This window comes from Acidovorax sp. GW458-11-26-14-TSB4 (assembly GCF_059423865.1).
In genome coordinates this window covers 275751-385877 of the sequence record NZ_JBWKYR010000004.1, presented here as the reverse complement: position 1 = coordinate 385877, position 110127 = coordinate 275751, and the positions used below count along the sequence as shown (strand labels likewise).

At 66.3% G+C, this 110127-nt stretch carries 122 protein-coding genes, 2 tRNA genes and 2 pseudogenes (1 of these 126 cut by a window edge); 55 read left to right on the top strand and 71 right to left on the bottom strand.

Annotation, left to right across the window (positions count from 1 at the left end):
* Positions 1-1183, top strand: the 3' portion of a protein-coding gene (locus AC07X5_RS12430; RefSeq protein WP_494770410.1) for an MATE family efflux transporter. It extends 323 nt beyond the left edge of the window; the window shows 1183 of its 1506 coding nt (coding positions 324-1506); its start codon lies beyond the left edge, outside the window; its stop codon occupies positions 1181-1183.
* A 3-nt stretch (positions 1184-1186) separates the two neighbouring features.
* Here AC07X5_RS12430 and AC07X5_RS12425 read toward each other — a convergent pair whose 3' ends face one another.
* The 5 genes from AC07X5_RS12425 to AC07X5_RS12405 all read right to left on the bottom strand — a co-directional run bounded on the left by AC07X5_RS12425 (position 1187) and on the right by AC07X5_RS12405 (position 4392).
* Complete coding sequence (locus AC07X5_RS12425) at positions 1187-1717, bottom strand: hypothetical protein (protein ID WP_494770409.1); 531 nt, start codon at positions 1715-1717, stop codon at positions 1187-1189.
* A gap of 4 nt (positions 1718-1721) precedes the next feature.
* Entirely contained in the window at positions 1722-2717 is a 996-nt protein-coding gene (locus tag AC07X5_RS12420) for an aldo/keto reductase (protein WP_494770408.1), read from the bottom strand.
* 63 nt (positions 2718-2780) lie between these two features.
* Positions 2781-3398, bottom strand: coding sequence for a TetR/AcrR family transcriptional regulator (locus AC07X5_RS12415; protein WP_409964152.1), 618 nt, complete (start codon positions 3396-3398; stop codon positions 2781-2783).
* Between the two features lie 14 nt (positions 3399-3412).
* Entirely contained in the window at positions 3413-4018 is a 606-nt protein-coding gene (locus AC07X5_RS12410; protein ID WP_494770407.1) for an NAD(P)H-dependent oxidoreductase, read from the bottom strand.
* 110 nt (positions 4019-4128) lie between these two features.
* Positions 4129-4392 (bottom strand): DUF2024 family protein, encoded by a 264-nt coding sequence (locus tag AC07X5_RS12405; RefSeq protein ID WP_409964156.1) that lies wholly within the window; start codon positions 4390-4392, stop codon positions 4129-4131.
* A 241-nt stretch (positions 4393-4633) separates the two neighbouring features.
* Between AC07X5_RS12405 and AC07X5_RS12400 the strand changes: the two genes are divergently transcribed.
* A complete protein-coding gene (locus tag AC07X5_RS12400) occupies positions 4634-4984 on the top strand; it encodes a hypothetical protein (protein WP_494770406.1) in 351 nt (116 codons plus the stop codon).
* A 66-nt stretch (positions 4985-5050) separates the two neighbouring features.
* Here AC07X5_RS12400 and AC07X5_RS12395 read toward each other — a convergent pair whose 3' ends face one another.
* Positions 5051-5500: a hypothetical protein gene (locus AC07X5_RS12395; protein ID WP_494770405.1), complete on the bottom strand. Its 450-nt coding sequence runs from the start codon at positions 5498-5500 to the stop codon at positions 5051-5053.
* Positions 5501-5843: 343 nt separating this feature from the next.
* On the opposite strand from AC07X5_RS12395, the gene AC07X5_RS12390 reads away from it, so the two are divergent.
* Positions 5844-6131: a phage protein NinX family protein gene (locus AC07X5_RS12390; protein WP_494770404.1), complete on the top strand. Its 288-nt coding sequence runs from the start codon at positions 5844-5846 to the stop codon at positions 6129-6131.
* 9 nt (positions 6132-6140) lie between these two features.
* Here the strand turns inward: AC07X5_RS12390 and AC07X5_RS12385 are convergent, their stop codons facing one another.
* The 13 genes from AC07X5_RS12385 to AC07X5_RS12325 form a co-directional block, all read right to left on the bottom strand.
* Entirely contained in the window at positions 6141-6410 is a 270-nt protein-coding gene (locus AC07X5_RS12385) for a hypothetical protein (protein ID WP_494770403.1), read from the bottom strand.
* Positions 6411-6414: 4 nt separating this feature from the next.
* Entirely contained in the window at positions 6415-6759 is a 345-nt protein-coding gene (locus AC07X5_RS12380; protein ID WP_494770402.1) for a hypothetical protein, read from the bottom strand.
* A 446-nt stretch (positions 6760-7205) separates the two neighbouring features.
* Positions 7206-7397 carry a hypothetical protein gene (locus AC07X5_RS12375; RefSeq protein ID WP_494770401.1) on the bottom strand — a complete coding sequence of 64 codons (192 nt, stop codon included), beginning with the start codon at positions 7395-7397 and terminating at the stop codon, positions 7206-7208.
* Positions 7398-7501: 104 nt separating this feature from the next.
* Entirely contained in the window at positions 7502-7861 is a 360-nt protein-coding gene (locus AC07X5_RS12370; protein ID WP_494770400.1) for a hypothetical protein, read from the bottom strand.
* Positions 7858-8193, bottom strand: coding sequence for a hypothetical protein (locus AC07X5_RS12365; RefSeq protein ID WP_494770399.1), 336 nt, complete (start codon positions 8191-8193; stop codon positions 7858-7860). The genes AC07X5_RS12370 and AC07X5_RS12365 overlap by 4 nt, the downstream gene beginning before the upstream one ends.
* Positions 8190-8756 (bottom strand): lysozyme, encoded by a 567-nt coding sequence (locus AC07X5_RS12360; RefSeq protein ID WP_494770398.1) that lies wholly within the window; start codon positions 8754-8756, stop codon positions 8190-8192. The genes AC07X5_RS12365 and AC07X5_RS12360 overlap by 4 nt, the downstream gene beginning before the upstream one ends.
* Complete coding sequence (locus AC07X5_RS12355; RefSeq protein WP_494770397.1) at positions 8749-9021, bottom strand: holin; 273 nt, start codon at positions 9019-9021, stop codon at positions 8749-8751. The genes AC07X5_RS12360 and AC07X5_RS12355 overlap by 8 nt, the downstream gene beginning before the upstream one ends.
* 56 nt (positions 9022-9077) lie before the next feature.
* Positions 9078-9737: a phage tail protein gene (locus AC07X5_RS12350; RefSeq protein WP_494770396.1), complete on the bottom strand. Its 660-nt coding sequence runs from the start codon at positions 9735-9737 to the stop codon at positions 9078-9080.
* On the bottom strand, positions 9737-10192 hold the full coding sequence (locus AC07X5_RS12345; protein ID WP_494770395.1) for a hyaluronate lyase N-terminal domain-containing protein: 456 nt from the start codon (positions 10190-10192) through the stop codon (positions 9737-9739). The genes AC07X5_RS12350 and AC07X5_RS12345 overlap by 1 nt, the downstream gene beginning before the upstream one ends.
* A gap of 11 nt (positions 10193-10203) precedes the next feature.
* Positions 10204-10479 (bottom strand): hypothetical protein, encoded by a 276-nt coding sequence (locus tag AC07X5_RS12340; protein ID WP_494770394.1) that lies wholly within the window; start codon positions 10477-10479, stop codon positions 10204-10206.
* Positions 10476-10913, bottom strand: a complete 438-nt coding sequence (locus AC07X5_RS12335) for a hypothetical protein (RefSeq protein WP_494770393.1) — start codon at positions 10911-10913, stop codon at positions 10476-10478. Before AC07X5_RS12335 ends, AC07X5_RS12340 begins: the two co-directional genes overlap by 4 nt.
* Positions 10914-10961: 48 nt before the next feature.
* A complete protein-coding gene (locus AC07X5_RS12330; protein ID WP_494770392.1) occupies positions 10962-19994 on the bottom strand; it encodes a PLxRFG domain-containing protein in 9033 nt (3010 codons plus the stop codon).
* A 49-nt stretch (positions 19995-20043) separates the two neighbouring features.
* Complete coding sequence (locus tag AC07X5_RS12325) at positions 20044-20793, bottom strand: hypothetical protein (RefSeq protein WP_494770391.1); 750 nt, start codon at positions 20791-20793, stop codon at positions 20044-20046.
* 85 nt (positions 20794-20878) lie between these two features.
* On the opposite strand from AC07X5_RS12325, the gene AC07X5_RS12320 reads away from it, so the two are divergent.
* The gene (locus AC07X5_RS12320; RefSeq protein ID WP_494770390.1) at positions 20879-21349 is read left to right on the top strand and encodes a hypothetical protein; all 471 of its coding nucleotides are present in this window, start codon (positions 20879-20881) and stop codon (positions 21347-21349) included.
* A gap of 4 nt (positions 21350-21353) precedes the next feature.
* Here AC07X5_RS12320 and AC07X5_RS12315 read toward each other — a convergent pair whose 3' ends face one another.
* From AC07X5_RS12315 to AC07X5_RS12175, 29 genes are all read right to left on the bottom strand, one after another.
* Positions 21354-23282 (bottom strand): hypothetical protein, encoded by a 1929-nt coding sequence (locus AC07X5_RS12315; protein ID WP_494770389.1) that lies wholly within the window; start codon positions 23280-23282, stop codon positions 21354-21356.
* Positions 23283-23355: 73 nt separating this feature from the next.
* The gene (locus AC07X5_RS12310; protein WP_494770388.1) at positions 23356-25164 is read right to left on the bottom strand and encodes a hypothetical protein; all 1809 of its coding nucleotides are present in this window, start codon (positions 25162-25164) and stop codon (positions 23356-23358) included.
* A gap of 2 nt (positions 25165-25166) precedes the next feature.
* On the bottom strand, positions 25167-25607 hold the full coding sequence (locus AC07X5_RS12305; RefSeq protein WP_494770387.1) for a hypothetical protein: 441 nt from the start codon (positions 25605-25607) through the stop codon (positions 25167-25169).
* A 7-nt stretch (positions 25608-25614) separates the two neighbouring features.
* Complete coding sequence (locus tag AC07X5_RS12300; RefSeq protein ID WP_494770386.1) at positions 25615-27558, bottom strand: hypothetical protein; 1944 nt, start codon at positions 27556-27558, stop codon at positions 25615-25617.
* Complete coding sequence (locus AC07X5_RS12295; RefSeq protein ID WP_494770385.1) at positions 27555-28739, bottom strand: hypothetical protein; 1185 nt, start codon at positions 28737-28739, stop codon at positions 27555-27557. Before AC07X5_RS12295 ends, AC07X5_RS12300 begins: the two co-directional genes overlap by 4 nt.
* The gene (locus tag AC07X5_RS12290; protein WP_494770384.1) at positions 28733-29614 is read right to left on the bottom strand and encodes a hypothetical protein; all 882 of its coding nucleotides are present in this window, start codon (positions 29612-29614) and stop codon (positions 28733-28735) included. The genes AC07X5_RS12295 and AC07X5_RS12290 overlap by 7 nt, the downstream gene beginning before the upstream one ends.
* Positions 29611-30669 carry a hypothetical protein gene (locus AC07X5_RS12285; protein ID WP_494770383.1) on the bottom strand — a complete coding sequence of 353 codons (1059 nt, stop codon included), beginning with the start codon at positions 30667-30669 and terminating at the stop codon, positions 29611-29613. Before AC07X5_RS12285 ends, AC07X5_RS12290 begins: the two co-directional genes overlap by 4 nt.
* 9 nt (positions 30670-30678) lie before the next feature.
* Positions 30679-31479: a hypothetical protein gene (locus AC07X5_RS12280; RefSeq protein ID WP_494770382.1), complete on the bottom strand. Its 801-nt coding sequence runs from the start codon at positions 31477-31479 to the stop codon at positions 30679-30681.
* Positions 31480-31486: 7 nt separating this feature from the next.
* Positions 31487-32155 carry a phage adaptor protein gene (locus AC07X5_RS12275; protein ID WP_494770381.1) on the bottom strand — a complete coding sequence of 223 codons (669 nt, stop codon included), beginning with the start codon at positions 32153-32155 and terminating at the stop codon, positions 31487-31489.
* The gene (locus AC07X5_RS12270; RefSeq protein ID WP_494770380.1) at positions 32152-32613 is read right to left on the bottom strand and encodes a hypothetical protein; all 462 of its coding nucleotides are present in this window, start codon (positions 32611-32613) and stop codon (positions 32152-32154) included. Before AC07X5_RS12270 ends, AC07X5_RS12275 begins: the two co-directional genes overlap by 4 nt.
* A gap of 63 nt (positions 32614-32676) precedes the next feature.
* On the bottom strand, positions 32677-33156 hold the full coding sequence (locus tag AC07X5_RS12265; RefSeq protein WP_494770379.1) for a hypothetical protein: 480 nt from the start codon (positions 33154-33156) through the stop codon (positions 32677-32679).
* A gap of 68 nt (positions 33157-33224) precedes the next feature.
* A complete protein-coding gene (locus AC07X5_RS12260; protein WP_494770378.1) occupies positions 33225-34517 on the bottom strand; it encodes a phage capsid family protein in 1293 nt (430 codons plus the stop codon).
* Positions 34518-34527: 10 nt separating this feature from the next.
* A complete protein-coding gene (locus AC07X5_RS12255; RefSeq protein ID WP_494770377.1) occupies positions 34528-35598 on the bottom strand; it encodes a hypothetical protein in 1071 nt (356 codons plus the stop codon).
* 241 nt (positions 35599-35839) lie between these two features.
* Positions 35840-36127, bottom strand: coding sequence for a hypothetical protein (locus AC07X5_RS12250; protein ID WP_494770376.1), 288 nt, complete (start codon positions 36125-36127; stop codon positions 35840-35842).
* Positions 36128-36234: 107 nt separating this feature from the next.
* Complete coding sequence (locus AC07X5_RS12245) at positions 36235-38565, bottom strand: portal protein (protein WP_494770375.1); 2331 nt, start codon at positions 38563-38565, stop codon at positions 36235-36237.
* A 10-nt stretch (positions 38566-38575) separates the two neighbouring features.
* Positions 38576-40333 carry a terminase large subunit gene (locus tag AC07X5_RS12240; RefSeq protein ID WP_494770374.1) on the bottom strand — a complete coding sequence of 586 codons (1758 nt, stop codon included), beginning with the start codon at positions 40331-40333 and terminating at the stop codon, positions 38576-38578.
* A complete protein-coding gene (locus AC07X5_RS12235) occupies positions 40317-41159 on the bottom strand; it encodes a terminase small subunit (RefSeq protein WP_494770373.1) in 843 nt (280 codons plus the stop codon). Before AC07X5_RS12235 ends, AC07X5_RS12240 begins: the two co-directional genes overlap by 17 nt.
* A 220-nt stretch (positions 41160-41379) precedes the next feature.
* Positions 41380-42549, bottom strand: a complete 1170-nt coding sequence (locus tag AC07X5_RS12230; RefSeq protein ID WP_494770372.1) for a hypothetical protein — start codon at positions 42547-42549, stop codon at positions 41380-41382.
* A 160-nt stretch (positions 42550-42709) separates the two neighbouring features.
* A complete protein-coding gene (locus AC07X5_RS12225) occupies positions 42710-43069 on the bottom strand; it encodes a hypothetical protein (protein WP_494770371.1) in 360 nt (119 codons plus the stop codon).
* Positions 43066-43617, bottom strand: coding sequence for a hypothetical protein (locus AC07X5_RS12220; protein ID WP_494770370.1), 552 nt, complete (start codon positions 43615-43617; stop codon positions 43066-43068). Before AC07X5_RS12220 ends, AC07X5_RS12225 begins: the two co-directional genes overlap by 4 nt.
* Positions 43618-43664: 47 nt before the next feature.
* Positions 43665-45449, bottom strand: a complete 1785-nt coding sequence (locus tag AC07X5_RS12215) for a DEAD/DEAH box helicase (RefSeq protein WP_494770369.1) — start codon at positions 45447-45449, stop codon at positions 43665-43667.
* On the bottom strand, positions 45446-45826 hold the full coding sequence (locus AC07X5_RS12210; RefSeq protein ID WP_494770368.1) for a PDDEXK family nuclease: 381 nt from the start codon (positions 45824-45826) through the stop codon (positions 45446-45448). The genes AC07X5_RS12215 and AC07X5_RS12210 overlap by 4 nt, the downstream gene beginning before the upstream one ends.
* Positions 45827-45834: 8 nt before the next feature.
* Positions 45835-46167: a hypothetical protein gene (locus AC07X5_RS12205; RefSeq protein WP_494770367.1), complete on the bottom strand. Its 333-nt coding sequence runs from the start codon at positions 46165-46167 to the stop codon at positions 45835-45837.
* Positions 46160-46603 carry a hypothetical protein gene (locus AC07X5_RS12200; protein ID WP_494770366.1) on the bottom strand — a complete coding sequence of 148 codons (444 nt, stop codon included), beginning with the start codon at positions 46601-46603 and terminating at the stop codon, positions 46160-46162. The genes AC07X5_RS12205 and AC07X5_RS12200 overlap by 8 nt, the downstream gene beginning before the upstream one ends.
* On the bottom strand, positions 46600-46845 hold the full coding sequence (locus AC07X5_RS12195; protein ID WP_494770365.1) for a hypothetical protein: 246 nt from the start codon (positions 46843-46845) through the stop codon (positions 46600-46602). The genes AC07X5_RS12200 and AC07X5_RS12195 overlap by 4 nt, the downstream gene beginning before the upstream one ends.
* The gene (locus AC07X5_RS12190) at positions 46842-47513 is read right to left on the bottom strand and encodes a DUF6475 domain-containing protein (protein ID WP_494770364.1); all 672 of its coding nucleotides are present in this window, start codon (positions 47511-47513) and stop codon (positions 46842-46844) included. The genes AC07X5_RS12195 and AC07X5_RS12190 overlap by 4 nt, the downstream gene beginning before the upstream one ends.
* Entirely contained in the window at positions 47500-48426 is a 927-nt protein-coding gene (locus AC07X5_RS12185) for a hypothetical protein (RefSeq protein WP_494770363.1), read from the bottom strand. Before AC07X5_RS12185 ends, AC07X5_RS12190 begins: the two co-directional genes overlap by 14 nt.
* On the bottom strand, positions 48423-48848 hold the full coding sequence (locus AC07X5_RS12180) for a hypothetical protein (RefSeq protein ID WP_494770362.1): 426 nt from the start codon (positions 48846-48848) through the stop codon (positions 48423-48425). The genes AC07X5_RS12185 and AC07X5_RS12180 overlap by 4 nt, the downstream gene beginning before the upstream one ends.
* 287 nt (positions 48849-49135) lie before the next feature.
* The gene (locus AC07X5_RS12175) at positions 49136-49342 is read right to left on the bottom strand and encodes a helix-turn-helix domain-containing protein (RefSeq protein WP_494770361.1); all 207 of its coding nucleotides are present in this window, start codon (positions 49340-49342) and stop codon (positions 49136-49138) included.
* A 71-nt stretch (positions 49343-49413) separates the two neighbouring features.
* Here AC07X5_RS12175 and AC07X5_RS12170 point away from each other — a divergent pair, with 71 nt between their 5' ends.
* The 9 genes from AC07X5_RS12170 (at position 49414) to AC07X5_RS12130 (ending at position 53735) form a co-directional block, all read left to right on the top strand.
* Positions 49414-49956: a helix-turn-helix domain-containing protein gene (locus AC07X5_RS12170; RefSeq protein ID WP_494770360.1), complete on the top strand. Its 543-nt coding sequence runs from the start codon at positions 49414-49416 to the stop codon at positions 49954-49956.
* Positions 49957-49992: 36 nt separating this feature from the next.
* Complete coding sequence (locus tag AC07X5_RS12165; protein WP_494770359.1) at positions 49993-50223, top strand: hypothetical protein; 231 nt, start codon at positions 49993-49995, stop codon at positions 50221-50223.
* Positions 50220-50642, top strand: coding sequence for a thermonuclease family protein (locus AC07X5_RS12160; protein ID WP_494770358.1), 423 nt, complete (start codon positions 50220-50222; stop codon positions 50640-50642). The genes AC07X5_RS12165 and AC07X5_RS12160 overlap by 4 nt, the downstream gene beginning before the upstream one ends.
* A gap of 71 nt (positions 50643-50713) precedes the next feature.
* Positions 50714-50836, top strand: a complete 123-nt coding sequence (locus tag AC07X5_RS12155) for a YHYH domain-containing protein (protein ID WP_494770357.1) — start codon at positions 50714-50716, stop codon at positions 50834-50836.
* Positions 50837-50888: 52 nt separating this feature from the next.
* On the top strand, positions 50889-51329 hold the full coding sequence (locus AC07X5_RS12150) for a hypothetical protein (RefSeq protein ID WP_494770356.1): 441 nt from the start codon (positions 50889-50891) through the stop codon (positions 51327-51329).
* A 43-nt stretch (positions 51330-51372) separates the two neighbouring features.
* Positions 51373-51759, top strand: a complete 387-nt coding sequence (locus AC07X5_RS12145; protein ID WP_494770355.1) for a hypothetical protein — start codon at positions 51373-51375, stop codon at positions 51757-51759.
* A gap of 104 nt (positions 51760-51863) precedes the next feature.
* Positions 51864-52013: a hypothetical protein gene (locus AC07X5_RS12140; RefSeq protein ID WP_494770432.1), complete on the top strand. Its 150-nt coding sequence runs from the start codon at positions 51864-51866 to the stop codon at positions 52011-52013.
* 81 nt (positions 52014-52094) lie between these two features.
* Complete coding sequence (locus AC07X5_RS12135; RefSeq protein ID WP_494770354.1) at positions 52095-53243, top strand: XRE family transcriptional regulator; 1149 nt, start codon at positions 52095-52097, stop codon at positions 53241-53243.
* Between the two features lie 9 nt (positions 53244-53252).
* Positions 53253-53735, top strand: coding sequence for a hypothetical protein (locus tag AC07X5_RS12130; protein ID WP_494770353.1), 483 nt, complete (start codon positions 53253-53255; stop codon positions 53733-53735).
* 435 nt (positions 53736-54170) lie between these two features.
* Here the strand turns inward: AC07X5_RS12130 and AC07X5_RS12125 are convergent, their stop codons facing one another.
* A complete protein-coding gene (locus tag AC07X5_RS12125) occupies positions 54171-54497 on the bottom strand; it encodes a hypothetical protein (RefSeq protein WP_494770352.1) in 327 nt (108 codons plus the stop codon).
* A 10-nt stretch (positions 54498-54507) separates the two neighbouring features.
* The gene (locus AC07X5_RS12120; RefSeq protein ID WP_494770351.1) at positions 54508-55173 is read right to left on the bottom strand and encodes an SOS response-associated peptidase; all 666 of its coding nucleotides are present in this window, start codon (positions 55171-55173) and stop codon (positions 54508-54510) included.
* Positions 55174-55383: 210 nt separating this feature from the next.
* Between AC07X5_RS12120 and AC07X5_RS12115 the strand changes: the two genes are divergently transcribed.
* Positions 55384-55959: a hypothetical protein gene (locus tag AC07X5_RS12115; RefSeq protein ID WP_494770350.1), complete on the top strand. Its 576-nt coding sequence runs from the start codon at positions 55384-55386 to the stop codon at positions 55957-55959.
* 9 nt (positions 55960-55968) lie between these two features.
* Complete coding sequence (locus tag AC07X5_RS12110; RefSeq protein WP_494770349.1) at positions 55969-56199, top strand: hypothetical protein; 231 nt, start codon at positions 55969-55971, stop codon at positions 56197-56199.
* On the opposite strand, the gene AC07X5_RS12105 is transcribed toward AC07X5_RS12110, so the two are convergent.
* Together AC07X5_RS12105 and AC07X5_RS12100 are read right to left on the bottom strand one after the other, a co-directional pair.
* Positions 56192-56389, bottom strand: a complete 198-nt coding sequence (locus AC07X5_RS12105) for a hypothetical protein (protein WP_494770348.1) — start codon at positions 56387-56389, stop codon at positions 56192-56194. The two genes, AC07X5_RS12110 and AC07X5_RS12105, sit on opposite strands and share 8 nt — an antisense overlap.
* Positions 56386-56652: a helix-turn-helix transcriptional regulator gene (locus AC07X5_RS12100; RefSeq protein ID WP_494770347.1), complete on the bottom strand. Its 267-nt coding sequence runs from the start codon at positions 56650-56652 to the stop codon at positions 56386-56388. Before AC07X5_RS12100 ends, AC07X5_RS12105 begins: the two co-directional genes overlap by 4 nt.
* Before the next feature lie 860 nt (positions 56653-57512).
* Between AC07X5_RS12100 and AC07X5_RS12095 the strand changes: the two genes are divergently transcribed.
* The 13 genes from AC07X5_RS12095 (at position 57513) to ssb (ending at position 67527) form a co-directional block, all read left to right on the top strand.
* Positions 57513-58214 (top strand): hypothetical protein, encoded by a 702-nt coding sequence (locus AC07X5_RS12095; protein WP_494770346.1) that lies wholly within the window; start codon positions 57513-57515, stop codon positions 58212-58214.
* Position 58215: 1 nt separating this feature from the next.
* Positions 58216-58482, top strand: coding sequence for a hypothetical protein (locus AC07X5_RS12090; protein ID WP_494770345.1), 267 nt, complete (start codon positions 58216-58218; stop codon positions 58480-58482).
* 43 nt (positions 58483-58525) lie between these two features.
* The gene (locus AC07X5_RS12085; RefSeq protein ID WP_494770344.1) at positions 58526-58720 is read left to right on the top strand and encodes a hypothetical protein; all 195 of its coding nucleotides are present in this window, start codon (positions 58526-58528) and stop codon (positions 58718-58720) included.
* Positions 58717-59184 (top strand): zinc-finger-containing protein, encoded by a 468-nt coding sequence (locus AC07X5_RS12080; protein WP_494770343.1) that lies wholly within the window; start codon positions 58717-58719, stop codon positions 59182-59184. Before AC07X5_RS12085 ends, AC07X5_RS12080 begins: the two co-directional genes overlap by 4 nt.
* Positions 59181-59453: a hypothetical protein gene (locus tag AC07X5_RS12075; RefSeq protein ID WP_494770342.1), complete on the top strand. Its 273-nt coding sequence runs from the start codon at positions 59181-59183 to the stop codon at positions 59451-59453. Before AC07X5_RS12080 ends, AC07X5_RS12075 begins: the two co-directional genes overlap by 4 nt.
* On the top strand, positions 59450-59584 hold the full coding sequence (locus tag AC07X5_RS12070) for a hypothetical protein (protein ID WP_494770341.1): 135 nt from the start codon (positions 59450-59452) through the stop codon (positions 59582-59584). Before AC07X5_RS12075 ends, AC07X5_RS12070 begins: the two co-directional genes overlap by 4 nt.
* Complete coding sequence (locus AC07X5_RS12065; RefSeq protein WP_494770340.1) at positions 59581-60669, top strand: RecT family recombinase; 1089 nt, start codon at positions 59581-59583, stop codon at positions 60667-60669. Before AC07X5_RS12070 ends, AC07X5_RS12065 begins: the two co-directional genes overlap by 4 nt.
* A 22-nt stretch (positions 60670-60691) precedes the next feature.
* Positions 60692-62458, top strand: coding sequence for a YqaJ viral recombinase family protein (locus AC07X5_RS12060; RefSeq protein WP_494770339.1), 1767 nt, complete (start codon positions 60692-60694; stop codon positions 62456-62458).
* A 98-nt stretch (positions 62459-62556) separates the two neighbouring features.
* A complete protein-coding gene (locus AC07X5_RS12055) occupies positions 62557-62850 on the top strand; it encodes a KTSC domain-containing protein (RefSeq protein ID WP_494770338.1) in 294 nt (97 codons plus the stop codon).
* Between the two features lie 6 nt (positions 62851-62856).
* A complete protein-coding gene (locus AC07X5_RS12050) occupies positions 62857-63747 on the top strand; it encodes a recombination-associated protein RdgC (RefSeq protein WP_494770337.1) in 891 nt (296 codons plus the stop codon).
* Positions 63744-64415, top strand: a complete 672-nt coding sequence (locus AC07X5_RS12045) for a hypothetical protein (protein WP_494770336.1) — start codon at positions 63744-63746, stop codon at positions 64413-64415. Before AC07X5_RS12050 ends, AC07X5_RS12045 begins: the two co-directional genes overlap by 4 nt.
* Positions 64416-64469: 54 nt before the next feature.
* Positions 64470-66989, top strand: a complete 2520-nt coding sequence (locus tag AC07X5_RS12040) for a DNA methyltransferase (RefSeq protein WP_494770335.1) — start codon at positions 64470-64472, stop codon at positions 66987-66989.
* Positions 66990-67047: 58 nt separating this feature from the next.
* Positions 67048-67527, top strand: a complete 480-nt coding sequence (gene ssb / locus AC07X5_RS12035) for a single-stranded DNA-binding protein (RefSeq protein ID WP_494770334.1) — start codon at positions 67048-67050, stop codon at positions 67525-67527.
* Positions 67528-67537: 10 nt separating this feature from the next.
* Here ssb and AC07X5_RS12030 read toward each other — a convergent pair whose 3' ends face one another.
* Positions 67538-68104, bottom strand: coding sequence for a hypothetical protein (locus AC07X5_RS12030; protein ID WP_494770333.1), 567 nt, complete (start codon positions 68102-68104; stop codon positions 67538-67540).
* A 118-nt stretch (positions 68105-68222) separates the two neighbouring features.
* Between AC07X5_RS12030 and AC07X5_RS12025 the strand changes: the two genes are divergently transcribed.
* The 7 genes from AC07X5_RS12025 to AC07X5_RS11995 all read left to right on the top strand — a co-directional run bounded on the left by AC07X5_RS12025 (position 68223) and on the right by AC07X5_RS11995 (position 73669).
* A complete protein-coding gene (locus tag AC07X5_RS12025; RefSeq protein WP_494770332.1) occupies positions 68223-69926 on the top strand; it encodes a DNA cytosine methyltransferase in 1704 nt (567 codons plus the stop codon).
* Complete coding sequence (locus AC07X5_RS12020; protein ID WP_494770331.1) at positions 69923-70396, top strand: hypothetical protein; 474 nt, start codon at positions 69923-69925, stop codon at positions 70394-70396. The genes AC07X5_RS12025 and AC07X5_RS12020 overlap by 4 nt, the downstream gene beginning before the upstream one ends.
* The gene (locus AC07X5_RS12015; protein ID WP_494770330.1) at positions 70389-70655 is read left to right on the top strand and encodes a hypothetical protein; all 267 of its coding nucleotides are present in this window, start codon (positions 70389-70391) and stop codon (positions 70653-70655) included. The genes AC07X5_RS12020 and AC07X5_RS12015 overlap by 8 nt, the downstream gene beginning before the upstream one ends.
* Before the next feature lie 208 nt (positions 70656-70863).
* Positions 70864-71868, top strand: a complete 1005-nt coding sequence (locus tag AC07X5_RS12010; RefSeq protein WP_494770329.1) for a hypothetical protein — start codon at positions 70864-70866, stop codon at positions 71866-71868.
* Positions 71865-72350: a hypothetical protein gene (locus AC07X5_RS12005; protein WP_494770328.1), complete on the top strand. Its 486-nt coding sequence runs from the start codon at positions 71865-71867 to the stop codon at positions 72348-72350. Before AC07X5_RS12010 ends, AC07X5_RS12005 begins: the two co-directional genes overlap by 4 nt.
* Positions 72351-72425: 75 nt before the next feature.
* On the top strand, positions 72426-72644 hold the full coding sequence (locus AC07X5_RS12000) for a DUF4224 domain-containing protein (RefSeq protein WP_494770327.1): 219 nt from the start codon (positions 72426-72428) through the stop codon (positions 72642-72644).
* A complete protein-coding gene (locus AC07X5_RS11995) occupies positions 72641-73669 on the top strand; it encodes a site-specific integrase (protein WP_494770326.1) in 1029 nt (342 codons plus the stop codon). Before AC07X5_RS12000 ends, AC07X5_RS11995 begins: the two co-directional genes overlap by 4 nt.
* An 88-nt stretch (positions 73670-73757) precedes the next feature.
* On the opposite strand, the gene AC07X5_RS11990 is transcribed toward AC07X5_RS11995, so the two are convergent.
* The 6 genes from AC07X5_RS11990 to uvrC all read right to left on the bottom strand — a co-directional run bounded on the left by AC07X5_RS11990 (position 73758) and on the right by uvrC (position 79379).
* Positions 73758-73833 (bottom strand) — tRNA-His (locus AC07X5_RS11990).
* 51 nt (positions 73834-73884) lie between these two features.
* The gene (locus AC07X5_RS11985; protein ID WP_494770325.1) at positions 73885-75813 is read right to left on the bottom strand and encodes a SurA N-terminal domain-containing protein; all 1929 of its coding nucleotides are present in this window, start codon (positions 75811-75813) and stop codon (positions 73885-73887) included.
* A 72-nt stretch (positions 75814-75885) separates the two neighbouring features.
* Positions 75886-75961, bottom strand: a tRNA-Val gene (locus AC07X5_RS11980).
* Positions 75962-75988: 27 nt separating this feature from the next.
* A complete protein-coding gene (locus tag AC07X5_RS11975; RefSeq protein WP_007858657.1) occupies positions 75989-76261 on the bottom strand; it encodes an HU family DNA-binding protein in 273 nt (90 codons plus the stop codon).
* Between the two features lie 391 nt (positions 76262-76652).
* On the bottom strand, positions 76653-77219 hold the full coding sequence (pgsA, locus tag AC07X5_RS11970; RefSeq protein ID WP_494770324.1) for a CDP-diacylglycerol--glycerol-3-phosphate 3-phosphatidyltransferase: 567 nt from the start codon (positions 77217-77219) through the stop codon (positions 76653-76655).
* 126 nt (positions 77220-77345) lie between these two features.
* Positions 77346-79379 (bottom strand): excinuclease ABC subunit UvrC, encoded by a 2034-nt coding sequence (gene uvrC / locus AC07X5_RS11965; RefSeq protein WP_494770323.1) that lies wholly within the window; start codon positions 79377-79379, stop codon positions 77346-77348.
* 140 nt (positions 79380-79519) lie between these two features.
* Here uvrC and AC07X5_RS11960 point away from each other — a divergent pair, with 140 nt between their 5' ends.
* Positions 79520-80341 carry an NADPH-dependent oxidoreductase gene (locus tag AC07X5_RS11960; RefSeq protein WP_494770322.1) on the top strand — a complete coding sequence of 274 codons (822 nt, stop codon included), beginning with the start codon at positions 79520-79522 and terminating at the stop codon, positions 80339-80341.
* Between the two features lie 5 nt (positions 80342-80346).
* On the opposite strand, the gene AC07X5_RS11955 is transcribed toward AC07X5_RS11960, so the two are convergent.
* Positions 80347-81312, bottom strand: coding sequence for a LysR family transcriptional regulator (locus AC07X5_RS11955; RefSeq protein ID WP_494770321.1), 966 nt, complete (start codon positions 81310-81312; stop codon positions 80347-80349).
* A 122-nt stretch (positions 81313-81434) separates the two neighbouring features.
* On the opposite strand from AC07X5_RS11955, the pseudogene wrbA (AC07X5_RS11950) reads away from it, so the two are divergent.
* The 7 genes and pseudogenes from wrbA (AC07X5_RS11950) to AC07X5_RS11920 form a co-directional block, all read left to right on the top strand.
* A pseudogene (gene wrbA, locus AC07X5_RS11950) lies at positions 81435-81746 on the top strand (NAD(P)H:quinone oxidoreductase); the annotation flags it as partial.
* A 273-nt stretch (positions 81747-82019) separates the two neighbouring features.
* A pseudogene (wrbA, locus tag AC07X5_RS11945) lies at positions 82020-82328 on the top strand (NAD(P)H:quinone oxidoreductase); the annotation flags it as partial.
* Positions 82328-83512 (top strand): MFS transporter, encoded by a 1185-nt coding sequence (locus AC07X5_RS11940; protein ID WP_494770320.1) that lies wholly within the window; start codon positions 82328-82330, stop codon positions 83510-83512. The pseudogene wrbA (AC07X5_RS11945) and the gene AC07X5_RS11940, both read left to right, overlap by 1 nt.
* A 171-nt stretch (positions 83513-83683) precedes the next feature.
* Positions 83684-84676 carry a hypothetical protein gene (locus AC07X5_RS11935; RefSeq protein WP_494770319.1) on the top strand — a complete coding sequence of 331 codons (993 nt, stop codon included), beginning with the start codon at positions 83684-83686 and terminating at the stop codon, positions 84674-84676.
* Positions 84673-85656, top strand: a complete 984-nt coding sequence (locus tag AC07X5_RS11930) for a hypothetical protein (protein WP_494770318.1) — start codon at positions 84673-84675, stop codon at positions 85654-85656. Before AC07X5_RS11935 ends, AC07X5_RS11930 begins: the two co-directional genes overlap by 4 nt.
* 381 nt (positions 85657-86037) lie before the next feature.
* Positions 86038-87477 carry an RNA polymerase subunit sigma-70 gene (locus AC07X5_RS11925; protein ID WP_494770317.1) on the top strand — a complete coding sequence of 480 codons (1440 nt, stop codon included), beginning with the start codon at positions 86038-86040 and terminating at the stop codon, positions 87475-87477.
* A 103-nt stretch (positions 87478-87580) separates the two neighbouring features.
* A complete protein-coding gene (locus tag AC07X5_RS11920; RefSeq protein WP_494770316.1) occupies positions 87581-88228 on the top strand; it encodes a dihydrofolate reductase family protein in 648 nt (215 codons plus the stop codon).
* Between the two features lie 217 nt (positions 88229-88445).
* Here the strand turns inward: AC07X5_RS11920 and AC07X5_RS11915 are convergent, their stop codons facing one another.
* The 3 genes from AC07X5_RS11915 to AC07X5_RS11905 form a co-directional block, all read right to left on the bottom strand.
* Positions 88446-89237 (bottom strand): RNA polymerase sigma factor, encoded by a 792-nt coding sequence (locus AC07X5_RS11915; protein ID WP_494770315.1) that lies wholly within the window; start codon positions 89235-89237, stop codon positions 88446-88448.
* Positions 89238-89370: 133 nt separating this feature from the next.
* The gene (locus AC07X5_RS11910) at positions 89371-90117 is read right to left on the bottom strand and encodes an SDR family NAD(P)-dependent oxidoreductase (RefSeq protein WP_409963623.1); all 747 of its coding nucleotides are present in this window, start codon (positions 90115-90117) and stop codon (positions 89371-89373) included.
* A gap of 154 nt (positions 90118-90271) precedes the next feature.
* Entirely contained in the window at positions 90272-91144 is an 873-nt protein-coding gene (locus tag AC07X5_RS11905; RefSeq protein WP_494770314.1) for a helix-turn-helix domain-containing protein, read from the bottom strand.
* A gap of 251 nt (positions 91145-91395) precedes the next feature.
* On the opposite strand from AC07X5_RS11905, the gene AC07X5_RS11900 reads away from it, so the two are divergent.
* The 4 genes from AC07X5_RS11900 (at position 91396) to AC07X5_RS11885 (ending at position 94367) form a co-directional block, all read left to right on the top strand.
* Positions 91396-91599 carry a hypothetical protein gene (locus tag AC07X5_RS11900; protein ID WP_409963619.1) on the top strand — a complete coding sequence of 68 codons (204 nt, stop codon included), beginning with the start codon at positions 91396-91398 and terminating at the stop codon, positions 91597-91599.
* Positions 91600-91922: 323 nt separating this feature from the next.
* Positions 91923-92531, top strand: coding sequence for an ATP-dependent Clp protease proteolytic subunit (locus tag AC07X5_RS11895; RefSeq protein WP_494770313.1), 609 nt, complete (start codon positions 91923-91925; stop codon positions 92529-92531).
* Positions 92532-92594: 63 nt separating this feature from the next.
* On the top strand, positions 92595-93632 hold the full coding sequence (locus AC07X5_RS11890) for a beta propeller repeat protein (protein ID WP_494770312.1): 1038 nt from the start codon (positions 92595-92597) through the stop codon (positions 93630-93632).
* Between the two features lie 99 nt (positions 93633-93731).
* Positions 93732-94367 carry a hypothetical protein gene (locus AC07X5_RS11885; RefSeq protein WP_409962830.1) on the top strand — a complete coding sequence of 212 codons (636 nt, stop codon included), beginning with the start codon at positions 93732-93734 and terminating at the stop codon, positions 94365-94367.
* 392 nt (positions 94368-94759) lie between these two features.
* Here AC07X5_RS11885 and AC07X5_RS11880 read toward each other — a convergent pair whose 3' ends face one another.
* A complete protein-coding gene (locus AC07X5_RS11880; protein WP_494770311.1) occupies positions 94760-95167 on the bottom strand; it encodes a VOC family protein in 408 nt (135 codons plus the stop codon).
* 70 nt (positions 95168-95237) lie between these two features.
* On the bottom strand, positions 95238-95891 hold the full coding sequence (locus AC07X5_RS11875) for a glutathione S-transferase family protein (RefSeq protein WP_494770310.1): 654 nt from the start codon (positions 95889-95891) through the stop codon (positions 95238-95240).
* A 413-nt stretch (positions 95892-96304) separates the two neighbouring features.
* Here AC07X5_RS11875 and AC07X5_RS11870 point away from each other — a divergent pair, with 413 nt between their 5' ends.
* The 4 genes from AC07X5_RS11870 to AC07X5_RS11855 all read left to right on the top strand — a co-directional run bounded on the left by AC07X5_RS11870 (position 96305) and on the right by AC07X5_RS11855 (position 99404).
* A complete protein-coding gene (locus tag AC07X5_RS11870) occupies positions 96305-96937 on the top strand; it encodes an NMCC_0638 family (lipo)protein (RefSeq protein ID WP_494770309.1) in 633 nt (210 codons plus the stop codon).
* Positions 96938-97088: 151 nt separating this feature from the next.
* On the top strand, positions 97089-97766 hold the full coding sequence (locus AC07X5_RS11865) for a hypothetical protein (protein WP_494770308.1): 678 nt from the start codon (positions 97089-97091) through the stop codon (positions 97764-97766).
* 94 nt (positions 97767-97860) lie between these two features.
* Entirely contained in the window at positions 97861-98487 is a 627-nt protein-coding gene (locus AC07X5_RS11860) for a hypothetical protein (RefSeq protein WP_494770307.1), read from the top strand.
* Positions 98488-98519: 32 nt separating this feature from the next.
* A complete protein-coding gene (locus AC07X5_RS11855) occupies positions 98520-99404 on the top strand; it encodes a DUF3626 domain-containing protein (RefSeq protein ID WP_494770306.1) in 885 nt (294 codons plus the stop codon).
* A 17-nt stretch (positions 99405-99421) separates the two neighbouring features.
* Here AC07X5_RS11855 and AC07X5_RS11850 read toward each other — a convergent pair whose 3' ends face one another.
* The 6 genes from AC07X5_RS11850 to AC07X5_RS11825 all read right to left on the bottom strand — a co-directional run bounded on the left by AC07X5_RS11850 (position 99422) and on the right by AC07X5_RS11825 (position 105256).
* A complete protein-coding gene (locus AC07X5_RS11850; RefSeq protein WP_494770305.1) occupies positions 99422-99775 on the bottom strand; it encodes a DUF2845 domain-containing protein in 354 nt (117 codons plus the stop codon).
* Between the two features lie 204 nt (positions 99776-99979).
* Entirely contained in the window at positions 99980-100954 is a 975-nt protein-coding gene (locus AC07X5_RS11845; RefSeq protein WP_494770304.1) for a Bug family tripartite tricarboxylate transporter substrate binding protein, read from the bottom strand.
* Between the two features lie 66 nt (positions 100955-101020).
* On the bottom strand, positions 101021-102016 hold the full coding sequence (locus AC07X5_RS11840; protein ID WP_494770303.1) for a Bug family tripartite tricarboxylate transporter substrate binding protein: 996 nt from the start codon (positions 102014-102016) through the stop codon (positions 101021-101023).
* 63 nt (positions 102017-102079) lie between these two features.
* Positions 102080-103102, bottom strand: coding sequence for a hydroxymethylglutaryl-CoA lyase (locus AC07X5_RS11835; protein WP_494770302.1), 1023 nt, complete (start codon positions 103100-103102; stop codon positions 102080-102082).
* Complete coding sequence (locus AC07X5_RS11830) at positions 103099-104334, bottom strand: CaiB/BaiF CoA transferase family protein (RefSeq protein WP_494770301.1); 1236 nt, start codon at positions 104332-104334, stop codon at positions 103099-103101. Before AC07X5_RS11830 ends, AC07X5_RS11835 begins: the two co-directional genes overlap by 4 nt.
* Positions 104335-104788: 454 nt before the next feature.
* On the bottom strand, positions 104789-105256 hold the full coding sequence (locus AC07X5_RS11825) for a hypothetical protein (RefSeq protein WP_409959668.1): 468 nt from the start codon (positions 105254-105256) through the stop codon (positions 104789-104791).
* 181 nt (positions 105257-105437) lie between these two features.
* On the opposite strand from AC07X5_RS11825, the gene AC07X5_RS11820 reads away from it, so the two are divergent.
* The 4 genes from AC07X5_RS11820 to AC07X5_RS11805 all read left to right on the top strand — a co-directional run.
* Positions 105438-106340 (top strand): LysR family transcriptional regulator, encoded by a 903-nt coding sequence (locus tag AC07X5_RS11820; protein ID WP_494770300.1) that lies wholly within the window; start codon positions 105438-105440, stop codon positions 106338-106340.
* The gene (gene earP / locus AC07X5_RS11815; RefSeq protein ID WP_494770299.1) at positions 106337-107449 is read left to right on the top strand and encodes an elongation factor P maturation arginine rhamnosyltransferase EarP; all 1113 of its coding nucleotides are present in this window, start codon (positions 106337-106339) and stop codon (positions 107447-107449) included. Before AC07X5_RS11820 ends, earP begins: the two co-directional genes overlap by 4 nt.
* Positions 107450-107587: 138 nt before the next feature.
* The gene (gene efp / locus AC07X5_RS11810; RefSeq protein ID WP_007852467.1) at positions 107588-108142 is read left to right on the top strand and encodes an elongation factor P; all 555 of its coding nucleotides are present in this window, start codon (positions 107588-107590) and stop codon (positions 108140-108142) included.
* Between the two features lie 237 nt (positions 108143-108379).
* Positions 108380-110127: DUF4347 domain-containing protein (locus tag AC07X5_RS11805; RefSeq protein ID WP_494770298.1), on the top strand; the 1748-nt coding region annotated here is incomplete at its 3' end.

The following is a 110127-nucleotide window of genomic DNA, read 5'->3' as shown; positions in this document are numbered from 1 at the left end:
CCTGGCCGTATCTGCGCTGATTGCGGCAGCGGGCTGGGCGTTCACACCGCAGATCCTGGGTTTGCTCAAGACACCCGAGGCGGCCCTGCCCTCGGCCATCGCCTACCTGCGGGTGATCTTCGTGGCCGTGCCCATCATGAACTCGTTCGCCTTCGCCATGGCCGTGCTGCGCGGCTCGGGCGACTCGCGCACGCCGTTCTGGTTCATGGCGTTGTCGGTGGCCATCGACGTGGCGCTCAACCCGCTCCTGATCCGCGGCGCGGGGCCGCTGCCGCCCCTGGGCATCGCGGGCTCGGCCCTGGCCACGCTGCTGGCGCAGGGCATCAGCTTCACCGGCCTGCTGGTGCTGCTGGCGCGGCGCGGCCACCCGCTGCTGCCGGGGCGGCATGAGCTGGCGCACTTTCGGCCGCGGCCCAAGCTGTTGCGCACCATCGTGGCCAAGGGCGTGCCCATGGGGCTGCAGATGATCGTGATTTCGTCGGCCGCGCTGGTCATGATGGGGCTGGTCAACGGCTATGGCGTGCAGGTGGCTGCGGCCTATGGCGTGGCCGCGCAGCTGTGGACCTATGTGCAGATGCCGGCCCTGGCCACGGGTGCGGCCGTATCGTCCATGGCCGCGCAGAACGTGGGCGCGGGCCGCTGGGACCGGGTGGAGCAGATCGCGCGCGCGGGCGTGCTGTTCAACCTGGCGCTCACCGGCGCGCTGGTGCTGGCGCTCTACGCGGCCGACCGGTATGCACTGGGCCTGTTCCTCCCAGGCGACAGCGGCGCCGTGGCCGTAGCGGTGCACATCAACAACGTGGCCGCCTGGTCGTTCGTGCTGTTCGGCGTGACCATCGTGCTCTTTGGCGTGGTGCGCGCCACGGGCGCGGTGCTGCCGCCGCTCATCATCCTCTTCATCTCGATGCTGCTGGTGCGCGTGCCCTTTGCCGGCGCGCTGCAGGATGCCTGGGGTGCCGAGGCGATCTGGTGGAGCTTTCCGCTGGGCTCCATCACCTCGGTGCTGCTCGCGGGGCTCTACTACCGCTACGGCGGCTGGCGCAAGAACACGCTGGCAGCCCGGCCCCCGAAGGAAGAAGACGAGCCCGCCACCGGCACCGCGGCCGACACCGGAGTGGCCATGCCGGCCATGGACCGCGAGGCGAACTACGACGGGGCGGCCGCTGTGGCCACCAAACCCTAGACCTCAGAGCCCGCCCAGGCAGGCCCGCAGCGCCGCCGCATGCTCGGCCCTGTCCTCGGCGGGCGTCCTGTCCACCAGCGGCAGATCCAGCCGGTCGTGCTGGCCGGTGAACATCGCCGCCGACACCCCGCGGAACACCCAGCGCCGCTCCTGCCAGGCAAACTCCAGTGTCTCGACGATGCGGGTGCCGAACTTGGCCTCCTCGGCCTGCGCCTGCGCGTCCGCCGGCGGCTCCTGGGGCACCAGGGCGTAGCGCAGCATCACCCGCCCCAGAAAGGGCCGCACCGGGTGCGAGGTCTTCACCAGGTCGTCCGCCATGCCCGCCAGCGCGTAGGTGGCGGGCTTGTCGTCACCCTCCCGCAGCACCACCCGCTGCAGCGGCCGCAAGGGCTGTGTGTAGATGAACCGGCAGCGCGCAACGATGCGCTCGAACCCCGCGCTCACCACCGGGTCGATCCAGGGCCGCAGCGGCTTGGCCTGCGCGCCGCCGGTCACCATCGCCAGGGCCAGCAACAGCGCGGCGTGGCCACGCACGGCATCACCCTTCGATGCCGACAAAGCCGGCATCCGGGTAGCGCGCGCCGGACACGTGGCCGGGGGCGAACAGGGCATCGAGCTCGGCCACCTCGGCGGGGCTGAGCGTCACCTGGGCCGCAAGGGCATTGCTCTCCAGGTACGCGATGCGCCGCGTGCCCGGTATCGGCAGCACATGGGGCTGCTTGGCCAGCAGCCACGCCAGCGCCACCTGCGAACTGGCCAGGCAGCGCGCCCGTGCAAACGCCTCCAGCGCCCGCACCAGCCGCTGGTTGGCCGCTTCGGCATCGCCCACGAAGCGCGGGTTGTTCTTGCGGAAATCGTTGTCCGCCAGCGCCTTCACATCCACCGTGCCGGTGAGAAAGGCGCGCCCCAGCGGGCTGTAGGCCACGAAGGCCGTGCCCAGCTCGGCGCACAGCGCCAGCATGCCGTCCTCCGGCCCACGGCTCCACAGCGAATACTCGCTCTGCAGCGCCGCGATGGGGTGCACCGCATGGGCGCGGCGCAGGGTGCCGGCGGACACTTCCGACAGGCCCAGGGCACCCACCTTGCCGGCGGCCACCAGGTCGGCCATGGCGCCCACCACGTCCTCGATGGGCACGTCAGGGTTGCGGCGGTGGCAGTAGTACAGGTCGATGCGCTCCACACCCAGGCGCTTCAATGAGGCCTCGCAGGCCGCGCGGATGTAGGCCGGCGAGTTGTCGATGCGCCGCTCGTACTGCCCGGCCTGGCGCACGATGCCGAACTTGGTGGCAATCTGCATGCGGACGCGCGCGGCAGGCCCGGCACTGGCGATGAAGCGGCCCAACAGGGACTCGTTGTGGCCCAGCCCGTACGTATCGGCCGTGTCGAAGTGCGTGACGCCGATCTCCAGCGCCCGCGCCAGCGTGCGCAGCGAGCTCTCGTCGTCGCTCGCGCCATAGAACTCGCTCATACCCATGCAGCCCAGGCCGATGGCGGAGGCAAGGGGGCCGTGGGTGCCCAGTTGGCGTTGCTGCATGAAAAAGCGCTCCTGGTGGGTGGCAAGGCAGTGCATGGTAGCGGCGCTGCCTTCGGCACGCCATCACTTCGCGCGCTTGACCATGGAGACGATGGTCTCGAACAATTCAGCCTGCGCCGCTTGCGCACTGATGTCTCCCACCACGGCCGCGTCCGACAGCGCATCGGCCGCACCCAGCACGGCCCACAGGCCGGCGCGCGCCAGGCCCTGCTCCCCGGCAAAGGGCGCCAGGATGGCCAGGCACTTGGCGATGAAGACCTCCTGGTACTGGCGCTTGACGGCCGCCATCTCGGGCGAGCCCTGCAGCGCCGCCAGCACCTGCGGTATCTCGCGCCCCTGGGTGAGCACGCAGCGCACGTAGGCGGCGGCAATGGCGCCGGCCTTGTCCTTGAGCGTGGGGCGCGCAGCGGCGATGGCCGCGTCCATCACCGCGGTCTGGCGCACGTCGAAGTCCTGGTACAGCGCGGCCAGCAGGCCCTCGCGCGTGCCGAAATGGTCGTACACCACGGGCTTGGTCACACCGGCCTCCTCGGCCAGCCGGCCCAGGCTGAGCGCATCGGCCCCTTCTGCGCGCAGCAGCGCCCAGGCCACATCGAGCAGCTGGCGCGCACGCTCATGCCGTGCCATGCGACGGCGGGGTGCAGGCTCGGGCGGTGGGGCGGCAGGCGGTGTGCGGGGCATGGACTCCGGGGAACTCAGGGGAATGTGGCGAACAGGCCGCGGCCCAGCTCCCGCGCGGCATCGAGGTGCGCGGCCGCCAGTTCCCTGTCGTGCGACTGTAGCAGCAGCCTGGAACTGCCCACGCGCGCGCCGCAGTAGCCGAAGATGCCATGCTCGATCTGCGTCTTCATCGCATCGGCATAGCCCCGCCGCTCATAGGTGCCGCCACCGGCCCCGCCCAGGCCCAGCAGGTGCACCTGCAGATGGCCCATCTTCTTGGTGAGCTGGCCGTCCGCCCTTTCCTCATAGGCATAGCCCTGGGTGAAGACCCGGTCGATCCAGCCCTTGAGCAGCGCCGGAAAGGACCACCAGTACACCGGGTACACCAGCACCAGCGCATCGGCCTTGTCCAGCCGCGCATGCTCGGCCGCCACGTCGGGCGGGGGCGGCTCCTGCTTGAGGTGCAACGCCAGGTCCGCAGCCGTGAAGCGCGGGTCGAACCCCTCGGCCGCCAGGTCGGCGATCTCCGTGGTGTGCGGACCCGGCTGGTCAGGGGGCGCAATGCCCTGCGCCACCTGGGCGGCCACGGCATGGGTCAGGGAAGCGCGATCTGGGTGCGCGACGACGATGAGTGCGTGCATGGGAAAGACTCCATTGGATTGCTATATACCCATGGTAACTTACCATTGGTATATAAAACATCCGACGGAATTTCTCCCCCAGCGCCGCCAGGGGTACCGCAAGCAGCGGCTCAGCCGCAGTGCTCCATCTCCAGGATGGCAAAGCCGATGGACGCGATCTCGGCCTCCACCGCGGGGCTGGCCGACTGCATGTGGCAGAAGCTGCACTTCTCGGCCTTCAGGTCCGACGCCGCAAGCCCCTTGGCCGCCAGGTAGCGCCGCCCGTACTGCAGCACCTGCCCGTGGTCGGTGACGCTGGACGGGACGAGGATGTCGAAGTGCATGCGCAGCCCGTCGGGGCGCTGTACGTAGGTGTCGTAAACGGAGATCTGCATGGCGAAGCTCGGGAAGTGTTCAGGGAACACCAGTGTCTCCAGCCTGCTGCCGGCCGGGTGCGCCAAGCGTCCACGACAAATGCCAAATCGTCCACCAGCAGCCCGGCGACCCAAGCACAGCCACCGCCTGCCTACCCGCGCGGCAGATGTAACCAAAGTGTCCATTCGCCACAAAGCGCCGCGGCGCGGGCAGTGGCTCCTCTACCACTGCTACATTGCGCCAAGGAGACGCCCGCCACCCATGAACCGCCCGCACGCCACAGCCACTACCACCACCCCATCCACCGCCAAGGCGCCCGCTGCAGCCACCTACCTGCTGCAGCCCGCGGTCCAGATCGCCTGCCTCATGGTGTTCGCCCTGGCCCATCCCGCCATCTTCAACGACCAGCAACCGCTGCTGGCCTGGGTCTCGGCCTGGGCCGTCCCCATGGCTTTCGCGCTGTCCGCCTGCGCGCTGCACGCGGCCCTGCGCCAGGGCCGCTCACCCGCCGCCTGGCCCGGCCGCTTCGTCGCCGTGGCATGGGTCATGATGGTGCTGACCATGGCCGGGCCGTGGACGGAGCAGTGGGGCCAGCGCTTGCAGGGGGCCTGAGCCGCCCTGGCCCTCAGAACCTGTTCAAAGTCTTTTTGCCGCTCCAAAAAGACTTTGAACAGGTTCTTACAGCCCGATCTTCGCCTCATTGAAGCACTGCACCTCGCCGCGCTCGCGCTGCCGGCCCAGGGCACTCTCCGCATCCTCGGGCAGCTCGCAGCCCATGCCCTGCCCCAGCTTCTGGCACTGGTCCGCCTTGCGGGCCCGGGCGCCCAGGCCCACGGCCTCCAGGCAGCGCGCGTAGCTGACCGTGCGCTCCACCTCCCGGGCGTGGACCTCGGCGCGCTGCTGGGCGTCCAGGGCATGGCGTTGCGCCTGCTCGGCAGGCAGGGCCACGGCGTGGCGGTAGAGCACACGGCCCCCCGCCGCCGCTATGCAGCCCAACGCCACCACCGCGCAGACGATCATTTTCTTCACGCCCATCACCCCCATGGGGGGCTCGCCCCCTGACTGGTATGACAGGCACTCTAGCAGCCGGTTCAGGGCGCCGCCATTACCCGAAAAGGTGGCGGCCATGCACTCCGAGGACGGCACGTGCCCAGGCCAAGGTCTGACCGCCTTCCTCCAGCCACCCGGCCCAGAGTGCCATGGTGGCGAAGTGGCAGGCGGGGTATGCAAGCGGCGCGCCCAAAGACAAAACCCGCCAGCGCTTCACAGCACTGGCGGGTTTGTTTTTTTATTTGGGGTGGCTGATGGGGCTCGAACCCACGACAACAGGAATCACAATCAGAGCATGCGATCCAGCATCCATGCGGGCTGACGCTGAGTTCGCGGGAAGAAATGCTTAAAACTTATACACGTCTGCAAGCATTTTTCCAGAATTTCCATCCCACGTTTTCGCCCTGCGACAATCGGCGCCATGAAGACCTCCGACCTGGCCGGCAAGTCCCTCGACCGCTGGGTGGCCAAGGCCATGGGCCTGCCCCCAGGGCCGGCCTACTCCAGCGACTGGGCGGCAGCCGGGCCGCTGCTTGAGCGCGAGAAGATCATGATCTCCCCCATGCCCGGCAAGGGCTGGATCTGGTGCGCGGCCGTGGTGGCATTAACCGGCAACCCCAAGTACCAGGAAGGCATGACGCCGCTTCAGGCCGCCATGCGGGCGCTGGTCGTTTACCGAATCGGCACTGATGTGCCCGATGAAGAATAGCGATCATCGCTAGCTCTTGAACTCCCCGTGCAGTGCCATGAGCCGCTGGGCCAGGGCCTCGGGCTCAATGCGCATGTTGCTGGCGGTGCAGGTTCCGGCGCAGACGTGTTCATACCAAAGTTGGTAACCGGACAGGTCGGGCAGCGCGTGGCCGGCGGCCTCGCGGATGGCGGCACTGATGCTGATGATGTCCAAGGTGCCCAGCTCCTCGCGCCCGTCCATGACATGGGCGCGGCAGGGGCCCGGCTCAACCTTGACGATGTGCAGGGACAGCAGCACCCTTCTAGTCCCAGAAAGACATGTCGGACGAAATGGCATTGCCGCTGCCATCACCGCCAATCCGAAAATAGGCAGGCTGGCTCAGCAGGTGCAGCCAAGGCGACAAAAGCACTACTGGAAGCACCAAGCTGCCGGTAGCCGTGTTGTCGCCAAGGAGAAACAAGGGGGGCGGGAGTTCGGATTCCACAGCCAAGGAAAATCCTACCCAAAGCGCCGTCGAATATCGCCCGGCGCGGCCGCCGGAAAGCTCCAAAACGGCAGCAGCCTTGGGCACTTCCAGAAATTCCCCCGAAAACGAAGAGGTGCCATTCAGACCGACTACACGCATGGACTTCAGACGCGTCGACACATATCCAGTCCAATCCGGTCCTGTGCTGCTCGACGAATACTCGCCTAACAATGGGTGGGCCTTCCTTTCCAGACCGACCGGTCTCATACTGCGCACTCCTTCAATTGCTCTCCTCCTCTTCAATATACGGGCGCGCATCGAGAGTTGCACGACCATAGCCCGTGATTCGTCGAACCACTGCAGCGCCTGGTGTACCGGGTGGGGGGATGTCCGCATCTACCATGTGGGCAGCGGCCAATACTCTCAACTTGTCAATCTCTTCCTGAGCCCGAATTTCCACTGGCATCGGGCTCGCTGAAAGAGTACGAAGAAGTTCCAGGGGCATGTGCGCCTCCCACAGTCACTTGGTGAGAGATCGTATGCAGATAGGCCCGCCGAGACTGTTACGCATGGCAACAGGCCGTCTCAATCTGACACCGAGCATCACACGGTCCATACAGCATAGGTCAGGGGGCGGTGCACAACACAAGTCCTGCGCGCAGCTGCACCTCGTACCCCTCGCGGCGGTCGATCTCGGCCAGCGCTGCGCGCAGCAGCACCCACGGGTGCGCCCCGGGCAGCAGCAGTTCGGTCGGCATGGCGGGCCGGTCGGGCACTGGCTCGCGGCACTCCACCGGGGTGGGCACAAGCACGCGCACAACAGGGGCCTGTACGGGGCTCGCGCAGCCCACCATTGCCAGCACTCCTAGCACCAGCGAGACGCGGGAATAATTTCTGGAATATTTTGCAGTCGCCTTTGTCGTCATCGTCGCGCCCTCCCCTGCAGCCACTCGTCGCCCATGGCCTGCATCGCGGCGCACAGATCAGCGGACTTGCTGGGCTGCAGGCTGAGCGTGTGGTCGGCGCGGGCCTGCAGCGTGCGCGCGGTGCTGGCCGCGGCAGCGCGGGCCGGCGCGGCGGCTGCGGTGCGCCGGTCGGCCAGCTCGCGCAGCGCCTCGGTTGCATCACTGCAGGCGGTGGCGTCGGCGCGAGCCTGATCGCGCTGCGTGGTGGCCGTGGCCAAGCTGGCGGCGGCCTCGGTGCGGTGCTGCAGGTTTATGTAGGCCAGCCCAGCATTGCCGGCCAGGCTCAGCCCCAGGGCGATCAGCAGGGCCTGCATCATGACGCACCCCACGGCCCGCAATAGGCCCCGCTGAAGAACTGGGCGCAGTGCATGACCTGGATCCAGCGCACGCCGTCCAGGCGCCACACCGTCAGGCCCAGGTCTGCCGCGTCCTGCAGGCTCAGCCCGCCAGCCAGCAGCACGTTGGCCTGGTCGGGCACCGTGCCGCAGCGCTGGTAGCAGAGGTCCGGCGACACCCAGCCATCGCGGCCGCGCCACTGCAGCTCAACGCCCGGGTGCGCGAAGGCGGTGGCGATGTATTGCTGCGGCTCGGGGGTGGCCGGCGCCGTGATGTGCAGCAGGCCGGCTAGGATGAGGACATGGAGGCTCATTTCAGCAGGCCCTCTAGGCATTGGCGCGTCTCGTCGGCGCGGCGGTTGGCTAGGCCCTGCACGAAGCGCATCTCGGGCTTGCCGTCGGGCAGCGTGCGGCCGGTGCGCAGATAGCTCCACACGGGCCTGCCGCTGTCGGACAAGCCCAGACGCCGGCAGCCCAGCGCCCAGTCGCCTGCGTTCCAGGCGTCCATGGCCTGGCTGCCGCAGGTGTTGCCCACGCCGTTGTTCCAGGCATGACTGGTGGCCATGTCGAACACACTCTGAGGCGGCAGCCGCGTGAAGCACTTGGCCAGGCGCAGCTGCAGCGCCTCGATGGCCGCGCCCTCTTCCTTCGCGCAGCGCGCCGGCGTCCAGCGCTGGCCCACGATGATGGGCGTGGCGGTGACGTGGCGCGTGATGCCTTTGCACACCGTGGGCAGGCCGCCCGCAAGCGGGTCGGCATAAACAAGGCCCGGGTCGCGCTTGTCCGGCTCCCAATGACCCAGGAAGGTGAGCACCGCAGCGCTGGCCAGCGCCAGCGAACCGACCAGGTGGGGGAAATACCTGATGCGATCAGTCATCGTCGGCTCCCAGCGTGCCCAGATCGGTGTCGCTTTGCATCCCCCTGCGAAGCCGCGCCACGCGCAGTCGGTGCTCCACCACTTGGCGCCGATTGGCCTCGCGCTTGTAGTACCAGGAGATAACCAAGCCGGAGATGGCAACGAACGCCCCCACCAGCCCCAGGAATTCGTTGGAGGTGATCCAGCCGAAGCTGGTGAGGCCCGCGCCCGTGGCGATGGCCTTCGTGCCGGTTGCGCCCAGGGCGTCGATGGTTTCGTTCTTCATGGACGGGATGATTCCCGCCCATGCAAAAAAGCAGCAGCCCTATACAGGGCAACCGCTCACACCCCTGTGTAGATGAGGTAGTTCAGCGCAACGTGCGAAGGCGTGATGTTTATCGGGTCAACCGTAGTGTCGTTGCCAAGGTAGGCAATGCTGCTCGAAGGTGCAGCGCTCTTCCAGATACCAGCAGCGCCTGGACCGCCACTGCCGCCACTCAACCAATTTTCAGCTCCTGCGGTGGCGTTTAGTGTGCCGGTGCCACTCGTATCGACCAGCATCGGAGGAATCTGCCCCCGGACCAGCGTCACAGATGCAGAGCCACCGCTGCTGCCCAGCGCACGCGTGCCGCTGGCGCCAAGCGCAGTCCGGTCACGCAGGTCGGGCACAGCGAACGTCGTCGTGCCATCGCCAGGGCCATAGGTATCACCCGTCACGGCAAACAACGCAGCGTACGTGCTACGGCTTACCGTCTGGCCATTGCACAACAGGTATCCGCCAGGAGCGGTAGCGCCGGCATAGGCCACGATGGACCCCACCAGAGCCCCGCGATACCCCAGGTCTTCGAGGTTGGGGAACGTGACGAAGCTGTCCCCAGAGATACCGAGAGCAATTCGGTTCTCATCGACGATATGGTAGGGCTCGCCGGTCTGTAGCGCGCCGAAAGAAGCGGCCGCTTCAATCTGGGCGCGGTTCCCGCGCTTGATTTGAATGAGTGCCATCAGAAAGTTCCTCCATCAACGACTGCCACAGCGACGGTCACGAAGCCATTGCCCGCATCCTTGCTCCAGGAGAGGCTCGAATTCATGCGGATGACACCGTCAGTACCATCCGTGCCCCAGATGTAGCCGGCAGTGCCGCCCGCTACCACGGCCACCTTTTCGTCGGTGCTGCCAGCAGGAATGTTCAGCGCCGTCTTGAACGCGTCGAAGGAAATCTTCTTTTCCTTCTGACCTCCGGTTTCACTGGCGTCGTGGATGATGAGGAGGTCATCAGCACCGGAGATGCCAGCAAGCGTGACTAGGTCATCGATTGCCGGCACCACCGGCAGTTTGGTGGTGGTGTCCGTGGCCACATGCAGCGTGCCGCGGTCGGTGGTGACCATCGGCTCGCCGGCCAGCATGCCGCTGGTGGGTAGATTGGCCTTGAGGCCGCGCTTGAGTTGTAGACGTGCCATGCCGGCTCCTTTTAGAAAAATGTTCCGCCGTCAATAACGGCCAGTCCGAGGTTTGCTCGGGCGGCCGCGCGCTTCGGCTCGGTGTTGAACTCACTCAGTTGATTGACCACCAGCAGCGCCCCGCCTGCATCGCCGGCCGGCCCGGGTACGCCGCGCACCAGCACGACAGCTCCAGGCGCAACCTGGGGGGTGACCACGGTCGTGCCACAGCGCTCCCGCGTGACCACCACGCTGATAGCTTTTTCAATGAGCACGGATCCGGCCGGGGCGACAACAGCGGTGCTCACGGCGTGTCCTTGGCGTCCAGCGTGAAATAGATCTCGTACTGCTTTTCGCGCTTGCCGTTGGGCCGGGTAACGAAGACCTCGGCTGTGCAGGTCTTCCATTCAGGCGGCTCGCTGCCATAGTCGAAAGCAGCTGTGGCGGCGTAGGCCATCTCCAGGCGCAGCCAAGCACCGTCCAGCACGATTTCGCCGGTTGCGGTAGACAGGGTGGCAATGACAGCGCCCGTCACGGGATGCACCATCTTCGCCTCGGCCTCGCAGCCGGCGTAGTCTTCGAGCACCATGTCCGAGTCGGGGGCGGGCTCGCCGCTGCCCTTCTTCACCAGCACGCCGCATTCCTCCACCACCTCGTAGGGGTAGAAACGGCGCTGCCATGCCTCTTCCAGGGTTGCCCCCTGGACGATGGTGACGCACAGGGGCGATGCGATGATGGTCATGCAGCCAGTTTCCCGGCTGCCACCCAAAAACGCTCCGCCCTATACGGGTCAGCCCTCGCGTGCCATCTCGCGCATCTGCTGGCGCAGCGCCTTCGGCACGGTGTCGGCAATCCGCTCCGTGCGGTCCTTGCCCATCTCGCGCACCCGCTTCCAGATGTCGGGCATCTTGACCGTGATGGGCTGGTCCGGGTTGTCCCGGTTCCAATCTGCCAGGCGCTCGCGCACCCGCTTCACGGCCGCTTCGTCCTTGCGGAACAGGGCATCGGCCCACTGCGCCTTGATATCGCTGCTGGTCTGGACATAGAAGCCCTTCGACCGCTGCATGAACGAGTTGCTCTCCTGCACCTCAGCCACGCTGCGCGGCTGGAACCCGATGAACTTGGACACGGCCTCGTCCAACGTGGTGTCGATCACCTTGTAGCCCTTGGTGTCCTTGTAGATCCCGCTGGTGGCCATGTCCGTGCCCTTCACAGCGTTGCGCACGGCTGCCGGCGACACCTCCAGCGCGGCGCCAGCCAGATCGCCGGTCAGCGCCTTGCGCGCCCCGGTGAAGCCGCGCGTCACCAGGTCGCCGGCCGGGCCCGCCACCTCCAGCAGATCGCGCTCGCGGTTTTGCTTGGACAGCAGCAGGCCGGTACCGGGCAGCAGATTGCCCATGCCCAGGCGACCGGAGATGTCAATGGGCGCGCCTGGCAGCCCTGACACGCCCTGCTCCACGAAGTCCGCCAGCTCCTTGCCCACGGTGTCGCGCAGCGCCTGCTTGCGCCACTGCTTGCTGCTCAGGTTGTAGCCCATGAGCTGGCCCGCGCCGTCGATCAGGTCTTCCAGGTCCTCCATGAACGGCAGTCCGCCGGCCCCGCCCATCAGCATCAGCATGGCCAGCGCCCAGCCCACGGCACGCTTGCCTTCGGGCCCGCCCTGGGTCCACATTCGCTGCATCAGCTCCAGATAGGACACGCTGTAGGTCTTGAAGGTGAACAGCGTGCCGCCGATGGCGCCCCGCGCCCAGCGGGGCTTGTTGGCCTTCGAGTAGACGAACTGCGATTCCACCACCGCGCGGCGCGCGAAGGCTGCCGGCGCATCCATGCCCTGGTCCTTGGCCAGCCGGTAGGCCGCGATGAATGTGGAGCGACGGTTGAACTGCTCGGCCAGGGCGAAGGGCTGGCCCCATGCCACCTTGACGCGCTCCCAGTTGTTGGCGGCCGCGGCGCGCGCATCCCCCACGCGGGTGCCGTCGCCCGTGCGCAGCGAGCCGGTGCCCCGGGCCTGGGCCATCAGCTGGTGGATTTCCTGCGGGCTCACCACGCCGTCATCCTCGGCCGCCTGCAGGGCCTTGGCCAAGTCCTCCTCATAGCGCCCGCCGCGCGCCATGTCGCGCACGGCCGCGGCCAGGTGCGTGGCCGCCTTCCGCATGCCGCCGTACTGCGACAGCCAGGGCATGGTGATCTGGAACGGCTGGGTCATGTTCACCAGGGCCGAGGCCACGGATCCACCCAGGTACTGGGCGAACAGCATGCCGCGCACGGCCTGGCCCTCCTCCTGCGGATCCTGGATGTAGGAGCGCAGGCCCATGGCCACGTCGCGCAGCTCGCCCTGCTCCTTGGGAATGCCCTCGATGGCGGTTTCCAGCGTGCCGGCGTTGAGCGCGCCGGCCGCTAGGCGCGCATTCGAGTAGACGAAGCTGGCCAGCACGCGGCCCACGTCCTCGCTGTAGCCCGCGATGCCCTTTCGGTGGATCAGGCGCTTCAGCGCGCTGTGGTTGTTCTTTGCCAGGGCCAGGTAAGCCTGGAATGCCTTGTCCTTCGCCTCATCGCCCGTGCTGCTCAGCCCCAGCATGCCGCCGAACTGCTCCAGGCTCTCGGGGGTGATGCCCTGGAACAGCTTGAAGGCCTCCTGGCTCATCGTGCCCGAGGTGACCGTGGCGCCCGGGAAGGTGCTGGCCATGCGCATGCGCATCTGGTTGGCCTCGCGCGCCGATTCGAACATCCCGAAGTACTCGCGCGTGCCATCCGGGCTCACCACGTCGACCGTGTACCGGCCGAAGCGCGACAGCGGCGCGTAGCCAGCGGCCTGCAGCTCCTGGGCGCGATCGAAGCTCTTCACCACCGCGTTGTTCAGCGCCAGCAGGCGCTCTGCCCGGTCGGGGTTCTCTCGCGCATCGGCCTGCAGGGTGTCCGTCAGCACCTGCATGGCGTCCGCCATGCTGTCCTGCTCCAGCACCACGTCGCGCATGCCGACGTACTCGCTGCCCAGGGCGCGAAGCATGTCGGCCCGGGCCGTCATGTCGATGGAGCGATCAATGGCGCCGCGGGCCTCCTGGTACAGGCTGACTTGCTGCGGGTTCAGCCCGAACAGGTCGGCCAGCTCCTTCGAGGTCCAGGCCACGCCCGGCCGCAGCATCTGCCCCTCGAATCGCGTGTTCACAGCCGCTTCGAACTGCCCCATAGGCAGGCCCTGCCACAGTTGCAGCACGTTGGGCTCGATGCGGCCGGCGCGCAGCAGGATCTGCGCCTTCTCCGCAGCCGGCAGGTCGCCGTACTTCTTGGTCAGGTCCTCCACCAAGGTGGGGGCGCCGCCCACGTCGCGGCCCCACATCAGCGTGCCCTCGAAGAGCGGCCGTGCGATGGCCGTGTTGTCGGCCGCCGTGATGGGCTTCTTCTTGAGGTCAGCCAACGTCTCCACGCGCGGCAGCAGCCGCGGCGCGCGGTCGGCCGCATCGTTGCCCAGCATGGACACGTCGTCGATGAAGCGTTGCGCGGCCTCGTACACGGGCTTGAACGCCGGAGCGCGCTCGCCCAGGTGCCGCATGGTGCCCACGGTCTTGTCCCACAGCGACACCTTGCCGGCGTGGGTCAGGGTCTGCTGGAGCTGATCCAGGGCGCTGTCCTTGATCTCCGACAGCTTGGAGCGGCTGAAGCTCAGTCCGCCTTCGGCGCCGCCGTCCTGGCCAGGATCGCCTTCATCTGCACGCTGGCTGCTGCTGCGTCCTGCCGCAACGATTCGATCTCGGAGTCGCTGAGCCGGTTCGTAGCGTGCGAGGTAGCGGGCTTCCGACTCGGTGAGGGCGTCGAAGCCGTAGCCTGTTGCGGCTCGGAAATGGTCTTCGAGGTCGCCATGTTTCTGTCGGAGAGAGGTCAGGATATCGGGAGAGGCCTGGATTTTTGCACTGTACTGCTTGCCGGTCAACGCAATGACCCCAGCCACTTCACCCCCGCCGCTGCGGATGTGATCGGCCAGCGCAGCGAAGGTGCCGCCCTGCGTCAGCGTGTCATCCACCAGCAGGTAGCTGGACGGCTGAACGGTGCCGGCGAAGTCCACAGGCGCAAAGATGCGGTCCAGGCCATCAAGGCCGGTGCGGTGCGCACGATTGGCCTGCACGATGCCGGTTTCCACATCGAGCCCGAGTCGGTTCGCCAGCACCTCGGCCACGGCCAGGGGGATCTTATTGCGCCCGGCCGCCTCCTCGGCTGAAACCGGCACCACGCGCGGCGTCTGGTCGCCGATCTGGGTTCGGACCTTCGCCACCAGTTCGGAGGTCACCAAGTCCTGCGCCAGGCGCATCGCGGCCTCGATGTTGCCCGCCTTGGCGGCGGCATAGTCGGGATGCGCTGTGGCCGTGCCCAGCGGCCCGCCGATGATAGCGTCCGGCGTGCTGACCGGGCCGGAGCGGCTGAAAGCGGGCTCCGCGCCTTCACCTGAGGAAGCGCGACCTCGCTCCACCCAACTGCGCGCCGGCAGGATGTACGCCTGGATGATGTCGTTGTCCGTAAGCCGCAGGCTCTGGAACCCGGGCACGTGGACACGCAGCCAGTTGCGAATCGCCGACACCGCGCGGCGCACGAAGTGCAGCTGCGGATTCTTCTCCGCCATCTCGGCCAGCACCTCCTCGGCCGCCTCCCGCACGCTCAAACCGTCCACCCCGCGCAGCCCGTACTCACGCATCTTGGCGGCCACATCCTTCTTGCGCATGGTGGCGATCTGGTTCAGCACCTGGTCCAGGTCACGCCCGAACTTGCCGCGCAGGCCGTGGTGGCCCAGCACCTCGTGGAACAGCACACGCGCCGCGTCGTTGGGCGTGCCCAGGCGCGAGGCCATCAGGTAGGCCTTGCCGCGGTAGTAGAAGCCCTCGGGGGCCCCCCGCGCGCCGCCGCTGCGCTGGCGCAGGTCGGCCCGGCGCGCGGCCGCGGGCACAGCAGGGTCCTGCATGTCGAAGGCCACCACCACCTGGGGCGCGTTTGGGCCCCAGGTGGTGCGCGCAGCGTCGACCGTCGCCTGGACGGACTGCACGGCCTGGGCCCGGGCGGCCTGGCTGAATGGCGACCTGCCCATGGCGGCCAGGAACCCCGCCGTGTCGAATTCCGTCGCCTCGGCAGCATCGCGGCGGAACACCGCCACGCCACCGCCCTCCTCCTCGCGCGTCTGGATGGTGCCCACCAGCTTGTCAAACGCCCCATTGATCGCCACGCGCTCATCGCCGGCGGGATACGGGCGCTTCCAGCCCCAAGGCGTGTCAATGACCGCGTTCTCGGGGGCGTGGTTCAGGAATGGGCTCTTTCCGCCGCGCGCGGCGATCTTGTCCTCGACATACCCCTGGAACGCCCGGGCCGCCATTTCGTAGGGCGTGGTCCAGTAGTCCTTGCCGCGCCCCTGGTCCAGCTCCTTGGCGTCCATGGCGAAGCGCGTGGGCACCATGCGGGTCTTCTCGCTGCTGGCCTGGGCGTCGGCCAGCATCTTCAGGCGCGCGCTGTAGAGCTGCATGCTCGAGCGCACCCGGTCCAACGGGCCATCGTTGTCAGCGGTGAAGCCCTGGCGGCCCCGCACCGCCTTCATGATCGCGCTGAGCTGGTTGAGCGCGTCGTTCGTCCACCGGGCCCCGGACATCACCGACCGGCCGCCCTTCTTGGACTCCACGCGCAGGTCCAGCAGCTCCCCGGCCACGATCTTCTCGGCGACCGCATCGAACTCCGCCAGCTGCTCGGCCGTCGCCGGCTTGTTCATGCGCGTGTAGTACTTCGGATCGAGCTGCCTGGCCAGGTCCTTGCGGATGTCGTCCAGCCGCTGCTGCACTTCGGCGCGCGTGGCAGCTACGAACTTGTCCGCCTTGGCCCCATCCTCCAGGTACTGCTCGGCTTTGCGCGACATCGTGCGCATCACATCGGCCAAGGCCTCGCGCAGCTCGGCGCGCATGCCTGAGCGCTCGCCGCGCGTCCCACCGCTGGCCATATCTCCCGCGGGGTCACCGTTCACCTGCAGCGAGCGCGTGCCGTCCTTGCCGATCACCCACTGCGCGGAGGCCTTGCCGTCCTGCCGGCCGAGGTAGTGGTCCAGCGCATGAAACCACTCGTGTGCCAGCGAGCCGGCTCCGTTCATCTTGGTCAGGTTGATGACCGCCTTGTCCGTCTCGTAGTGGGCACGCGCCCCAGAAAGGCCATGGCCACGTGCGCCGAAGGCCAGCGCCAGCTCGCCATTCAGGCTGATCGCGCGCGGCGGGATGCCCATCACCTCTGCCAAGTCCAGCAGACCGTCATAGGCATCGTTCAGCAGCTGCTGGCGCTCTGCCTGGTTGTTCCAGTTGCCGAACTCCACGCCCCTGAACCCAAAGACCTGGGTGAAGTCGCTGTCGCGCGCGTCGCCGGTGCGACGCTGCTCGCCCAAGCGCACCTCGGAGTCGGGCCGCGGCAGGTCAGCCTCGCCAAACGTGGTGTTCGTCTCGATGATCTCCTGCGCATGCTTGACCATGTACTCCAGCGCGGCCTCGCGCGTGGGGAACACCTGGTCGACCACCTTCACCCGCTTGCGCTCGGTCACGTCGCGCCAGATCTCGTAGCTCGAGCCCTCGCCATGGCGCACGCCCACGGGCCGGTGCTTCTGGCTCACCGCGATCAGCGGCACCGCGGCCTCGGCGTCCTCGCGGGTGGCGTAGCTGCGCTCCCCTACCCGGCGGGCCTGGCCGAACGCATCCTTGGAACGGGTGTCGCGCACGGTCCAGCGGCCTTCCTCGTCGGGCCGGGAGCTCTTGACGATCTGTGCGACCTCGAAGCGGCGGGCCCAAGCCGGGCGCTCATCGGTGCTGCGGGAGCGCGCGGCCTTGGGCCCAGCCGACTCGGCGCGGTCCTTGCGGGCGCCGCCGATCTTCTCGCCGAAGTCCTGGATTCCCTCGGGCTTCGGAGCCTCGGGCGCGGCCGGTGCCACCTGGGCCGGCTCAGGCGCTGCAGCGACCTCCTGTTCCGCCGCCACCGGAACACGGGCCACGGGACCCGCCTTCAAGTCCTTGGCATCGGGGCCGGTCGCATGCACGCGCTCGCGCTCGTTCGGCACATCCACCCACTTGCCGCCCTGGCCCCGGACCTGGCGCACAGTGACGCTCCAGCGACCATTCTCGTCGGGCGCCTGGTAGGACACCACGCGGTCATGGCCTCCGTAGCTCTTCACGATGTTGCCAGGCGTGAAGTAGTCGGCGCGCGCCTTGGCTTCGGCCTCCGCCTTCTTGGCCAGCACGCCGCGGGGCTTGCGCGCGGGGGCAGGCGGTGGCGCATCCTGCGATTTCTCGGGCACAACCTGGGGAGCGCTCGCCGCGCGCACCTGCGCCTGCAGCTTCTTGCGCTGTGCCTTCAACGTGACAGGCACCTTGCGGCTCTTCATCGCCGCCTCGATGTCCCCGCCGCCCTGCCCCGCCGCCGGCGCGGCCTGCAGGATCTTGGCCTCTACGTCGCGCAGTTGCTGGCGCAGGCCTTCGATTTCGCTGCCCTGCGCTTCAGCCGGCGCGCCAGGCGCTGGCGCTGCTTGCGCTCCAGCGTTCGCACTCGTGGTGCTGCCACCGGCTACCCCCGCAAGCCCAGCGCTTTGCGGGCCTCCGCTTCCTTGAGCATCTGGTGCTGCAGGTGCGACTGCTGGCGCTGTTGCGCCTTGCGGCGGTTGCGGGCGATCTTGCTGGGCTTGGTCGGCTTCAGGGCCACTGGCTTCTCCTTGGTTGGTGGCGGGTTGCAGCTTGGCGATGGCGTCTTCGATGCGGCGGCGCTGGGCCATCAGGGGCACGTTCCAGCTGCCGTTGTCGGCCGCACGCTGCTGCACCTGGGCGAGCTGGGCCTGCAGGCCAGCCAGTTCGGGGGACAGCTGCTGGTCCGCCAGCTCCCGGCCGGCGACCGTGCTGGCCAGGCCTGCGCGCTCTCGCTTCGAAAGTCGGGCCTCGGCTGCTGGTGCTGGTGCTGGTGCTGGTGCTGCGGCAGCAGCATCGGCTGCGGCCGTGGCCGGCGCGGGCTGCGCGACCTTGCCACCGCGCTTCTGCAACTCTTTCTCCAGGATCCGCCGCGTCTCGGGTTTGCGCGCCGCGCGATAGGTTTCGGTCAGCTGTTGCCCCGTCAGGTTGCCGATGCTGGCTGGCTCCAGCAGGTCTCCAGTCGTCATGTCCAAGCGGGTCTGCCCGGCACGCGCGGCCTTCTCGCCGTCCTGTTCACGGGCGGAGCGGGCCGCCACTTCTTCGTCATGCTGCTTTCGCGCAAGGCGCAGTTGCTCCATCTGCTGATTAAAGGCGTCTGCCGATCCCTGCAGCCCGGCCTCCGCTTGCTGCTGCGCTGCGTCGCGCTCCGCGATCTGCTGCGTCGCGCCAGAGTCCACCGCAAGGGCTGCAGCGGCGGACATGCTGCCGACGGCCGGGTCCAGGCCCATGGCCTGAGATGGCCGCATGGTGGCGGGATTGACGCCTGTGCGGCCCTCGAACTCCTGGTCGCCATTCAGCGCCACAGACCCATCGGGGAATACGGTGGGCGTGCCAGCGAGGGGGTTGAACCCGAGCGCCGGGGTTTGACGGTCGCCCAGGGCAAGATTGGCGGTATCGATCTCGGGCGGCGCACCCTCCTCGACGGTGTACGGGATGCCGGACTGATCGGCCTGGGGCAGCAGGCCTGGCGCCGGCTGCGTGCCTGCGCGCGGGTCGAACGTTGTGCGCACGCTGTCCATGGCGCTCGGCTCGGCCAGCGGCGTGTCGCGTACATCAGCGCCCTGGGCGGGCAGGTCGCCACCCATGGGCGCAAGCTCCAAGCCCGGCGCGGCCGGCGCGCCAGTCGCGGAGTCGGCGCCAGGGGCGGCCGCTTCTTGGCCAGGCGCTGCAGCTGCACGCGGCCGCGTCGCCGCGCTGTACCCGGCGGCACCAGCGCCCATGGCCCCACCGGACAGTACGCCCATCACGGCCGCGCCATCGAGGTCGGTATCCCAGGGCTTGTCCAGGGCCAGGTTCTGGAACAGCTGCTCGGCCACGGATTGCGGCAGCTCTTCCAGCAGGCCTTCGGAAATGGCGCCCTCGATCACGCTGCGCGGCACGCTCTTCGGAGCTTGGGCCAGCAGAGGGTCGGTGGCGGCGCGCGCAGCATCGTCCGCGTTCTTGCTGGCCACGCCCTTGGCGCCCTGGGCCAGCATGGTCTCGGCGTCGCCAATGCCCAGGCGCTGAGCCACGCGGCCGCCAGCGGCACCGAATACGGTGGTGGCCAGGCCCGTGGCGCCGGCCAGCGCTGTCTGGGTGGGAGTGAGGCGGCCATCCTCGGTTTCCTGGCGGATCTGCTCGGCGGCGGAGCCAGCGGCCGTGACGCCTTCGCCGATGGCACCAGCTGCTACAGGGCCCACCTTGGTGGCGAGCTGCACACCCCGCGCGGCAACACCGCCGGCCAGCATGGGCGCGATTGATTCGCCCACCGTGCGCACGATCATGCTGGGGTTCGACAGCGCGACCTTGGCTTTTTCCACGATGCCATCGGCCTGCTGGAACTGCTGGTTCTGCTGCTTGGTCGCGTCCGAGTCGAACATCTCGGACACGGCCTCTTTGGCCTGCTTGGGCCGGAAGCCTACGGTGCCGCCCTCGTTCTCCAGGGCCTTGCCGATTTGGCCGCCGGTGGCAATATCGGCAAGGCCCACCACCGCCTCGGGCACGGCGATGGCGCCGCGAGCTGCTACTCCCAGGGCGTCACCGACCCAGCCTTTGAACCCGCGTGAAGGCTCTTTCCCATATTCAGGGTCTAAGAATGGATTGGACTTCTTGGCGCTCGCTGCGTCAGCGCCGTAGTTGGGATCGGAGAATGGGTTCTGTGCCATCCCCCCACTCTCGCCGCGCCCCGCCCGCGCGTCGAACCCTATGCAGGGTCTAGATTGGCGATTGTGGAGAAGTGATGGGAGTGGAGTCCTTGAACCACTGCTCTAACTGGTAGCTGAGTGCATGTCGTGCTAAGTGCGTCTCAACACGGATCGGTTCAATTCCAGTTTGGTATGCCTTCAAGAGCATTTGCGATTTTGCGAAATCATCCGCCGTTTTAAAACTCGCATCGTCTGACAGCTGCACCCCTATCTCCACAGCCTTCATCGACAGCGAGTGCGCCTTTTTGTACCAACTCTCTCCAACAGCAATTCTAAAATCGTGCGGAAAAAAGAATGAATGCTGGCCGACAATTTTAATAACATCGTTGGCCAGTTCCTGCAGCTCAAAAGCTCTAGTCATAAAAACTATCTCGCTCGGCGTATTGTCGAACGAGGGGTGGGTAGCGGTGACAACAGCCCAATTGAAAGCGCTGAATGCCGCCTCAAGCTTCAAAATCGCATCAGCTCGTTTTTCGTCGTATCTCGAAAAAACCGTGTTTTGAGCATGGCCAGCCACCGCAAGGGTGGCATCGATTTTTGACTGCATTTCAGCAAAGCGGGCTGCCTGTTCAGCGAGTTCTGCTTTGCGCTTTGTGTCATGGTCAATTGCTTGCAACTTGAGCTTCGCATCGATACTCTTTAATTGAGCGTCAAAAGCAAACTTTAAAACAACCCAAAACAAACCTCCAGCCGCTGCGAGCTTCGCAAGAAACTCAATCCAAAAATCCATAGCAGCCTCATATTGCTTAGTGAATGGCAAATGCTAACTCATGCAGCGAATCCATGAGAGCTCCCGACTCTCAATGTGGGCACACCTGATAGAGTGGTGTCAGGAGGAGAACACCATGGACACCATCACCAACCTGTGGACCGGCCGCGCCGGGCTCGCCAGAACCTACTGGGGCTGGGGAATCCTGGGTGGCTTCCTTTGGGGCATTGCCATTTCCTTCGTTATTCCAGGCAGCCCACCCGCCATCTTGCTGATGATGGCCTTCGCCGCCTACTTCACCCTCGTAAGCACCGGCACCTGGCGTGCGGCAACGCTCTACCAGGGCAAGGCTGTGTGGGCGCGCCTGGCGAAGGTGGCCGCAGCCTTTGGATTCGTGACGATAGCCGTCATCCTTCTTGGGTTCGCGTTTGTCGCCAAGACCTTCGTAATTGAGGGCCGGCTGCCAACGCCGGTCCACGCAGGCAAGGCGGGAACACCGATTGCAGCGCCTGCGCCGCCGCAGGCCGGCCCCACTCAGCCCCCAGGTGCCGAAAATCCCTTCAAGGATCCAAACTACGGCAAGGAACTGCTGCAGAAGCGGCAGTAGCTCATCACCCGCCGAGCACCTTGGCCGCGGCGCCTTTCCCGTATACCTCATCGAACTGCGCTGCCTGAGCAGGGTTCGCCTTCAGTGCGGCCACGTGATTCGCTGACGGCTGCTGTGCCGCCCCCGGGCCCTCCATCCGCTTCATCTCTCCGGTGCGCTCATTCACCGCACCCAGGATGCTTTCGGTCTTGTTCCCCTGAGCATCCGTGCCACCCTGCAGCGCCACAGGCTTCCAGCTGTCGCCCTTCCCGTTGAGAGTCTGCAGTGCGGCCTGGGCCTGCTGACGCTGTGCCGGCGTGGCGTTCGGATCGATCAGCGTGTTGCGCAGTTGCTCCTGCTGCCGCGCTGCCCGGGTCTGGAACCCTCGCACGGTCGATTCTTCGGCCGCGCGCTGCGCCTCGGTGCCCGCGCGGCGGCCTTCGATGGCGAGGCGGCCCATATCCACCTGGAAGCCGCGGGCCGAGCGCTGGTCAGCGCCGGCCTGCTGCACGCCTTCCCGCTGAATGGCGGCGTTGGCGTTCATCGCGGCGACCTCGGACGCGGGCTGCCCAGCGCGCAGCGCCTCGTCGGTGACCACAGCGGCACGATACGCCGCCTGCGCCGGGTTGTTGCCCTTCGTGGCGTCGAAGCGGCCGCCGTTGTTGGTGATGCTGCTGGCCGACACCTCGAGGTTGCGCAGCCGGTTGCGGGCCGCCCAGTCGTTGTCCGAGTTCCTGGCCACCGGCGCCACGACGGGCGCGGCAGACCCCGCCATGGCCGCACGCCCGGCCTCCGGGCTGAATCCGCGTGCAGACAGGTTGGCGGCAGCCAGGTCGTTCTGCGCCGTCGGCCGACCGGTGGCCGTGGGCCCCGTGCTCGCCGCCGCAGCGCTGTCGCCATAGCTGTTGCCGCTCCGGTAGATGCCAGGTGCAATCTCGGTCGCACCAGGTGCCGCCGGCGGCGCATCCGATACGCTGGACCCAGGCATGCCGCTCTTGATCGCCATGGGGGCAGACACAGGCGCCGCGCTGGCGGCGGGCGCCGTCGGCGTGGCGGTGGGCCATGGCGCTGTCGGCGGCGCACTGGTGGCACCCGGCTGCTGCCCGATGGGCGTGGAGTCTCCCGTCACGAACGTCTTCAGCGCGTTCGCGGCAGGGTCGATGGCGCGCGCCGCGCTGGACGCCACGTCATCGGCCAAGCCGATCAGGGGCGTGGCCGCCACCCGGGCGCTCTGGCCAACCGCCGCGCCCAGGCCGCCCTGCTTGTAGGCATCCCTCGCATCCTGCATCGAGCCCTTGACCGCAGCAGTGGTGCCCGGGAAAGCGCCCGCGACGAAGCCCGCCACGCCACCCGGCTTGCGCTCATCCTCGACCAGGCCACCACCAGCGAAGAACTGGCGCGGTTCCTCAGGCGCGGCCTTGGTGCGGGGCGTGAAGCCACGCGCGGGCCGGTGGGTCGCATCCTTGATGCCGTCCAACGTCTCCACGCCCACAGCATGCACCTGGTCGGGCGTGAGGTTGTATTCCCCGTTGCTGATCTGGGCGGGCACGGTCTTGCCGCGCCCCGGGACGAAGCCGCGCGTGCCGTTGCCCATGCGGTCCAATGCCTTCTCGCCTACCGCCGCGGTGCTGTCCGCCGGCATGATGTAGCTGCCCTCGGGCAGTTCGGCAGGGATATCGTCGCTCGTGCCCGTGCCCGGCCCGCGAACCATGCCGCCGTTGGCATAGCCCATGGCCTGCACCTGGGGTGCCACAGCCTTCAATCCGGCCAGGCCACGGCCGCCAAATGCAGCAGGGTCGAAGCCGCGCGCCGCCGGCGCGCTGGCGCCCTGCGGGTAGCCCATGGCCTGCACGGCCGGGATGATGTTGCGCAAGCCATCCAGGCCGCGCGCGCCAAACACCGCGCCGCCATCGGCGAGATGCTTTCGATCTTTCTGGGGGGCGAAGCCTCGCATGTCGATTCCTTGTATTGGGGTGATGCGCGCCAGTGTCGGCAGTCCTGGCGCGGTGCCCAAGCCCTATGCGGGCTCAGATGGTCTGCGTGAGCGTGGCGCTGCCGCTGATGGATGCGGAGGTGGCCACCATCGCCCAGGCGCTGGCCAGACGCTGCGAGCTGGTCGTGTACTCCACCTTCGCCGCCTCCAGCATGGCCGCGCTCTTGTGCTGCAGCGCATCCGCGTTGTACTTTGCCGCCGTGAAGGTGATGTTCTGGCCGGCCTGGTACTGCTGGATCTCTGCCTCCCAGCGGCGCATGTAGCTGGCGGCCTTGGCCTCGATGGCGCGGGCTCCCATGGCGTAGCCATTGACGATCACGCTGGACGTGCGTGCGGCGGCCTCCACCTGGGCCGATGCCGCGGACAGCCGGGCGCGCCATCCTTCCCACTCCAACTGCTTGGCAGAGATCAACGCCTGGAAGTTCGCCACGTTCAGGCGGGCCACATCGGCCGCCGCGCTCGCGCGGATGCCGAAGGCCTTCACCTCTTCGCCGTACACCTCCATGCGCGCCTTCTCGCCTTCCAGCTGCACCTTGTGGAGTTCGGCCTTGGCCTGCTCGGCGTTGACGGTGGCCACGAAGGCCTTGATTTCCTCGGCGCCGGCCTGCACGCGGGTGCGCTCCAGCTCCACCAACGTTTGCGCGGCGCTGACGCGGGCCTTGTAGATCTCCACGCCCGCCATGGACGCATCGATTTCGGCCTTGAAGCGGTCCACCAGCGACTTGTTGATGTCGGCCTTGGCCTGCTCGGCCTGCAGCAGCGCCTTGAACACCTCCACCTTGTTCATCTCGGCGCGGATCAGCGTCTCGTACACGCTGGCCGTGACCCGGTAGCCCTCCAGCAGCGCCTTGAAGCGATCCAGAGCAACGTTGTGCGTGGTGATCGCGTTGTCCGCCGTTTCCTTCGCCACCTGAAACGCCAACTGCTCGAGCTTAAAGGCGTTGTCCAGCATCACGGTTTCGAGCTGGATGGCGGCCTGCGTGGCCTGCTGGGCATTGGCCTGCTCCAGCTCTGCCTGCTTGATGGCGAGCTCGCGCGAACTGGCCGCAAGCTGGTCGGCGGCCTGGCGGCGGCTATCGAAGAGCTGGCCCGCCAGCACGCCCTGGGGCAGCGGGTAGCCCAGGGCCTCAAAGCCGCGCAGCGCGTCCTGCTCGCGCGCCAACGCCAACGCCGTCTCGCGGTCAAGGTTCCGCCCGAAGATCTGCGCCTCCACGGCCGCGTTGATGCCGGTGCCCCCGTGGACCATTTGCTGCAGCCGCGCGCGCACGGCGTCGAGCAATTGGCTCGCGTACCGCGCGCCGGGCGTGAAATCGAATGGCGCGGGCTCCACCAGCACCAGGTCGGTCGGCATGTTCTCCAGGCGCTGCGCCCAGCCCTCGTGCATGTTCACGCCCCCGAAGGTGTGGGTCTGCAGTGCCAGGAACGACGGCGCATCGGGCAGCGTCACGGTGGGCGCATCCGGGATGGCCACGTCGCGCACGGCGGGCAGCGTGGGCGCGCTGCCGATCACCAGCACGGGCGCGGGCCCGATGTTGAGCGTGGGCGCGGTGCCGGTGAACTCGGGCACCTGCATCTGCGGCAGCACCGCCTGCAGCGGCGCGGGCAAGCCGTCCGGGATCTGCAGCTCGATTGTTGGCAGGTTGGGCACGTCGCCCACATCAGGCAGCTGGGGCGCCGGGATGGAATCCCATTTCGCGCTGATGGTGGGCGGCTTGAAATCGGCCGCCTCGCGAAAGGCCTGCGCGGTGGCGGCCACCTCGCCAGCGGCCGCATCGGAAATCGCGATGGAGCGGTCCCACTTTTCATTGACGATCTCTGCGGCGCTCTGGGTCACATCGGCCATGGTCAAACTCTCCTCGTTTTCGATTGCAGGTCCAGCACCTCGATGCGGTCGAGGCGGAACATCTGGCCCGCAGGGTTGCTCAGGCCGAAGCCGATGTAGTTCTGGCGGATGCCCTTGCCCACTTCGCAGCGGGTCTGACCTTCCTTACGCAGCGCGAACTCGTAGTTCCATGCCACGGGCGGTTCGCCCAGCACGGTGAAGCGCATGCACCCCCGGCCCTTGATCGACAGGTAGGCCATGGCGATGTGTGTCTTCAGCGTGCTCTCGCGCAGGGTGGGTGGCAGCCGAACCACCGATACGATGGGCAGCCCGTTGTCGTTGTCGCCCCCCAGCTCGTACAAGCCCGATGCGCTCCCGCCGTGGGTGGGGGTGATGCTCTGGAACGTGTGCCGCGTGTACTCGGTGACAGCGCCGTTAAGCAGGTTGCAAACGATGGTGGTCATGGTGGCCTCACACGGAAAAAATGGATGCGTTTCGGACGGCGCGGGCATTCGTCGGCAGATCCTTGAGCACCGTGTTGAGGGCCTTACCACCCTTGTCGTCCACGAGGAATATCCAGCTGCGGTGCTTCTCCCGCGAGCTGGAGTGCACCTCTTGGATATTCAGGAGTAACGCGCCAGTCATTGGATCGCTGGCCATGAAAATCACATGGCGTTTGAAGTTCTGCAGGTCTACGGCCACGGACAGCAGCTCCACGCCTTTGCACTTGACCTTGAGGGTGGATTCGTAGGTAATCTCGTCCATCGTGAAGTCGCGGCCATAGCCCTGACTCGACTCTGGCATCAACTTCCAGATCCACTCCTGGCGCCGCATGTTCTTGATGTCGTAGTAGACCGAACATTCGAGCTCGTCGTCTTCGAACAACGGGGCCGGACCGCTGCTGTTTGTGTAGCTGTGGCCCTGCCCCGTGACTTCGAGTTCTTGAATACTCGGAGCGCCACCACTGTCGGGGTAGAACGTGTGGCCTCTAATTTCCCAGTCGTCCGTATAGTCCACCAATACCTCCGACCCGAAAGCACCGTACCGGGTATCGGTCTTTTCGCGGTGTTCAATGCCGAGGTTGGTAATGTCAGTTGAGAACCCGAGTGGGTTATCGGGCCACCGGGTGATAACTACTGTCTCTTCGAAGTGCCTGGTCGAGTAACCTGACACATGAACGCGCCGGCGATCCCCCGCATCGCTCACAGGTTGCCCGCGGCGGTCAAACTTATACGAGTCCGGCCCGTAGTTATAAAAATCGATTTCTCCCAGAATCGAGCCGACCACGTTGTAGTCGCCGGACCCCTCGAAAGGCTCTGTAGCGCCGTAGTCTTCTGTAGGTGGTTGAGTCCCGTAGATGACATCGCCCGTCGTAGTGTAGGTACCCACCACACCAGGTGTTCCAGACGAGGTGGCCTTACCGGACTGACGCCACAAGGTGCCGGTGACGCGGTCGCGCGCTTGCGTGCGGTCCAGCGAAATGCTGAAGCCAGTCGGTGTGAAACGGATCGTGTAGAAGCCAAACCCACCGGGGGCTTGCCCAGTGGCCCGGGCCTCGGTTCCATCGTCCTTGAAGGTGATGGACTCACGATCCAGGAGCCGTCCGGTGGGCATCACCTGGGAGTCCACCAGGTCGTAGCAGATGGTCTCCTGGGCCTGCGTTGCAGAGCCTACCCATAGCTCGACACGATTCTCAAAACTGCCGTCAACGAATTCACTGATGAACTGCACTTGCATCGGCAAGCGCACCTCACCCTTCTGGAACAGGAAGGGGATGGGGTTGTCGCGCGAGCGGCCCATGAAGGCCGAATTTTTGAAGATTTGGGTATTCACACCATCCTCTTCATCGTTGTACGCGAGGCCGTTTACGCCATAGCCTGTGGCACGAAAGAACGGCACTTCCACGTCCGGCTTTCCATCCACGCCGGTGTAATAGAAGAGTCCTGTCTTCGAGGCGTTCACCGCCTTGCCACCAGACAGGCCCTTGGGCTTGCGCACCTTCCATTTGCCGTTGGCCTTGCGCGTTTTCCCCTCCAGCTGGGGCGTCAGCAGGTAGGTGATGGGAGCGCCCTCGTCATCCGCGTGGGCAGGGATCGGTGTGCCATCGAGATTGACGAGGGTGATCGCAATGCCGCTGAACCTGTCATCGCCGCCGGCGGCCGGCCAGATCTGCATGATGGTCTGCGGGCCTACGGTCACGATGCGGTAGGGCGTGCCATCGGGCAGCTTGGCCGTGCGCGTGGGGTTGGGCACGTTGGACAGGCGGGCGTCGGTGCAGAACTGGGCGAAGGCCTGTTGGGCCTGGTTGAGCGTCAGGGCGGAAGGCTCGACCCCGCCCTCTACGCGCAGCTCGGGCGGGGCCTGCGGTGGTAGAGGGATGCCGGTCGGGCCGAATGCTTGCGGGCGCCAGATCATTGCGGGATGGCGATGTATTGGGGGATGTCATTCAGCAGGCGGAAGGTCGCGGCCACCTCGGTTACATCGGTGCGATACCGCTTGCCGGTGAGGCTGCTGGTGCTGCCGCCACTGAAACCGGCCACGATTTCCCCGCCCGCGATGCAGACCATGGCCGTGCCGCTACCCGTGCCTTCACCCTGCTGCACCTGGTTGCCCGGTGCAGACACGCCGGACCCCAGAACCACAGCCCCACGCTTCGTCGGGTTGTAGGTCAGGCCCTCCCAGGTATCCCCACCCAGCCACACCAGGTCTTCGGTGGTGCCCACATAGATCCCGTTATCCACGGCCTGCAGCAGGGTGATCGTCGCTGGCATCTGCTTGAACGCGCGCCATTCGGAAAGGTGCGGATTGCTCGGGCGGCTGGCCCAAATGGCGTTGCCCACGGCCACCAGGAGCCGGCCGCGCCAGGCGGCCATGAGCGTGCCCGTGGGCAGCAGCTGCGTGCCCGTCGTGCGGCATGGCAGCAGCGTGATGTCCGAGGCCTTGCCGCTCCACTCGAAGGTGCCCGTGGCGGTTCTGCCGATCAGCATGGCTTGCTCGCCGTCCTGAGTGGTCAGGTGCACCAGCACCTCGTGGCCCTCACGCTGCGGCAGCCCATCCAGCCGGATGCCGCCGCTGACCACCGCGAACGGCGCCGAGGCGACCGACGGGCTCTCCACGCCATCGGCCAGCCGGCGCATGGTCAGCTCATAGCGATAGTTGCCGGGCGCCAGCCCGCCGAAGGCGTCATCCGGCGCGCCCAGGCTGTCGGGCGGCCGCACGCAGATGTCCAGGCCCTGCAGCCCATCGGTGATGCCGCTCTGCAGGCCATCGCTGAAGGTCGTACGCCCGCCCGGCAGATCGCAGTACCAGACCCGGCCGAGGCCCATGGCCGGGTGGATCACGTGCCGCGCGCCGCCCGGGTGGATGGCCACCAGCGCGTTGCCCGTGGTGGCCAGTTGGAAGCCCCCGGCCGGGTAGCCGTGGGCGTTGTGCAGGTTCTTGTGGCACGTGGCCGCCACCTCGGTGAAGCCCATGCGCCGCTGCACCTCCCCGGTAAGGCCGATGTCCACGTCCGTGGCTGCCAGCATGGCTGAGCCGTCCAGCCGGTGCTCCTGCACCACGTTGTTGATGCCCGAAAAGCTCTCGAATGTCAGCATTGGTTGCCCCGGTCGACGGTGATGTCGCCCATCTCCAGGGCGAAGTGCTGGCGCACGCGCAGGGACATGCTGGGGTTGCCCAGATCGCCCATCTCCAGCGCATGGATGCCACCGGCCTGCAGCGCCAGCGCCGCGACCTTGACGATGTGCGCGCCATGGCGGCCCAGGTCAATGCCGTCCAGGGGAATGGCCAGGCTGCTGGTGATGTCGCCCATCTCGAGCGCACGCGCGCCTTGTGCCAGGATCCCGATCCGCACGGGGCCCAGGTCCCCAAGCTCCAGCGCGAACGTGCCGGCCGCCTGCAGGCCAACGCGCACCGGCCCGATATCTCCCATTTCCAGCGCATGCACACCGCCGGCCTGTATGGCGATGGGACTCAAGCTGACCTCGATGTCCCCCATCTCCATCGGGCGGTGACTCATCGCCAAAAGAGTGGTGCTGCTCGGAAGGATGGCACCCACCTGGAGGCTGTGGAACGGATGGCGGGCCAGCTCAATGCCGGTCAGCCCGATTGCCATGTCCGTGCCGTTGCGTGCAACGATGTCTCCCACCTCCAGGGCCACTACGCTCACGTGGTTGATGGTGAACCGCGGCACATGGGTGCCGGTGGACGCCAGCTCGATGCCATCCAGGTCGATGACCATGTTGTAGACCAGCACAGCGCCGGCTCCGGTAGATGCCAGTTCGATGCCTTCCAAGGGCACCATGGGGCCGAGGGTCACATCCCCCATCTCCAGCGCCACAGCGCCGCCGATGGCGCCCAGGAAGCCGGTGGCCGTGGGCTGACCACTGAGCACCAGGTCGATGCCGTCCAGCCCATCCTCGTTTCCTGCGCCATTGATGAGCGTTTGGCCGATGAGCGATGGATAGGTCACAGGGCCGAGTCCAGTTCCACGAAAAATCCGTGCCAGTAGAAGCGGCCCAGGCAACGGCCACCGGATGCAGGGGTAGTGACCTCGAAGCGCAATGCCTCGTAGTTCACGATGGCGCCCCCGACCGAGATGGGAATCCGGTGCACCGTGTCGTGGCCGTTGATACTGGCCAGCGACACTGCATTGGCATAGCGTGTCGGGGCCGAATCGGTGCCGACAGATACCGTTGGGGGCGTGCCTGCCTCGTAGCGCTGGCAAATGAAGCCCACCTCGGTGACCACGAGGCCCAGCATGTTGTTCGTGGTGAACACAGCGGGCGTGGGCGTCGCCCAGAAAGTGCCCCCTGTCACGCCCACAGGGTTGCCATCACTAGAGAAAGCAGGCTCTCCGCTGATAGTCAGGTAGTCGGCGTTGATGTCTTCGATTTCCAGCCAGTACTGGTAGCCATCGGGCGTGCTCGGCGCCACCACGCTGCCGCGCCGGTAGTCGCCGTCAACCCAGGGCGCGACGGCTCCCAAGTCCACTGGTATCGTGCCACCGACGTGCACACGCGAGAACTCCAGGTCCAAGCCACTGCCCGATGGCCCAGCCAGTTGCAGGATTGGGCGGCCGCTGATCTGCACGGCATTGGACATGCGCGAGCGGCCGTTGATAACGACGCTGTCACTATAGGACGTGCTGCTGCTCGCCTTCACACTGCCCAGCAGCACACCGTTTCCGCTGGGCATGCGCACGACCTTCGTTTCATGGTCCTGCTGCAGAAATACGCCCAGCATGCCGGCGGTGATGTTGGCCCGCACTTCCGTGCCGACGGGCCATTCTTGCTCGGAGCCTTCTACGGCGCGCACCACGGTCAGCGCAGGAGCGCCGGCCGTGTCCGTGACGTAGACCACCTCGTACTCACCTGGCAGGGTGCCATGCGTGAGCGTGAGCGGAATCACCTGCCCATCGGATGGGCTCGGGAACAGGCTGGCGCTGTCCACCGTCATGGTGGTTTCGCCAGTGCCCAGCACCGCCGCCAGGGTGGTCTTGGCGTTGTTGGCGTAGAGGTGGGTCATGGAACCTCCTTACGCTGGCACCAGGCTCACAATCTTGGCCGCGCCGTTGGACCACTGCAGCAGGATGCCGGCACCGTTGGTGGCCAGGGGCAGCCCCGCCACGTCCGTGAAGCGCATGATGAGCGGGCTGGTGGCGGCCGTGCCTGTGTGCTTGTAGAGCATCACGCTGCCGATGGTGCTCCCCGCGGCAAGCACGCCGAAATCCGCATCGTTGGCGTCGAAGACGCCGCCGGCCACCGACTTGCCGGTCAAGGCCACGGCCGAGCCGACGATGGCAGGGATGTCGTCGAGAAAGTCGTGGTTGGGGTCGTACACGTAGGAGGTGGGGACCAGGATGGCGCGGATATCGTCCGTGACCATGTTGATGGTGCCGGACCACACCTTTTCCGCGCCCTTGGGGAAGTACGGCGCGCCCAGGCGAGCCACCTTCTTGATGGCATTGGGCCACGGAAACGAGACATTGCCGCCGTTGGTCGCCAGGGGCAGGCCGCTGCCTGTGTCCCACCACAGCAGCAGCGGGCTGGTGGACGTGTTGCCCGTGGCCTTGGCAATGGCCACGCCCTTGATGGTGTTGCCCGGGGGCAAGGCACCGAAGTCCAGGGTGTCAGCCCCCAGTGCACCGTTGGTGATGCTCTTGCCGGTCAGGTCCACCGGAGTGCCGATGGTCGTGCCCAGGGCCGCCACATACTGGTCGGCACCGTTGAAGGTGTAGGTGTTGGCAACCAGATAGGCGGTGAGCGTGTCGGCCAAAGCGTTTACCCCGCCGCTCAGGACGGTCTGCATGCCGGGCTGGAAGGAAGTGTTGGACATGGTGGGCCTATGGAAGGATGGAAACGTTGTGGTGCACCTGATCGGTGCGGGTGGCACGGCGCGCGTCGCTGTCCGGCATCGGGCCGAAGTAGGCTGTGAAGGCCTTCTCGGCCTTGTCGGAGCGAGTGGGATCGAACAGGTCCGCGTCCGGCACGCTGAAGGCCTTGTGCAGCGCCCACTGCACCAGGTGCTCGTGGTGCATCGAGTGGATCTCGGGCTTGTCGGCGGGGTGCTTCAGTTCCTGCAACGGCAGCCGATAGCACTCCAGCGACAGCACGTCGCCGGCCTGCACGGTGCCCACCAGGCGCAGGGTGGTGTCGTCTTGGATGGCCATGCAGGAAGGCCGGTCCATGCGGCGCCAGTCGTGCACATTGGCGTCCAGCCACTCGCGCGACTTCAGGTCCACCTCGCGCGGCCGGTCGCCGTTGGCAGGCAGGATCTCCAGGTGGATCAGCTCGTAGGCGGCAGGGTGCAGCTGGTAGGTGTGCTTGCCGGCGGCGAGCGCCATCCGGCACACCGCGTCCAGTTCGTCCTCGCGGATCAGCCGCCCGCGGATGCAGGCCTGCGCCTGCGCTTCGTTGAGCCACAGCTTCACATCCTCGTCGGGCGACAGGAACGGTTCGTTCTTGTCGCCCGACAGGATGCGGAAGCTGCGGATCAGGCCGGAGAGGTTCATGGCATCCCGTACTGATCGACGAAGCCCTTGGCGCGCTCGCGCACCTTCTCGACACCCAGGTTGCCGGGGATCTTCTGCCGGTACTTGACCTGCGCCCACTCGATGAGCGCGGCCTTGTCCATGCTGTCCAGCGAATCCAGCAGCACGAAGCGCGCATCGTCCTTCAAACGCTGGTCATCGTCCTTCTTCTGGGCTTCGTCCAGCAGCTGCTGGGTGTCGTCCTTGGGACGCTCGGTGTTCATCTGGTCAGTGCTCTCGGGCGCCTTGTTGACCGCCGGCGCTACTGCGGCTTCGGTCGGGCAGAAAACGTCCGTGTGCCGCAAAAAGCGCTGTGCCAGCGTTGGCGGCACGGTGCGGCTCTGGCCGTTGACGAAAGTCAGGCCCGAGCGGTAGATGCGGTCGATGAACGGATCGTCGCGACCGGTGTAGGTCACGGCGATCCCTTGGGGCTGGCTCATTTTGGGCTCCTGGTGTTGCGAACGAATGGGCGGGCGCAGGGCCCGCCTTCATGCTGGGACTGCTTACTTCGGTCCCAGGCGCTCGCCGTGCACGATGAAGTCGATGCGAGACGCCTTCGCGTTCGCAGCGACAGCCGTGGTCAGCACCAGATACGCCGGCTTTGCCAACTTCAGCGGTGCCTTGCTCGACGTGGTACGCAAGCGCGCGGCAGTCGCCAGGTTCAGGCCGGTGCCGAAGTAGGCTGCATCCTGTGGCACCTCGGCGCTGTCCACGCCATCCACATAGACGAAGCCCAGGGAGCCCGTGATGGTTGCGGTCATACCCACAGACACGATGGCCTGCGCGTCCTCCAGCAGGAAGCCTTCGGGCAGTTCCTGCAGGCGGATGACATCGCCGGCCGCCACGGCCGCGGTGCTGTCCGAGTTGATGACTGCGCCGGCCGCGGTGGTTTCCAGAGTCGCGCGAAAGGTAGTGACGTTGCCGTAGGGCGTGAAGCCGCCGAACTGCTGATCGCCGATGTGCTTCTTCGTGATGGTTGGCATAGTGCCTCCAAGGAATCGGGTTGGGAGGGAAGAGTGCGAGCCGGCCGCGACGGCCGGCCCGTAGACCATCAGAAGCGTGGCTTCATGATCTTCACGGCGGTGTCCAGGACGGTCACGCCGTGGTCGGTGAACTCCGTGTGGTCGCCGTGGTCCACCGCGAAGCGGATCTTCGACATGCCCAGGATCGCGCCGATCAGCAGTTCCATCTTGTCGCCGTGGTCGCCCTTTACCTCGCTCCAGAAGAACGGGATGCCCGAGTGCTCAGAGGCACCGAAGGCCATGGCCAGCGCCTGGCCGCCCAACAGCAGGCCGCGGTCCACCGCAAAGGTCGTGCCGAACGATGCAGGTACCAGGCAGCTCGATTCCACTTCGGTGTCATAGGCGGCGCAGTACTTGATCGTGTCGCCGGCATAGAAGCGGATGGGCTTCGGGTTCTTGAGGATCAGGATCCCGTTCCAAAGGCCGGCATCGCCCAGGAACAACGGGTGGTCCTTGGCAAGGCGTGCGCGAGCATGGGCATTCGACTGGAACGCGCGGAACGCGGGGTCCGTGGCGAACTGGCTGTACTGCGCTGGGGTCGCCAAGAACACGCGGATCGGGCTGTCCGTGGCGGCCTGGTCGTTGTCGAACTCGACGGGAGGCGGCGGCAGCGCCACCGTGTCGCCCCATTCGCGCACCGAGTCCAGCACATCCATGGAAAGCACGTCGGTGGACGCGATGTCCAGCTCGCCGCCAACCACCTTGAGCTCACCCACCGAGCCACCGTCGGCCACCAGATGGCGGTTCCGGGTGGGCGCCTTCACGCGATTCACCATGATTGCGGCGAACTTCGGGTGAGTGTCCACGGGCACAGTCCATTCGATCTTGTGATCGTGGTAACCCCGTGCCCCGGCCATGTGCACAAGAGCGGACTGGTCCAGGTACTGGTTCATCAGCCGTTGAGCCTTCGGGCGGCCCAGGCGGCGCATGTCGAAGGGACTGCGGATCTGCGTCATGGTGTTCCCCATATCGATGGGGAAGCGGGCCTGGTTCACGCGCAGCTTGTCCTCGGAATAGGACATGCCGGTGCCCCGGCCCTCGGCATGCTCGCTGCCCATGATGGGATACGCACCGATTGGGTTGTCCAGGTGGAAAGTCACCTCTTCGCCCTTGTTCTTCGTCAGGTTGTCAGCCCGCACGATAGGCATGGAGGTCTTGGACTGGTTGCCTTTTGCGGCGGCCACTGCGCCGTCCAACTTGGGCATCGAGCCCGTGAGGTGGCGCATCTGCGTGTTGCGCTGCGTGGTGGTGTGGAAGACACCAACCGCCTGCTCGATCATGGCGCCTGGTGCGCCACTCGGAACGTTGGTCTTGGTATTCACTGGAAACTCCTCAGCTTGTACGGTTCAGCCAGGCCTCGATCTGCTCTTTCGACATGTGTTGGGTCGCTGTCAGCATCTCGGGGCCGCTCATGTCCGCCGTGGCATCCAGCGCCGAAGCTCCGCTTGCGTGGCCGCCAGGGATGCTGGACAGGCTCGAAGGGGGTTCAACGCGGGCGCTCGCGACGGCCGCCTGTGCCGCGGCCTTGGGGTCCGCGGCGGTTGGTTGAGAGGGTTTCTGCGTCGTCGCCTTGGTGTAGGCGTCGAACACCTCGACGATCTGGGCAGCGCTGCCGCCTTTCTCGCCGTCGAACAGGCTCCAGTACGCATCGCGCACCACGCTCGGATGACCGTCCACCCAGGCCTTGAACTCCGTGCTGCCGACGATGGAGTCGGCATTGGGATGTGCCTTGTAGATGGCCTCGTAGTGGTTCGCGGATTCGTCTTGCTGGTGCTTGGTCTGCAGTGGCTGCACAGCCTTCGCCACCTTGGCGTCGACCTGTGCCTCCACCAGACGCTCAACCAGCTTCTGGATGCCCGCAGCCAGCGCGGCCTCGGAGAAGTCGCCGAACAGGTCCGCATCCACGCCCGCCTCGATGGCAGCCGCTGCTTGGGCTGCCATGTTGTCGGTCTTGGTCGGTGCCTGGCCAGCGTCTGCTCGGGCCTGCGCCTGCGCCTGCAGATCGGCCAGCTGACGCTGGGCGGTTTCTGCGGCTGCCTTCCACTGCTGCTCGCCCTGGCGTGCCTTCTCGAGCCGGTCGTAGGGGATGGTGTGCTTCCCATCCTTTGCCAGCACCACGGCCTTGGTCGGGTCGATCTGCGACTCGTCCACCTCCATTGCGCTGACATCCACGGTCTTGCCGTCGTCGGGCTTGCCCTGGGCAGCAGGCTGCTGCTGTTCTTTCTCGGTGCCAGCTTCGGCGCCAGTTGCTGCAGGAACAGTGGTGGTCGCGGGCGCGCCACCGTCATCCGCCGCCGTAGCGCCGGTATCGCCCGATGCTGCCAAGGCATAGGCCTGGGCAGCCTGTTCCGGCGTCAATGCGCCATCGATGCTGTCGTAGAAACTCTCTTGTGATGTCGTCATGCCTGTCCCGCCACATATCGCCGTGGCCGCCGAGGGCCAGCAATCCGGTGCAGGCCTTGAAAGCCTGCGCCATCTGCTCATGAATCCAGAGCACCTGCGTGCCCTGGTCTTCGCGAACCACATGCGTGATTCGCTTGTGGGGGAGTGTCAAAACACCAGGCTTTTTCCCTAAGCCCTATACCGGGCGGGCATGAAAAAGCCGCCTCGGCGGGCGGCTTTTTATGCGCTCAAGCGCAGCGGGTCACATGGACGGGCACATGCGCCACAGCGGAGGCACGCGGGGCCGGTCGCGCTGCATCAAGCGCCGAATGAAGGCCCTGGCCATCACCAGGGCCACGCGCGGCTTCTCCTGTGCCGGCGCCTCAAGCTGCAGGCCGCTGTCGATGAGCACGCTGGTGGCGAAGTTCCACACGCGATGAACGGCGGCCACCGCGTAGTCACGGACAGCGAGGGCGGCCGACATGACCGAGCCGGCAGCGGCAGCGAGGGCAATGGCAGCGATTGAGAGGAAGCGAGAAGAGCGGGACATGGTTGAACTCCTGAATAGTGCCGTGGCTGCGGCTGGCCCCTGGCCTTGACGGGGAAGCCCCATGCTCAGGCCGGGACCCCGTATGGCTGCGCCCTATGCCGGGCGCCTCACGCCAGGTTGTCCTCCACGGCCGGGGTCTCGATGCCTTCCATGCCCTGTCCAGCCTGCTGCGGCACCGGGGGAAATCCTGGGCTGGTGTTCTCCCGCACCTGAGCCGCCTCGCCAGCCTCGACCTCGGCGCCAGGCTCCGGCTCGGCAGCTGCACCACCGCCCTGGATGTATGGGCTCTTGATGTTCATCGCTGCAGTCACGGCCGGCGTCGGGAAGTTCGGATCGTCTCCTCCAGGGCTGGGCCGCTGGTACCCTGCGCCCTGCATGATGGCGTCGGCAATAGGCGCGATCATGGGCATCTGCGCCACCTGCGCCCCACCCTGCATCGCGCTGAATGCGGCCTGCACACCGATCTGCACCGCATGGGCCATGATCTGCTTGATCTCGGCGTCGGTCTTGCGTTCCTTCATGTCCAACTCGCGCGCCTTGAGGTCGTTGCCGGCCTTCGCCAAAGCATCGGCCACGGCCTGCTTGATGCGCTGCTCGACCTGCTCCGGCGTTTCCTGGGTGCCGGCCGCGCGGATGGCCTCCACCAACTCGCGCTTGAACGGTACATCTGTGAGGCTGATCAGGAAGGGCATGGCTGCGGCTTGGTACTGGGGTGGCATCGACTTGAAAGCCTCGGTGAGCGAATTGAGCTGCTGACCACGGAAGCTCTTGGAGCTGGGCACATCCTCCAGCGATACCAGCAGGCGCGTGCGCTGCAGGTCGTTGGACAGGTATGGATAGCCCGCCTCGTCGACCTCAGGCTTGTTGATGGTCACCACCCGTTCCGCGCGCACTGCATCGCCCTCGATGATGATGGTCTGCTGCTCCCGGCCCAGGTCCTGCACGATCATGGACATGAGCAGCTCGCCTACCTGAGTGCGCCCGCGCTTGAAGTTGCCCATCATGTGCGCCAGCGATTGATTCGCCTGCTCTACCTGGGTCTGCTCCTGCACGCCGCTGGTTGCCGTGCCGCGCCGGCCGGAGAATGCGCCGGCGGCGGCAGGGTTCACGCGCTCGATGGCCTGGCGCGCATTGGCAAGCATGTCCAGTTGCTGGGCATTCATCTGGAAGTCGCGCTCTACGTCGAAGCGCGCTCCAGGCTGTGCCATGTGAGCGGCGTTCAGCACGATATCCGCGTCCAGTCGCCCGATGGTCCTGCGGAATTCGGCATCGGTCATGTTCACCGCATCCTTGGTGCGCACCGTGCGGAAGGCCGACATTCCCCACCGCAACCGCGAGTTGCCCGAGTTGAGCGTGTCCTGCTGGTAGAGCATGTTTCGGATGTACCCGAACGGCACCCGCGTGTTGTCCTCGCGGAAGCCGAAGAACGGCACATAGGGGAAGTGCCGGTGGGCATAGGGCGTGCGACCATCGAACAGCAGATGCGGGCCCAGCCAATAGGAGCGCCGAATCTTGGGCACGGTCGCGCGGCGGAACTGCACCAGGTTCTTGGAGACTGCATGCACGTGCGCAGGATTGGCGCCGTCGTACTCGACCACGCGCCCGTCGGGGCTCTTGAGCACCAGCACATCCGTCCAGCGCCGGTACCAGAGCTCGGTGCAGCACACCTCCTTGTTGAAAGGGTTGTACCAACGGTCCTCCGACACGGTCCACTCGCGCGCCACGTCGAAGGCCCGCGACATGCCTGTGCTCTGGCCGCCCGAGTCGAACGAGTCGTACTCCGTCCACCAGGCGGTACCCGACTTCCCGAAGCGGCGGATCAGGTCCGCATGTTCAGGGAACACCCGCGCCAGGCGCGACGGGTGCATCCAGCGCTGCCGGCGCAGCCACCGGGCGTCCGAGAGATCGTCCTTCAGCGAAGACCAGTCCCAGTGGATCTCATTGCGGTTGATGGCCATGCACTGGTATGGGAAGCCGAACGGATCATCGCTGCGCGACACCTCCACCCAGCCCACGCCCACGCCGATCTGCGGGTAGAAGGCCTTCGAGCAGGCTTCGTCAGCCTTGCTGTTGCGCTCGGCCTCGTTCAGCTTGAAGTTGATTGCGTCGGCCACCTCCTGCCCGCCGGGCTGGCCATTCGGCGTCACACGCCAGTCCGTGCGGGTGTTTTCCTCATAGCCGCGGATACCCTCTAGGGCCGCGCCAATCAGGTTCTCCATGCTCGGCGGGATGCCCAGGGCCTGCTGGGCCTGCAGCAGCTCGGTCTTGAGCTGATTGCCCTCGGCATAGTCCATCTCCTTGTCGGCATGGCGCCGCCACTCGCGGGGCTGGTTGTCGATCTCGTCGTGGATCTCGCGGTACTCGGGCACCGACAGCGGCACATCACCGTCGGGCGTGTCCACGGGGTCAAGGGCCTCATTGGCTTGGGTGGTGCTCATGGTCTCGTCCTCAGAAATAGGTGGGCGGAGGCGCTTCGACGTAGCCGCCCTGTTCGCTCATGGATGCCAGCAGCCCCAGTTCCTTGGCCTGCGCGTACTGGCGGAAGGCGTCCGCGCCTTCGCTGCAGCCGTTGGACTTGTCTGGGGTGGAATCGAGGTAGCGCGCCTCGGCCGTGCTGTATTTCTTCTTGTAGTGGCTCAGGCGCTCCACCCCCAGCTTGGTGCCGTCCAGGTCGAACCACGCCGACTTGAAGTGCTTGCGGGTGGTATGGATTCCCGTCATCAGCTCGGTGACGCGCGGCACGATGAAGAACCGATGCCCAGGCAGCAGGCCCTGCAGCTGGTCCTTCACCGACTTGTTGTAGTCGCCCAAGCGCTTGTGGTCCGCGTCATGGGGAAGGAAGTGCCCACCGTAGACGAAGCCGCGCTTCTGCAGCTCGGTGGCGTAGTGGCGCAGGTCCTGGTCGTGCTCTTCGTAGTAGCCGATGAAGTTGTCGCGGCCCCCGTCCACCAGCGTCTGCATGAACCAGATGGCCGTGCCATCGGAGTTGCCGATGTCCCAGAACGTGAACACCGGCAGGTCCAGCACGGGCAGCTGCGTGATGCCGCCGCGCTTGCGCACCAGCACCAGTTGGGCCGCGTAGTAGTTGCCCTTGGTGGACTGCTGGAAGGCCTCGGCCGGGGTGGACGGGTACTCCCGCCACATCTGATCCTCGGCGCCCGCGAAGTCGTTGTTCAGCTTCTCGACGTACCAGGCGCGCTGGCCCGAGTCGATGGTGCAGCCCATCAGCTGCTGGATCTCGTCGAAGTAGTCGTGCTGCTCGCGGGTGATGACCACGCCCGCCGCGTCCATGCGGTAGGAGGGGTCCTGCCACCAAGCATAGAAGTGGAAGCGGTACTGCGAAGCTGTCAGCCGGCCCTTGCCCGCCACCAGCGCCTGGGCGCGCTGGCACATCTTGTAGAACTCGCCATCCTGCCCTTCGGCCGTGGACTCCACCACGATGATCCCGGACAGCGGCACGGCCTGGAACGAGCCCGTAACCACCTCCACCGCCTTGTGGGGGAACTTCGCGCAGATCTTGCCGAACTCCGACACGTGCAGCCGGTGGATCGTGCCGCCGCGCACGGAGGTGGCCACGCGCAGACTGCTGTTGTTGTGGGCGAACAGCAGTTCCTTGGTGCTGGCCCGCGCAAGGGGGAAGCGCTGGCGGATCTCCTCGGGCAGGTGGTCGTAAGCGAAGACCACCTTGTCCCGGAAGATGGCCTCGGCGGTCTCGCGGTCCTGGGCGATCATCCCGCAGCGCTGGTTGCCGTTGAACAGGGCATGGTCCAGCCACATGATGGCGATCAGCGTGGTGAAGCCCAGCTGCCGCGCCTTGAGGATCAGGTTGCGGTGCCACAGGCGCTCGATGAACCGGCGCTGCGCACGGTTGGGCTGGAAGGGCATCACGAACGAATCGCCCTCGTCCACCACCTCGCCGCGCTCGTTCTTGACAGGCTCGCCCTTGACGATGATCTGGTACAGGCAGCCGGAGAACAGGCGCCACTTCGGGTCCATCAGGCACCGCGCCAGCTCGGCCTCGTCGGTCGGCACCATGGTCGGATGGGCAGCGATGTGCGGCCCGCGCTTGGGCCGGCGCTTGTTGTCCCAGCGATGGCCGACCTGCGCGTCTACCCCCTGGCCGGGCTTGATGGCCAGGGCATCGGTGTCCTCATCCAGCGTGCCAGGCTCTGCAGGCGCGCCAGCTGCTTTAGACCGGGGCGCCATCGTCGTCCTCGCGCGGTAGGAACCCGCTGGTGCCCGATGGGGGCGGCGCCTCAGGGTCATCCGCTACAGGCTTGAACCCGTTGCCGCTGCCGGTGGCGATGCGGGACAGCAGTGCGGCCAGCGGGTCGGCCTTTTGCTGGTTGTCCTTCTCGTACAGGCCCAGGTGCTTTGCCAGCTTCTCCAGGGCGTCCATCTTGGAGTGGAATTTGATCTCGATGCCGTATTGCCCCTGCTTGGCGCCCGCATAGAGAGCAATGGCTTTCTCGCCCATGGTGCGGGTGTCCTTGAGCACCACGCGCGCGGCGCCATCACCGCCGCAGTGTGGGCACTCAGGGCTGGGCAGCTTGAGCGAGTCGTAGCCGATCCCGCCGGCTTCATCGAATTCGGCCGGGTTCTTGCCCTTCTCCACCCAAGCTTCACGGTCGCGGTTCATCTCGCCTACGGTGCGCTGGTACTTGTGGCCCTCGCCGTAGCAGCAGCGGCAGCACCCGGTCTTCACCTCCACCAGGTCACGGCTGTCGGCCGTGGCCACGTTCCAGATCTCCCGCAGAGCATCGTCGGCGGTGATCTTGGTGCGTGCCTGCTGTGCCTTCATAGCATTGAGCAGGGCGAGCTGCATGTAAGGTTTTGACAGGGTTTCGTGGGCGATCTGGCGCGCACTGTTCGCGCTGTAGCCGGCCCGGATGGCGGCCTGGGCGCCATTGCGGTCCACTAGGTACTCATCGATCAGGCGCTGTTCCTTGGGGGTCAGCCCGAGGAATGCGTCCGCGCCCTGTGACGTCTCGTCCTGTGCAGTTGCTGGGATGGGTGTCGGCTTCCGTGCCATGGCTGGCGCCTTAGACGCTGCCGGCGCCCTCTTGGCTGCTGCTGCCTTCCGTGCAGGCGCGGCTTTGCCTGCTGCCTTCTTTGGGGCTGCAGGCTTGCTGGGCGCTACCTGCTTGGGTACGGGCTTCTTGGGAGGCGCGGGCTTCTTGCCCGCCGGGGGTTTGGCCATGCCCGGGAGTCTTCCGGAGCATGGGGGATTGGCCTAACCCTATACGGGGCGGCTAGTCTGGCCCCTTTTCCTTGCCCTTAGGTTTATCCTTACCTTGCTCGCTTTTTTCGAGATACTTCAGGAGAGTCTCTTGAACACCGAAACCTGCGCTGTCTATAGACGCCAACACATCCTTTGGCACGAATATTTTTTCGGCTAGCTGCTGCTTAATAAGGTGCCGATTTGATTCAGGCAAGTCCGCTACAAATGGGTCGATAGCCTTTAGGTCGAACGCTGTACGCTGATACTGATGTTGCTGGCCGCGGTGCACAGCTGATTGCCGGATTAGATAGCCAATAACGAATGAGAAAAACAAGACGCCCACTAGTCGCACCGCGACTCGCTGAGGTTCTAGATCTTTCATTTCCATTGCAGCAATACTTAGTACCAAGTACAACCCAAGAGCAATCATCACAGCGATGGCCAGTTTACGGAAATTATCAGCCTTCCGCTCCTCTTTAATGGCATTTCGCATGTATCCACCGCCAATAGCCTTGGATGCTAAAACACCAAGAAACTCCTCTGTCTCTTTCAGCTCTTCCTCAAGCTTGACCCGAGCCTGCTCATGCGATGCTTGGAGCAAATCGGCACTGGCTTGGAGTTTTGATTGCAAAGCTAAAAATTCATTTTCAGCACGCACATTGAAGTTGTCAAACTTGGCGTCGACACGCTTCGTGGCATCCGACAATGACTCGTCCAAACTGCTAATTCTTTTGGCGGCATCGCTTGATCTTTCCAATGCTGACTGCACGGTATCGTGGATGCGAGCCAGCCTATCCTCAATCACCCTCTCTTCTCTTGAATGTGATGCAGGCATTGGAAACCGCAGCCTAGAAACAAAAGATTCAGGCAGCTTCCGAACCAACTCATCAATTAAAGCGCGAGTGCGAGTTGCGCGACTAAGCAGCTCCACTCCAGCTTGCTGATCCATATCAATGGATGCTCGCTCCAGTTGATAAACAGATGAGGTCACTGAATTGAGGTAATTCAACTGACTTTCGACACCCCCGAACCGAAGATTATTCGACACTTCTAACGTCAAAATATTCTGTGCCGCGACGTTGATATTTTCGACAGCTTCCTTAGTTCGAGCTTCTCCGACGACGCTACTTGCAAAGCGAGCAAGTTTAAGAACCTCTTCCGCGACAGCTTTCCACTCACGTTCAGCAACCTTCTCCGCCATGAACCCTCCTATGTTTGAGTTAATTATCGTTGGAGCACTCCCGCGAACGCAAACGAAATGAGTGCCGCTGAATAGACCAAGATGTACCAGCCTGGGCCGAGCATGGCCAAAATGTCGGCGCGCTCCTCCTCATAGGTGAGCTGGCGGAAGAGGTGGAGGATCACGACGCGCTCCCCTCGGGCAGCCGAAAGATGCGTCGCGGTCCGCGGTCCCATGTGATGGTCAGGTCGCGGACTGGCCCGACCTCCAACGCCCCGCGAATCTCGAACCGGAACAGGCTGGCGTCTTCCTGGTGGACCAGAATGCTCCCCAGCCTCGCCAGCGGCAGTCCAAAGAAGTGCACGTCCAGTGCCACTCCGCAGGTGTGGCCGTCCACCTTGGCCAGCTTCAGCCTGGCCATGGGCTTGGTTTGCACGATGTGGCCCGCCTCATTTACCAGCGAACATTGCACGCCTTTAAGGATTGGCCAGTTGCGAGCGCGCGCGATCAGCTCTTCGTTGGTGAGTTCTCGGAGGTTCACGCGTCGCTCCCCAGCAGATCCATCTGCCGCGCACCCAGCTTGTCCCTCAGCAGCGCGCGCATGGCCAGGATGGTTTTCTCGTGCTTCTCCACCCTGGCGGCCAGTTCGGTGGCCAGGAACAGGTGGGCCCGCGTGCTTTCGATCACCCGAGCGTCCTCGGCAAAGCCCCCCAGGGCGCGGGCAGCCCGCCGAGCTTCGGTGGGCGTCAGGCGCACCATGGCGTCACCCAGCTCCAGCTTTACCCACCCGTCCGAGAGCATCGTGCAGCTCAGCTCCCGCGGCTCGGGGTACGTCTCGACCAGCTCGTAGATGCCGCGCAGCAGGCGCTTGAGCTTGCCGTCGTCCACCAAGGCGCGCAGCCGGTCATCCACGACAGCCTGTTTCAGGCCCGTGAGCTCGGCCACGGTTTCGCGGGTGGCGGTCTGGTCCAACTCGCGCAGGTCGCGCACGGCGTCGAACACGCGCTGGGTGCTGGTGATGGCCTTGGGCGCCTGGACGGCCGCGCCCGGCTCTGCGGCGCTGGGTTGGATCTGGATCGTTTCAGTCATGAGGCCTCGGTTGGGTTCTGGATGGGTGGGTGCTCTGTTCGGATCAGTCATGCGGGTGCGACCTCCTCCGCCTCCACGGAGTGGGCCAGGTGGCTGGGCGGCACCTCTGCGGGCACGCTGGCCCCGCGCTTGGCCAAGAACTCGCGCGCCAGGCGGCGCAGGTGGCCGTCGCCCGTCTCGATGCGCTCGGCCAGGGCCGAATCGGGGTTGCGCACGTTCTCGATCTGCTCGCGCTTCACCCCCAGGACCTCGGCCATGATCGGATCGGCCCCGGTGTCCGAAAGCAGGAAGTAGGCGGCGCAGGGCTTCGTCTGGCCGTCGCGGTGCGGCCGCCCCATGCACTGCTCGTGCACGCCCGGGCTCCAGTCCAGTTCGCCGAACACCATCAGGCGGCACACGTCCTGCAAGCCGTCCAGGCCGGCGCCGGAGCGCAGCGACAGGATCAGCACCTTCGACTCGCCCGCGCTGAAGCGACGCACCGCTTCGTCCTTCTGGTTGGCCGATTCGCTGCCCGTGTACAGCACCGGGTTGTAGGCGGCCAGGGCCTCCATCCAGATGTCGTAGACCGCACGGTGCCAGCCGAACAGCACCACAGGCTCGCCGCTCTCCAGCAACAGCTTGACGAACTCCGCCACATAGGGCGCCTTGGCAATGCCCGTGGCCTGGCGCATGAGGGCGTCGAACTCGCCGGCCGCCTGCATCTTCTGCCCGCGGTACTGCTCGCCGGCCTGCAGCACGATGCGCGCCAGCGCCACGGCATCGGTCTTCAGCGCGGCCAGCGCGGATTCGTCCGCCTCGATCTCGTGCACGATGCGCTCCAGGGGCGGCAGCTCGCGGCCCACGTCGGCGCGCGTGCGGCGCAGCATCAGACCCTCGCGGCGCAGGTAGGCGCCGAACTCCCGGGCATCGGTCAGCCGGGCCTTGCCGTTGGGAATGGGCGTGCACCACTCGCGCACGAACTCGGCGCGGTCGCCCAGGGCCTCAGGCTGGATCACGTCCAGCACGTGGAAGAACTCGTCGCCGTAGTTGTAGATGGGCGTGGCGCTCAGCCCCAACCGCTTCTTCGCGCGGCTGGCCACGTGCTCGGCCGCCTCGTAGATGGCTGTGCCCGGGCTGCGCAGCGCCTGGCACTCATCGAACACCACCAGTTGCATCTTGCCGGCCAGTTCGTCGGCCCAGCCGCGCAGCTTGTGGTAGCTGGTGATGATGACGTCAGGCAGCGCCGGCGGCAGCAGCTCCACCTGGCCAGCCGCAGCCTTGCCGCGCTTCTTGGGGGCCAGGTCGTAGGGCGTGCCCTTCTTCAGGACGTGCGCAGTCAGGTGTGGGGCAAAGCGGGCCAGCATCTTCTTCCACTGGCGCGGCAGGTGCGCGGGGCACACCACCAGCGCCGGCAGGCGACCGGGCGCCACCATCGCAGCGATGCCTGATACGGTCTTGCCCAGGCCCACGTCGTCGGCGAGGATGTAGCCGTCCTTCACGTCCAGCATCTGGGCGGCCAGCACCTGGTACTCGCGCGCCGGCTCGGCCAGTGGCACCACGGGCGCGGCCTTGTACCCGGCCAGCAGGTCTGCCAGATCGCGCTCGGCTTGCTTGTGGCGCTCGGCCAGGCCTGCCAGGATCTCTGGCCGGTCCACCTCCATGGGGTAGCGCTCCAGGAACCACGCCAGCTCCCGGCTGTTCTCTGCCGTGGCCGACAGCTTGATGGTGTCGCCCGCCTCCTGCGGTGCGCGCGGGAACACCCGCTTCAGGCGGCTGCGCACGAAGGGCTCGCAGGTGATGAGCCAGCGCTGCGACGGCAGGTACTGGACTTTTCCGTAGGTGATCGTGCTCAAAATGCAGCCCCTTTCAGGTGCACAACATGGATGTGTTTGCCCGTGGACTTGGCCGTGTATTGCGGGGCGGTGCGCCCCCACAGCCGGGTGGCCACCAGCACCACCACAGAAACGTCGTCGCGTGCCAGGTATCGCGCGCACTGGGACAGGGCCGGCGCAAGCGAGCCGCGCGTCTTGGCCTCGATCACGATGCCGCTGGGCACCAGGAAGTCGAAGCGGTCCTTGGGTCCGGCCACGTGTTCGTGCTCGAAAGGCACGCCGGCCTGGGTGAGCACGTCGGTGATGCCGCGGTGCAGCTCGGTCTCCGATCCGAAACGGTAGGCCCAGCGGGGCAGCTCCTCCAGCACGCGGCGCAACATCAGGGGGTTGGGCTTCATGCTCTCCATCACCGTGTCGCCCCATCCACCCGGCGATTGCTCGCCTCCTGGCTGCGCCATACCTCCACCCGCAGTTGGGCGGCCACCTGGTGCCAGCGCAGTTCTTCCTCCTGCTCCACGGCCGCGCGCAGGCCCAGCAGCAGCGCCTGGTAGTCGGGGTGGCTGTAGGCGTACTGTTCCCGGGCGCTCACTGCCTTTTCTGTGCACTCGCCCATCAGCAGCGCCTTCTTGCTCTTGCGGAACTCCTCCAGGTAGATCCGCTCGGCGCGGGCCTTGGCGAACTTCGTGGCATTGGTGATGAGGAAATCCACCGCCTTGTTGGGGTCGATCAGCTCAGCCACGGCGATCTCCCTGCGTCCGGCGGAAGGGCCAGGCCACCATGGCGGCGTCGCGCTCGTGCTGGTTGCTGCGCGCCGACCAGCCGGTAACAACGGCGAAGTTCTCGGCGCCACGCTTCGGGCCCTTTGCCGCCGGGCTGACGCCGTGGGCTGGGATACCCAACTCGGCGCACACGTCGGTGATGAGGCGGCACCAGGCGTCTACCTGGCCCAGGCTGCGCGCCGTGGCCAGGGCCGCGCCGCGGGCGGCCTTGGCCTGCGCGGTCCAGGCGCGCGTCTGCAGGCGCGAGTCCTCGAAGATCACGCGCGAGGGCATGGCCTCGCGGATGGTACGCTCGATGGCGGCCGGGCCGATGGTGTCCAGGTTCGCCAGTTTCCCGTCGATGAAGGTGGCCACGCCGGTGTCGGCCCCCGGGTCCATTCCGAGGATCATCGTCATGCAGCACCACCTTCCTTCGGGCGTGCGAACCGGTACCGTCCGCAGGCGTTGAGCTCGAGCAGGCCGAAGTCCACCAGCGCATCCACGTGGAACTGCGCCCCGTTTTGAAACCAGCCAAAATTCCGCGCTACCCACGTGACCGGTGGCAGTTGGTCGTTCGCGGCAAAGAACTCGCGCATGTAGGCCAGCACCTCCAGCTGCTTCGGGCTGGGCTCGGTGCGGCGGGGTCCGCGGCGCGTCATGCTGCTGCTCCCTGGCGCGCGGGCGGCGCGAGCGCGGTGCGCGGCCCGGCCTCGATGGCCTGCAGCGCCTGGTAGCTGATCGCGGTCTTGCCCGCGGCGCAGCCCTGCTCGTACACCAGCCGGGCGCGAGCCGGGTCGCCCACCAGCGCAGGTGCCGGCGGCAGCAGGTTCTTGCGCGCGTACTCGCTGTCCGGGCTGCGGTCGCCCATGAGTCGGCGGGGATAGTCGAAGGTGCCGCGGCCGGCGTAGGCCCGGTGGCCCTCGCAGAAGCGGTGCTGCAGGTAGCTCAGCTCTGCCAGCTCGGTGCGGCACATCTTCGGCCAGCCGCCCAGGTCCTCGATGACGGCATGCGTGGCCGGATCATCGAACACCACGTCGCGGTACGCCCCCACGTCGCTCATCGCCTCGTGCACCTTGCCCCAGGCCAGCGCGGCGCGGTCGGTCGCGGTGCCGGCGAGGATCCTCACCACGTCGGACACCTTCGGGGCGAACTTGCCGTGCTCCGCGTCCAGGGCGTGGCCCTCCAAGGCTTTGCGCACCTGCTCCAGCTCAAACCGCTGGCAGGCGGTCCACCACAGGCGCAGCACGAACGGGCTCGCGTCCTGGCGGTAGTAGGCCAACACGTCGGTGATGAGGTTCGCGAACTCGGCGCGCTCAGACGATTTCATGGGCATCTCCTTCGGCCGCCCACGCGGCGGCCACACTGCGATTGCGCTGCTCGAGCGCTTCCTGGCGGTTGGGGGGCGGCTTCGTGCCGGCGGGGGGCGCCACCACCGCAGCGGCATCGGCCAGCTGGCCCTGCACGGTGGCGAGGATGTAGGCGAAGGCGTTGCCCACGGGCGAGTCACGGGCCCGCAGTGCCGTGGCGGCGGCCACGAACGCATCGACGGTGGCGCCGGCCTTCACCAGCGCGGCCAGCTTCGGGTTACCGGGGTTGCAGTTCGCCACGCCGACCGCCCGGAGGGCGACACACACGGCCGTGGCCATGGTGGGGCCAGCGCGCGCCGGGCCGTCATCGGCGGGCACGAGCGCGGGATCAGGCATGGTGTGCGCTACTACCCCGGTATTTATGGTTCCGGTTCCGGTTCCGGTTCCGGTGTCGGATTCCGGCGGACGTTGGCTGGAGTCCTGCGGTTGTCCCGGTCTCGTCCCATGGGACATCTGCGGGACAGCATCGGGACTGCCACCCGACTCCGCCTTGTTCCTGCTGCGGCTGTGTGCCTTCCGGTCGGACTCCTTGCGGCGCGTGCCCATCATTTCCATGACGCGCTCGGTCAAGGTCTGGTGGTACATGCGGCCGTCGTCGGCTGACCACCAGCCGCGCAACAGGATCTTGCGGAAGCGCGGCCACATGTCCTCGAAGGGCATGCCGATCATGGCGGCGATCACCTCCTCGTCGGCGGGCAGGCTGCCGCAGGGTGCCTGCTGCCAGGCCTTCATCCACATCATCAGGAGCCAAGGCTTCGCCTCGGCCGGCGCGAGCATCCAGGTCGAGGACCGCTCGATACGTTCGTAGTCGAGCTCAAAGCGCCAGCCCCGGGCCAGGGTATCCGCCGGGTATGGTGCGGGGGTCGTTGTCACGCAGTCGTCCCCTTGCCCAGGCCGCCGAATTCGCGGCCCGCGAATGGCCCTGCCATTTGCTCGCGGACGTCCATAGCATTGGCGTCATGCAGTGCTTTTTCAGCCACCATCAGCGAGTAGGTCTTCTCATGCACCCAGGCGTAGGCGCAGTCGCGAAGGGCTGCCGATGCGTCTTGGTGGCGCATTGCGGCCTTGCGACGAAAGAGCTCGGCGGTGCCTTCGTCCAGCCAGGTCTTGATGGGCGTGTCCAGCTTCCCCAGGGGACCGGATGGACGGCCGCGGGAGAACATGGGCATGTCGTGCCCACCCTGCGCGTCCAGTTGGTCCTGGAGATGCGCCAGCACGCGCTCGGCACCGTCCGCTGGCAATCGGGTCAGCAGCGCCAGGATCTGGTCTGCTGCCTCGCGCTCTTTCTTGGTCATGGCGGCGCACTGGCGGCCGCCGGAATCTTTGTCTTGCATCCCACCCCCGTGGAAGAAATTCAGGAACCCGCTGACCGGCCGGACAGCGGTGGCGCTCGCTCCATTGCGGAGTCGGAGCGAGAAAAGGAAAGCGGGCCCATTGGCGGCCCGGTGAGTGGTGCGGCTCGGGCCGTTGTGGCCAGGCGCTGGCGCGTGGTGCGCGCGGTCACGGTGGGGCGCGCCTCCGGGTCAGAATTGCGGCCAGCACCAGAAGGCGAAGCGCAGTAGTGCTTTTCGGGCGCGCAGGCTCAGCCATGGGCCACCTCAGCTACAGGAGGTTCTGCAGCACACGCCTCGGCAAGGTCGAGCAGCTTCAGGGCATCGGAAACACCCGCAGGCACTTCACCAGCCTCCCACCGCGAGATCTTCGATTGGGCAATGCCAGTACGCCGAGAGATCTCTGACTGCGAGAGCTTTTGCCGAAGCACCTTGATGGCGGCTTGAATCTTTTCCATGCCACATTCTATGCACATCTGCATAGATAACTCAAGCACTTTTGCATTACTCACTATTGCATAGTCGCGCGATGAACGGAATCCAGTTTTTGCAGGCGTTGCTGGACGCTCGGAAGCTCAAGCCCAACTCGATGGCCGAGAAGGCGGGCAACCACTCGCTGCAGTCGACAGTCGCTCGCTGGCTGGCGGGTGCACACTCACGCCCATCAACGATGCAGCCGATAGCCGACTTCTTCGGGGTCGACATTGGGGGGTTTTACGACTCCAGCAAGGCGGTTGCCGAACTGCGCAGGCTTGGAATCTCGGCAGACGCTCCCGCTACAGCGCCTGGCGCGAAGGTCGCGGCAATGACACTGGCCGAGGCGCTGGAGCACCTCGCCAAGGCGTTGAACAACCTTCCCGATGCGAGCCGTGACACTGCGGCTGAAAGGTTGCAAATCCTGGCGAAGGCTCCAGACAGCCGCAAGGCCCTGGATGCTGTGCGCGATTTGTTCGGCCTGGCCACAGCCGCGAACCCTTACCGGGCGGTGCCGGCGCCAAGGGCCGACACACCTTCGGCGGTGCCGACCGCACCGAAACCGGCGAGCAGTCGAAAGAAAACTGAGAAGGTCTGATCGCCACCAGAGAGTGGTTTGAACAAGGAGGGGGAGATGAACGCCGACGACTTGCAGGACGCTGCCGGCGCGCAGATCGCGCTCACCGTCGCCATGGGGGCGCTCCTTGCGCTGCATCGTGGCAACCCCGCAGTGGGTCAGGCGCTCGAGCAGGGAATGGAGATGGCTCGCGCTGGCCTGCTGGCGTCACCGGCCGCCGAGCGCAAGCTGCAGGCATTTGAAGAGGTGGCCGAGATCCTGACCGCCGCATTCAACTCCCCGCCTTGAGCGCCGCCCTCCTCTGCCTGGTCATCGCCATCACAGATGGCGACACCCTGAAAGCCCGCTGTGGCGAGCCCGGCTCCTACCAGCAGATCACCATCCGCATCGCGGCCATCGACGCACCCGAGAAGCGCCAGCCCTTCGGCGAGGTCTCACGCCAGCATCTGGCCGGCTTGTGCTTCAAGACCTGGGCCCGCGTCCAACCCCGCGACACCGACCGCTACGGCCGAACAGTGGCGGATGTGGAATGCCGTGGTCAGGACGTCGGCCAGGGGCAGGTGCGCGCCGGGATGGCCTGGGTGTACGAGCGGTACGCGCGGGGGCATGGGCACCTGCAGGGATTGCAGATCGAGGCCCGGGCTGCCGGGCGAGGGCTTTGGTCACTGCCTGGGGCGATGGAGCCTTGGGAGTGGCGCCAAAAATAAGCACTTGTCAATTAATACGAGACACGCTGCCAAAGAAGATGTAACGTAAAGTTCGATTTAAAAGGACACTCATGAAAACAGCAATCCTTATCGCCGCTCTGCTCTGTGCCGGGCTGGCACAGGCGCACTCGGGAGGTACCGACAAGCAGGGTTGCCACGTAGACCGCAAGACTGGCACGCGGCACTGCCACTGAATCAAGAAAAAACGGCGACGCGCAGCGCCCTGACTGCGTAGGAGGAGAAACTATGTTCAAGAAAATCGCGGCCCTGACGGCCTTACTCGTTGCTGGCGCTGCCCAAGCTGCAGGGCCCTACGATGGCATCTACTTCAACCCTGCCACCAGTGGCTACTTTTCGGTCCACACCAATGGCAATGTGATGATCGCCCTGGGCCTGTCCGCGGTGCCGGCCAACAACATTCAGTTCACCACTGCCTTGGGCGTGGTCCGGGCGAACTCGATTGCCACCTGGGAGGTGGCCACGGGCAATGTCTCCGGGTCCAACGCCATCTTGCTGGGCACCAATCTCTTCGGCGCGTGCGACGTCACGTATGACGTTGACTTCGGGCCGGGCTTTGCCACCGTCCGCATCGCGGGCTCTGTGCAGTCCATCGTGGGTCAGCAAAGCGGGATCAACTGCGCAGCATTGAGATCGACTCCGGTCCAGACGCTGCCTAAGGCATTCTGAGCGGCTGAGCACCACCATAGCGGCTAGACCACAGGAGAGAAAGATGAAGAAATTCGCAGCCGCTACATTGTTTCTGCTCGTGATGACTGGCGCGCAATCGCAGCCCCAGGTACGTAGTGTCGCGGTCTCTGCTGCATCAGAGGACCCTGTTGGGCAGCGGTTCGTCTACCAGATCAAAGAGGGCATCCGCAAGAGCAGCTCCATGCGCTACCAGGAGTCTTCGACAAACGCTGTCATCGTGCTGCATGTGGTCACTCTTCGCAATGACGATGGGCTTTCGACAGCGTACTCTGTCACTTGGACGATGGGGTCGGAGATGTGGTTCTATGACAGCACCGTAGGCATTTGTGGAGGAAACAAAGTCGCCTCGTGCGCGGAGGGCATCGTTGCAAGAACGGACGCCCTGCGAGAGCGCTTAGTTAAAAAGTGACCCTGGCACTCCGCTGCCCGGTCATCGCCATCACTGACGGCGACACGCTGAAGGGACGCTGCGGCGAGCCCGGGGCGTACCACCAGGGGCAGGTGCGCGCCGGGATGGCCTGGGTGTACGAAACGTACGCGCGGGGGTATGGGAACCTGCAGGGGCTGCAGGTCGAGGCACGGGCAGCCGGGCGAGGGCTGTGGTCAGTGCCTGGGGCGGTGGAGCCTTGGGAGTGGCGAAAGGCCAACGAACTAAAAAAATAGGGCCAAAGTCGCTCGCCAGGCCACGCCGTGCCTCAAAATTGACGGATTGATCAATTCGTCAATTTCTGATAAAACTCTGCCGTGGACCTCGATCTCACACAATTCAAAACCCCCGGGCAACTTGTTGAAGCCCTGCTGAAAGAGCGCGCATGGACCAACAAGGTCCTGGCCATCGCGCTCGAAATCGACGAGGCAACCGTCACCCGCTTGATCTCCTCGAAGCTTGGCATGTCTGCGGACAGAGCTGTCGCCTTGGAGGAAGTCTTTGGTGTTCCTGCAGAGCACTTCTTGGCATTGCAAAAATCCTATGAACTGGCGCAGGCGCGGATTGCCGCGCGCCCCGATCCGCGCCGCGCAGCGAGGGCAAATGTGTTTGGCGGCCTACCTGTTGCCGAACTCATTCGCCGAGGATGGTTGAAACACATCGAGGATCCGAAGGATGTGTCCCAAGTGGAAACTGCTTTGGCAGGTTTTTTTGGCGTTGCTTCAGCCAGTGATATTCAAGCACTACCGCACGCAGCCAAAAAGACGAATGCGACTTTCGCCCCCTCGCTTGCTCAGCTGGCTTGGATTCATCGGGTGCGGTTAATCGCAGAAGACACCCTTGCCCCGAAATACACGCCATTTTCTTTCAAAGGACTTCTTGAAAAGCTCAAGCCTTTGATGTCGGCCGCAGAGGAAACTCGTCGGGTGCCCCGCCTGTTAATGGAGGCAGGTATCCGGTTCGTGGTTGTCGAATCTTTACCCAGTGCCAAGATTGACGGTGTCTGCTTCTGGTTGGATGAAAACAGCCCAGTCATTGGCATGTCGATGCGATTTGATCGTATTGACAATTTCTGGTTTGTCCTGAGACACGAACTGGAACATGTGAAAAATCGTGATGGCTTCGAGGCCCCTCTGTTGGACGCGGAACTGGAGGGCGACAAAGCCGGTAGTAGCGAGGACCTGCCCGAGGCGGAAAGGCTGGCGAACCAGGCCGCTGCAGAATTCGGAGTCCCCGAAAAATTGATGGAAGCCTTTATTGCAAGAAAGGCTCCATTCTTTGCGGAGCGAGATGTCCTCGGATTTGCAAAAACGTTAGGTGTTCATCCTGGAATTGTTGCCGGTAAAATTCAGCACCACACAAAACGCTACGAACTTTTTAGGGCCCACCTTGTGAAAGTGCGCAATTTCGTTGCACCAAGCGCAATTGTGGACGGGTGGGGTGATATTGCCCCGGTTGGTGAGTAAAGGGTATTTATGACTACTCAAGCACAGCACAAGCAGCGTCTGATTCGCCTCTACAAAGAAGTAACGGGGGCTACGGAAGTCGATATGTATGAGGTCGCCAAATTCGCAGCAGGGCGTGGGTGGAAACTGCCGAAACCTAAATCGCAACTGGAAATGCTGGCGAAGGAATTCGCCCAAGCTGCGCGGACTGAGGTGCGCAAAGACGAGAAAACGGGGCGCCCCTACCGTGCCAACCACGCACTGCTGTATGTGAAGGACGGCGCGCAAATGTCCCTGTGGATCGACATTGACGAGGCTCCTCGCCACAAGATGCTGAAGTCTCTCATTCATCGACGCGAGCAGATGGTCGGGGATGGTGTCCAACTCTCCCTCGACGCGGATCACTGGAACAGCGTGAACCCCGAGCAACAGGCAATCGACATCCCCATGGACTTCACCTTGGACGTTGAATGGCGCAAGAATGGGCCAGAGGAAGGTCTTCAAGCTGCCTGAACCCGCGCGAACCACCTGCCCAACCAGGCCCGCTTCGGCGGGCTTTTTCTTTGGGCCTGATGTCCTACCTCGCGCGCGCGGCGCGCGTCGCCCAATGGTCCTTTACCAAAGGAACAAACCATGGCCACCGACCCCAGAGACCACCCCCTGCACCAGGTGCCCGAGCACCTGCCCAGGCCGCCAGGCGATCTACCGCCCAGCACTGAACAGCCCACTCATCCCAACGAACCGTTAGACCCGAGTGCACCAGACACCGCCCCTTGATGCAAAAAGACAATACAGTTGCTCGCGCCCTACCAGCACCTCTCTTTCTTCGGCCCGCCACGTGCGGGCTTTTTCTTTGGCCCATGCCGCAGCTATCATTGCATCGCCAGGCACTCCAACTGGCACCCTCCCTTTTGTGCCCGCCCCGAGCGGGCCTCTTTTTGCGCCGGCTCAGTGTGTTGGCTTGACCGGCATCTCGACAATACGCAACCGCCAGCTCGGGTTGGCATCCTCGGCCGTCCCCGTAGCGTGCCAGGCGGCGTCGTGTGCAGCAAGCCACGCCTCGGCGATGCGGTTCTGCGGATCCACGAAGCTAGGCACCTCACCTACGGGATACTCGGGGTACGCATTGGCCCCGACCAAGGCGCATTCCTCCAGAGTCACGCTATGTTCTTGCAGGACCTTCTCCGCGGCCAGCACCGCGGCCCAGCGCGCCTCCGCAGGGATGGTGTTCTCGGGGTCCTGGAATTCAAGGACCAATTCTTTCTGCTCAGCCATACGGTCTCCTTCACGCAGCTACGGGCCCGGCCGCGAACACGTCCACGGGCGCCAGTCGCAGCAGGGCCTGCGCCTGCTCCATAGTGCCCGCCAGCCAGGTATCCACGTCGCCCGCCTCGATGGGGATCACGCTGCGCTTGTCCTGCTCGGCCGGGCCCAGCTTCGGGTCGGGCTTGTGCATGCGGTTCATGAGCGGGTGGGCATCCGCGTTGAGGGTCAGCATGGTGTAGCTCTCGTGCACCTCTCCGGTGGCCTTGTCGGTCCAGGTGTTCCACAGGCCGGCCAGGCCCCAGGGCCGGCCATCGGCCCGGGCGAAGCGCCACCACACGTTCTTGCCGCTCTCCCAGTTGGGCTCGTCAAAGTTCGCGGTCGGGATGATGCAGCGCTGCCCGCGCGCCCACGGCAGCTTGTAGCTGGCCTTGTCCGCCAGTTCCTCGCTGCGGGCGTTGTTCGTGGGGTACTTCAGCTTGGGCTCTTTCGCAAACCACGGGATCAGCCCCCACTGGCCCACCACCAGCTCGCGGCTGTAGCCGGCGTCATCGCGCGCGCGGCGGATGAACGCGCCCTTGCCGCGCGGGAACAGCACCTTGTCGAACAGCGCCGGCTGGTTGCGGGCGCCGATGTGCCATTCGCGCTCGATGTCGCGCTCTTCGGCTGACACGTACCTGTTGCACATGGCTAGACTCCAGAAGTTGACCAATTCTGCGGGATTTCCCGCGCTCCTTATTGGTGAGCAGCCATCGTAGGCCCCGGCTCAGCGGGCGCCAGTAGGACTCCACCCAAGCCTCGAATGGTATTGCAGACCGCTCAAAAAACTGTAAATTCATCCAGTGTTTGACATTGACATGGGGTCATCGTGAGGTTGGAAATCAGGTATCGGTGGCGCATGTCGAAAAAAACGCGCACGGGGCGCGATGGCTGGGTCACGCACGCCGTGCCGCTCACGGAGGAAGAGGCCGCCGCCAGATTTCCGAAGGCTGTGCGCATCGACGGCTCGCGGGAGGAATGCAAGGTGCTGGACCAGCCCTGCGAGCGCGACTTGCATGGCCACATGGCTGGGGCCATTGGGCCATGCCCGGCCGTGCTGCTGGCGCCGCCGCTGCCAGGGTATGGAGCGCGGCAGGAAACGATGCTCCGGCGGAAGGTGTGCGAGCACGTGATCCGCCAGGAGGGCGCCCGCTGGATCGTCACGCTGGCGCGCACGGGCACGCTGATGTACGACGGCCCCGGCCCGGTGGAGATTGTGGCGCGCGTGCCGTTCGACCCCGGCCCGCCGCTGGCGCGCAACCCGACCTTGCTGCGCACCAAGCACCGGGGCGAGCGCGTGCTGCCGCTGCCGCCCGACCACTACGAGGTGCAGGAGCACGGTACGCTGGCCACGGTCTACCTGCTGGCCACCAACGAGGTGATCTACCAGGGCCCGGCGCCGGTGGTGATCGTGAGGTCGCGCGCCCCCTTCTAGAATGCCCAGATGACTGACCTGCTCCCACCGCCCGCCATCCTCAAGACACCAACATGGTACGGCGGGCCCGACGACGAGACCGCCCTTCCCCTGGAGCCCGGGCACTACGCCGTGCAGCAATTGCCCGACAACACCAACCCGGCCAACCATCGCACCATCGTCAGCAAGAAGGCATCGGGCGAGATCGTCTATAACGGCATCGGTCCGGCCGAAGTGGTGTTCCCGCAGAAGGTCAGTTGATCCGGGCGGGCGGTGCGGTTCGCCGATAGATCAGTCCGCCCAGCAGCACCAGTATCTCCACCTCATCGGGCGTCAACTTCACGGCCAGCTTGGCCACCTGCTGCGCGTAGGCGCCCGTCACATCGCCCAGGACTGGCATGGGCCGGGCCGCCTCCACCATGCGCGCCTTGAGCTCGCTGGCGGTATTCATGCTCTTGTCTCCATAGGCATCAACGCCGCCAGGTCCAGCGGCTCCCAGACCACACCGAACAACAGCGCATGCGCGCACTCGCAGTAGACCGCCGCCAGGTCAGCAACCTGCAGCGCGCTCGGGCAGCTGCCGCCCGTCTCCCAGGCAGACAGCGCTTGGCGCGTCACACCCAGAGAATCCGCCACCGAGTCCTGCGACATCTTCGAGCGCTTGCGAGCCGCCCGCAGCCTGCGACCCAGCACCTTCCGCCTCTCATCGGACATTTTTAGAACCTCCTAAACTACTGTGATTATGTACAGTATTTCCTAAACTTGGCCAGTTGCCAAGGACCTTTGCGCAAGTGCAAACGTGGTTTGCGCAAACGTGCTTTGCATCTGGCGCAAGACCGCGTGGTTGCGCGACCTCGCGCTATCGAGAAAAAAATTTATGCACTTTTGCATTGCTTTTTCTATGCACATCTGCATAATTCAACTCATCGCAGCACACAGCCGCGATGACCGCAGAGACCCAGGCATGGCCCGGCAGCCTGGATAGCGCGAGGGGTGGAGGCAAGTGCGCCGCGAAGTCACAAGGAACGCCGGGAACCGATGACAGGGCTGCTTGAAGCCCCCGAGGACCAGACCGGCAGGAATGCACATCGGCGGGTGCTGGTGGATGCATTTCGGATGCCCTGGTAACAGGGCCATCACATCGCCCTACTGCCTGGGCCAAGGATCACGCACCGCGTGGGACATCCAGCAGCGGGGCGATGTGATGGCATGAGCACCCGACGCACCCATACCGACGCCGTGCGCGACGGCGGGCGCTGGGCACTCTGGTGCAAGAGTGCTGTCATCACGAAAGCCGCTGATCGGTCATGAGGTTTCGCGCTGGGCGGGACGGAAACCGCGGCACCCAGCAACATTTTCGGGGCGGCGACTGCGGTCGCCATGCGCTGGTCGGGGCCCCTTCCGGCCTCGTGAGCAGTGCCACACACCAGCGGCGGCGTTTCCAGGGCTCGCCCACACGGCCGGCCGCCCCACCCCTTTTCCAACCGCGCGCCCTTCCCTCTCCTCCCCTCCTCCCCTTGGGGCGCACCAGCGGTTTTTTTGTTCGCCCGCCAGGGCACACACCCGGAGCTTTCATGGAAATCAAACTCGATCTGGACCTGCACGGTATGGTCTCCCAAGCGGTCAGCGCCGAGCGCCTGCAGCCGCTGCTCAACGATGCAATATCGAAGGCGGTGAAAGCCGCAATCGAAGATGCCACCGGCTACAACAGTGAGTTCCGGAAGCTGCTAATTGAGCAGATGAAGGCCGCCCTCCCCCACGGCCTGGGCCTGGACGAAGTGGTGAAGTTCCAGCACGTCCTGAACACCGCCATGGCCCAGTTGCTCAACGTGCAAAACAATGAGACGGTGGCTCTGGCCATGCGCAAAGCCTGCGAGGACGTGCTGCCAGAGGTGCCGGCGGTCGTGAAGTTGTCGGACCTGATGAAAAGGGCACGCGATGGCCTGCACATCTACGACGGCAGGCCGTTCTTCGCCAAGCTGACAACCTCGGACTACGGCACGCGATACCTCGCGCTGGACAGCGAGGAAAAGCCGGGCGGGGAATACACATCCTACCCGGAGCACAGCGCCAAGTACCGACTGGCAATCGACAAGGATGGCGAGGTCTATTCGCTCAGGCTCAAGGGCGAACTGATCAAGCCCAGCTCGCTGCCGGACATCGTCGGCACCTTCGATGCCACGCTCATGGCGTTCTACGTGGGCCGCTCGCGCCTGGAAATCGACATGACCGAATACCAGGTCGAGAGCGCGGCCGAAGAGGAATACGCCGACTGACATGGGGCGCGGATCCAAACACAGCCTGCACCGCGACGAGTGGGAGCAGCGCCGCACCGAGTTCGTGAAGCGCGGCATGGAGCTGCCGCAGTCCAAGTTGATGCCGCTGGACGTGGCCGAGATCCGCAGCGCCGCGCACCAGCGTGAGCAGTTGCGCAAACACATCGCGAACAACCTGAGCAACGCTGCCCTGGCCAGACGGTTTCAGGTGCACGAACGAACCGTCGAGAAGGTTCTGAGCCACCAGGCCTGGAACCACATCCCCTGACCGGCCCGCTTCTCGCGGGCTTTTTTTCGCCCGGAGAGAACGCATGCACAACGTGCACACCACCATGCAAAGCGCCATCGCGCCGCACGCCCCGCCACCGATCACCCCCACCGAGCTGCTGGAAATGCGCGCCAAGGCCTGGGCTGAGGTGGAGCGGACCGAGGCCAGCGACTCCAACTGCCGGCGCGCGCTGCGGGACCAGCAGCAGCATCTGGCGAGCTTGGGGGTGATCCGGTGACCCGCCCCCGACGCAAGACCCGCGACCCCAGCAACCCCGTCACGCCCTGGAACCCCTCCCGGCGCGCGGTCGCCAAGGTCAAGAACCCGCTGCCCGTGCCCACCGCCTGCCCGCACTGCAGCGGCACCTGCAGCATCGTGCCCAACAGCCAGATCTACGGCCGCCCCTACGGCGAATGGCCATGGGCCGTGCTGTGCAGCGGCTGCCGCGCGTACGTGGGCCTGCATCCCTACACGGGCATTCCCTTGGGCACCTTGGCCACGGCCGAAATCCGAGACGCGCGCCGCCGCGCAAAGGACCTCTTCAACCCCATGTGGCGCGAGGGCGCCATGACCCGCACCGAGGCCTATGACTGGCTGGCCCAGGCCATGGGCATCGCCAACGTCGAGCACTGCCACATCGGGTGGTTCGACGTCGCCGAGTGCGAGCGCGCGATCAACGCCATCAACGCGAGGACCCCATGAACAGCAGCACCACCCCGAACCTCACCACAGCCGTTGCCGTGATCGCGCTGCTCAGCGCCTTCTTCTGGGCCCAGGCCGACGACACCGCGGCGCGTCAGGAACAGTACCAGCGCGAGAAGCGCGAACTGGCCGACGCCAAGCACTCCCGCGACTGGGCACTGCAGCAGTTCCAGAAGCACGTGTGCGGAAAGCACGAAACAGCAGTGTGGGCCGAAGACCAGGTGGCCGCGTGCCTGCGCGATATCACCACCGCAGCGGGCCGGCCATGAACGAGCACGACGAACCCGAACCCACCGCCCTGGAGGAGCTGCAGCAGATCCTGCTGATCGCCGGCCTGGGACTCTTCATCTGCCTGTCCACTGGCCTGGTTGCAGGCCTCCTCTATTCCCCAATGCCATGAACGCCACCACTACACCCGAATCCAACGCCCTCGCCCTCACCAGCGCCAGCAGCGCGGCCCTTCTGATGGACGCCAGCAGCATGGACCGCCTGGAGCGGATCGCCGACCTGATGGCTAGCGGAAAGACCACCGTGCCCGCGCACCTGCGTGCCAGCAAGGGCGATTGCTTCGCCATCGTGCTGCAGTCCATGCAGTGGGGCATGAATCCCTTTGCCGTGGCGCAGAAGACGCACCTGGTGAACGGCACCTTGGGCTACGAGGCGCAACTGGTGTCCGCCGTCATCAACAGCAGCGGCGCCGTGCGGGACCGTTTCCACTTCGAGTGGTACGGCCCGTGGGAGAAGGTGATCGGCAAGTTCACCATCAAGCGCGGCGACAAGGGCGAGTACCGCGTGCCCGGCTGGAGCCTGGCCGACGAGGAAGGCTGCGGCGTCAAGGTCTGGGCCACCCTCAAGGGCGAGGCGCAGCCGAGGACGCTGGAGCTGCTGCTGGCCCAGGCCCGCGTGCGCAACTCCACGCTTTGGGCCGACGATCCCAAGCAGCAACTGGCCTACCTCGCCCAGAAGCGCTGGTCCCGCCTGTATGCCCCGGACGTGATCCTGGGCGTCTACACACCAGACGAGATGGAGCAGCCCGGCGAGAAGTTCATGGGCGCCGCTGATGAGGTGCCGCCGGCACCGGTCCAGCCCACCGGTTTCCCGGCCGAGCGCTTCGCCAAGAATCTGCCCGAGTGGCGCAAGGCCATCGCCAGCGGCAAGGCAACGCCCGATTCCGTCATCGCCAAGGCCCGCACCATCGGCGCGCTCACCGAGAAACAGGAAGCGGCAATCCGCGCGCCCATCACCGACGCCGAGCGCCCTACCCCCCAGAAGGCCCAGGACGTCACCGACGTGCAGCCCAAGGGCGAGCAGCCTGCCGCCGAGGAGCTGTCTCCGCGCGATCTGCTGGAGAAGCGCCTGAACGAAGCCCAGACCCTCGACGAGCTGTATCCGCTAGGCGAGGAGGTGACCAAGCTCCCCGAGCCCTCCGACCAGGCCGCCATGAACGACCTGTTCGATACCCGCGTTGCCGCATTGCGCGGCTGATCCCCGTGCCACTGGAGAAACCATGTCCGCTCAAGTTCACAACCTGACCCAGGGCACCCCCGAGTGGGATGACTTCCGCCTCGCCCACTTCGGCGCCAGCGAAGCCGCTGCAATGCTGGGCCTGTCCCCCAAGGTGAAGCGCGACGAGCTGCTGCGCATGAAGGCAACCGGCCTGGCCAAGGAGTTCAGCGAGTGGGTGCAGGTCAACGTCCTGGACCACGGCCACAAGGTCGAGGCGCTGGCCCGGCCGCTGGTCGAAGAGATCATCGGCTCCGATCTGTATCCGGTCACCTGCTCCGATGGACGGCTCAGCGCTTCCTGCGACGGCCTCACCTTCGACGACACCACCGCCTTCGAGCACAAGCAGATGTCCCAGCGCCTGGTGGAGCTGCTGCAGCGCGGCGAGATGCCCGAGGAACACATGCCCCAGTGTCAGCAGGTGCTGATGGTCACCGGGGCCGAGAAGCTGATCTTCGTGGTGTCGGACGGCACGCGCGAGAACCTGCACTTCTTGTGGGTGTTCCCAGATCCGGAGTGGTTCAAGCGCCTGCGTGCCGGCTGGGCCCAGTTCGCCATCGACCTGGCCAACTACGTCTACACGCCGCCCGCAGCGCCCGCCCCTGTCGGCCGCGCGCCCGAGGCCGTGCCCGCCCTGTTCGTGGAGGTGCGCGGCGAGGTGGTCGCATCCAACCTCGATGAGGTGAAGGACTTGGTGCTGCAGCGCATCCGCAGCGTGAACCGCGACCTCAAGACCGATCAGGACTTCGCCGACTCGGCCAAGGCTCGGAAGTGGTGCGAGGACATCGAGGAACGCGCCGCCGCCGCGAAGCAGCAGGCCCTGGGCCAGACGGCCACCATTGACGCCCTGTTCAAGGCGCTGGACGAGATCAGCACTAGTGCGCGCGATGTGCGCCTGGAACTGCAGAAGCTGGAGAAGGCGCGCACCGAGGCCATCAACGGCGAGCTAGTGGCCGGGGCCATCGCGAAGTTCAAGGCTCACGTCGACGGCCTGAACGCCAATATGGACCAGCCGTACATGCCCAAGATTGCCACCGACTTCGCCGGCGCGATGAAGAACCTGCGGTCGGTGGCCTCCAAGGAGAACGCGGTCAACACCGAGTTGGCCCGCGCCAAGATCGCGGCCGACGAAATGGCGCAGCGCATCCTGTTCAACCTGCGCATCCTGGGTGCGCGGCCGGACATGGACTTCCTGTTCGCCGATAAGGCCACCATCGTGCTAAAGCCCCCCGAGGACCTGGGCGTGCTGGTGAAATTCCGCATCGCCGAGCACGAAGCGGCCGAGGCGAAGCGCAAGGCAGAGGAAGCCGCCAAGACGCCAGTACCTGCGGCAGCCCGCGTGAAGTGCGATGGCGACCACGGTGGACCGAAGTGCGCGGATCCGGAGTGCTGGAATGGTGGCGAGCCTGTCGCCGACACGCCGGTGCCGCAAGACGGCAGCCACCTGGCATCGACGCGCCACATGCTGGGCCTAGACCTGTTCCAAGAGCCGGCCGCCTCCAACGTCGTGACCATGCGCGCCGCCCCCTCGCCAGCGCCCGCCCCCGCCCGCACCGGCGTGCCCACGCTGCGCATCGGCGTCATCAACGACCGGCTGCAGCACTTCAGCGTCACGGCCGAAAGCCTGCGCGGCCTGGGCTTCGCGCCTGCCGGCCGCGAGCGCGCCGCGCCGCTGTACCACGACGACGACTTCCCAGCCATGTGCGCCGCCATCGCGCAGCGCGCAGTGGCAGCCGCTGAAGAGCACAGCAAAGCTCAGGCCATGGCCTGACCCCAGTTCGCCGAAAGCGGATGCCAGCCACCGGGGATCCGGGGAGCGCACTGGTGCAGCGAGTAGGCCCTTTCCATCACCACAAGGAATTTCCACCCATGAACGTTCAAGCCATCGCCCCCGCCACCGACAAACCCGAGGAATACACCCCCATCCCCATGGCGCCTGTCACCTCCAACCAGGTGGCCACCGTGGGCTACGACGCGGGCACGCGCACGCTGGCCCTGACCTTCACGCGCGGCCCGGGCACGGTCTACCACTACCCGAATGTGGACCCGCAGCTGCACCAGGACTTGCTGGCCGCCGAGTCCATCGGGAAGTTCTTCGGCCAGCACGTCAAGAACCTGCCGTTCAAGAAGTTCCCCGCGCCCGTCCCCAACGCTGCAGGTTGAGCCGCCATGTTCAAAAACGCGATCATCTATCGCATTGCCCCTGGCTGGCAGATCGACCTGCAGCAGGTCGAGGACACCCTCGCCAAGGCCCCTTTCATGGAGTGCGGCGCCACGCAGGAGAAATCCCTGGGCTGGGTGCCGCCGCGCGGCGAGGAGCACGGCGCCCTGGCCGAGTCCGTGGCCGGCCAGTGGATCCTGCGCTTCAAGGTCGAGTCCAAGACCATCCCCGCCCAGGTTCTGTCGCGCCGCGTGCAGGAGAAGGCCGAGCGCATCGAAAAGGAAACGGGCCGCAAGCCGGGGAAGAAGGAAAGCCGCGACCTCAAGGAAGAGGCCCGGCTGGACCTGCTGCCCATGGCCTTCACCAAGCAGAGCGCCATGTGGGTCTGGATCGACCGCGAGGCGCGCACCATCCTGCTGGACACGAGCAGCCAGGGCCGGGCCGACGAGGTGGTGTCCCTGCTGGTGGAATCCCTGCCAGGCCTGCAGGTGTCGCTGCTCTACCCCCAGACCAGCCCGCAGGCGGCCATGGCGCACTGGCTCAGCACGCAGGAGCCGCCCGTGGGCTTCACGGTGGACCGAGAGTGCGAGCTGAAGGGCACCGACGAGGCGAAGGCCACGGTGCGCTACGGCCGCCACCCGCTGGACATCGAAGAGGTGCAGGCCCACGTGGCCGCCGGCAAGCTGCCCACACGCCTGGCCATGACCTGGGATGACCGCGTGTCGTTCCAGCTTACCGAGGGGCTGCAGTTGCGCAAGGTGTCCTTTCTGGACGTGGTGTTCGAGGGCGCCAAGGCCGATGACGGCGGGTTCGATACCGACGTGGCCATCGCCACGGGCGAGCTGGCCAAGCTGATCCCCGACCTGATCGAGGCTCTGGGTGGGGAGCAAGCGCCGTGAGGGATACGCCGCTGCTCATGACCGCGCCCATGGTGCGCGCCACGCTGGCCGGCCTGAAGACGAACACCCGCCGGGTGGTGAAGCCGCAGCCGGAGGTCGACAAGCATGGCCACCTTGGCGGCGAGTGGCTGTCGCGCCCCCTGGGCGGCCTTGCGCTGCCCGAGCTGCAAGACATCACGATCCACTGCCCCTACGGCGGGCCCGGCGACCGCATCTGGATCCGCGAAACCTTCTTCGCCTGGGGCTACTGGGCGCGGAAGGACAGCGGCTCCTGGGAATTCGTGGACCTGACCCTGGAAACCGAGCGTACGTACCGCTACGCCGCCGAGGAGGAGATCACCACCATCAAGCGCGAGGCCGACACCGTGCGCTGGTGGCGGCGGCCGGCGATCTTCATGCCGCGGGCGGCCAGCCGGATCACGCTGGCTATCCAGGGCGTGCGCGTGGAGCGCCTGCAGGTCATCAGCGAGGCCGACGCCATGGCAGAGGGCATCGAGCGCTACAGCGGGCCCATGCGGTGGGTGCGCTACCTCGATGCGATCACTGGCAAGGCCGAACACAGCACCGCCCGGGACGCCTTTTTTGCGCTCTGGGCCGCCATCTATGGCGAGGCCTCCCTGGAAGCCGATCCCTACGTCTGGGCCATCGCGTTCGAGCGGTTGCCCTGACCACCCCACGCCCCATCACCAGCCCGCCGCGTGCGGGCTTTTTTTCGTCCACCCATGACCCAATCCTACGAAGACTTCCTGCGCAGCAAGATCAAGCTGGCCAGCGCCACCGGGTTCGACGTCCCGCTGGAGCAGATCAACCAGGACCTGAAGCCGCACACCCGCGCCATCGTGCGCTGGATGGCAGCCGGCGGCAACCGTGCGTGCTTCGCCAGCTTCGGCCTGCACAAGACCGCCACCCAGATCGAGCTGCTGCGCCTGGTAGGCCTGCACCGGCCAGGCCTTCGCCTGCAGGTCCTGCCCTATGGTGTGCGGCAGGAGTTCTTCCGCGAGGTCGAGCAGCGCTTTCTGGGTGACAACGCGGTGCAGTTGCGCTTCGTCCAGAAGGACAGCGAGATCGACGACGAACGCACGATCTACCTGACCAACTACGAGAGCGTGCGCGAGGGCAAGCTGACGCCATCGCTGTTCCGGGCCACCGCGCTGGACGAAGCCTCGATCCTGAGGTCCTACGGCAGCAAGACCTACCAAGAGTTCCTGCCCGCCTTCGCCCCCGTCGAGTTCAAATGGGTGGCCACGGCCACGCCCGACCCCAACCGCTTCAAGGAGCTGATCCACTACGCCGGCTACCTGGGCATCATGGACACGGGTCAGGCGCTCACGCGCTTCTTTCAGCGCGACTCGGAGAAGGCTGGCAACCTCACGCTGTATCCGCACAAGGAGCAGGAATTCTGGCTTTGGGTGGCCAGCTGGGCGGTGTTCATCACGAAGCCCAGCGACCTTGGCTTCGACGACACCGGCTACGACCTGCCCGCGCTCGACGTGCGCTGGCACGAGGTGCCCAGCGACTATGCCGCCGCCGGCACCGAGAAGAGCGGCCAGGGCCTGCTGGTGCCCGACGTGGCCATGAGCCTGTCCGCCGCGGCGGCCGAGAAGCGGAACAGCTTGCCGGCCCGCGTGGCCATGGTGAAAGAGCTGGTGGACGCGGATCCGGCTGACCACTTCGTCATCTGGCACGACCTGGAAGACGAGCGCCACGCTCTCCAGGCCGCCATTCCCGAGGCCGCGAGCGTGTACGGCACGCAGGAGATGACCGAGCGCGAGGACACCATCATGGCCTTCAGCGATGGGGAGCACAGGATCCTGTCCACCAAGCCCATCATCGCCGGCAGCGGTTGCAACTTCCAGCGCCACTGCCACCGCGAGATCTTCGCGGGGGTCGGGCACAAGTTCAACGACTTCATTCAGGCGGTTCATAGGACACATCGCTTTGGCCAGACGCATCCCGTGCGCATCGACATCGTGCACACCGAGGCAGAGCGCGAGATCGTCGCCAGCCTGAAGGCGAAGTGGGCTCGGCACGACGAACAGCAGGAGCGCATGGCGCAGCTGGTGCGAACGTTTGGACTCGATGCGCTTGCCATGCACGACACGCTGGCGCGCACCATGGGCATCGAGCGCCGGGTGGTAAAGGGCGCGCGTTTCGAGGTGGCCAACAACGACTGTGTGCTGGAGGCGCGCCTGCAGCCGTCGAACTCGAAGGGCATGTTCCTCACCAGCGTGCCCTTCGCAAACCACTACGAATACACGCCCAGCTACAACGATTTCGGCCACACCGAGAACAACGGCCATTTCTGGCACCAGATGGATTTCCTCACGCCGGAGATCTACCGCATGCTCAAGCCCGGGCGCATCGCAGCCATCCACGTTAAGGACCGAGTGCTGTTTCAGAGCGTCACGGGCTTCGGGGCACCGTCCATGGACTACTTTCACGAAGAGGCCTCGTTTCACTTCCGGAAGCACGGCTTCATCAAGATGGGCATGATCACAATCACCACCGACGTCGTGCGCGAGAACAACCAGACCTACCGCCTGGGCTACAGCGAGATGCTGAAGGACGGCACGAAGATGGGGGTGGGTTGCTCCGAGTACCTGCTGGTGTTCCGCAAGCCCCAGACCGACCTCTCGCGCGGCTATGCCGACGAGCCGGTGCGCAAGGATGCCGACGAGTACAGCCTGGCACGCTGGCAGGTCGATGCGCATGACTACTGGCGCTCCAGCGGCAACCGCCTGCTGACGGTCGAGGAGATGGCGGCCATGGGCCCAGCGAAGCTGGCCAAGTTCTTCACCGAAGACAGCCTGCGCCGCATCTACGACTACGAGCGGCATGTGGCCATTGGTGAGGGCCTGGGCGCGCGCGATGCGTTACCGAAGAAGTTCATGTGCTTGGCGCCAGGCAGCCCCGATCCCACGGTTTGGACCGACGTGCTGCGCCTGGACACCCTCAACGGGGAGCAGGCCAGCCGCGCGGTCGAAAAGCACGTTTGCCCTTTTCAGATCGATATCGTGGACCGCGCCATCACCCGCTGGAGCAGTCCCGGCGATGAGATCTGGGATGCATTCCACGGCCTGGGCACGGTGGGCGTGCGGGCACTGAAGCTGGGGCGCCGCGCAGGTGGTGCCGAGCTCAACCCCGGCTACTTCGCCGACCAGGTGCACTACCTGCAGCTGGCCGAGCGCGAAGCCACCATGCCCACGCTGTTCGACTTCCTTGACGAACCCCTGGCCGCCTGACAGCGGCCCATCACCACCAACACCTGCCGCGCGAGGCGGCGGGTACCTGAAAGTTCACATGGCATCAGTCAACAAGGTAATCATCGTGGGCAACCTGGGCCGCGACCCGGAAATGCGCACCTTCCCCAACGGCGACCAGGTGGCCACCGTCAACGTGGCCACGACCGACAAATGGAAGGACAAGCAGAGCGGAGAGATGAAAGAGGCCACCGAGTGGCACAAGATCGTCTTCAACGGCCGCCTGGCCGAGATCGCCGGTCAGTACCTGCGCAAGGGCTCCCAGGTCTACGTGGAAGGCAGCCTGCGCACGCGGAAGTGGACCGACCAGAGCGGCGTGGAGAAGTACTCCACCGAGATCCGTGCCGACAGCATGCAGATGCTGGGCGGGCCGCGCGAAGATGGCGGCCAGCAGGGGTATGCCCCGGCGCCGGCCCCGCGTCAGCAGCAGCGTCAGGCCGCGCCGCCTGCGCGATCACCAGCACCGCCGCCGCGGGCGTCATCGGGCTTTGACGACATGGACGACGACATTCCGTTTTAGGTCGGGGTGATTATGGCTCTGGCCATAGTCTCGCTAAAACCCCGTCGCATCCTTCAGTTAAGGCCTTGAACGTTTCTGCTCGCATGCCTTTTGGCGCATCTAGAGCATTCTCAGCAATATGTGCCATCTGCTGCAGCCACATTAACTCCATGGTCACCCTTGGATCTTGAATTTCTAGAATCGGAAAATTAAGAACAGGACTTGCGCCTGATTTATACATTTTCTTAAAATTCGGAATAGTCCCATCAGCCATATCCGTATCAATTCTTTCCGCCATATAGTCGCATGTTCTGCGCAGGCCGAGCAACGACGCCTTCAATACTTCCATTCGGTGACTCGCCGTATGCTCTTGTCGTCTAGTTTCAGCAGCAATTTGCATCCGCTGTTGGCGATTGGCGATATGCGCTGCCCCTAATATTGCCGCAATGGAACCGAAGGCTTGAACCCAACTTGCAATATTAGATGAATTCTCGCCAGCCCATTCCAAGCTACTGCATAGCCTGGAAATATGGCCAAAACGGCAAGCAAAATAGAAACTGTGCACCAGACCATTACAAGCCAGTCTTTCCAGCCCCATCCGTAAAACCTTTCCATCGCGCCCTCCATGTAGTTGTGGCAGATGGTATCCCCTCACCCAGCCCGCACCAAGCGGGCTTTTTCATTTCTGGGCACCGACCCAACCTTTCGGAGAACGCATGCAGACACCCCAATTCATCCTGGGCCTGGACGAAGAAGAGATCGTGGACGAGTTCGCTTGCGGCGGCGGCATGTCCGAAGCCATCGAGCAGGCCGTGGGCCGGCACGTGGATATCGCAGTCAACCATGACGACGACGCCTGCAGCATGCACGAGGCGAATCACCCGCAGACCAGGCACTATTGCAAGGACGCGAAGGAGGTGTGCCCGCGCAAGGTGACACGCGGCCGCGGCGTGGGTCTGCTGCACCTGTCCCCTGACTGCACGCACCACAGCCAGGCCCGTGGCGGCCAGCCCCGCTCGAAGGTGCTGCGCGCACTCGCCTGGCGCGCGTGCCGGTGGGGCGGCACGAAGCGGCCGCGCATCATCACCCTGGAGAACGTCAAGCAGATCCTGCAGTGGGGGCCGCTGATCGCGAAGCGCTGCCAGAAGACCGGCCGCGTGGTGAAGCTGGACGGCACGGTGGCCGAGCCCGGCGAACGCGTGCCCGTGCGGCTGCAGCACCTCGTGCCCGACCCTAAGCGCATGGGCCGCACCTGGCGCGCCTTCGTGCGAATGCTGGAGCGCCAGGGCTACGAGGTGCAGTGGCGTGTGCTGTGCGCCGCCGACTACGGCGCGCCAACGACCCGCAGCCGCCTGTTCATGGTGGCACGCTGCGATGGCGCTCCCATCGTCTGGCCCGAGCCCACGCACTTCAAAAACCCCGCCCGCGGGCAGAAGAAGTGGCGCGCCGCGCACGAGTGCATCGACTGGAGCATCCCCGGCCGCAGCATCTTCGAGCGCGAGAAGCCGCTGGCCGACGCCACTCTGCGCCGCGTGGCCCACGGCCTGAAGCGCTTCGTGCTGGACAGCGCAGATCCGTTCATTGTGCAGATCGCCAACTGGTCCCGCGATGGCATGGCCAGCACCAACCAGCCGCTATCGACCATCACGGCCAATCCCAAGGGCGGATCGCACGCAGTTGTATCGCCGCTGGTGGTCCGCGCGGGCGTGGGCTCTCTGGTACAGGTCAGCTATGGCGAGCGCGAGGGCCAGGCGCCACGCGCTTTGGACGTCACCCAGCCCCTGGGCACGGTGGTTGCAGGCGGGATCAAGCATGCCGCCGTGACCGCCTTCGTGGAGCAGGCCAACGGCGGCTTCAACGAAACGCCCGGCCGCGACGCGCGCGCCCCGATGTCCACCAGCACGGCCAGCGGCTCGCAGCAGCGGGTGGTCACGGCCCACCTTTCCACCCTGCGCCGCAACTGCGTTGGCCAGGACCTGCGCGACCAGGTGCCCACCATCACCGCAGGCGCAGAGCACCACGCCCTGGTGCAGTACCACCTGTCGCCAGAGGCCGAAGAAGGCGCCCTGCGCTGCGCGGCATTCCTGGTGCGCTACTACGGCACCGGCGGGCAGCTCGGCGACCTGACCGCGCCCATGGCCACCAGCACCACGAAGGACCGGCTGGCGCTGGTCACCGTGTGGCTGCGCGGCGAGCCCTACGTGATCGTGGACATCCAGCTGCGCATGCTGACGCCGCGGGAGCTCTACAACGCCAACGGCTTTCCGCCCACCTACATCATCGACCGCGGCCACGACGGGCGCGTCTTCTCCAAATCCACCCAGGTGCGCATGTGCGGCAACGCCGTGCCACCACCGCTGGGCCGGGCCGTGATCAAGGCCAACTGGAACAGCCGGCCAGCAATGAGGAAAGCAGCATGAAGATGGCCAAACCCACCGAGCGCGACATCGACGCCGCCAGCGAGCTGCTGCAGGTACTGGACACGATCGACAAGCACCACCGCTGGGGTGGGCCCCAATTCGCCGATGGCCCCCGGGACCTGTTCAAAGCGCTGGGCAATGACGAGTTCGACGAGGACGATCCCGAGCACCTGCAGGCCCTGTACAACCACCTGGCCAAGCTGCTGCGCCGCTCTTCGAACTTTCATGGCCGCGTGATCGGCGGCATGTGCTACGTGATCTGCTGGGACCACAACCGGATCCTGGATCCTGGCCAGGATGTTCTGGACCTGCACCCTGACCTGCGCGCCGGGCTGGACCTGCTGGCCCAGCAGCGCGCGGACTTCCTCCCCCGGCTGGAGCGCGAGGCGCGCGCGGCCGTGGCCAGCGCTATCGAAGCGGCGGCCACGCGGCACCTGCGCGAGATGGCGGAGGTGCATGCCCATGGCTGATATCGAACTCCTGGCCGACGCCAATGCCTTCGAGGCGGAGATCCGGGCCATGCCGGACAGCCTGCTGCAGGCCCAGACCCTGGTGCAGCAGGGATCGATCCACGCGATCAGCTTCCTGCTCGCCAACGGCTGCGACGAAGAGACAGCGACCGCCATGCTCGCATCGCTTCGCGAGAACGCAGCGCAGATCCGCGCTGAGTCGCTGCGGCGGGGCATGGCCGACCTGTTCGAGGCCGACCAGGTCACTGGCTTCCACTGACCATGACAGCCCCGGCCAGCCCCTGGCCAGCAGCCCGCCAGGCCTACCACGACCACCACGCCACCTGCCCGCATTGCCGGGCCGCTGGCGCTGCCCCATCCACCCAGCAGCGCTGCCCTGAGGGGCTGGCGCTGTGGGATCAATACAACCAGGCCGGCGACCCGCCCCAATTCCTTTGGGCAGGCCGGCCGCAACGATTTAAGAAGCCATGACCAACCTCGAACAGGCCGCTGGTGCGGCGCCCACCCTGCCAGCCGCCGTCATTGAGTTGCTGAACCACATCGAAGACGTGGTGAGCGATGAAGACTGGCAGCGCATCAACGCCAACAAATGGAACGCAGTCACGACGGCCCTTGCCAGCCATGGCACCGATAGCGGGGCGAAACCGGCCGGCCTGTACGTCGCCAGTCGAGCCAGCATCCCCGAGCGCCCCAGCATGTGGTGTGAGCTGCGCGACAGCAAGGGCTGGCCCATCATCAGCACCTGGATCGACGAAGCCGGCCCGGGCGAAACCGACAACATGGGCGATTTGTGGGTGCGCATCGCTCGCGAGGTCGCCAGCGCGCGCGGCCTGATCCTCTACGCCGAGCCAGGGGACTTCCCGCTGAAGGGCGCGCACACGGAGGTGGGCATGGCCCTGGCGCTGGCGAAGCGCGTGGGCGTGTGCATGCCAGGTGTCGACCTGGACGAGGCCTGGCGCCCGCTGGGATCGTGGGCCGCGCATCCGCTGGTGTGCATCTGCCCGACCATCGTGTCTGCGCGCGAGTGGGTCGAGTCGCAACTGACGACTGCGCTCGCCCATGCGCGTGCGGGGCTGGAGTGGTACCGCGACATGCATCCCGAGCACACGGACGCGTCTGACGATGAAGCGGACGAGATGTTTGACAAGGCGGCAGAGGCCGCCAGCGCCTGGCTCGCTGGCCGGCCAGTACCTGAGGCGGCGATCAGCAGCTACACCCTGCCCATCACCAACGGCCGCTTCTCCAAGCAACTGAAGGTGGAACGCTCGCTCCGAACCGATGGCAGCTACAGCTGGGCCGTGCGGAGCGAGGACGGCGACTGCCTGACCCAGCAGGGCGCGTGGGAGTGGGAGCCGCAACCCAGCTCGCGAGACGAAGCGTTCCTGGCGCGCTGCCGGTTCGCCACCGACACTCTGGCCCTGGCCGCCGCCCGCGCCGCAATTCAAGCCATCCACGAAGGAGCACCCACATGACCGCCGACCTCGTTGGCTTGGCCAAGGGCCTGGCCATGCTTGATGCCCCCGAGCACCGCGAGCGCCAGCGCCGCTGGAACGTGGGGCACGCGGCCGGCCTCGCCGGCGAGCCCAAGCCCGGCGACGGCGACGAGCGTGCCTACCTCTCCGCCTGTGTGGAGCGCCAGGCGCGCGCCGGCGAAGTCATCGGCGTGATCTGCCGCGGCTGCCGGTGCCGGAAGTGCGGGGAGCAGAACTACGAATGGCGCCTGGGCTGCAGGTGCTGGACAGCCGACGATATCTGCGGCGAAGGCCCCGGCATGGAATACGGTGCGCTGGTATGGCCACAGAGCGCGAGCCAGGACGAGCCAATGCGATTCATGAGCCGCGACGACATGCTAGCTGCGAAGGCCGCCGGCATGCCCATCGTGCATCACCACACCGGGGCGCCCGTGGACCTCGGCGAAGAGCAGCAGGAGGCAACCCATGGCCAGCCGACGTAGCCGCATGCGCCGCGACAAGCGCGCACCGATCCCCGATTTTTACGAACTGCCCCAGGGCAGAACGGAGCCCACACCATGAGCGAAATCCTTGAAGACGAAGAAATCGACCGCCTCACCCATCCCATCACCCAGCACGCGGCGCAGAAGCGCCACCTGTCCAAGCTGCTGGGGCTGCCGCTCAAGGCGCGCCCCGATGGCATGCCCATCGTCACCCGTGCCATGCTGGCGCGGCTCGAAGAATCGAAACAACACGACGCCGGCGGCGATGCCGGCCTGAACTGGGGAACAGGATGACACGACCACGCGACCGAGCATCGACCGAGGGCCTTCTGCCGTTGATGGAAGCCAGGCCACGCAAGAACGGCTTCACCTACCGCTACCACCCCATCGGAGGCAAACCGATTAATCTGGGCCACGACAAGATTGCTGCCATCCGCAAGGTGCTGGACCTCAACGGCAAGGCCTCGGACAAAGGCACGGTGGGCCGGCTCTGGCGCCTGTACCAGGAGACCAAGGCCTTCAAGGACCTGACGCAGGGCACCCAGGGCGACTACACCCGGTACTGGGACAGCGCCCTCGCCCCCGTGTTCAAGAACGGCATCGTGTCCGCCATCAAGCCCTCCGACATCGCGCGCTACCTGCGCGTGCACCGCGCCGAGGCATCGGTTGTGGCCAACAGGGAGGTGTCGCTGCTGTCAAACCTGTTCAACCTGGCGGTGGAGCGCGGCGAGATCGACCGCAACCCCTGCAAGGAGGTGCGGCGCAACAAGGAGACGCCACGATCCCGCCTGGTCGAGAAGGAAGAATTCGAGCCGTTCGTGGCCTGGGCGCTACAACAGGGGCCCAGCGCCGTGGTGCTGGTCAGCATGGCGCAGTTCGCCGCGCTCGGGGGCAACCGCCGGGTGGAGTTCCGCGAGCTCCACTGGCCGCAGGTCGACGACGAGATAGTGCGGCTGGTGCGCGCCAAGCAGCACGGCAAGACGCGGCGCGAACTGGTCGAGATCGGAGACGCCATGCGGGAGGTGCTGGCCCGCATGCGGGCCCTGCCCGGGTACAACCCCCTGGGGGCGGTGTTCCGGGCTCCGCGGACGGGCAACCCGTACACAGATTCAGGCTTCAAGTCGATGTGGGGACGGCTGATGGACGACGCGATTGCCGCCGGCGTGGTCGGTGAGCGCTTCACCTTCCACGATTTGCGCGCCCATTACGCCACGTACTACAAGCTGAAATTCCAGGCCCTGCCCGACATGCATGCTGATCCGGGCACGACCGCGAAGGTCTACGAACGCAGCCGCGTGGCACGCCGGAAATCGCTTTGATTTCCCAATTTGGGAAATTCGGGCTATATGCGCATCCAGTGCGCTACAAAAAAAATAGCGCCTGACCGAAGTCAGGCGCTATGTATTCTGGGGTGGCTGATGGGGCTCGAACCCACGACAACAGGAATCACAATCCTGGACTCTACCAACTGAGCTACAGCCACCGTTTGAGAATCAAATTATAACCCGGGTTTTCGCCCCCGGATTCAAATTCTTCAATTTTCTGTTGGGACGAGGCTGGACTCCGAGGGCCGGGTCACCTTCATCTCGACCTTGAAGCGCTCCTTGAGCATCTCGTAGTAGGCCACGCCTTCGGCCGTGCTCCACCACTGCGTGAGCTGCATGCGCTCCTGCTGGGCGCGCTGCGGCTCGGGCTTGTCGCGCGGCACGATGCGGTTGATCTTGACCACGGCATAGCCCTGGCCGGCGCCCAGGTCCACGCCGGTGAAGGCGGGCAGCTTGTCGGCGTTGGCGCGCAAGGCGGCATCGATCAGGGGGCGTGGATAGTTCATGGGCGCGTCGCGCGCAATCGTGGCGGCGGCGGTCAGGCCCGCGTTGCTGTCGGGCTTGGCGGTGTACTCGGCCAGCTTGGCCTCGCCCTCCTTGCGTGCCAGCTCGGCGGCCTTCTCGGCCACGTACAGCGTGCGCACCGCGTCGCGCACCTTCTCAAGCGGCAGGGTCTCGGCCGGGGTGTACGAGGTGATGCGGCCCGATGCCATCTGGCTCGTGCCCACTTCCACGGCTTCGGTATTGCGCTTGTTCTGCACCGAGTCGCTGGAGAACAGGGCCTCCAGGAACTTGGCGTTGGCCAGCGGGCCGGCGGCGCCTGGCACGGGCGTGCGGGTCACGCCGTTGGCGGTCTGCACCTTGAGCTTGAGTTTCTCGGCCACAGGGGCCAGGCTGTCGGCCTGCTCGTACACGCCGTTGGCGAACGACTCGGCGACTTCGGCATACTTGCGCTGCGCCTGCTGGGCCTTGAGGTCCTTCTCGATGCTGGGGCGCAGTTCCTCGAACGGCGGCACGCGCGAGGGCTTGATGTCGGTGACCTGGATGATGTGGTAGCCGAAGTCGGTTTCCACCACATCGCTGATCTCGCCCTTCTTGAGGCTGAACGCCGCATCCTCGAACGGCTTGACCATGTCGTTGCGGCCAAAGAAGTTCAGATCGCCGCCTTGCGCGGCCGAGCCGTCCTGCGAGTTCTTCTTGGCCACATCGGCAAACGTGGCCGGCGCCTTGCGCACCTGCTCCAGCAGTTCGGTGGCGCGCGCCTTGGCCTTTTCGCGCTCGGCCGCGGGCATGTCCTTGCCGGCCTTGATCAGGATATGGCTGGCGCGGCGCTCTTCCTTGGAACCCAGGGTCGCCGCGTTTTCCTTGTAGTAGGTGCGCAGGTCGTCTTCGTTCAGCGTGATGCTGTCGCGCACGGTGTCCAGGCTCAGCACCAGGTACTCGACGTTGGCCGACTCGTGCTGCTTGAACTGCGCAGGGTGGGCCTTGTAGTAGGCCTCCAGGTCAGCATCGGTGGGCGTGACCTTGGATGCGAAGTCGGCCGCGTTGAAGCGTGCCACCTGGATCTCGCGGCGCTGGTAGAGCGGGTCGAGCGACTGCGCGACCTGGGTGTCGGTCACAAAGGCCGAACCGACCACGCCGCCCAGGATCTGGTTGACCGACAGGGTGTTGCGCACGCGGGCCTCGTAGCCGGCGGGCGTGAGGCCCTGGGTGGCCACCATCGCACGGTAGCCTTCCATGTCCATGCTGCCGTCGGGGCGCTTGAGCGCGGCGAACTCGGAGCTTTCCGCCAGCGTGCGCGCCAGGCGGGCATCGCTGGTCACCATGTGCATCTTCTGCGCGGCGGCGGCCAGCACGCGTTCGCGCACCATGCGCTCGAGCGTGGCGTAGCGGGCGGCGGGGGAGTCGAGCAGCTTGGCATCCATGGTGGGCTGCTGCGCGCGGATGCGGTCGCTCTCTGCGCGGTGCGCGTTGTCCCATTCCGTCTGCGTGATCTTGTTGCCATCCACACGGGCAACCACGGCGCTCTTTTCAGAGAAGTAGTTGCTGTCGATGCCCACCAGCACAAACGAGGGAATGACCAGCAAGAACAACAAGAGCATCATGATCTTGGAGTGCTTGCGGATGGATTCAAACATGATCAGACTTTCAAATGGCAAAAAACAAAAAGGCGAACTTGCGTTCGCCTTTGTTGTTGTGTTCGGTGATGGTGGTGGGTCCTGACGGTCTCGAACCGCCGACCTACTCCGTGTAAAGGAGCCGCTCTACCAACTGAGCTAAGGACCCCGCCTCAACAATCAACCGACTATTGTATTAGTTCAAGGCGTCTTTCAGAGCCTTGCCTGGACGAAACTTCGGCACTTTAGCAGCTTTGATCTTGATCGTATCGCCCGTACGGGGATTACGGCCGGTACGGGCAGCGCGCTTGCCCACGGCAAAGGTGCCAAAACCGACGAGCGAAACGGTACCACCCTTTTTCAGGGTCTTCTTGACGGCCTCGATCGTGGATTCCAGGGCACGCGCTGCAGCGGCCTTGGAGATGTCGGCGTTGTTAGCGATGTGCTCGATCAGTTCGGTTTTGTTCACAAGAAGCCTCTCGGGAAAAGCGTTGATGAATGAAGGGTGTCTTGGGTATCTGGTCTTCACACGTCAGAAGGCACAGCCATGGGGGGGCTGGGTATCTGCAGACGGGGGAATGACTGGCGTACACAGCAGGGGCTGCTGCATCAGATTAAAGCCATCGACTTTCAAGGTGTCAATACAACACGCCGTATTGCAACAGCGTTGGGCTGAATTCTAGTCGTATTTCACGCCCTGGCCGGGCTTGCGGCGCGCTTTTGTCTCAAACGCGCCGTATGCGCGGGATTCCCGATTGACAGCCGCAGCCCCTGTGGTCAGGGCCCAATCTGCGCCCCAAAAAGGGGCGTGCAGCACACGCACAGCCATGCCGGTTTGCGATTTCGGATAGACGGAAAACTCACTTCACACGCGCACGGATTTCGGGCAAAGCTTTTTGCAGGTAGTACACCATGGACCACACAGTAAGCACGGCCGAGGCCCAGATCAGCCAGGTGCCCCATACGCCCGTGTCGATCACGCCGAGGATGCGCCCGTCGTACAGCAGGAAGGGGATGGCGACCATCTGCACCGTGGTCTTGACCTTGCCGATCATGTGCACGGCCACGCTCTTGCTCGCGCCGATCTGCGCCATCCATTCGCGCAGGGCCGAGATCGCGATCTCGCGCCCGATGATGATCAGCGCCACGAACACATCGGCGCGCTGCAGGTGCACCAGCACCAGCAGCGATGCGCACACCAGGAACTTGTCGGCCACCGGGTCCAGGAAGGCGCCGAAGGACGAGGTCTGGTTGAGCTTGCGCGCCAGGTAGCCGTCGAGCCAGTCGGTGGCCGCGAACACCACGAACATCACCGTGGCGATCAGGTTGCGCATGGCCGGGTCGATGGGCGCATAGAACACCCCCACGATCAAAGGTATCGCGACGATGCGCGTCCAGGTCATCAGGGTGGGGATAGTCCAGAACATATGGGCGCGATTGTGCACCACTGCTGGATAGCCTTCAGGCCCGAACCAACGCTCCACCAGAATCGCGCACCACGCTGGCGCGGATCACCTGCGGTGGCAGCAGGCAGGCGCCGAGGAGACCCGTCCCTATCGCAGGGCTTTATAGATCTCTTGCGCCAACTCATGCGAGATGCCGTCCACCGTCGCCAGGTCTTCCACGCTCGCGCTGGCCACGCCGCGAACGCCGCCAAAGCGCTGCAACAGGCGCGCGCGCTTCTTGGGCCCCACGCCGGGGATCTCTTCGAGCTGGCCGCCGCCCACGCGCACCTTGGCGCGCGCAGCGCGCATGCCGGTGATGGCGAAGCGGTGGGCCTCGTCGCGGATCTGGGCCACCAGCATCAGCGCGGCCGAGTCCTTGCCCAGGTAGACCTTTTCGCGGCCATCGGCGAACACCAGCTCTTCGAGCCCCACCTTGCGGCCCTCGCCCTTTTCCACACCCACGATGCGCGTGAGGTCCAGGCCCAGCGCGGTGAACACCTCGCGCGCCACGCCCACCTGGCCCTTGCCGCCGTCGATCAGCACCAAGTCCGGCAGGCGCGCCACGCCCTTGGGCTTGACGGCGCCCTCGGCGTTGTCGGTACCGGGCGGCGGCGCGGCCGCAAAGTCGATGCCGCCGGCCTCGCGCGCGGCCTCCACCACCTTGCTGTAGCGGCGCGTCAGCACCTGGCGCATGGCGGCATAGTCGTCGCCGCCGGTGATGCCCTCGATCTTGTAGCGCCGGTATTCGCTGCTCTGCATCTTGTGGTGGTGGAACACCACGCACGATGCCTGGGTCGACTCCCCCGCCGTGTGCGAGATGTCGAAGCACTCGATGGTCAGCTGGTCCAGATCCTCAGGTGGCAGATCCAGCGCTTCGGCCAACGCGCGCGTGCGCGCCTGCTGCGAACCCTCTTCCGCCAGCAGCCGGGCCAGCTGCAGGTCGGCATTCTTCTGCGCCATGTCCAGCCAGGCGCGGCGCTGCTCGCGCGGCTGGTGGATGGCATTCACGCGCGTGCCGGCCTGCTCGCCCAGGGCTTCCATCAGCGCCTTGTCCACCGGCTCGCTGCACACCAGCACCGGCGGCACGGGCACGCCGATGTAGTGCTGGGCGATGAAGGCTTCGAGCACCAGCGCCTCCACACGGCGCGCGGGCAGCGCGGCGACGGTGGGCGTGGCATCACCCTCCCCCTCTGCTTCCTCTTCATGGATGGCGGCAGCGTCTTCCACATGCACCGGGAAGTAGGGCCGGTCGCCCAGGTGGCGCCCGCCGCGCACCATGGCCAGGTTCACGCAGGCGCGGCCGCCCTGCACGCGCACGGCCAGAATGTCCACGTCCTTGTCGTCCGCGGTCTCGATGGACTGCTGGTGCAGCACGCGCGACAGCGCCTGCATCTGGTTGCGCACATCGGCCGCCTGCTCGAACTCGAGCTTGTCCGAGTGCGCCATCATGCGCACCTCCATGGATTTGAGCACCTCCTGCGTCTCGCCGCGCAGCAGCGCCTCGGCGTGCTGCACGTCCGAGGCATAGGCCTCGGGCGAGACCAGGTCCACGCAAGGCCCCGAGCAGCGCTTGATCTGGAACAGCAGGCACGGCCGCGTGCGGTTGGCGAACACCGTGTCCTCGCAGGTGCGCAGGCGGAACACCTTTTGCAGCAGCTGGATCGACTCCTTCACCGCCCAGGCGCTCGGGTACGGGCCGAAGTAGCGGTGCTTCTTGTCCACCGAGCCACGGTAGTAGGCCATGCGCGGAAACACCTGCGAGGGCGAGCCCTGCCCCACCGCCGTTCCAGGCGCACCGGTGATCTTGAGGTAGGGGTAGCTCTTGTCGTCGCGGAACAGGATGTTGAACTTGGGGTTCAGCGTCTTGATCAGGTTGTTTTCCAGCAGCAGCGCCTCGGCCTCGGAGCGCACCACCGTGGTCTCCATGCGCACGATCTTGCTGACCATGTGGCCGATGCGCGTGCCGCCATGGTTCTTGGTGAAGTAGCTCGACACCCGGCGCTTGAGGTGCCGCGCCTTGCCCACATAGAGCAGCGCGTCCTGCGCATCGAAATAGCGGTACACGCCCGGCAGCGGCGGCAGCGCGGCCACCTGGGCCAGCAATTCTTCGGAATGGACTCGTCGTTCTTCGTCTTCGGACATGGGGGCTATTGTCGGGGCAATGCATGGGCCTTGCCTGGCGGCGCCCATCGCCGTCGCCCGGCGCATAGCCATATGCGGTTTTCATGCTTGGCCGCCGGCCGGGCGGTGCTACCTTGGCCGCCAATCCACTAGCACGCCCCATGACCTACACCCCTACCTATCTACAGGCCCGCTACGGCGCCCAGGCCGCCACCTGGCCCGTGCCCCGCCACCCGGTGGTCGAGCACATCCTCTCGCACCGCTCGGTGCGCAACTTTTTGCCCGACGCGCTGCCACCCGATACGGTGCAGACGCTGGTGGCGGCAGCCCAGTCCGCGCCCAGCTCATCGAACCTGCAGACCTGGAGCGTGGTCGCCGTGCACAGCCAGGACAGCCGCAACCGCCTGGCCGAACTGGCCGGCAACCAGGCACACATCAAGATAGCTCCCTTGATCCTGGTCTGGCTGGCCGACCTATCACGCATCGCCCGCATCGCGCAGTACAAGGACCAGCCCGCCGACGGCCTGCCCTACCTGGACACGTACCTGATGGCTGTGATCGACGCCGCCCTGGCCGCGCAGAACGCGGTCGTCGCCGCCGAGGCCCTGGGCCTGGGCACCGTCTACATCGGCGCCCTGCGCAACCAGCCCGAGGCGGTGGCCCAGGTGGTGGGCACGCCCACTGGCGTGTTCCCCGTGTTCGGCCTGGTGGTGGGCCACCCGGACCCCGCAAGGCCCGCCGCCATCAAGCCGCGCCTGCCCCAGGCCAGCGTGCTGCACCACGAGCGCTACACCGCCCCCGCCAGCCTGGCCGACGAGATCGGCGACTACGACGCCCAGCTGCGCGACTTCCAGGCCAGCGAAGGCCTGCCCGAAGTGGACTGGAGCGATTTGGTACTGCAGCGCCTGGCCAATGCCGATTCGCTCAAGGGGCGGCACCGGCTGGTGGAGGCGCTGCAGGGGGCGGGGTTTCCGCTGCGGTGAACGGCTCAGCCGGCCTTGCGCCGCGGCTTGCCAGCCGGTCCCGTGTCAGGCCCGCGCGATGAGGTTGTCGCCAACCGGTGCAGCACCTCCCGCAACGCCAGCGCCGCCACACCCAGGGCCCGGTCCGTGCGCCAGGCCAGGTAGGTCTGCATCTGCGCCACGCCCTGCGGGCCCAGCGCAATGGCGGGCAAAGGCAGCAGTTGCCCCTCTGCCAGCTCGCGCTCCACGGCCCACTGCGGCAGGCGGCCCCAGCCCACGCCGGCGAGGATCAGGGCGCGTTTGGCGTCCTGCGTGCCCACGCGCAGGGTCTGGGGCGACAGCACGCCGAAGTCGCGCCCTTCGGACAGGTCGCTCGGGTCCTGCAGCACGATCTGCAGGTGGTCGGCCAGGTCCGCACCTGCCAGGGTGGGCTTGCCGCTGCGGCGCCGGGCCAGCGGGTGGGCGCGCGCGGCCACGGCCACGATGGGCACGGCCTGCAGCGCCTCGGCCTCGATGCGCGGGTCGCGAAAATCCTCGCCCGCCATGATGGCCAGGTCGCAGGCCTCGTCACGCAGCGCCTGCAGCGTGCCACCCAGCGGCGCGGTGGCCAGGCGCAGCCGCACCGACGGCAGGGCAGCGCGCAGTTCGCCCAGCGCGGCAGCCGCCAGGGGCAGCGGGTAGAGCGTGTCCACCATCAGCGCCAGCTCGGTCTCCACGCCCTCGCCCAGGCCGCGGGCCCGCGCGCGCAGAAAGTCCACCTTGAGCAGCACGGCGCGCGCATCTTCCAGCAGCGCGGCACCGGCCGGCGTGAGCGTGGGCCGATGCCCGCTGCGGTCGAACACGGTCACGCCCAGTTGGTACTCGAGGTTGGCGATGGCATGGCTCACGGCCGACTGGGCGCGCAGCAGGCGTGCAGCCCCCGCGCGAAAGCTGCCGGCCTCGGCCACGGTGACGAACATGCGGATCTGGTCCAGAGTGAGGGCGTCGAGCATGGAGGGCCTTGTTGATCTGCTTTATTGATCAATATGGCCTGAATTTTATGGCTTCCGCAGATCAACCTATGTGCCGATACTTGGCTCCATCCCGACCCCAGAAGAAAGACGTTGGCGCCACCATGACCCAGGTTCTCGTTCTCTACTATTCGTCCTACGGCCACATCGCATCCATGGCCGCCGCCGTGGCCGAGGGCGTGCGCAGCCTGGGCAGCGGCGTCGATGCAGTCGTCAAGCGCGTGCCCGAACTGGTGCCCGAGCAGGTCGCGGCCAAGGCCGGTTACCAGACCACCTCGGATGTGCCCGTGGCCTCGGTGGCGGAGTTGGCCGAGTACGACGCCATCGTGATCGGCACCCCCACCCGCTTCGGAAATATGGCCGCGCAGATGAAAAATTTCCTCGACCAGGCCGGCGGCCTGTGGGCGCGCGATGCGTCAGTCCAGGGAAACAGGGAAATAGCGCCCCCCGTGAGTGCCACACAGGCCGCATGCAAGGCGCCAACCGCAGCCAGGTTGGACACCTGGCGAGGATTGGCAACGCCGCATGCGGCCTGTGTGGCACTCACCCGAAGGGCGGGGGCGAGAAGGGACGCAGTCGGGCGTTGCGCACCTTGTCCAGGCGGCCAGCCTGGACTGCGGCGCGCGCCTACGCCTGCGCCCCTTCCCGCCCCGGCGGGGGGTGCTATTTCCCTGTTTCCCTGGACCCATGGCAAAGTGGGCAGCGTGTTCACATCCACCGGCAGCAAGCATGGCGGGCAGGAGTCGACCATCCTCTCCACGCACACCGTGTTGCTGCACCTGGGCATGGTGATCGTGGGCCTGCCCTACAGCTTCAAGGGCCAGTTGCGCATGGACGAGGTTACCGGCGGCTCGCCCTATGGCGCCAGCACCCTGGCCGACGATGGCCACGGTGGCGACCGCCAGCCCAGCGCCAACGAGCTCGAAGCCGCCCGCTACCAGGGCATGCATGTGGCGCGCATCGCCAGGGCGCTCGGGTTTGCGCAAGGGGTGGCGTGATGCAGGGGAGTGCACCACCACCCGCCCTGCCCTGCACCGACTGGCGCGCCGTCGCCGTGGTGGTGGCCGCCGGCGTGGCCGCATCCTTCCACCTGGGCAAGGTGGCCATTGCCGGCCCCCAGTTGCAGGCCGGCCTGGGGCTCAGCCTGTCCATGCTGGGCGCCCTGGGCGGCACCTTCGCCATGCTGGGTGCCGTCGGCGGCGTGCTCGCGGGGTCGGTGGTGGCACGCGCAGGCGCGCGCCGCATGCTCGTGCTGGGCCTGGCGGCCACGGTGCTGGGCGCCCTGCTCGCCGTGCTGTCCGCCAGCTATGCGGTGCTGCTCGCCTCGCGCGTGGTCGAGGGGCTGGGCTTTGTGCTCATCACCGTGGCCGGGCCCACCGTGCTCGCGCGCCAGGTGCAGGCTACTGACCGCAGCCGTGCCATGGCGCTGTGGAGCTGCTTCATGCCCACCGGTATCGCGCTGGCCATGCTCACCGGGCCGTGGTTCGGCGGCTGGCACAGCCTGTGGGCCGCGGCGGCGCTGGGCTCGGGCGCCATTGCGGTACTGGTGCTGTGGACCGTGCCCCGCGCCGCGGACACGCATGGCGCGGCAGCCGGGCCGCGAGCACGCATTGCCGAGGTGGGGCGCGGCCCCGCGCTGGCCTTGGCCACCACCTTCCTGCTCTACAGCCTGATGTTCTTCGCACTGTTCAGCTTTCTGCCCGTGCTGCTGCAGCAGCGCCTGCAGGTGGAGGCCAGCACGGTGGGCCTGCTCGCGGCGCTGGCCAGCGCGGCCAACATCGTGGGCAACCTGGCCGCCGGTGCCCTGCTGCCGCGCCTGGGCCGCACGGTGCTGGGCACGGCCGCCGCGGCTGCAATGGGGCTGTGCGCCCTGGGCATCTTCGTGCCGGTGCTGCCCCCGTGGGCCGCCTTTGTGCTGTGCCTGGTGTTCTCGGCCATGGGTGGGCTGGTGCCGTCCAGCCTGCTGTCGTCGGTGCCGCAGGTGACAGCCACGCCCGCCCATGCTGCGCTGGCCGTGGGCCTGCTCATGCAGGGCAGCAACCTGGGCCAGGCGCTCGGGCCGCTGCTGGTGGGCAGAGTCGTGGACCGCCATGGCTGGCCGGCCGCAGCGGTGTGCGTGGCGCTTGCGGCACTGGCGATGGGGGTCACGGTCAGGTGGCGCGCAGCGGCCGGGCGCCCTTAGCAATATTCCCGGCAGGACCAGCGCCCGCCAAAGCGAAGGGCGCATTTCGGCGGACCAGGCAACCGGTGTAAATTCGCTCCCGTTGTCCCCAAATCAGGAGCACGCGTGAGAAATTCCGGCACACAACTGGCAGCCAGGCTGGCGCTGGCCCTGCCGTTGCTGTGTGGGCCCATGCTGCCCGCCCACGCGGGCGAAATGGCAGAACGCAAAGAGATTGCGGAGCTGTTCACCAAGAGCTTTGCCGCCAGCGACTTCAGCACGCTGGACACCTGGTACAGCAAGGCCCGGCGGGACAATTCACGCCTGCCGTCGGGGGACTTTCGGGCGGATCGGCTTGTGCAGTCGATCGCGTTTGGCGAGCCACCCGCCATGCGCCCCTGCACGGAGTTTCGCTGCTCTCGCGTCAATGATGACTACTGGCTTGCCCAGCAGCAAAAAGCCAGGGTGTGGCTGGGCCAGCAGCCCCAGTCCACACTTGCCGCACTGACGCTTGCCAAGGCCTATGACGCCCAGGCCTGGGAGTACCGGGGCGCCGGTTTCGCCAACAACGTCCGAGAGGAGGACATGCTCAAGTTCCGGGACCTGGCGAACCAGGCGGTGCAGATCCTGTTCACGCATGCGGAGCACGGGCGCAAGGACCCCAATTGGTGGAGCCAGTTGCTGACCTATTCGCGGTATACCCCGATGGGCCAGAAAAATCTGGCCAAACTCGCACACGACGCCCTGGCCGCGTTCCCCGGGAATCCGGGCATCTACGCCAGCCTTGCAGACAGCCTCACGCCCCAGTGGGGAGGCAGTTACGAAGCCATTGCCGGCCTGGCTGCACATGCCGTTGAAAACACCGAGGCCGAAGAAGGCCAGAGCATGTACGCACGCATCTATGGGTCAGCGTATGGACTGCTCTCCAAACGGGGCACGGCCGTCTTTGCCCGCCCGGATGTGAACTGGCCCCGCATTCGGGCGGGCTTTGACGACCTGGTGCAGCGCTACCCCGACAGCACCAACCTCAACACTTACGCCCGCCTGGCCTGCATCAGCGCTCTGGACAAAAAGACCACCGGGCAGCTGCTCCAGCGCATTGCCCAGGAGGTCGAGCCCCAGGTGTGGCAGAGCAGGTCGGAATTCATGCGCTGTCAAAACTGGTCGCGCGAGGCAAGCCCATGAAGCTGCTCCGATCCCTGGTCTTTGCTGCAGCACTTTGCGTGGGTGGCGCCTGCGCTGCCAAGCCAACCCTGCTGGACTATCTTGATCTCTACAAGCTACTGGAGGACAAGGAGTTCTCCCAACTGGACGCCCGTTATGCGATTGCCACCGGCACGCAGACCGATGCATCGGGCGTTTCGGGCAGCGACCTGTTTTTCCTGGGCATGCAAGCGGGCATCGGGCGCCGGGACGATGTCGCCCGGGCTGCGGCAGCACTCAAGCTCGCCAGGCAATGGGTGGCCTCAGCGCCTCGCAGCGTGCCGGCAGCGATTGTCATGGGCCGAATCATCGTCCGCGACGCCCCCCGAATCGCCGACTGGACGGAACAGGGGCGGCTGATCGCTGAAGCACTGAAGGCGCTTGAAGCCGTCAAGGAAAGCAATGCCCAGAAAGACCCGGCGTGGACATCCACCTACGCCAGGCTGATATCCCTGGATGGCGCGACACCGTCACAGGTGATCGAGCTGACCAGGAACCACCTGGCCGGCATGTCGGAGCCTGGAGAATGGTTCTTTGAAGAAATCGTCGGTGCACTGGAACTCAAGAGCACCGAAGCCCTCCCCGAATTGCGCGAACTGGCCACGCTCGCCGTGCACAGGTCCGACAAGGCCAGGGGCACCTCCATGCTTGCAGTGATCTACACCAGCGCATTCGATGCACTCCCCGCACTGCGGAGCAATCCCTTCAAGGCGGGGATGCCCGATTGGCAGACGATGGACCGGGCCTATACAGATCTGAACAAGCTCCGCCCGGATCGGGTCATCCAGATCCATCAGGCCGCTCTGGCCTGCAAGGCCCAGGACAAGAACCGCACCGCCGAACTCCTGGACCTGTTGCCTGCCCCCAGCTCCATGGACCAACTCACCTGGGCCCCCTGGGGCGGGGACGTCTTTCGCAGCCGCTGCGAGGACTGGGTACGTGGCGACAGTATGCCCGCCTGAAGCCTGCCTTCCCTGCGCCAAAGCACGGTGCTGGCAAAGCAGGCAACACCCTGGCGAAGGCACCCGTTCTCTGCCCGGCCCCCCGCTCAGCCCCTGGCCGGCCCTGATGTCCAGCTGACTCTGGTGTGCTGTGGCCAGACGCCCGAAGCAACATTCTCTGCAGGCCACCCACCACGGCCGACCAAGCGGCCAATGGAGTGCGCCATCCGCGTTCTGCTCGCTGCATTCCCGGCCCTGCTCCCACCGGGTGAACCCGCAATGGCGTCCCTGAAAGTTTCGCCCATCAAAACTTCAACAGAAGGTTTTGACGGCAAGAACGGCAATCCCTAGATTGCAGGCATTCCCACCGTTTCACCCCAAGAAACACCGAGAAGCACTGCCATGCCCCTGCCGCCCGATCCCGATCCGTCGTCACCCGCAGCCATGACGGCGCCAGCACCTCCTCCGTGGAGCGTGCATGTGATCGAGGCCCTGCACACCCTGGGCATCGCCCGCCCTGCTCGCCGGCGTTCGCGGCGACCCGCCGCTCGACGTGGCTGCCCTGGCCCAGTCGCCGTGGCCGTGGGCGCGGTGATGGTGGGCGCCAACGGAGCCATTGCCTCGAAGGACCTGAACCCCGTGCTGGTAGGCGCCGTGGGCGAAGGGGCGGTGGTGGTGGATGCGCCGGTGGAGCGTGCAGCACCCGCCGGCGCAAGCGCCCCCACGGGCAAGACCCACAGCCCCACTGCAGAAGTCGCACAACCGGCCAGAGCACCATGGGGTGCGCAGGCGTCAGAATGCGCCATGCACCCCGACACCGCGCCAGACCCCGCCGCAGCCCAGGCCGAGTACCTGCAGCGCGCGCGTGCCGGCGACACCGCCGCCTTCGACCGGCTGGTGGGCCCGCACCGCCGACCGCTGCACACCCACTGCTACCGCATGCTGGGCTCGCCCTTCGATGCCGATGATGCGCTGCAGGAGACCCTGCTCGCCGCCTGGCGCGGCCTGGCCGGCTTCGAGTCGCGCAGCGCGCTGGGCACCTGGCTGTACCGCATCGCCACCCATGTCTGCCTGCGCCTGATGGCGCAGCGCCCGCGGCGCATCACCTCGGCGGACCAAGGCCCGCCCCTGCTGAGCACGGCCGAGCTGGGCGAACCCGTGGCCGGGCCGGTGTGGCTGGAGCCACTGCCCGATGCGGAGTGGGCTGCCACCGCTGCAGAGGACCCGGCCGCCGCCCTGCAGCGCCGCGAGCATGTGGCGCTGGCCTTTGTGGCCGCGCTGCAGCACCTGCCCGGCACCCAGCGCGCCGTGCTGCTGCTGCGCGAGGTGCTGGAGTATTCGGCGGCAGAGGCGGCCGAGCTGCTGGGCACCTCGGTCGCATCGGTCAACAGCGCCCTGCAGCGCGCGCAAAAAAAGGTGCGGGAGCGCATTCCCGCAGCCCAGGCGCTACCGCCACCCGGTAGGCAGGATGGGTTCGATGGCCTGCTGGCGCGCTTCGTCGCCGCCTGGGAACAGCGGGACATCGCCGCCATGTCCCGCCTGCTGGCCGAAGATGCGCGCTTCACCATGCCGCCACTGCCCTCATGGTTCAGCGGCCGCCCCATGGTGCTGGCGTTCTTTGCCGAGCGGGTGTTCCAGACGCCCTGGCGCCTGCAGCCGCTCCATGGCAACGGCCACCAGGGCTTTGCCTGCTACATGCAGCAGCCTGGTGAAGACCATTTCAGCCCCGGCGGCGTGGTGCTGCTGCGCCTGCACCAGGGGGAGCCGTTGATCGAATCCATCGACAGTTTCATCGACCCGGCCGTCTGCCGCCGCTTCGGCATGCCCGACCAACTTTCCTGAAAAAGAGCTCGCCAGACCGATGAGTTCGCTCCCTGGCATGTCTCCAAAGCAATGACACGCCCCGGACAGGCCGGGCGCGTGGTTCATTCAGGAGATTTTTTCCATGGCCCAGCTCATCGTCAGCATCCTCAGTTCACTCGACGGCTACTGCGCCGGCCCCGGCGGCACGCTCACCGGCCTGCCCATGGGTGCCGCCTTCGACGCGCACAACCTCGACTGCCTGCGCCGCGCCGGCACCCTGCTCTTCGGCGCCACCACCTACCCCATGTTCGAGGGCTACTGGCCCCAGGTGGACCGCGGCCCGGGCAGCGACCCGGTGCAGCGTGAAATCGCCGAGCGTGTGGATGCGGCCCGCAAGCTGCTCGTCAGCGACCACCTGGCGCTGCGGCCCGACGCACCCTGGGCCGGCACCACCACCGTGGTCCCGCGCGCGCAGGCGCATGCGCACATTCGCCAGCTCAAGGCCGCGCCTGGGCCGGATCTGCTGATCTATGGCAGCCACCTGCTGTACTGCGACCTGCTCGCGCACGGCCTGGTCGATGAACTGCACCTGCTCATTGCCAACGTGCTGCTGGGCGAAGGCGTGCCCACCTTCGAACCCGGCCTGGCACAGCAATGGGCGCTGCGCGGCCAATGCCGGCTGCCGCAATCGGACATCGTGGCCCTGCACTTAGAACGTGTTTACGATCTTCACGGGGTCGCGCAAGTACCTTGCCGGGATGGGATGCAAGGCGCGGGGTGCAGCCAATAGCTCGGCTATTGGCAAGCGCCGCAACGCCGCAGCCCGCCCGCCAAGGCACTTGCCCGAAGGGTTGGGGCGAAATCGGGCGATTGAAGGCCCCGGCTGCTTGCATGGGCATGAGCCCATGCGGCGCATCCGAAGCATCCACTCATCCCGATTGCGCCCCAACGCGACCCCGTAAAGATCGTAAAAACGTTCTTAGATTGCCGGCCGGGTTGAACCGGGCCTACAGCGCCACGGGCTCCAGGTCCTGGTCGCACACCGCCCGCACGCCCAGCGGCAGCACGCACAGCCGCACGCCATCGAGCGTGAGCACCAGGCCCAGCTGGCCACCCACCTGGACGATGCCGCAGGCCGTGGTGGACGGGGCGGATGCAACCGGTACCGACGACACAGCCTGCGCCACCGCACGCAGCGGCGGCTGCCCCAGCATGGCCCACAGGGCCCGCGGGTCACGCAGTTGCAGCGCCTGCAGATAGACACCCAGCGTGGCTTCGTCGGCCCCATGCCCGTCGGGTTCGGCCTGCCGCAGCCGCAGCAGCGCGCGGCGCAGTTGCTGGCGGCTGCCGGCCTCGGTCCTGCCGCCGGCCCGGGCCAGCTCGGCATGGCTGGCCTCGAACACCTCGTACAGCAGCACGGCGGCGCCATCGGCCGGCGCCAGCCGGGCTGCCAGCATGCGCAGCGCGCGCGTGGACTGCTGGGCCAGCGCGGCGTCGGACTCGGCCGAGGGGGCCACCGCCAGCGCGGGGCTCCCCGCCTCGTTCAGCTGGGCCACCCACTGCTCCATCCACTGGCGCCGCCGCAACCGGTCGATGGCCTGGTTGCGCACCACGGTGTGCAGCCAGGCCTGGGCAGCATTCAGCCCATCGGTGCCGGTGCCCGACTCCAGCACGCGCACATAGGCGTCCTGCACGGCGTCCTCGGCCTCGGTCGGGCCCAGTAGGCGCGCGGCGGCGCGCACCAGGCTGCGGCGTGCCGCGTGGTCGGTCAGGGGCAGGGGGTGGCGCTCATCGTGCATGCCGGCCATCTTGCCATGGCAGCACACATTCTGCTGGGGCCCTGTCACCCGACCCGGACCAAGGCAGTTCGCCCCCTCGGCATTGAGGGAGCCTCTCCCTGCACGCCACAAACGACGCCGCCGGACTCCCGGATCAGGCGAGTGCCCCGCCGTCTGCAGTCAGCGTCGCACCCGTGACCATGCTGGCAGCGGCGCTGGCGAGGAACACGACCGCGTTGGCGATCTCCCGGGGTTGGGCAAAACGCCCCAGCGAGGTCATGCTGCGCTGGAAATCGCCGGCCGGGCCGTCCGCAGGATTGGCGTCCGTATCGGTGGAGCCCGGATTGACGAGATTCACCGTGATGCCCTTGGGCCCCAGCTCACGCGAGAGCCCGCGCGTGAAGGACACCAGCGCCGACTTCGTCATCGCATAGGCGGTGACGCCCGGGAAGGGCACACGCTCGGCCAGGCCCGAGCCGATGGAGATGATGCGCCCGCCTTCGGAAAGGTGCGGAATCACGGCTTTGGCGAACAGCACAGGGGCGCGCACATTGGTGTCCATCAAGGTCTGGTATGCCTTCAGGTCCAGGTCCGCGATCAGGCCGCTGTGCGCAATCGCGGCGCTGTTGACGAGGATGTCCAGGCCGCCCAGCGCCGCCACCGCCTCATCCACCGCGCGAGCAATGGCCTCAGGGTTCGCACTGTCGGCCTGGATGGCCCGCGCACGGCGCCCGGTGCCTTCGATGGACTTTGCCACCGCCAGCGCCTTATCGGGCGAACTGCGGTAGGTGAAGGCCACGTCGGCGCCGTTTTCTGCCAGGGCGGTCGCAATCGCCGCGCCAATGCCACGGGATCCACCAGTGACCAAGGCACGCTTTCCAGTCAAATCAATCACATTCATCCTTTGGGTGTAGGTGCGCCATAGACGCAAAAAAATGAATGTACGGTGGGCCGCAAACCTTGGCACTGTCTGTTCGTGCGGCGGGAGGACTGAACTTGCTGCTGATTCACCATGATGGCGCGGCAGCACCGGCCGCCCTCGCGGGGTCACGCAGTCACGCGCCGCGGTCTTTGCGCCAGGCGGCCGGCGTTGCGCCCGTCTGCTTGCGGAAAATCCGGCCAAAATGCACAGCGTCCGCGAACCCCGTGGCCTCGGCAATGCGCTCCAAGGGGTGGTTCGTGCCCAACAACAGGGCCTTGGCACGTTCAATCCGCGCCTGGAGTTGCCATTGGTAGGGCGCCAGGCCCGTTGAGCCCTTGAATGCCCGGCTGTAGTGGTGCGGCGACAGCCCGGCCAGCGATGACAGGGTGGCCAGGTCCACGCGCTGCGGCAGGTTCGCATCCAGGTAGCCTATCGCCTGGCGCAACTGGGTGGGCGACAACCTGGACGCGCTTTTCGCCGGCGCCTTCTTGGCCTGACCGAAGAATCGTGCAGCGACGGCCGTGACCAATGCATCCCCATACAACTGCGAGGAAGGATCGGGGTCCACCACGGCGCCGGCTATCAGGTGCAGCAGGCTGGACATCGGCTCATCCGAGAAGCGCAGGCGGGGAACCGATGCGGCAGCGAGGTCCTGAACCTGGCAATGCTCACCGAGCCGCTTCGCATCGAAGCACAGGCGGATGTCGCGCGCATACCGGATGTCCTCGCTGAAGCCCCAGATACCCATCCCCGCAGGAACATGGTTCAGCTGCCGCGGCCTGTAATCGACTGCACACCTGGCCCCCTGCTTCAACCGGGGTTCGGAGCGGTAGGCACCGACCTCGTCCAGGATCATTCCGATCCGGGACTCCTCCCGGTGCGGCACTTCGTACATCACCCGGCCCGAGCAGGTGAACTCCGCCAGGACCACGTTCACACAGCCCCAGGTGCGCGTGGCACTGTGGACACTGATGAGGTTTTCGGGGAGTTCGGGAGAGTGGTGCATGGGCGGCCCGCCTTCGAAATTATCCCATCCGGCATGGTATTTGGCCCTGCGGCGGGACCAAAGACCCTGCTCTGCGGGCCTGCTGCCGGCAAGCGCTTTAGGGCTTGTCAACACTAATTTCGGGGTCGCGAAGGCCCTGGCCAGGCGCAGCGTCTGCCGCGTTGACCCCGCAGGCGTGAGGGCAGGCACAGGGCAAGGCAGCCCCGGACAATCCGGTTCATACTACGTCCTGCAACTTCACGAAAGCTCCAATGTCCTTCGATATCCGCAGTGCCTCGCCCAGCGAAAAGCGGGGCAACGCCATGGCCGCGGCCTTGGCCAAGGAACAACTGGAGTACGCCCTCCAGATCGTGCGCGAGGTGCTCCCCGGCCAGCCGGCCGACCCGGCGCTGATCGGCGCGGTGGTCCAGGCCATCGCCTCCAACTACGCCGCCACGCCACAACCCAACCGCTGAAAGGTGGGGGGCCCGCCGCCTCCCCGCCAGGGCCCGCTGCCTATCGCCGTGGATGCGCGCGCGGTGCGGCTGCGCCGCCGGCGCGCGTCTCCAGGTGTCTGAAGATGACGCGTCGCCCCTCTCGGTGTAAGCCATTTCGCATGAAAGTACCGTTCCAGGGGCATTTGCTCCCCAGGGCTCGGCGGTTGCCATGCTGCAGGCCCCCTGTCACGAAACCCGGGCCCCGTTCGTCAAGGCAGTTCATCCCATCTGGGGCCTGTTGACACTAATTTCGGGGTCGCGAAATTAGTGTCAACAGGCCCTGACTTAAGGACTGTTTTCCCATGTACTACGCCGCAGACGACACCCCTCCCCCACCACCCTCCAGCGCCACCGAGCCGCGCACCTCCTACCTGGAGGAAAAGGCCTTCAAGGCGCGCACGCTGCTGATCTTCGGCACCGTGACCGACGTGACAGCCGCCGATGTGACGCGCCGCCTGATCGCACTGGACGCCGAAGGCCCCGAGCCCATCGACATCATCGTCAGCTCGCCCGGCGGCCACCTCGAATCGGGCGACGCCATCCACGACGTGGTGCGCTTCATCGCCGCACCGGTGAACATGATCGGTACCGGTTGGGTCGGCAGCGCCGCTACCCACCTGTACCTGGCGGCCCCGCGCGAGCGGCGCTTTTGCCTGCCCAACACGCGCTTTCTGATCCACCAGCCCAGCGGCGGCGCGGGCGGGCCGGCCAGCGATATCGCCATCCAGGCCGAGGAGATCGTCAAGGCGCGCCAGCGCATTGCCCGCACCATTGCGCGCGAGACCGGCAAGCCGCTCGAAGTGGTGCTGGCCGACATCGAACGCGACCGCTGGCTGTCGGCCCAGGAGGCGGTGGACTACGGGCTGGTGTCGCGGGTCATCGAGCGCAAGACCGAGTTGCAGGGTCGCTGAGGCCCGGGCCGGCACCGCGGCAGGTACCATGCGTGGTTTGCCGCAAACGACGAGCCCGCACCGATGAGCATTGCCCCCGACATCCTCAACCCCCGCATGGGCGGGTACGAGCCCATCGACTGCGAGGTGCAGGACCGCGACACCCTTTACATCCTGGCCCGCGAGGACGCCACGCAGATGCCTGCCGCGCGCCAGCGCAGGGGCGGACCTTCGGAGGGCCAAATGGCTAAGCGCCTGTTCGTGCTGCGCCTGAACCAGCCCGACCAGCCCTGGGGCCACATGCACCTGACGGGGCTGGGTCGCAGCATGTGCGCCATGGTGCATGCGCCGGAATCCCGGATTGCCGTGGTGGACTCCCAGTCCAGGGTGTGGATGAAGGACGTGAATGGCGGCAACGGCTTTCAGCCGCGCATGGCGCCCTTTGCCGAGGGCGGCCCCATGACTGGTGGCATCAAGCGTGCGAAAAGTTTCGGTGCCGAACTCATGGCCTGCACCACCACCCGCCAGGTGTTCGTGCGCAAAGCCCCAGGCCATTGGGAGCTGCTGGGCGAGCCCATCCCCAAGCCCCAGGGCATGAGCTTCGAAGACTTCGACCGCTTCGATGCCAATGACCTGTACGCCGTGGGTGATCCCGGGGACGTATGGCACTTCGACGGAACGCAGTGGCGCAAACGGCGCTTCCCCAGCAAGTGGGGCCTGTCTGCCGTGTGCTGCGCGGGCGATGGCAACGTCTACATCGCCGCCGGCACCACCCTCTTTCGCGGCCGGGGCGACCAGTGGCAGAGGCTGAACATCAAGGTGCGGCTGGCCTTCCCCATCCAGGACCTGGTCTGGTACGAGGACCGGCTTTGGGCAGGCACGCACCAGGGCCTGCTGGTGCTGGAAGGTGACCACCTGGTAGTGCCCGAGGACGTAGAGCACGAATTCCAGCACGTGGGCGGCAACCTCGCCGCGCGTGACGGCGTGCTGCTGCTCGCCAGTTGGGGCGGTGCCGCCTTCAAGCGCGATGGCCAGTGGACCACCATCTTCAGCCAGCACGACGCGCGCACCTGGTACGCCAACCACCCAGGGCAGGCATGGCAGCCGCCAGGCGGGGCGTAACGCACGCGCGGTTCGCAGCCGCACACCGGCGCTCTGCGCACCACCCAATCGGCACACCCTGTATGCTTGCGCCGTCCTCCCCCACCAATCCGGCCCCAAATGTCCACAGCGCTTATCGTGATCTTCGTGATCGTTGCCGCCCTGGCGGCCTGCGGCGCGCTCAGCTGGAAGCTGTACGAACTCAACGAGGGTACGGCCTTCACGAGGGTGCGCTATGAACAGCATGTCGCCCAGCTGCGCGCGGCGCTCCTGGCTTCAGAGGCCAAGCTCGCGCTGGTCAGGGAAGCGTTCGAGTCCCCCACCGGGGTCGCCGCCCGGGTCGGCGCCCAGCAGGAGCTGGCGGCAGCCATCCGGACCTATGCGCCGCACCTGCCCACCAGGTACCGGCACACCCTGAGCTCGCTGCAGGCGAACGAAAAGTTCTTCCTCAGCCTCCACAAGGCCGTGCCCGATCTCTTTTCCGACGCGATCAAGGCGCGGCTGGACAAGCACAAGCCCATCGGCGATGACTTCTTCAGCGGCGACCGCAGCGATCTGATTGCAGAGGCCGGCGTGCTCCTGCTGCGGGCCAGGGACGTGCTCAGCTCCACCGATGCGCCCCCCAGCATGGACCTGGGTGCCAAGCACATCGTTGCGGCGATAGCGCAAGGCCTGCAGATCGGCACCAAGCGCAGCCCGAAACTGGCCGAAATCGTGGAAGCCTGGGACGTGCAGCTTCAGCCCGACGCGGCCTGAGCAGCCGGCAGCACAGCTGAGCGCAGCGGTTCTGGCAAGACGGCGCTGCGCCCGCCGCCGTCGTCAGACGAAAGCAGAACTCCAGCGTCCGCGGCCCGATGACCGCGCCCACCGGCGCCTGCGGGTCCGCATGGAACTGCGGCCTCCGGCCCCAACCCGCGAACACCTCCACCACGCACACCCCATCGACCTCGCCCGACAGCCGGTTGTGCGTGGATGAGAACTGCAGGAATCTCGATGCCTGGATGCGCTCCAGCAACTCGGCCAGGGTGGCGTCTTGCGCCAGGTTGTACACGGCCTCCAGCGGGCCCATCTGGTCATCGGCGGCGCAGCAGGCCTGCCGGGTCACGGTGATCCGCAGGCTGGCATCGGGAGCTGCGGCGCCAGAGGGCTTAGCCCCGAAGAGCCGCTTCACCATTGCAGAAAAGCGCAATCTTGTTCCCCACCGGGTCGCGGACATAGGCGACAAAGAAATCCTTGCTGTAGGCGGCGCGAAAGCCCGGCGGGCCTTCGTCGCTGCCGCCAGCGGCGATCGCCGCCGCATGCACCTGCCGCACGCTGTCGTGCGAGGCGGCACGGAACGCCGCCATCGACCCGTTGCCCGCCGTCGCCGGCTGGCCATCGAACGGCGGCTTGACATAGACCACACAGGGGCCTCCATCGCTGGCTGCGGCGGGCAGCGAGAATTCCAGGCCCTCGCTGTCCGCCCGCTTGCGGTAGCCCAGCGGCTCCAGCAAGGCAGAGTAAAAGCGCTCGGACGCATGCATGTCGTTGGCGCCCAGGGTGATGTAGCTCAGCATGGTGGTGGGGGTCCAGGGTGTGGCGGGGGTGATCGGCTGGGTCGGCAGTCAGGCCGGCGGACGAGCGCGCTCATTGTCCATCCAGCGGAAACCGGTCGCGCCAGAACGCCTGCAGCCGCGGCTCATTGTCCACCCGTTGCACCACGGGCGCCATGCGCGGCGCCACTTCGCAGAAGCGCTGCCGCCACGGACCGAAGCGGGACACCACGGTGACATACAGGTCCAGCACCGTGAGTTCATCGCCCAGCAGGTAGGTTCCCGGGCTCAACTGGCCATCCATGTGGGCCCAGCACAAGGCGATGCGCTCGTGCACGGCGTGGACCACGCCATCGCGCGCGGCCGGCGGCACGCCGATGCGGCCCACGTCCGGCTTGATCCAGTGCAGGGAGCAGATGGCCGAGGACACGTACACCATCCACCGCAGGTACCGGGCCCGCCGGGGGTCGGCCAGCGCGGGCGCCAGGTGCGCCTCGGGGTGCAGGTCCGCCAGGTGGATCAGCATGGCGGCGCTTTCGGTCATGGCCTCGCCACCGGGCAGCACCACGGTGGGTATCTGCCGCAGCGGGTTCACCGGGGCCACGCGCTCGCGGGCCGCACTGTCGGCCCAAGTGATGCCATCGATCAGCTTGTAGGGTGTGCCCAACAGGGTCAGCGCCGCCTCGATGGTAATCGAGCCGGAGGCGGGCGCGCCATAGACGGTCCAGGGGGTGTTCGCGGGTGCCATGGCAGCTTCATGGCACAAGCGCCCATCACCCATTTGGGGGCTCATCAACAGCGCCCCACCCTCCTAGAATCGTAAGCAAAAGAAAGAGCGGGAAACCTGGGAGAAAGCGCAGGCGTCCGCGGGCTGGCAGGCAACTGCCGGCCCGCCGGCCGCAGTGACGTGGCAGGGATGGCACGGCACGGGGCGCAGCAACGCAACAATAAACACATGCAATCTACCGTCAGCGATGGCGGTAGATTTTTTTCTTTGAGGGGCCTGGCAACGGTCCGTCGGCCACCCCGCGCAGGGCCTGGGGCGCTGCCCCGCCTGCTTTGGCACAATGGCGTGTTGCGCCGACCCTGCGGCAGCCAGCCAGCCGTGGTCGCCCGTTGTTTGTTCTCTCCCCTGCACACAAGACCCGTGGATACAGCCCCATGACGAAGAAGCACGCCCTCTTCCCTGCCCGCCCTTTGCTTTCGGCGCTTGCCGTGGCGTTCGCCATATCGTCCGCCCAGGCCTACGCACAAGGCCCGGCCAAGCCCGCAGCGGCGGCGCCCGCCAGCGCTGGTGGCAGCGCAGGCGCCAGCACGCCCGAGCAGCAGGCCGAATCGTTTGCCAATATCTTCGCCACCACCTGCGCAAAGTACGCGAGCAACCTGGCTGCGCTGCGCACCAAGCTGGCACCGCTGCCCACCATGCCGGCCGACAAGGCAGCGTACTTCCTGCAGGGCCAGGCCGGCAAGGCCTGGCCGGTGCCGGACCCGCATGGCAGCTTCGTGGTGGCCATCCCCGATGGCCAGAACCTCTGCGCCGTGTACGCACGCCGGGTGGGCGTGCCGCAGAGCCTGGCCTGGTTCAAGAAAATGGCGGCCGAGGCCCCTGCGCCCATGGTGTCCCGCCAGGTGCAGGACTCGAAATCCGCCACGCCCCACAACGGCACCGCCCACACCCTCGCCTTCGAATGGGCAGCGCCCGACAGCACCAAGCGCGTGCTCTACAGCCTGACCACATCGGCCTCGCCCACCGCCGACCTGCAGGGGCTGGCCAGCGTGACCTTCGCACCCTGATGCGTGCCGCCATGCAAGGGCGGCCACCCGCAGGGACCGGCGATCTCGAACAACACCGGGCCGCCGCAAAGCACAATGCCGCCGTGCACCACTGGCTGGCCCCCTGCACGGACACGCTGGGCACCCATTGCCGGGCGGCGCCGGCCAGCGCATGACGGCTCCCTGCCCGCATTGCGGCACCACCACCATCGTCTTCACGCCCTCCGAGGCGCAGTTTGAAGCCGTGGTGCGCGCGCTCGCCAATGGCTCCAAAACGCTGGCCGCCGGCGAGTTCAGCTACTTCGCCCAGTGCACCGACGCCGAAGCCACAGCCTGGGTCGCGCACCTGCTGCACTGCGCCCACGCCTGGCCCCAGGCCGGGGCGGACGAAGCCGTTCTTGCGCAGGTGGAAGCCGCCTTTGCCGGCGTGGACAAGCCCGATCACTTTACCGACCGCACGCATTGCGACGAGTGCCGCGAGCACGACGACACGCTGCGCGCCCGTACGCGCGATACGCTGCGCCGCAGTGACCTGGGCAACGCGGGCTGGGATCCCATCACGTTTTCGAGCGCCGACGGCATCGGCTACTTCTTCCCCGTCCTGGCGCGTTTTGCGTTGCTGCCCGACGTGTGGCCCCAGCACAGCTGGTATGCGGACCAGTTGGTATTGCACCTGGCCTGGGACGGCAGCGACAACCGCTTGCTGGCCTGGTGCAACCCGGCGCAGCGCAGTGCCGTGCATGCGCTGCTGGCGCACCTGGCGGCCACGCGTGGGCAGGCGGCGGTACATCACCAATTCGACGAGGAACTGCAGGCCGCGCTGGCGGCGTGGCAGATGCCCACGGCATGACGCCCGGCAAGCTTGCGGCACCGGCGCCTGGGTTGCGGTGGAGAACGCGCACGGGCGGACACAATACGCTTTCCATGGTTGACAAGGATTTCCGATGACAGGTGTAGTGCTGGGCAAACCCAACTTCGAGGCCATGGGTACGGCCGAATTCACGAAGCTGCTGAACGCGCTGATCAGCGCCGGCTACCTGTCCCTCGACACCCTGCGCCCCGAGATCGATGCGTTCTTGAAGAGCGATCTGACCAACAGCCCGCGCACGCCCGAAGAAGACGCCCAGGTGGACCCCGACATCGTCGGCGACCACTTCCACGACCTGTTCCAGACCATCACCTTCCGCACGGTGGACGAGGTCGCAAAGCACTACCAGACTTACCAGAACCGCTCATTGCCTTTTGCGACGGATCTGTACGACTGGTCCACCATCGAAGGCGACTACGGCTACAAGCTGGCCCTGCCCGCGGGGCACCCGGTGCGCAACCTGATGGAGCTGGTCATCGACGCGGCCCGCGAAGGCAATGCCCTGCTGAAATGGGAGAACGCGCCCATGCCGGAGGTGTCGTTCATGTGCCTGTGCCAGTTCGGCATCTTCATCAACCTGCGGCCCTGCCCGCCGCGCATGGCGGAACTCATTGCCAGGCAGCCCCGCTATGCGCAGGTGCGCGACCTGCTGGCGGGGGTGTTCGGGGTGGCGCCGCAGATCTATGCGCAGGATGAGCAGTGAGCCGCCTGCTTTGATGCCACGGTAGGTACGTTGTGCCGGTCTCCCCGCCGCATGGCGCAATAGCCCCTGGATCGCCGCAGGACCTCGCCCTGCGGCATGTCGGTGCACACAGCAGCAACAGCGAGGGTCAGCCGCTCGATGACGCCGCACGCATCACCCTGCAATTCCACCCTGACCGCTGGAGCCAGGGCCGGCCGTTGCTGCAGGCCCTACTGGACGACGGCTGCTACAAGTCCCAGTTCGAGACGCGCACCAGCAACGGCGGCCTCACCGCGCACGAGGGCGGCGACCGGTGGAAATGGGAGAGCCGCATCTTCGGCAGGGCCTACGATGGCGCGGCCCCTGGCGAGCGGCCCAAGTACGGTGCGCTGAACTTTCGCGCCCTGCCCACGGGCGCGGCACCGCGCTTCGGCTCCTCGTACCTGCGCCTCAACCCCGAGGCGCTGCAGCGCGCCACGTTCTGCTACCCCGACAGCGTGTTCGAGCCGCAGCATTTCGGCACGGCAGACCACGCCCCGCAATTGATCACGCTGGCCGAAGGCGGCCAGAGCGATCCACTGGACGACTACATCGAGGCCCATGTCCACGGCCCCGTGCTGCTGGCCCGCGATGTGGAGGCGCTGGTGCTGGACCCGAGCTTTCGCGGCACTCCTCTAGAGGACTTGGCATACAAGATGCCCTGCCCCATCGAATGGCATGCAGGCTTTCGGCTGGAGGTGGAAACATTGCTGCAGCACCCGGACTACCGGGGCGCGGAGATTGCCGCGCTGGGCGCCCAATTCGCGCGAAACGGCGTGCTGACGCCGGCCGCCATCGGCGATGCGGTGGCGTCAGGGCGGCACGATCCGCAGGCGCTCAAGAAGGTGTGGCACTGCCTGGCGCGCTTCGGCGACCTGTCACAGGCGCAAGGGGCTTGACGGGCGGGGGCCGCCGCTCACGGCACCCGGTCCCCATCCCGTATCTGCGCCACCACCCCGTTCTGCAGCCGCACCACGGACATGAAGTTGCCTGGGCCACGGTGGTAGGTCCACTCGTCCACGTACTCGCACTGCTCGGTCACGACCTGGCGCGGCGCCTCGCGCGGGTGCAAGGGCACGGTCCAGGCCACGCGAGGGATGCGGATGCACACGGTATCGGTGGCAAAGGGCTGGCCGCATTTCAGGACCAGGCTGGCGCGCGACTCGCCCACGCCCACCAGGCGGCCGCCGCAGCCCAGGCCCTGGGCATGGACCTGTTTCGCCGGGGCCAGGATGCCGGCCGTGGCGATGGCCACCAGGGCCACAAGCATGGCACCACGCACACAAGATGGCGAAGACGCTATGGAGAAGATGGCGGATGGCTGCATGGTCGTTGGAGGGCCAACAGGCCCAGGAGTTCGATGCTGACGGGAGACCGCGCAACGGCAAAGGCCCGCACATGGCGGGCCCTCTTCTGGCGTTTTGCGGCCTGCACGTTCAACGGTTGAACGGGCAGCCGGGTTGACGCTCTGTCTTTACTCGGCTTCTATCTTGGACGTTTTCACCACCGTCGCCCAGTTGGCCAGCTCGGTTTTGGTCTTCTCGCCCAGCTGCTGTGGCGTCTGGTAATCAGCCGTGGCACCCTGCTCCTGTGCCTTTTGCTTGAAGGCGGCGCTCTGCACCACGGTGCGGATGTCGGCGGTGAGCTTGTCGATCACGGGCTTGGGCACGGCGGCGGGCGCGAACACGGCGAACCAGGAGGTGGCGTCCACCTTGGGGTAGCCGGCCTCGGCCGTGGTGGGTACCTCGGGCAGGCTGGGCAGGCGCTCCTTGCCGGTAACAGCCAGCACGCGCAGCTTGCCGGCGGCGATGTGCGGCATGAAGGGCGGCGCGGTGCCGAAGGTCAGGTCCACCTGGCCGCCCAGCAGGTCCTGCAGCGCGGGGCCGGTGCCCTTGTAGGGCACGTGCACCATCTTCACGCCGCCCTGCTGCTCCAGCATGGCGCCGGTCACGTGCTGCAGCGAGCCGTTGCCCGACGAGGCGTAGTTGAGCTTGCCGGGGTTGGCCTTGGCGTAGGCAATGAGTTCGGCCAGGGTCTTCACCGGCAGGTCGTTGCGCACCACGATGATCTGCGGGGCCGATATCACGTTGGCCACGGGCTGGAAGTCGCTCTGCTCCCACTGCTTGGCTTTGGTCAGGTGGGGCGAGATGACGTGGTAGCCCGAGTACTGCATGAGCAGGGTGTAGCCATCGGGCTCGGCACGCTTGACGGCGCTGGCCGCAATGGCGCCGTTGCCGCCGCCCTTGTTGTCTGCTATGACCGACTGGCCCAGCACCGGGCCCAGCGCCTGCGCCAGCATGCGCGCCGACAGGTCGGTGGTGCCGCCCGCGGCCGTGGGCACGACCAGGGTGACGGGCTTGGCGGGGTAGGTGCCGCCTTGGGCGAAGGCGCTGCCTGCACAAAGGGCGGCCAGGGCCAGCAGGGTGAATTGTTTGCGGGTTGCTTTCATGAGAGGTTTGTCTCCGTTCTGAGTTATGAAAAATTGAATGCCTGAATGGGGTGAATGCGGTGGTGATCAGTCCACCTTGGCACCTGTCTCTTGAACCACCTTCTGCCAGCGCGCCAGGTCGTCCTTGACCAGCGTGCCCAGCTGCGCCGATGTGCCCTTGAACGGCTCGCAGCCCACATTGGCCAGCTTGTCGATCACGTCCTTGTTGTCCAGCGCCTTGGCCACCTCGGCCTGCAGCTGGGCAATCACCGCGGACGGGGTGCCGGCGGGGGCGAACATGCCGTACCACGGTGTCTGCCCAAAGCCCTTGAGCGTTTCGCCCATGGTGGGCGCATCGGGCAGCGCGGCCACGCGCTTTTCGTTGACGACGCCCAGAACCTTGAGCTTGCCGGCCTTGATGAAGGCGATGGACGAAGGCAGGCTCTGCACCGACAGCGGCACCTGCCCGCCCACCACGTCGGTGGCAGCGGCGGCCGAGCCTTTGTAGGGGATGTGCTGCAGCTCGATGCCCGCGGCCTTTTGCAGCATCTCGCCGATCAGGTGGTTGAGCGTGCCGTTGCCGGCCGAGGCAATCGCGTACTTGCCCGGGCTGGCCTTGGCCACGGCGATCAGCTCGGCCATGTTCTTGGCCGGAAAGGACGGGTGCGCCACCAGCACATAACCCGCCGTGGCCAGCGGCGCCACGGGCTCGAAGTCCTTGACCGGATCGAACCCCGTGCTCTTGTACAGCCAGGGGTTGATGACCTGGGCGCTATCGGCCGTCACCAGCAGGGTGTAGCCATCGGGCCTGGTCTTGGCGGTGTAGGCCGTGCCCACGTTGCCGCCCGCGCCGGGCCGGTTCTCCACCACCACCGACTGGCCCAGTTGCTCGCCGAGCTTTTGCGCCAGCACGCGTGCAATGGCGTCGTTGGCACCACCCGCGGCCTGGGGCACGACCACGGTGAGGGGCTTGCCGGGGAACTTGCCCGTGTCCTGTGCGGCGGCGCTGAATGCGGCCCCGCACAGCAGCACTGCGAGCAGCAGCCTGCGCGGCCTGTGCAATGTGGTTCTCGAATCGATCATGGCTTTGTCTCCTGTCGTCTTATTGGAATGAATGAACCAGAACAGCGCTGAAAAGCGGGTGGGCTATGCGGCACGCCCTCCCCCCACCAGCTCTTTCTCACGCGCCAGGGCGCGCTCCCTGATCGCCTCGAAATCCCCCGGCACCGGGTGCAGCGCCAGGCGCGGCCCGGCCTTGGCGATCTGGCTGGGGATGTCGTGGCCGATCAGCGCGGGCAGGCGCTGCGCGGCAGCCAGCAGACGGGGCAGGTCCACGCCCGTGGCGTAGCCCATGCAGTCGAGCGCGTGCACGATCTCTTCGCTGCACACATTGCCGCTGGCGCCGGGTGCATAGGGGCAGCCGCCCAGGCCGCCCAGCGATGCGTCGAAGCGGTCGGCCCCGGCCTCGATGGCCGCGAGCACATTGGCCAGGCCCATGCCGCGCGTGTTGTGGAAGTGCAGGGTCCACTCCACGCCCGGCCAGCGCGTACGCGCCGCCGCGGTGATGGCCGCCACCTGCGTGGGGTAGGCCATGCCCGTGGTGTCGCACAGCGTGACGCCGCCCACGCCCAGGTCCACAAAGCGCTGCACCCAGCCGAACACGGCGCCTGGCGCGACCTCGCCCTCCATGGGGCAGCCGAACACGCACGACAGCGATACGTTGACCGCCACGCGCGCGGCCTGCGCCGTGGCCACCACCTGGGCCAGCGCGGCAAACGAATGCTCCTGTGTCATGCGCAGGTTGGCGATGTTGTGCGTGGCACTGGCCGACATGACCAGATTGAGCTCGTCGGCACGCGATTCGATGGCGCGCTCGGCCCCGCGCACGTTGGGCACCAGGGCGGTGTACACGGTGCCGGGGCGGCGCGTGATCTCGCGCATCACCACCTCGGCATCGCGCAGGGCGGGTATGGCCGTGGGCGAGGTGAACGAAGTCACCTCGATCTTGGCCAGGCCCGCATCCGACAGCGCATTGGCCAGCGCGATCTTGTCCTCGGTGGGTACGAAGGCGCTCTCCATCTGCAGGCCGTCGCGCAGGCCCACCTCCTGCATGTGGATGCGCTTGCCGGCACCGGCCCACACGCCCGTCGTGTTCACTGCGGTACTCATTGGATCACCCCCTTGCTGCGCAGCAGCGCGATCTGTTCGGCCGTGAGCCCCACCTCGGCCAGCACGGCATCGGTGTCGTCGCCCAGGTGCGGCGCGCTGCTGCGGATGGAGCCTGGCGTGGCCGACAGCTTGGGCACGATGCCCGGCACCTGCACGCTGTAGCCATCGCGCGTCTGCTGCGTGAGCAGCATGTCGCGCGCCTGGTAGTGCGGGTCTTCGGCGATATCGCGCGCGGTATACACCTTGCCGGCCGGCACGCGGGCGGTGCCCAGGGCATCGAGCACCTGCTGCACGGTGAGCGGTGCGCTCCAGGCGCCGATGGCGGCGTCGATCTCGTCCACGCGCGCCACGCGGCCTGCGTTGTCGGCCAGGTCGGGCGCGGCGCCCAGGTCGGGCCGGCCGATGGCCTGCATCAGCCGCTTGAAGATGCTGTCGCCATTGCCGGCCACCAGCACCCAGCCGTCGGTGCAGGGGTAGGCGTTGGACGGCGCAATGCCCGGCAGCGCGCTGCCCGCGGCCTCGCGCACCGCGCCAAAGGCGCTGTACTCGGGGATCAGGCTCTCCATCACGTTGAACACGGCCTCGTGCAGCGCCACGTCGATCACCTGGCCCTGGCCGCCGTTGACCTTGCGGTGGTACAGCGCCGTGAGCACGCCGATGGCGCCGTGCAGTGCGGCCAGCGTGTCGCCGATGGACACCCCCACGCGCACCGGCACGCGGCCCGGCTCGCCCGTCAGGTGGCGCAGGCCGCCCATGGCCTCGCCAATGGCGCCAAAGCCCGGCAGGTCGCGGTAGGGCCCGGTCTGTCCATAGCCCGATATGCGCAGCATCACCAGCCCGGGGTTGATGCGGTGCAGCTCCTCGGGCGACATGCCCCAGCCCTCCAGCGTACCGGGGCGGAAATTCTCGATCAGCACGTCGGCCTCGGCGATCAGCTGGCGGGCGATGTCCTGGCCCTCCTTCTGGCGCAGGTCCAGCGCCACCGAGCGCTTGTTGCGCGACTGCACTTGCCACCATACGGAGGTGCCCTCCTTGATCAGGCGCCAGTTGCGCAGCGGGTCGCCCGACTCCGGGGCTTCGATCTTGATGACCTCGGCGCCAAAGTCGCCCAGGGTCTTGCCGCAGAAAGGCCCGGCGATCAGCTGGCCCATCTCGATCACCCGCACGCCCTGCAGGGCGGCGGGGGTGAGGCCTGTCGCGATCGCGGCCGGGGCGGTAGGTGTGGAACCCATCGTGTTCTCGTCTCCAATATCTCGCGGCCTGCGGGATCAGGCCTGCTGGTCATGGAGCATGATGATGTGCACAGATGAACCCGCTGCAAAACGCTCATGCAACAGGCCGCCATCGCAAACCGGCATGGCACGCCCCGACACGCCGAGCGCCAACGCAGTGGACGGGAACGCCAGGCAATCAGGCCTCAGGGAAGTGGCCGGGCTGCATCACGATCGCGCGGCACACGCGCCCTGGTATCTCGATGGCCGCAGTCGCAGCGGCACATGGTTGGAGCGCGAACCTGCTGCGCGGGTGGGTGATCGACGCGAAGCATGCCTTGCCACCGAAGCTCATTCATCTCCCCCCGCGCTGGCCCCGGATTGCGGCAGGGAGCCGTACCGGGCGCGATGGCAGTCCACGGGTTCATGCCATCTTCACCAAGCCCGCAATCTGGCCCACGCTCGCACCACAACCTCAGGAATTTTCAGGAGTCAGCCCTTTGCTGTTGAACGCGATCTGACCGTACATCAATTCATAGACCAGTTGCTGTATCTCGATTTGATTGAAAGGATCACCCTCCTTAAAACTCGGCTCCCATTCCCGAGTCCCTTCGTCATTGAGCACCACGGCATCAGCGCGCAGGCGCACCGCGAAGATGGGCAGCTTGTTGCCAGTAATTGGATCAAGCGCCAGGAAAAGGACGCGGCCCCACACTGCGTCTGCGCCATCGCTGCAGATCAACAGATACGGAGATGACTCGCCAGAAGGTGTGGTGATCACCACATCCTGCCCGACATCCGCGACAAAGAAGCCCACGTCGGGTAAACCTGTTGCCTGTTTGAGCGAAGCGATAAACCCCGTGTACGCCTGTCGGATATCGTGACAGTCGCTCGCCCTGCGCAAAGCCATGTGGCTGTTTGAGGGGATTTTTTCGGTGAACATCTGTGACCTCCAGTGGAACGTAGACAGTGGCAGGCATCGCAGGAGGGGTCAAGAAAAATCTGGGGCCCTGCGTGAAACGGCGTCCCACTGCAAGCCAGGGTGGGATTGTCGGGCTGTGTGCCCGGCCACGTTTGCCCTGGCCCCATCGCGGCGCCGGGCGCCTTGCTACCATGAGGCCCCCATGAAACTCGACCCCGTCTCCCTGCGCCTGTTCGTTGCCGTGATGGAAGAAAGCACCATCGCCGCCGCCGCCGCGCGCGAGCACCTGGCCGCATCGGCCGTGAGCCGGCGGCTGGCCGACCTGGAGGACGCGCTGCGCGTCACCCTGTTCACCCGCAGCAACAAGGGCACCGAGCCCACGGCCGCTGCCTATGCCCTGCTGAACCAGGCGCGCGGCGTGCTCAACGACCTCGATGGCATCGCCACGCAGATGCGCGACTACGGTGCCGGCGTGCGCGGCCATGTGCGCGTGGTGGCCAACATTTCGGCCATCACGCAGTTTTTGCCGGCGCAGCTGCAGCGCTTCATGGCCCTGCACCCGCAGGTGGACGTGCGGCTGCAGGAGCAGATCAGCACCGCCATCGCCCAGTCGGTGGCCGAGAACGCGGCCGACGTGGGCATCCTCAACCAGGGCCAGTACGGCGACCGCGTGGTGCAGCTGCCCTACCGCACCGACGAACTGGTGCTGGTGGTGCCGCGCGAGCACCCGCTGGCACGCCGCAAGGCAGCCCGCTTTGCCGAGGTGCTGCCGCACGACTTCGTGGGTGCCCACCCGGGCAGCGCCATCAACAACCAGCTCACCAAGGCTGCGTCCGAGGCCGGGCTGCCGCTGCGCCTGCGCATGCAGGTCACCAGTTACGACGCCATGTGCCTCATGGTCGCCGCCGGCCTGGGCGTGGGCGTCATGCCGCGCGGCAGCGCCGCCCTGTACAAGGGCACGCAGCCGATCCGCGTGGTCACGCTGAACGAACCCTGGGCGCAGCGCCAGTTGGTGCTGTGCGTGCGCTCTGGCGAAGCCCTGTCGAGCGTGGCGCGGCTGCTGGTGGACCACCTGCGCGCGCCTGCCGAGGGCCCTTCTGCATGACCCGCGCCACGACAGCCCCCCTGCAGTGGGACGTGTTCTGCCAGGTCATCGACAACTATGGCGACATCGGCGTGTGCTGGCGCCTGGCCAGCCAGTTGGCCGCGCGCGGTGAGCGCGTGCGCCTGTGGGTGGACGATGCCTCGGCCCTGGCCTGGATGGCGCCCGCAGGCCACCCGGGCGTGGGGTTGCGCCCCTGGGGCGGCGAATGGCCCGGCGCGCACGAGGCCGCACCCGATGTACTGGTGGAGGCCTTTGGCTGCGAGATCCCCGAGCCCTTCCTGGCCTGGGCCGTGGGGCGCGCATCCCACCATCAGCCCGATCGGCAACCGGTGTGGATCAACCTCGAATACCTCTCGGCCGAGTCGTACGTGGAGCGCAACCACCGCCTGCCCTCGCTCGTGATGTCGGGCCCCGCCCGGGGCTGGACGCGCTGGTTCTTCTACCCCGGCTTCACCCCCGCCACGGGCGGCCTGCTGCGCGAGCCCGGCCTGCTCACCCAGCGCCCCGCCAGCTTTGCCGCCGCCTGGCGCGCCCAGCAGCCAGAACTGGGGCCGGCTCCCCAGCGCTGGATGTCGCTGTTCTGCTACGAGCCCCCTGCCCTGCCCGCGCTACTGGCCCAGGCCATGCAGCCCGGTGCCGTGCCCACACGCCTGCTGGTCACGCCCGGCCGCGCCACGGCGGCGGTGCAGTCCGCGCTGGCCACCTTGCCGGCGGGGCACGGCCCGCTGCAGCTGCAGTACCTGCACCCCACCGAACAACAGGGTTTTGACGACCTGCTGTGGGCCTGCGACTTCAACGCCGTGCGCGGCGAGGATTCGCTGGTACGGGCCCTGTGGGCCGGCCAGGCCCTGGTCTGGCACATCTACCCGCAGGACGACGGCGCCCACCATGCCAAGCTGGCGGCCTTTCTCGACTGGCTGGGCGCTCCGGCCTCGCTGCGCGACTTCCACGCCGCGTGGAACGGCATCCCCGGCCACGGCCCGCTGGTGCTTCCGGATGGCGAAACGCTGGCCGGATGGACCGCCTGCATCCAGGCGGCGCGGGCGCGCCTGGCAGCACAAAGCAGCCTTGTGGACCAACTGGTAGGTTTTATCCAGGAAAAAAGGTAAAATCCAAGGCTTTGCGCAAATCACAGCGCGGCACCCCGGTGCCCGCACCCCGCGCAATCCCGCCGCGGAACATGCGCCGGCCCTGCAGACCTTGCAGCCAGCGCGTTGAGCGGCCCCAACCCAAGCAACCAAACTGCTATGAAAATCGCTCAAGAAATCCGCGCCGGCAACGTCATCATGCACGGCAAGGACCCCATGGTCGTCCTGAAGACCGAATACGCCCGTGGCGGCCGCGGCGCAGCCACCGTGCGCATGAAGCTCAAGAGCCTGATCGGCAACTTCGGCACCGAAAACGTGTTCAAGGCCGACGACAAGATCGACAACGTGATCCTGGACAAGAAGGACTGCACGTACTCCTACTTCGCCGACCCCATGTACGTCTGCATGGACACCGACTACAACCAGTACGAAGTCGAAGCCGAAAACATGGGCGACGCACTGAACTACCTGGAAGACGGCATGGCCCTCGAAGTCGTGTTCTACGACGGCAAGGCCATCTCGGTCGAACTGCCCACCAGCGTCGAGCGCGAAATCACCTGGACGGAACCCGCCGTCAAGGGCGACACCTCCGGCAAGGTCCTGAAGCCCGCCAAGATCGCCACCGGCTTCGAAGTGCCCGTGCCCCTGTTCGTTTCGCAAGGCGACAAGATCGAAATCGACACCCGCACGGGCGAGTACCGCAAGCGCGTGTAAGCAATCCCGGCGGCCCTTGCGGGCTGCTGCAGGCTCACCTTTGAAAAGGCTTCCCTCGGGAAGCCTTTTTTCTTGGGCGCTTCGGTCGTATGCCGCCTGCGGGCTTTACACAAGCTTGTCAAGAACCGTGCACGCAAAATGCGCTTATAGCGATAAAGTTGCAATTCGTTAACATTTGACACCTTGCCGTGCCTGCCGCTTGTGGGCGTTGCGCCATCCCCTTTCCCTGATTTGCCCATGGAACAAACCACCGCCCCATTCACGCCTTCGGCCGCCGACATCGTTTTCATCCTGGATACGCTGCCCGACTGGCAATCACTGGCAGCCGCCGCCCCGGCGGGTGCCGAGGTGGTGCGGCTCGATGGCAATGCCGATGCGCTGGCCCAGATGGCCAGCTACGTCGAAGGGCGCAAGGACATCGGCGCCATCCACATCGTCTCGCACGGCGCCCCCGGCTCCCTGCAACTGGGCACGGCCACGGTCAATGCGGCGAACCTGGACGCCCACCTGGCCCAGTGGCAGGCACTGGGCCAGGCGCTTTCTGCGGGCGGCGACATCCTGCTCTACGGCTGCGACGTGGCGGCCGGAGCGCAGGGCCAGGCCTTCGTGCAGGCCCTGGCCGACCTCACGGGTGCCGACGTGGCCGCGTCCACCGACCTCACCGGCAATGCCGCCAAGGGCGGCAACTGGGTGCTGGAGAGCCAGACCGGGGCGGTGCAGGCTTCCACGGACTGGGCGCAGTACACCCAGTTCTCGGCGGTGCTGGCGGACCAGACCATCAACCTCGCGGGCGCCATCAGCTCGGGCTCGCTGGCCAGCGGCGACTTCACGATCAGCGGCGTGCGCTTCCAGGTCAGCTCCGCCAGTGGCTTCACCATCACCCAGGAAAGCGGCGGCCTGAAGTTCGTGGAGACCTCGGCCAATGGCGACTTCCAGATCACCATCACCGATACCGGCGCGAACAACGACTTCAGCGGCAAGTCCATCGTCGTCACCAATTCGAGCACGGGCGGAGACCCGGGTTTCGGTCCGCAAGGATCGATCAATTTCGTCGCCGCCACCTCGTCCATCATCGGTGGTACCAATACCCTGTACATGTCGAGCAACGGCTCCAGCGGCGGTACCTACTCCATCCAGAACCAGATCACCGTCACTGATGTAGAGATCAATGGCTTTGCCATGCAGACGGTGTTCCTGCTCAAGGACTTCGTCGTTGATCTGGACGCCACCGACAGCCCCGTGGACACCACGCCGCCCACCGTGTCCAGCCTCTCGTCCAGCACGGCCAACGGCAGCTACAAGGCAGACGACGTGATCGCCGTGCAGGTCAACTTCAGCGAGAACGTCATCGTCACAGGCACGCCCCAGCTCACGCTGGAGACCGGTGCCACCGACCGGACGGTGAGCTACGCATCGGGCAGCGGCACCAGCACGCTGGTCTTCAACTACACCGTGCAGGCCGGCGACAGCAACGGTGATCTCGACTATCTGTCGACCACGGCCCTGGCGCTCAATGGCGGCACCCTCAAAGACGCAGCAGGCAACAATGCCACGCTCACCCTGCCCAGCCCCGGCGCAGCCAACTCGCTGGGCGCCAACAAGAACATCATTGTCGACACCGCCGCACCGAGCGTGTCCGGCGTGACCTCCAGCACGGCCAATGGCACCTACAAGGTGGGTGATGTCATTGCCGTCCAGGTCAACTTCAGCGAGGTCGTCACCGTCACCGGCACGCCCCAGCTCACGCTGGAGACCGGTGCCACCGACCAGGTGCTCAATTACACCTCGGGCAACGGCACCAGCACGCTGGTCTTCAACTACACCGTGCAGGCCGGTGACACCAGCATTGACCTGGATACCCTGTCGACCACTGCCCTCGCACTGAATGGCGGCAGCATCAAGGACGCGGCAGGCAACAATGCCACGCTCACCCTGCCAACGCCGGGCGCCGCCAACTCGCTGGGCGCCAACAAGGCCATCGTCAT

Coding starts and splice junctions, on each gene's coding strand:
- AC07X5_RS12330 (WP_494770392.1), bottom strand. CDS start 19,994: ATGGCACAGAACCCATTCTCCGATCCCAACTACGGCGCTGACGCAGCG.
- AC07X5_RS12235 (WP_494770373.1), bottom strand. CDS start 41,159: ATGGCACGGAAGCCGACACCCATCCCAGCAACTGCACAGGACGAGACG.
- AC07X5_RS12005 (WP_494770328.1), top strand. CDS start 71,865: ATGACCGCCGACCTCGTTGGCTTGGCCAAGGGCCTGGCCATGCTTGAT.
- AC07X5_RS11870 (WP_494770309.1), top strand. CDS start 96,305: ATGACGAAGAAGCACGCCCTCTTCCCTGCCCGCCCTTTGCTTTCGGCG.
- AC07X5_RS12320 (WP_494770390.1), top strand. CDS start 20,879: ATGGACACCATCACCAACCTGTGGACCGGCCGCGCCGGGCTCGCCAGA.
- AC07X5_RS11895 (WP_494770313.1), top strand. CDS start 91,923: ATGTACTACGCCGCAGACGACACCCCTCCCCCACCACCCTCCAGCGCC.
- AC07X5_RS11910 (WP_409963623.1), bottom strand. CDS start 90,117: ATGAATGTGATTGATTTGACTGGAAAGCGTGCCTTGGTCACTGGTGGA.
- AC07X5_RS12115 (WP_494770350.1), top strand. CDS start 55,384: ATGTCGAAAAAAACGCGCACGGGGCGCGATGGCTGGGTCACGCACGCC.
- AC07X5_RS11925 (WP_494770317.1), top strand. CDS start 86,038: ATGCCCCTGCCGCCCGATCCCGATCCGTCGTCACCCGCAGCCATGACG.
- AC07X5_RS11885 (WP_409962830.1), top strand. CDS start 93,732: ATGTCCACAGCGCTTATCGTGATCTTCGTGATCGTTGCCGCCCTGGCG.
- AC07X5_RS11915 (WP_494770315.1), bottom strand. CDS start 89,237: ATGCACGATGAGCGCCACCCCCTGCCCCTGACCGACCACGCGGCACGC.
- AC07X5_RS12000 (WP_494770327.1), top strand. CDS start 72,426: ATGAGCGAAATCCTTGAAGACGAAGAAATCGACCGCCTCACCCATCCC.
- AC07X5_RS12315 (WP_494770389.1), bottom strand. CDS start 23,282: ATGCGAGGCTTCGCCCCCCAGAAAGATCGAAAGCATCTCGCCGATGGC.
- AC07X5_RS11875 (WP_494770310.1), bottom strand. CDS start 95,891: ATGGCACCCGCGAACACCCCCTGGACCGTCTATGGCGCGCCCGCCTCC.
- AC07X5_RS12275 (WP_494770381.1), bottom strand. CDS start 32,155: ATGAACCTCTCCGGCCTGATCCGCAGCTTCCGCATCCTGTCGGGCGAC.
- AC07X5_RS12345 (WP_494770395.1), bottom strand. CDS start 10,192: ATGGCACGTCTACAACTCAAGCGCGGCCTCAAGGCCAATCTACCCACC.
- AC07X5_RS12390 (WP_494770404.1), top strand. CDS start 5,844: ATGAAGACCTCCGACCTGGCCGGCAAGTCCCTCGACCGCTGGGTGGCC.
- AC07X5_RS11850 (WP_494770305.1), bottom strand. CDS start 99,775: ATGCTTGTGGCCCTGGTGGCCATCGCCACGGCCGGCATCCTGGCCCCG.
- AC07X5_RS11985 (WP_494770325.1), bottom strand. CDS start 75,813: ATGTTTGAATCCATCCGCAAGCACTCCAAGATCATGATGCTCTTGTTG.
- AC07X5_RS12165 (WP_494770359.1), top strand. CDS start 49,993: ATGAACGCCGACGACTTGCAGGACGCTGCCGGCGCGCAGATCGCGCTC.
- AC07X5_RS12055 (WP_494770338.1), top strand. CDS start 62,557: ATGAACGTTCAAGCCATCGCCCCCGCCACCGACAAACCCGAGGAATAC.
- AC07X5_RS11820 (WP_494770300.1), top strand. CDS start 105,438: ATGAAACTCGACCCCGTCTCCCTGCGCCTGTTCGTTGCCGTGATGGAA.
- AC07X5_RS12145 (WP_494770355.1), top strand. CDS start 51,373: ATGAAGAAATTCGCAGCCGCTACATTGTTTCTGCTCGTGATGACTGGC.
- AC07X5_RS12305 (WP_494770387.1), bottom strand. CDS start 25,607: ATGACCACCATCGTTTGCAACCTGCTTAACGGCGCTGTCACCGAGTAC.
- AC07X5_RS12245 (WP_494770375.1), bottom strand. CDS start 38,565: ATGAGCACCACCCAAGCCAATGAGGCCCTTGACCCCGTGGACACGCCC.
- AC07X5_RS12200 (WP_494770366.1), bottom strand. CDS start 46,603: ATGACGATGATCCTCGGAATGGACCCGGGGGCCGACACCGGCGTGGCC.
- AC07X5_RS12270 (WP_494770380.1), bottom strand. CDS start 32,613: ATGAGCCAGCCCCAAGGGATCGCCGTGACCTACACCGGTCGCGACGAT.
- AC07X5_RS12370 (WP_494770400.1), bottom strand. CDS start 7,861: ATGATGCAGGCCCTGCTGATCGCCCTGGGGCTGAGCCTGGCCGGCAAT.
- AC07X5_RS12170 (WP_494770360.1), top strand. CDS start 49,414: ATGAACGGAATCCAGTTTTTGCAGGCGTTGCTGGACGCTCGGAAGCTC.
- AC07X5_RS12050 (WP_494770337.1), top strand. CDS start 62,857: ATGTTCAAAAACGCGATCATCTATCGCATTGCCCCTGGCTGGCAGATC.
- AC07X5_RS12395 (WP_494770405.1), bottom strand. CDS start 5,500: ATGGCCGCCACCTTTTCGGGTAATGGCGGCGCCCTGAACCGGCTGCTA.
- AC07X5_RS12075 (WP_494770342.1), top strand. CDS start 59,181: ATGAACAGCAGCACCACCCCGAACCTCACCACAGCCGTTGCCGTGATC.
- AC07X5_RS12065 (WP_494770340.1), top strand. CDS start 59,581: ATGAACGCCACCACTACACCCGAATCCAACGCCCTCGCCCTCACCAGC.
- AC07X5_RS12280 (WP_494770382.1), bottom strand. CDS start 31,479: ATGTCCAACACTTCCTTCCAGCCCGGCATGCAGACCGTCCTGAGCGGC.
- AC07X5_RS12195 (WP_494770365.1), bottom strand. CDS start 46,845: ATGACGCGCCGCGGACCCCGCCGCACCGAGCCCAGCCCGAAGCAGCTG.
- AC07X5_RS12335 (WP_494770393.1), bottom strand. CDS start 10,913: ATGACCATCATCGCATCGCCCCTGTGCGTCACCATCGTCCAGGGGGCA.
- ssb (WP_494770334.1), top strand. CDS start 67,048: ATGGCATCAGTCAACAAGGTAATCATCGTGGGCAACCTGGGCCGCGAC.
- AC07X5_RS12085 (WP_494770344.1), top strand. CDS start 58,526: ATGCACAACGTGCACACCACCATGCAAAGCGCCATCGCGCCGCACGCC.
- uvrC (WP_494770323.1), bottom strand. CDS start 79,379: ATGTCCGAAGACGAAGAACGACGAGTCCATTCCGAAGAATTGCTGGCC.
- AC07X5_RS12130 (WP_494770353.1), top strand. CDS start 53,253: ATGACTACTCAAGCACAGCACAAGCAGCGTCTGATTCGCCTCTACAAA.
- AC07X5_RS11825 (WP_409959668.1), bottom strand. CDS start 105,256: ATGTTCACCGAAAAAATCCCCTCAAACAGCCACATGGCTTTGCGCAGG.
- AC07X5_RS11835 (WP_494770302.1), bottom strand. CDS start 103,102: ATGAGTACCGCAGTGAACACGACGGGCGTGTGGGCCGGTGCCGGCAAG.
- AC07X5_RS11860 (WP_494770307.1), top strand. CDS start 97,861: ATGACAGGTGTAGTGCTGGGCAAACCCAACTTCGAGGCCATGGGTACG.
- AC07X5_RS11900 (WP_409963619.1), top strand. CDS start 91,396: ATGTCCTTCGATATCCGCAGTGCCTCGCCCAGCGAAAAGCGGGGCAAC.
- AC07X5_RS12180 (WP_494770362.1), bottom strand. CDS start 48,848: ATGACCAAGAAAGAGCGCGAGGCAGCAGACCAGATCCTGGCGCTGCTG.
- AC07X5_RS11840 (WP_494770303.1), bottom strand. CDS start 102,016: ATGATCGATTCGAGAACCACATTGCACAGGCCGCGCAGGCTGCTGCTC.
- AC07X5_RS12265 (WP_494770379.1), bottom strand. CDS start 33,156: ATGCCAACCATCACGAAGAAGCACATCGGCGATCAGCAGTTCGGCGGC.
- AC07X5_RS12125 (WP_494770352.1), bottom strand. CDS start 54,497: ATGGCTGAGCAGAAAGAATTGGTCCTTGAATTCCAGGACCCCGAGAAC.
- AC07X5_RS12400 (WP_494770406.1), top strand. CDS start 4,634: ATGAACCGCCCGCACGCCACAGCCACTACCACCACCCCATCCACCGCC.
- AC07X5_RS12105 (WP_494770348.1), bottom strand. CDS start 56,389: ATGAATACCGCCAGCGAGCTCAAGGCGCGCATGGTGGAGGCGGCCCGG.
- AC07X5_RS12220 (WP_494770370.1), bottom strand. CDS start 43,617: ATGACTGAAACGATCCAGATCCAACCCAGCGCCGCAGAGCCGGGCGCG.
- AC07X5_RS12285 (WP_494770383.1), bottom strand. CDS start 30,669: ATGACCCACCTCTACGCCAACAACGCCAAGACCACCCTGGCGGCGGTG.
- AC07X5_RS12310 (WP_494770388.1), bottom strand. CDS start 25,164: ATGGCCGATGTGACCCAGAGCGCCGCAGAGATCGTCAATGAAAAGTGG.
- AC07X5_RS12255 (WP_494770377.1), bottom strand. CDS start 35,598: ATGACGACATCACAAGAGAGTTTCTACGACAGCATCGATGGCGCATTG.
- AC07X5_RS12405 (WP_409964156.1), bottom strand. CDS start 4,392: ATGCAGATCTCCGTTTACGACACCTACGTACAGCGCCCCGACGGGCTG.
- AC07X5_RS12110 (WP_494770349.1), top strand. CDS start 55,969: ATGACTGACCTGCTCCCACCGCCCGCCATCCTCAAGACACCAACATGG.
- pgsA (WP_494770324.1), bottom strand. CDS start 77,219: ATGTTCTGGACTATCCCCACCCTGATGACCTGGACGCGCATCGTCGCG.
- AC07X5_RS12190 (WP_494770364.1), bottom strand. CDS start 47,513: ATGAAATCGTCTGAGCGCGCCGAGTTCGCGAACCTCATCACCGACGTG.
- AC07X5_RS11830 (WP_494770301.1), bottom strand. CDS start 104,334: ATGGGTTCCACACCTACCGCCCCGGCCGCGATCGCGACAGGCCTCACC.
- AC07X5_RS11995 (WP_494770326.1), top strand. CDS start 72,641: ATGACACGACCACGCGACCGAGCATCGACCGAGGGCCTTCTGCCGTTG.
- AC07X5_RS12060 (WP_494770339.1), top strand. CDS start 60,692: ATGTCCGCTCAAGTTCACAACCTGACCCAGGGCACCCCCGAGTGGGAT.
- AC07X5_RS11955 (WP_494770321.1), bottom strand. CDS start 81,312: ATGCTCGACGCCCTCACTCTGGACCAGATCCGCATGTTCGTCACCGTG.
- AC07X5_RS12100 (WP_494770347.1), bottom strand. CDS start 56,652: ATGTCCGATGAGAGGCGGAAGGTGCTGGGTCGCAGGCTGCGGGCGGCT.
- AC07X5_RS11845 (WP_494770304.1), bottom strand. CDS start 100,954: ATGAAAGCAACCCGCAAACAATTCACCCTGCTGGCCCTGGCCGCCCTT.
- AC07X5_RS12365 (WP_494770399.1), bottom strand. CDS start 8,193: ATGAGCCTCCATGTCCTCATCCTAGCCGGCCTGCTGCACATCACGGCG.
- AC07X5_RS12140 (WP_494770432.1), top strand. CDS start 51,864: ATGGCCTGGGTGTACGAAACGTACGCGCGGGGGTATGGGAACCTGCAG.
- AC07X5_RS11890 (WP_494770312.1), top strand. CDS start 92,595: ATGAGCATTGCCCCCGACATCCTCAACCCCCGCATGGGCGGGTACGAG.
- AC07X5_RS12360 (WP_494770398.1), bottom strand. CDS start 8,756: ATGACTGATCGCATCAGGTATTTCCCCCACCTGGTCGGTTCGCTGGCG.
- AC07X5_RS12355 (WP_494770397.1), bottom strand. CDS start 9,021: ATGAAGAACGAAACCATCGACGCCCTGGGCGCAACCGGCACGAAGGCC.
- AC07X5_RS11865 (WP_494770308.1), top strand. CDS start 97,089: ATGACGGCTCCCTGCCCGCATTGCGGCACCACCACCATCGTCTTCACG.
- AC07X5_RS11880 (WP_494770311.1), bottom strand. CDS start 95,167: ATGCTGAGCTACATCACCCTGGGCGCCAACGACATGCATGCGTCCGAG.
- AC07X5_RS12095 (WP_494770346.1), top strand. CDS start 57,513: ATGGAAATCAAACTCGATCTGGACCTGCACGGTATGGTCTCCCAAGCG.
- AC07X5_RS12420 (WP_494770408.1), bottom strand. CDS start 2,717: ATGCAGCAACGCCAACTGGGCACCCACGGCCCCCTTGCCTCCGCCATC.
- AC07X5_RS11940 (WP_494770320.1), top strand. CDS start 82,328: ATGCAGGGGAGTGCACCACCACCCGCCCTGCCCTGCACCGACTGGCGC.
- AC07X5_RS11930 (WP_494770318.1), top strand. CDS start 84,673: ATGAAGCTGCTCCGATCCCTGGTCTTTGCTGCAGCACTTTGCGTGGGT.
- AC07X5_RS12415 (WP_409964152.1), bottom strand. CDS start 3,398: ATGCCCCGCACACCGCCTGCCGCCCCACCGCCCGAGCCTGCACCCCGC.
- efp (WP_007852467.1), top strand. CDS start 107,588: ATGAAAATCGCTCAAGAAATCCGCGCCGGCAACGTCATCATGCACGGC.
- AC07X5_RS12175 (WP_494770361.1), bottom strand. CDS start 49,342: ATGGAAAAGATTCAAGCCGCCATCAAGGTGCTTCGGCAAAAGCTCTCG.
- AC07X5_RS12295 (WP_494770385.1), bottom strand. CDS start 28,739: ATGCTGACATTCGAGAGCTTTTCGGGCATCAACAACGTGGTGCAGGAG.
- AC07X5_RS12010 (WP_494770329.1), top strand. CDS start 70,864: ATGACCAACCTCGAACAGGCCGCTGGTGCGGCGCCCACCCTGCCAGCC.
- AC07X5_RS12025 (WP_494770332.1), top strand. CDS start 68,223: ATGCAGACACCCCAATTCATCCTGGGCCTGGACGAAGAAGAGATCGTG.
- AC07X5_RS11905 (WP_494770314.1), bottom strand. CDS start 91,144: ATGCACCACTCTCCCGAACTCCCCGAAAACCTCATCAGTGTCCACAGT.
- earP (WP_494770299.1), top strand. CDS start 106,337: ATGACCCGCGCCACGACAGCCCCCCTGCAGTGGGACGTGTTCTGCCAG.
- AC07X5_RS12240 (WP_494770374.1), bottom strand. CDS start 40,333: ATGGCGCCCCGGTCTAAAGCAGCTGGCGCGCCTGCAGAGCCTGGCACG.
- AC07X5_RS12020 (WP_494770331.1), top strand. CDS start 69,923: ATGAAGATGGCCAAACCCACCGAGCGCGACATCGACGCCGCCAGCGAG.
- AC07X5_RS11935 (WP_494770319.1), top strand. CDS start 83,684: ATGCTGCCCGCCCACGCGGGCGAAATGGCAGAACGCAAAGAGATTGCG.
- AC07X5_RS12015 (WP_494770330.1), top strand. CDS start 70,389: ATGGCTGATATCGAACTCCTGGCCGACGCCAATGCCTTCGAGGCGGAG.
- AC07X5_RS12150 (WP_494770356.1), top strand. CDS start 50,889: ATGTTCAAGAAAATCGCGGCCCTGACGGCCTTACTCGTTGCTGGCGCT.
- AC07X5_RS12090 (WP_494770345.1), top strand. CDS start 58,216: ATGGGGCGCGGATCCAAACACAGCCTGCACCGCGACGAGTGGGAGCAG.
- AC07X5_RS12410 (WP_494770407.1), bottom strand. CDS start 4,018: ATGCACGCACTCATCGTCGTCGCGCACCCAGATCGCGCTTCCCTGACC.
- AC07X5_RS12250 (WP_494770376.1), bottom strand. CDS start 36,127: ATGTCCCGCTCTTCTCGCTTCCTCTCAATCGCTGCCATTGCCCTCGCT.
- AC07X5_RS12300 (WP_494770386.1), bottom strand. CDS start 27,558: ATGATCTGGCGCCCGCAAGCATTCGGCCCGACCGGCATCCCTCTACCA.
- AC07X5_RS12030 (WP_494770333.1), bottom strand. CDS start 68,104: ATGGGGCTGGAAAGACTGGCTTGTAATGGTCTGGTGCACAGTTTCTAT.
- AC07X5_RS11920 (WP_494770316.1), top strand. CDS start 87,581: ATGGCCCAGCTCATCGTCAGCATCCTCAGTTCACTCGACGGCTACTGC.
- AC07X5_RS12210 (WP_494770368.1), bottom strand. CDS start 45,826: ATGAAGCCCAACCCCCTGATGTTGCGCCGCGTGCTGGAGGAGCTGCCC.
- AC07X5_RS12070 (WP_494770341.1), top strand. CDS start 59,450: ATGAACGAGCACGACGAACCCGAACCCACCGCCCTGGAGGAGCTGCAG.
- AC07X5_RS12120 (WP_494770351.1), bottom strand. CDS start 55,173: ATGTGCAACAGGTACGTGTCAGCCGAAGAGCGCGACATCGAGCGCGAA.
- AC07X5_RS12040 (WP_494770335.1), top strand. CDS start 64,470: ATGACCCAATCCTACGAAGACTTCCTGCGCAGCAAGATCAAGCTGGCC.
- AC07X5_RS12230 (WP_494770372.1), bottom strand. CDS start 42,549: ATGGCGGAGAAGGTTGCTGAACGTGAGTGGAAAGCTGTCGCGGAAGAG.
- AC07X5_RS11960 (WP_494770322.1), top strand. CDS start 79,520: ATGACCTACACCCCTACCTATCTACAGGCCCGCTACGGCGCCCAGGCC.
- AC07X5_RS12350 (WP_494770396.1), bottom strand. CDS start 9,737: ATGGCACTCATTCAAATCAAGCGCGGGAACCGCGCCCAGATTGAAGCG.
- AC07X5_RS12155 (WP_494770357.1), top strand. CDS start 50,714: ATGAAAACAGCAATCCTTATCGCCGCTCTGCTCTGTGCCGGGCTGGCA.